Source organism: Comamonas sp. UBA7840 (assembly GCF_002501455.1).
GTDB classification, from domain to species: Bacteria; Pseudomonadota; Gammaproteobacteria; order Burkholderiales; family Burkholderiaceae_C; genus Comamonas; species Comamonas jiangduensis.
On sequence record NZ_DLTI01000024.1, the window covers coordinates 1 to 105,438 of the forward strand.

Genomic DNA, 105,438 nt, shown 5'->3' on the forward strand with positions numbered 1-105,438 from the left:
CAAAACCCGGGGCGGTTCACAGCTTGTCGCTCTTACCCATGTTTCTGACTAGGGTTGTTTTAGCCAGATTTGATTTGCTGAGGCATTGGTGGACTCCTCAAAGATGAGTGAAAGGCAGAATTGCTTTCACGACTTGAATTTGCTCCTGAAGCAATACCCGCGTTGTATGAATGCGTAAGTAACAAAGGCGCTTGTTTTCCAAACCGCAGCCCTTTGTCACAAGGCGCTGGTTTCCGGCCTAACTCTTTCCGGTTTCCCAGCTCCAGACCACAGTTGCTCCATGCGGTGAAGGGTAATCACCTTCATGGCACACCTGGGCAGGTGGACTGTGACACTCGCCTTCAAACCCTTCCCATCTTTCTTTCGACGTCGGTTGTCCATCTGGCCGGTGCCCCTGCAATATTTTTGTGTTTGTAGCTACAGCTAATCCAAGGCTCAGCACGACTCATGCAAAAAACCCTCAGGGTGCGGGCGTAGGACGTTTGCAGATGTGAATTGAAAGTGGGATCATGAACCCATCACGCACTTCAAGGAGAGCTGTGATGTCTGCCCTAATGAATCAACTTGTTGGCCTGTGGCTGTTGGTGATGCTTGTAGCTTGGGTGATCTACGAGGTGAGGGATGACTGGAAGTGAATAGTCTGAGTTGTGCGCCCTACAAGCCGGTGTTGGCAGCAAATTCACAAGGCCTTCGCATAGCAAGATCGCCACCACAATCACTACAGGGTGGTATGACGGACGACCGGTGCTTGCAGGCGCAACCCTGTTGAGTCCGAGAGCCCGCAAGTCCAACTCATCAACGAAGGCATCTACGACTCGCACGGGATTATCTTCACCAATGAAGTCATCCAGGCACTCTGGCAGCAGCGTGACCTGATCTCGACAGTAAGTAGTGGCAACTGGTTCAGGGGTTCACGTTCCACTTGTTTTTAAAGTCAAATTCCAGCTGTTCGCACTGGCCTTCTTTGAATTGGGTAGGGGTGTTTTCCTTGGGTCCTTTTTCACGCTCTTTCCAGCACAGCCGGATGGTTTCTCGCTCCAGCCATTGTTCTTCTTTGTTGGGGGAAAAATAAAACATGAGCTGGCTGCCCAGCATCAGCAACGCAAATAGTGCGATAGGTGTGCCAATGATCCAGCGAACCAGTTTGGGTTTGGGGATGGCTTTTTCAGTCATACGAGGCAGTTTTTGGCGGGAATAAAAACAAAGGCCTGCATGAAGCAGGCCTTGATGCGTGAGCGCAAGATTTAAGGGGTTTTCAAGTCGCTGGACAGCAGGCTGTCGGTGTCGACGTTGGCCACATCAACGCGGCGCGCTCCATTGAAGCGCTTGGCCCAGTAGCTGGTATTCATATCCTCAACACGGACGGTTTTGCCCTTGCTGGGGGAGTGAATGAACTGGCCATTACCTACATAGATGCCGACGTGGCTGAATGCACGGCGCATGGTGTTGAAGAACACCAAGTCACCTGGCTTGAGTTCTTTTTTGTCAATCTTTTGCGTGGCTTTGGCTTGCTCATCCGCCCGGCGTGGCAAAAGATGCCCCACGGTGTCTTGGTAGATCGCACGCACGAAACCGCTGCAGTCAAAGCCAGTGTCTGCACTCGTGCCACCAAAACGGTAGGGAATGCCAATCATGCCCATGGCCGTGTTGATCAGGCTGGACGTGTTGGTTGCAACGGTATGGCCTACCGTTTGTAGATTGGCCCCAAGACCACGCTCTTTCAGGATTTGGGTCAAACGATCCTGAGAAAGAGCCTCGTCGGCAGTGGGAGCTGCTTGCACGCTTCCACAGACAAGGGCGAGAACTAATAGCCATTTGCAAGTCATGGGGCCGGAGGTTATCACGGCTTCCTGACGTTGTGGGCAGAAAATGCCTTACAAATCACGTTCAATTATGGTTTTCCACTGGATGTTTGGCCCGTGTTTGATGTGAAGCAGCCCGCATCAACTTCTGGCAGTTGGGTGACGAGCAGGTCTTATCGCTGCGACAATGCAGCCTTATTGAAGAACACTCTAGGAAAAAAACATGTTGCTGGATGCCGATGACTCGCAGTTGGTGCTGATCGACTACCAAGAAAAACTGATGCCAGCTATTTTTGAAGGCCCACAGGTGCTGGCGAACGCCATCAAGCTTGCGAAGCTGGCCAACATGATGCAGGTGCCAGTGTGGGCAACCGAGCAAAACCCCAGTCGCCTGGGCCCCAACGATGCGCAATTGCGTGCGCTGTGCGATGAGACATTTGCCAAGATGAGCTTTAGCGCTGCAGAAGAGGGCTTGATTGACGCGCTACGCCCGCCTGTCAAAAAACAGCAAGGTGGCAATGCACGCAGCTTGCCTAAACATTTGCAAAAGCCAGCTGCCCCGCAAGAGCCTGAGCGGCCCTCCATCATCATCGCTGGCTGCGAGGCCCATGTTTGTTTGATGCAGACAGCCCTGCAACTGTTGGAAGAGGAGATGGAAGTGTGGGTGGTGACCGATGCTTGCAGCTCGCGCAGTGAGCGCAATCGTGATGCGGCTTTTGACCGCTTAGCAGGCGCAGGTGCTGAGCTGGTGACGACCGAAATGGTGGCCTTTGAATGGATTCGCAGCTGTGAGCACCCAGCCTTTAAGCAAATGCTAGAGTTGATCAAATAAGTACCACTTGGGTCGTACTCTAAAAAGCGCTGGATTACTGGCGCTTTTTATACAACAACGAATGCAGCTTACATGAGATTTATTTGTATTCTAAAACAAACAAATGCTCTAATAAACAGAGGTTTTTAACAGCACTAATTATTAAAAAGATAGCTGCTGACGCAGCAAATAAAAGGGTCCAGTATGTTTCTGTACTGAACCCTTTTATTTATCTGCGCTTAATGCTCATTTTTTTTGAGAACTGGGAATGCTTGGCAAGGTCACAAGATGAGCGGGGCTCAACATCGCATTGATGCTATGCACATCTTGCATGCTTAAATTTCCTGCCGCTTGGCGCAGCTGAAGTTGTCCCACGAGCAGGTTGTAGCGTGCTTGTGCCAGGTCTTTTTGTGATTGGTAGAGCTGGCTTTGGGCATTAAGTACGTCGATGTTGATACGTACGCCCACTTCATAGCCCAGCAAATTAGCTTCTAAGGCACTTTGGCTGGAAGCCACCGCAGCCTCCAATGCTTGGACTTGTCCGTAACCCGACTGCACACCCAAAAAAGCAGTGCGCACTGCCTGCGCAACTTGGCGTTTGGCAGCTTCCAAATCGGCACGGGCCTTTTCTTCCAGCGAGAGTGTTTCTTTGACACGGTTTTGTACGGCAAATCCGGCGAAGAGGGGGATGTTCATCACCACCCCGACCGTTCCCACAGTCGCGTTATTGCGCACCGGCATGGTCAATGAGCCATCGGGATTACGCTGCGTGCCGTAGCTAGCCTGCAAATCTACGGTAGGTTTGTGCCCCGCGTAGGCTTTGTCCGTTTCCAGTTGCGCCACATCCACGGCAATCAACGCTTGCCGAATCAGCGGGCTTTGGGCTTGCGCGGTATCTAGCCAGACTTGCAAATCATTTGGCATGAGTTGTGGCAGCCGCACGGGCTGTGCCAGCGGCCACGGCGTTGCCCCTGCAGCGCCCACCAGTTGCTCCAGGGCAGCTTGTGCGACGCGCAGATCGTTTTCGGTAGCGATTTCTTGGGCGCGCACCAGGTCAAACCGTGCTTGCGCTTCGCGTGAGTCAGTGACCGTGGCCGTTCCAATTTCGAAATTGCGTTTGGCGTACTCGTACTGTTCAGCCACCGCTCGTTTTTGCGCTTGCACTAGATGCAGGGTATCCAGCGCGGCCAGCACTTGGAAATAGGCTTTCGCCGTGCGCACCAGCAAATCTTGCGATGCAGCGTCCACCTGGGCATAGGCCAAATCCACATTGCGCGTGCCTTGGCGGTAGGTGGCTAAGTTGGCGGGGTTATACAGGGGTTGCTTGGCTTGCAAGCTGGCGGAGTCTTGGCGTGCATCCAGCGGCTGGGTCGGAAAGCTGCCGCGCACCCGTGTTTCGCTGTATTGGCTGCCGGCCTGAATGCCGACTTGCGGCAGCAAGCCCGCTTGGGCTTGTGCACCTTTGCTGATCGTTGCGTCCAATTGGGCACGTGCGCTTTGCCAGGCGGCGTCATAAGCCTGGGCTTGTTCGGTAAGTTGCACCAAACTTTGGGCCTGTACGGCGGCAGTTTGCACACAAGCCAGTAAAGCTGCGCAGGCAATCCGGCCCATAGCGGGGCGCAAAGCGCGAGAGATGTGCTGCCCGAATGAAAAGACCATGGGAAACGTCTCCAAGAATCTCACCGGCAGCGCCTGTCTGCCTTGTTGTTGTGTTGCTCGACTCAGTATGTAGGCACTTGGGGATCACGCTCGTGCGACCAAGCGTCAATGCCCCCTGTGATATTGGCCACGCATTCGAAACCTGCACGCTCCACCAGATATACGGCCACGCTCATGCTGCGCGCGCCGTGGTGGCACAGGCAGGCAACCGGGCGCTCGGGGTCAAGCTCATTGAGGCGGGATGTGATCTCGCCCATGGGAATGCACTGCAGCTCAAACTGGTCACTGGGCGCCACACTGGCTACTTGGCATTCCCACTTTTCACGCACGTCCAAAACGACGGGCTTGACAGCATCACCGGCGAATTGGCCCAACCACTCGTCCAGCAGGGAAGGGCGCACTTGATAAAACATACAACTCTCCGGTGAGGCCGATAAACGCAGACGTTAGAACGTGAAACGTGGCGCGGTTGCAAAGCCTTGCAGGCGCGGCACCACGAGATCCCATGGGGTTTTGGTCGTGGTATGGCCGTTTTGCTTGGTCACGATGGTGAAGCGCATCATGGGCTTTTGCCCGACGATGGCAGCCAGGCGGCCACCTTCTTTGAGGTGCGACAACAGCGTTTGGGGCAGAACTTCGACGGAGCCGCTGAGCAAAATCACATCAAAAGGGCCTTCGGGCAAGGTGTCTTTGGAGCCATCGGCCACACGCACGGTGACGTTGGTGCAATCTGCATCGGCCAGATTTTCGCGGGCCATATCGGCCAACTCTGGATTGATTTCCAAAGTCACCACGTCTTGGGCCAGCTTGGACAGCAAGGCTGCGCTGTAGCCTGAGCCGGTGCCGATTTCCAGCACGCGATCGGTAGGCTGAATGTCCAGATCGTTGATCATGCGCGCTTCTACACGGGGCTGGAGCATGCATTCACCATTTTCGATGGCGTTTACATCATCATTCAGGGGCACTTCAACGTCCATGAAAGCCAGGCTGTACTGTGCGGGAGGGGTGAAATCTTCACGGCGCACGGTGTAGAGAGCTTCGAGCAGGCGTTCTGCCGACACATTCCATGGGCGCACTTGCTGCTGCACCATGTTGTAGCGGGCATTTTCGGTAGCGTCTTGGCGATCTAACAGGCTGTTCAGGGGCAAATTCATTAGGGTCTCCTCCGCTGCGGGATGGCTTATCTGAAACAAACTCAGGATTCTACGAGTCTAGGGGCGCTTCTGCGGCGTTGTCGGGCTCCCGACCCTTCCAAAGCTTTTTGCACCACTGCGTCAAATCGTCTAAATAGCAATACACCACTGGCACGACCACCAAGGTCAGCAGCGATGAGGTAATGACCCCGCCAATGACTGCCTGCCCCATGGGTGCGCGTTGCTCGGAGCCTTCGGTGACGGCAAATGCCAGCGGCACCATGCCAAATACCATGGCCAAGGTGGTCATCAGGATAGGGCGCAGCCGCACCTTGGCGGCCAGCAAGAGTGCTTGCTCACGCGGCAGGCCTGGCTGCACTTGCCCCCGCTCATCGGTGTGCTCGCCCCGTGCACGGATGGCAAAGTCCACCAGCAAAATGGCGTTTTTCGTGACCAGGCCCATCAGCATGACGATGCCGATGATGGAGAACATGCTCATGGCAGAGTTGAACATCATCAGCGCCAACACCACGCCAATGAGCGTCAGAGGCAAAGCGGTCATCAGCGCCAGCGGCTGGATAAAGCTTTTGAACTGGCTGGCCAAAATCATGTAGATAAAAATGATGGCCAGCGCCAATGCAGAGATGGCATAGGCAAACGACTCCTTCATGTTCTTGGTGGAGCCGCCAAACTCCCAGCGGTAGCCCGGCGGCATCTGCAGCTGGTTCAGCAATTGGGTGATGTCTGCCGAGACCTCACCGACCGAGCGCAGGGCTACGTTCGCGGTAAATTGCACCTCGCGCGTCATGGCGCGGCGGTTGATCTGGCTGGGGCTGCTGGATTCAACCACGTCAGCGACCTGGCTGAGTTGCACCACTCGGGTATTTCCGTCAGGGCCGGTCAAGGCAAACGGCAGGCGCTGCAAGTCAGCAGGCTGCGTGCGCGCTTGGGGCGCCAGGCGCACATTCACATCGTAGGTTTGATCATCACTGGCGCGCCAATTGCCAATCGTGTCGCCCGCCACCAAAGTGCGCAAGCTGCTGGCAATGCTGGCTACTGAAAGCCCCACATCAGCGGCTGCATCGCGGCGCACCTGCACGTTGATGACAGGTTTGGGTGGTTGCAAGCTGGTGTCTACATCCACCAAGCCGTGGATGTGCTGCAACTGCTTCATTAACTGCTGGTTCAGCCGCCCCAGCTCGCCCAGGTCTGGGCCCATGATGGAAAACTCAATTTGCTTTTGCCCTCCCACGGGCTCCAGCAACCCCACGTGGGTCACGATGATGCCAGGCACATTGCGCAAGGTGTCGCGCAGCTTTAACGACATGGCATCCAGACTGCGTGAGCGCTCTTTGCGATCCACCAGGCGGATGTAGATGCTGGCGGAGTGCTTGCCTTCGGCATTGCTGGTGTTGATGCTGGTGAGTGTGTAACGTACCTCAGGCATGGCACGGATGATGGATTCCACCTGCAGCGCTTTGGCTTCGGTGGCCTCAATGGCCGAACCCTGAGGGGTTTCAAAGTTAACGCGGGTTTCGGAAAAGTCGGCAGCGGGTACAAATTCCGAGCCCAGCAGCGGCAGCATCAGCACACTGCCCACAAAAATGCCCAAGGCAATCACTACGGTAGCCAGCTTGTGCAGCAGTGCCCAGCGCAGCAAACGCTGGTACAGGGCAGATAAATCTTCGCTGGCATTGTTAAACCAGTGTGTGATGCGGCCCAAAGTGCGGTCGTACAGCGTGGGTTGACCTGCGCGCGTGCCAGATTGGCCATGCACGTGAATGCTGGGGTCATGCCATACGCTGGAGAGCATGGGGTCCAGCGTAAAGCTGACAAACATGGAGATCAGCACCGCCGCCACGATGGTGATGCCAAACTCATGGAAAAACTTGCCGATGATGCCGCCCATAAAGCCAATGGGCAAAAACACGGCCACGATCGACAAGGTGGTCGCCAGCACGGCCAAGCCAATCTCTTGCGTGCCATCCATGGCTGCGTCATAGGCGTTTTTGCCCATCTGGACGTGGCGCACAATGTTCTCGCGCACCACAATCGCATCGTCAATCAGCAGGCCCACGCACAGTGACAACGCCATCAGCGTCACCATGTTGATGGAAAAACCGAACATGTACATGAACCAGAAGGTGCCAATCAGCGCGATCGGCAGCGTCAAGCCGGTGATAATGGTGGAGCGCCACGAATTCAGGAACAAAAACACAATCACCACCGTCAGCACGGCACCTTCCAGCAGGGTTTGGCGCACGTTGTCGACGGCCACCTGAATCGGGCGGGCGGCATTGGCAATCGGCTCCAGCTTGATGCCCGCAGGCAATTCTGCGCCCATGCTGTCAATCGCCTGGTTCAAGCCTTTGACCACTTCAATCGTATTTTCGTCCTGCGCTTTTTGCACCGAAAGCACCAGGGTGCGCTGACCGTTGTACAGCGCCAGACTCTCGACCTCTTGCGCGCCGTCGTGCACCTGTGCAAGTTGCCCCAGTCGCACAGGTGCACCCTCGCGCTGCGCCACGATGATGTCGGCAAACTGCTCCGGCCGCTGAATGCGCGCGTTCACCTGCACCACACGTTCTTGCTGCAGCGAACGAATGCTGCCCACCGGCAAGTCCTGGTTTTCACTGCGCACCGCACTGACCACCTGCGCGGGCGAAATGCCATACGCCTGTAAAGCGGCCGGGTCTAGGTAAATGTTGATCTCGCGGGGGGTGTCGCCCACCAAATTCACAGCACCCACGCCGCGGACGTTCTCCAGGCGCTTTTTCAGCACCTGCTCGGCCCACGTGGTCAGTTGGATGGGCGACAGCGGCTGCGCGCCCGCAGCCTGTGTGTCGCGGTCGGGCAGGACGGCCACCGACCACACAGGCGCACTGGCGGGGTCAAAACGCAGCACCCAAGGCTCATCCACCTCATCGCGGAGCAGGGGGCGCACAGTGGCGACTTTCTCGCGCACATCATCGGCAGCTTTGCGCCCGTCAATATGCAACTGAAACTCGATGATGATCAGCGATTTACCCTCATAGCTGCGCGAGGTGAGGGCGTTGATGCCCGCAATCGAGTTGATGGCTTCTTCCATCGGTTTGGTGACTTCGCTTTCCACCACCTCGGGGGAAGCACCGGGGTAACCCACAGAAACCACGACCACGGGGAAATCGATGTTCGGAAACTGATCAATCGCCAGCCGCTGGTAGGAGAACAAGCCCAGCACCACAAAGGCCAGCATCACCATCGTGGCCATGACGGGGTTGCGCAGACTAACCTTGGTAAACCACATGGTGCGTACTTTCTGTCGGTGCTCAGTGCGCTCAACGGCCTGTCGGCGCTGGCTGCATAGCAGCAGGCGTGGGCGGCTGCGCGGCGTCCTGCAGTTGCACCCGGGTGCCTGCGGGAATGCCGCCCACATTCCCGACCAAGGCAATTTGCCCGGGCTGCAGCCCTTGAACGGCGACCCATGTCTGCGCTTCGCCTACGCTTTGCGGCCCCAAGGTGACGGTGCTGTGCTGCACCACATGGTTCAACACGGTTTGGACATAGGGTTGGGGCTGGTCGGTGCGCACAGCAGTCAGTGGTACCGCCAAGGCTTGTGTGCTGCCGGTCTGTATAAAGCCTTCCACATACATCCCCGGGCGCAGCGGTGTATCGGCTGCAGCGGTCAGGCGCAGGTAAACGGGTACAGATCGGTTGCCTGTGGATGCACTGGGATTGATGCGCACCACCTGGGCCTGTAAGGGCTGCGGCGCTTGCCCATTGCTGGTACGCAGCTGCAATTGCGCGTTCTGGCCGACCCGCACTTGGGCAGAGTCATTCGCGGGCAACTGTGCCTCCAGCTCTAAAACCGCAAGGTTCACCACCTCCAGGATGGGCGCCTCCACGTTCACGCGCTCCCCGTTTTGCACCATGCGGCGCGCCACCTGACCGGTAATGGGGCTGCGCAGCACCGTGTCATCCAGGCTCTTCTGGGCCGCGTCTTGGGCTGCCCGTGCTGCGGCGTAATTGGCCTGTGCAGCCTGCAAGTTGGCGGCTGAGGTAGCCAGCGCTGTCTCGGAAATAAACCCTTTGCCCACCAGCGCCCGGTTGTTGTCGTGCTGACGCTGCTGGATAGCTACCTGGGCATGTGCGGCATTGGCTTGCAGCTGTGCCTGCCGAAAGCGCGCGTCGGACTCGGTGGGGTCCACCCGGGCAATCACCTGGCCTTGCGCCACGCTGTCGCCTTCGCGCAATTGCAGCTCTCGCAGCTCCCCGGGGACGCGGGCTTTGATCACTGCGCGGTCTACCGCAGACAAACTCCCGGTAATACGCAGCCCCAAGGGCAATTTACGCAGCTGCACGTGCATCCACTCGTTCGGTGCAATGCTTAAACTGGCTGCAGCGCGCTCCAGGCTTGCGCTGAGTGCTTCTTTTTTTGCGCTGCGATTGTCCAGTGCACGCCACATGCCCCCGATGATGGCAATCACGCAAATGGCCGCCAGCAGCCACATCCACTTGGGAGTCTGGCGAGCAGCGGCGGGGGCAGTCTGGGGCGTGCCGGATGTCATTGCGGGTGAGCGGCCAAGCCGCGTAGCAGGTTGTCTACGTGCATGTCAAAGTAGGCTTGGGCAGAAATGCCCAATGAATCGGGGTAGCACACACCCATGGAGTGGCGCCATTGGATGTACGAGAACATAGGCGTCATGATCAGGTGGATGCCTGCATTCACGTCGATGGGGCGAAACTCGCCCCGCTCAATCCCGCGCTGCAAGATACGGCGTACCAAGTCGTGGCCCGGCTTAATCACTTCTTCCAGATAAAAAGTTGCCAGCTCGGGGAAGTTGCAGCACTCACTGGTCATCAACTTGTAGATGCCTCCTGCGTGCGTGTGGGCAATACGCTCTACCCACACGGCGAAGGCATAGCGCACCAGATCGGGCGTGGAGCCCGCAAAATCACGCAGTTCGTTGCTCCATTCCACAAAGCGCCCGGCAATGTTTTCGCGCACCACGGCTTTGAGCAACGCCTCTTTGCTGGGGTAGTACAGAAACAGCGTTCCCTTGGATACATTGGCACGCGCAGCCACTTCCTCCACGCGTGTGGCGGCATAGCCTTTTTCTACAAACAGGCAAGTGGCCGCCTCCAGTAATTCAGCAGGGCGTGCTTCTTTGCGGCGGGTGCGGCGCGGTGAATCCGCGGGAGAAATATCGGCGCTCACAGGTACTCGGTCCGTCCAATAGAAATGACCAACTGGTCATTAGGCGCAATATAAGAAAGGCCTAACAGAGCGTCAAGCGGTTAATTTCCTACAAAAAGCAAGCTCGCAGCTGTCGGCCAGCTCCACGTACTCGGTGTACAAACAGGGCATGCAAGAAACCATTTATTTCGGCGGCGGCTGTTTCTGGTGCACAGAAGCTGTGTTTGACAGGGTGCAAGGCGTTCTGGATGTAGAAAGCGGCTACGCCAATGGGCACGTGCCGCAGCCTAGCTATGAGCAGGTGTGCGAAGGCACCACGGGCCACGCAGAGGTGCTGAAGGTAACATTTGATACTGAACAGATCTCGCTGCACACGCTGCTGGAGATTTTCTTTGGCACCCACGACCCGACCACGCTCAATCGCCAGGGCAATGATGTGGGCACGCAGTACCGCAGCGGTATCTACACTACATCGCCCCAGCAGCATGAGGCGGCACAGGCATTGGTGCAGTCACTCAATCAAAACAAGGTTTTTGGTGTGCCGGTGGTGACCGAGGTGCAACCACTGGACAACTACTGGCCTGCGGAGGACTACCACCAAGACTACTTTGCGCGCAATCCCCACCAAGGTTATTGCGCGTACGTGGTGGGCCCCAAGGTGCACAAGTTCTTGCAAACCTTTGCTGCGCACGCCAAAAAAGACGCATAAAACATAGCCTGCGTGTGCAGGCAGGCATAATGCAACCGTGTTGCGTTAATGGCTGTCTACGCCTGCTTATGCCTGAATCTCGTGGTCCCACTGCTTTGACTTTGCCTGCTGGCATGCGTGCGACGCGTGCGGTGCAGGTATTGCTGTCGGTGCTGCCTGCGCAGCAACCGGCGCTGGGGTGGACGCAAGCGCTGGCAGAAGCCGCCCTCCAGGCGCAGGGCGTGCAAGTCAACCGCGTGACGGTTTACCGGGCTTTGGATCGGCTGGCAGAAGCCGGGCTGCTGCAACGCTCGGTCGATGCGCAGCGCACCACCCGCTATTGGGTGGCCAATACCCTGGAAACTGCGCCCTCGGCGCACATGGAATGCAAAGCCTGTCACCAGCCCATGGAGCTGGACGACAGTGCGGCCGCTGTACAAGCGGCCTTGCAGGCCTTGCGCCAGGCGGTGGCACAGACGGCCGGGGTACACAACCCCACGCTGGATGTCACCGTGCAAGCTGAATGCGCGCACTGCGCCCACGGGCAGTGATGGCAGTGATAGCCAGTGATGCGGCACATCTTTCTTCAACCCCTCTGAGAGTCTTTCCCATGAAATCTCTGCTTTGTACTGCGGCAGCCGCTTTGCTGCTGTCTGCCCCCGCGTGGGCGCAAAACCATGCCCACGGCCACGATGATGCGGCGCACAGCCACAGTAACCCAGCCACTGCGTCGGCGGCCAAGGTTGATGCCCATACCCAAGAAGATATTGAGCGCCACCGTGGCATGGCCCGCGCGCATGAGCAAGCTGCGCAATGTCTGGCTGCTGGCAAGTCTTATGAAGACTGCCAAAAGCAATTGCAAACCAGCTGCAAAGGCTTGGCCCTTGGCAAAAACTGCGGCATGCGCCACGCACACTGACCGTTTTCCCACTTTCTGAAGGATTTTTCGCTTTTTCAGCTCAGATATGAACTGGTTTTCCCGCATGCACGCTGCGCGCACGCCCTGGTTAGGGTGGTGGCTGGCCTTGGCTTTGGTGATTGCACCAGCCTTGGGGCGCATGCACGAGGTGCTGCACGCACCGACACTTTCCTTCATCGCACAGGCCAGCACATCCGCTGAGCACTCGCATACGCATGGCGGCATTGCCGCATGGTTTGACGGGCACAGCGCGCAAGCTTGTTTGGTGCTGGATCAATTGGGGCATGGCGCCAGCAACACGCCTGCGACGGTGGCAGCAAGCCATCTGCAACCGGCACAGCCACCACTGTGGATCTGCGTTGCCCACTTGTTGCCCGCGCCTGCGCGCATCTTCCAGGCCCGCGCGCCGCCTGAAGACTTCATCGCCTGACCTCGGTCACTGTTATCTAAAAAAAGAGCTATTGGCGCTTGCTACATAAGCGCTAGAGGCACTTTTTATCCAGATTTTTACGATGCGCTGCCACGGCTTGCCCGTGCTGCAGTGGCTGTCTGCTGCCTGATGCGCGCTGCGCACAGGCCGGCAGTGTCTGCGCGCGTCTTTTTGCTTGAGAGAAAACATGAAGTCTTTGCAATCCCCTTGGCACTTGCAGCTGATTCAACCTGCAGCCATCGCGGTGGCTGTGTATGCGGCCCATATCCAGATGGGCTACGCGCAGGAGGCCGTCGACCACGGCCACCACCCAGCCAGTGAGGTGGTTTTGCCCGGCGTGACCGTGTCCGCCACCGGATTGGGCTGGGCGGCGCAAGATATGGCGGCCCCTGTGAGCGTGCTGGAAGGGCAGACATGGCAGCTGCAACGCGCAGGCACTTTGGGCGAAAGCCTGGCGGGTGAGCCCGGCATTCACGCCACCCACTTTGGCGCCGGGGCCAGCCGCCCCATCATTCGCGGCATGGACGGCCCACGCATTGGCGTGCTGGCCAATGGCGTGGAATTGCACGATGCCTCCACCATCAGCCCGGACCACGCCGTCACCGCTGACCCGTTGCTGGTGCAGCAAGTGGAAATTTTGCGTGGCCCCAGCGCCTTGATCCACGGTGGTGCCGTGGGTGGCGTGGTGAATCTGGTGGATGACAAAGTGCCCACACAGCGCCCAGACCAGCCCGTGCAAGGCAGTGCCGAGGCGCGCTGGGGCAGCGCCGCGCATGAAAAAAGTGGCGCGATGGGGCTGACCACAGGCAGCGGCCCCTTGGTGCTGCGTGTGGAGGCGGCAGGGCGCAATGCCAGCGATTACCGCGTGGGGCGCGGCTGGCAAGCCGAAGAGGGCGGGCGCAAAGTGCCGGGCAGCTTCAGCGATGGCCATACGGGCACGGTCGGCCTGTCGTGGGTAGAGCGCGACGGCTATCTGGGCGCGGCCTACACCCGCCAGCGCGCGACCTATGGCTTACCCGGCCATGCACACAGCGATTGCCACCCGCACGGCGAGCATTTGCACTGCGGCAGCCACGGTGGTCACCACCATGCCCACGAGGAAGAAGAAGCCACACCCGTGGTCGACATGACCAGCCACCGCTGGGATGTGCGCGGCGAATGGCGCAACCCGGTGCCGGGCGTTGAGGCGCTGCGCTTCAAAGGCAGCCACACCCGCTATGCCCACGACGAGCTGGAAGGCGCAGAAGTGGCCACGCAGTTTCGCAACCGGGCCCACGATGCGCGCATTGAAGTGCAGCACGTGCCCATTGCAGGCTGGCGCGGCATGGTGGGGATGCAAAACGGCCAGCGGCGCTTTAGCGCTGAGGGCGAGGAAGCTTATGTACAGCCCACCAACACCCACAAATGGGGCGTTTTCATGCTGGAAGAGCTGCAAGTGGGTGACTGGCGCTGGCAGGCCGCGCTGCGGCATGACCGCCAGCAAGTTACTGCCTTTGACAGCCAGATCGAGCGCAAACACCACGCCAATTCGGCATCGCTGGGTACGGTGTGGCGTTTTCAGCCGGGCTGGCAGGCCAGCGCCTCATTCAGCCACGCAGCGCGCCTGCCTTCGGCCGAAGAGTTGTTTGCCAACGGCCCGCACATGGCTACCAACAGTTGGGAAGTGGGCAATAGCCAGTTGCGCAAAGAAACCAGCAACGCCTGGGATGTGGGCCTGCGCAAAACCACCGGTGCCACTACGTGGAGCACCAACGTCTACCACCACCGCATTCAGGGCTATATCTATGGCCGCACGGTGGATGAGCAAGAGGGCTTTCAGCTGCAGCACTACACCCAGGCTAACGCCCGCTTTACGGGGCTGGAAGCGCAAGTGCGCCAGCGCATCAACCGTTTTTTTGGCGTGAGTGTGTTTGGCGATGTGGTGCGCGCCAAGCTGGCCCACGGTGGTGATTTGCCCCGCATTCCAGCGGCCCGCGTGGGGCTGCGGGTGGACGGCACATGGCAAGGCTGGGAAGGGCAGGCCGAGTGGGTGCAGGTGCTGCGCCAAAACCGCACGGCGGCGTATGAAGACGCCACAGGGGGCTATGGCATGCTGAACCTTGGTGCCAGCTACCGGTTTGCCGGCAGCCCGGTGAGCCTGACGGTGAAGGCTCACAACCTGACCGATCGCCTGGGCTACGCCCATACGTCGGCCATCAAGCACGCGGCGCCTTTGAAGGGGCGCAACCTCATCGTGGGGCTGCGCGTGGACTTTTAAAGCGCTGGCGCCTGTGTAGCCTTGGTGCCTTCAAGAGGGCCAGCCAAGGCCTATGATGCCGATCCGGAGCACAGACCAGCACAGGGCTGGTGCTGGCTCCGGATTTTTTTACAGGTGCATACACGTGGAGTCACCAGCGCTTTCGGCCTTGTTGCCAGTGGTTTTCTTGATTTTGACAGGGTTGGTTGCGGCCAAAGTGGACTGGATTCGACCGGGCGCCGTCAAAGATTTGACGAATCTGGTGTTCTACGTGCTGACCCCGGCCTTGCTGTTTCGCACCATGGCCACGGTCAAGCTGGCGGATTTGGATTTCAGCCCCATCGTGCTGTACTTTGTCGCAGTGGGTTTGGTGTTTGCCGGCACCATGGTGGTCTATGGCTTCACCACCTTGGCCGCCGCGCGCGCCTTGGGTCACACGTTCAGCAACAACATCATGATTGGCATTCCCTTGGTGGGCTTGGCCTATGGCCAAGAGGGGCTGGTGACGCTGTTGACGCTGATTTCGGTGCACGCCTTGGTGCTGCTGGGCAGTGCCACACTGGTGTTTGAGCTGGCGCAGGCGCGCCAATCCAGCGCCCAGGGCAAGCCGCAGGCGCTGGGCCGCACCTTGTGGCAAGCAGCCAAAAACAGCGTGATCCATCCTGTACCTCTGCCGATTATTGCGGGCCTGCTGTTTGCACAAACCGGCTGGAGCATTCCGCTGGTGGTCGACAAACCCATGCAGTTGCTGGGGCAGGCCTTGGGGCCGATTGCCTTGGTGCTTGTGGGCGTTACGCTGGCCTATAGCAAACTGGGCAGCTTGATCAAGCCGGCAGTGCGTATTGCCGCCGTCAAAACCGTGGTGCACCCCATCTTATTTTTGTGCGTGGCGTGGTTGTTTGGCTTGCGTGGCGTGCCTATGGCGGCCATGGCACTGGCGGCATCACTGCCCGTGGGCGCGAATGTGTATATGTTTGCCCAGCGCTATGGCGTGGCCCAAGAAGAGGTGACGGCCAGCATCGCCATTTCCACAGGGCTGTGTTTATTCACCGTGCCCGTTGTGCTGCTGGTGCTGCAAAAGTTGCTTTAAAAAGATGAAAAAACAAGAGCTGCCAGCGCATGGAATACATGGGTTTCAAGATGATTTCTATCTGAAACCTAAGATATTAAAGCGCTAGCAGCTTTTTTTAAGATAGCTCTTGGCCGCGTTGCCTATGCCTGCTGTGCGGCACCGCAAGCGTTGGTGCTCAACAGCGGGGCACGCACAAAACCCAGTACATCCAAGAGGTCGTGCAAAACCGCGCCGTATCAGCGGCTGTGTGTGCGTCGGCGCTTAAGGTGCCAGCCGCTCACGCAGCCATGCACCGTTGTGGGGCTCATAGCGCAGGCGGTCATGCAAGCGGCTCTTGCGGCCTTGCCAAAACTCCCAGCGGTCAGGCACCAGACGAAAGCCTCCCCAGTGCGCAGGGCGGGGCGGGTTCAGCAAAAATTGCGCGCCATATTTGGCGGCATTGGCCACCAGCACGCTGCGGCCGCTGATGACCTGGCTTTGCGGGCTGGCCCATGCGCCAATCCGTGAGTCCAAGGGGCGGCTGTTGAAATAGGCATCGCTTTCCGCCTCACTCACACGCTCAACGCGCCCTTCAATGCGCACCACGCGCTCAAGTTCCACCCAGTGAAACTGCAGCGCGGCAAACGGGTTGCCCGCCAACTCTTTGCCTTTGCGGCTGTCGTAATTGGTGTACCAGACAATCCCGCGCTCGTCATAGCCTTTGATGAGCACCACGCGCGTGCTCGGGCGCAAATTGCTGCCCACGGTGGCCACCGTCATGGCGTTGGGCTCGTTCACCTCCGCATTCACGGCTTCTTGCAGCCATTGGTCAAACTGCTGAAGAGGGTCGCTGTGCGAGGCATCCTCATTCAACTCCGCGCGCTCATAACTTTTGCGCAAATCAGCAATGTGGGCAGAAATTTGGCTCATGCCGTGATTGTGCACCTGCGGGAATGTGCCGCCGGTCGCGTGAACTGCAAGTTTTTTGACTTTTTGCAGTTAAAAGTTTTTTGCAAATGTCGCAAATGTGTTACAAATTTGCACGCCGTGCCGCCGCACGCCCACCGCCATGAACAGGAGCCTTCGCCGCAGGAGTGCTTAACCACCGAGAGAGATGCCATGTCACAGTCCAACGATTCACAAACACCTATGCTTATCTTGGCGTTTTCTGCGGCATTGATGGCGTTGTCGGTGTCCTATTCCGTAGATGCAGAAACTTTGAGCGAAAACACGGCCCAAGCCGCACCGGGTGGCATGACCCAGACTACATACGCTGCCTATGAACCGCCCACACTGGCACCTTCTGCCATCGTGCTGCAGGGCGTGCCCGCGTTCCGGGTAGAGCAGGGCATGGTCAAGCTTTTCTTCGCCCCCAGCAAAACCGATATTCCATTGAGCGCAGAAAGCGCATTGCAAGACATCGTTGCAGCCATGCAAAACGGCCAGCGCGTACAGATTTCAGGCTTCCACGATGAAACCGGCAATGCCCAGCAAAACATCGCACTGTCTAAAAAACGCGCTGAAGTGGTACAAAAACGCCTGATTAGCCTGGGTGCACCCGCGCAGGCGATTGCACTGAAAAAGCCCGCCGCAACAGCCAGCACTGGCAATCATGCAGAAGCGCGCCGGGTTGAAGTGACGCTGCTGCCGTGAGCAAGGCCTGCCCACGCGTTGCATCTTCCGTCAATCAATCACCGAGCATAAAAAACGCCAGCGCTCTTGATGAACGCTGGCGTTTTTTTTGAGAGAAGCCGTGCGAATTAGCGCAAGCCAGTGCCTGCGCCGTGATCGTCCTTGCGCTCAATCAGCTCAATCTTGTAGCCATCGGGATCGGTCACAAACGCAATCACGGTCGAGCCACCCATCACGGGACCCGCTTCGCGGGTGACATTGCCGCCGGCAGCCTTGATTTTTGCGCAGGCAGCATACGCATCAGGCACGCCCAAAGCGATGTGACCGTAGGCCGTACCCATGTCATAGCTTTCCGTGCCCCAGTTGTAGGTCAGCTCAATTTCGGCTTGGCCAGGGTTACCGCCTTCGTAGCCCAAGAAGGCCAGCGAGTATTTGTACTCTGGGTTCTCAGAAGTGCGGATCAATTGCATACCCAGCACATTGGTGTAGAAGTCAATCGAGCGCTGGAGATTACCAACGCGCAGCATGGTGTGGAGAATTCTCATAGTGTGTGTATTGTGCATAAAGCAGGATGAGGCGGCTTAAAGCAAGGCGAGAGCACCTAAGTTTTGCGGCGGATGCGCACTATCTACAAAACTCTGGTCGACTCAGTTTGTGATCTGCTTCAGGTAATGCTGCAGACTGGCAGCAGACAACTCGCCGTTGCGCACGGCCTGCAATTGTCCTGATGCGTCGTAAAACAACGTTGTGGGCAACCCATTGCCCCCAATGTGCTGGGCCATAAATCCTTGCGGATCCAGCCAAGTCTGCGCAGCAGGTAAGCCGTGCAGATTGACAAAACGCACGATGGATGTTGCAGGCTCCTGCTGATTGAGCCAAATAAATTGCACGTCAGGTTGGCCTTGCTGTGCCTGCACCAGCACAGGCATTTCACGCACACAGGGCGGACACCAACTTGCCCAGAGATTCACTACCACTGGCTTGCCTTGTAGCGCAGCTAAATCTACGGTCTCACCCTGCGAATTCAGGGTTTCCCATGCAGGAATGGCAGAAGGAGGGGCTCCAAACTGATCAAGTAAGCCTAAGCCGCCCCACCAAATGAAAGCCGCCGCTGCAATCCCTAGCATCAAAGATTGTGTTTTTTTGTATTGAGCACGAAGCCCTAAGCTCAGGGCATACAGCGTTGCTGTAGCAAAGCCCGCAGTTGCGGACCAGCCGCCGTCTCTGATATCAAGTACAGAGAATGGTGCTGCACCATACGCTTGCGGATACTGCAGCACAAACCCCAATCTGGCAGCCACCAAGCCTGTGGTACATAACCAGAACACATGCGGTTTCAGCTTTAGTTGGTGTATGGCAGCCAGTTTGTGGGCGACCCAAGTCCAACTCAAGCATCGTGCTCACTGTCTTTCAAACGGTATGAGCTCATGATGCTGGATGTTACAAACGGTGGTTTAGCTTTGGCAAAGCTTTTTGAATCTTTTGCGTGTATCTACGCGTACAGAGACTTGAATTGCAGAGTTAGTTCCTTGGGCGGACAGTAATTAAATACAATGTATATTATGTTAAGTCGCTTTTACGAGCTATTCGACGTCAGTTTAAGCACCTCGCTTTGATGCTTCGCATTGCTTGAAATGTGGTCAATCGCGACAAGCGCAGGCCATGTTTCGAGCATCTCAAAAAGCACAATTTATCCACCTCCCTACCATGGCGGACAGCCTAACAAACTAAGACGTTGTACATAAATCAATTGCAGGGCGTGGACGTCCAACCGCGTTGTAAATTCACCTTAGCGAAGAGCAAGCCATTTGTGCTTGCAGCTGTACGGAATATGGACATCCGAATCCATCTGTCGCCTGCACAGGATGCGGAAGTCAGGCACTGCCCACACAAGCACATGCAGCTGAATCAAGGACTCCACCAAATCGGCCAGAACGCAGCGCTGCTCCGTTCTTTGCCTTCTGCGCCAACGCATTGGGCTGCCACACTTACTTGCGGGTCAAACGCAGCGCCCGCTCTGACAAGGCTCTGCGCTGCAAAGAACGACCGCCCCGGTTTTTGGTACCTGCTGCAGTTTCGGCCTCAGGGTTCTCTGCAGCGCCGCTGACTGCTGCTTGCGTAAGCTTGAGCATGGACTTGAGTTCTTGCACATGCTCCTTGCTCAGCGCCAAAGCCTGCTGGGCACTCAGATGGGCCGTTTGGCTGGCCAGCAACTCTTCCTCTGCCGCAGCGCAGCGCGCTTGCAGGGCTTCGTAGCGGGTTTGGGCTTTGTGCTCCGCCTCTTGCTGGGCCTTTTTGGCTTTTTCTGTGTCTTGCCGACTGCGGTCCAGGTCGGCCAGCATCCGGCGCTCATTGCCGGCAAATTGTTCGGCCAAACGCTGGCGCTCTTGGGCTGCGGTTTCCAGCTCTTTGGAATGCTGTTCACGCAGCTGCTCTTGCGCGGCGCGCAGCGCAGCTTGCTCCAAGCGCTGTTTTTCCAGTAGCACATCGCGCTCATTGAGTTGTTGCTGCATTTCATTCAACCGGCGCGATAAATCTTCGCGTTGGTCTTGCGCCAGCTTCAACGCCGCATCCATGGCCATTTTTTGCTGCTGCATGGCCTCCTCGCGCTGCTGCAGCTTGGTTTGCTGGGCTTCCAGCTGCTTTTGCACCGCCTGGGCCGCTTCTTCGCGGGTTTGCAGCGCCTGCACAGCAAGCGCTTGTGCCTGCTGCATGGCATTGCTCCACAGCGCCTGCGCGGCTTCCAACACCTCGGTCGGTACGGCATTGCGCAAATCCTGGGTGTGCTGATTCAGGCCCAGCCGCGCGCCCAGCGTGGCAAACCATGCATCCAGCATGGGCGCCACGGTGTTGGGTGAACCCCGCCCCATGTGCTGGCGCACTTTTTCAATGGTGGGCTTGTGCCCGTCGGCCAGCAAGGCATCGGCGGCGGCCCAAACATCGGCTTCTTGAATGCCTCGCGGCGTTTTTGGTGCTGTGGATTGCATGGTTCTTAGATTACCATCGATAAGAGATTGTTATCGTAAGTTGTTAGATATTATTATATAATATCACATGTAATACATGTTATTTAATACATATTCAGTGAGAAATACTACATATGCGCAACACACACCTGCTGGCAGTGGCGAAAGAGGAACAAGGCCTGAGCCTGTTGAGCGACAGCACGCTCCACGCCCTCAAAGAGCTGCTGCGCGAAGGTGAAGCCGCCAACACCGTGCGCAGCTACCAAAGTGCCATGCGCTATTGGGCGGGCTGGCACCAGTTCCGGCTGGGGCAGGCCATTGCCCTGCCCTTGCCGGTGGATGTGGTGCTGCAATTTATTGCTGACCATGCCCAGCGCAGCACCCCGTATGGGCTGCGTTGTGAGCTGCCCCCGTCAATCGATGCGGCGCTGGTGCAATCGGGCTGCAAGGCCAGGCCGGGTGCGCCCAGCCACAACACGCTGGTGCACCGTGTGGCGGTGATGAGCAAAGCGCACCAAAACCGGGGCATGCCCAACCCCTGCCATGATGAAAAAGTGCGTGAGCTGCTCTCGCGCACGCGCAAGGCTTACGCCAAGCGGGGCGAGCGGCCCCAGAAAAAATCTGCCATCACCAAAGACGTGCTGCAACAACTGCTAGCCACCTGTGACGACAGCCTGCGCGGCCTGCGCGACCGTGCCCTGCTGCTGTTTGCCTGGAGCAGCGGGGGACGCCGCCGCTCAGAAATCAGCAGTGCCGATATGCAATACCTGCGTCAAATTGGCCCCGGCCAATATCTGTACGAGCTGGCTTTCTCCAAAACCAACCAAAGCGGCGCAGACTTGCCCGAAAACACCAAACCCGTGTTGGGAGCGGCAGGCAAAGCCTTGGCCGACTGGCTGGCTGCCAGCGGCATTACCGAAGGCGCCATCTTCCGGCGCATTCGCAAAGGCGGGCACCTGGGCGAGCCCCTGCAAGCGCCCGCCGTGCGTGCCATCGTCAAAGAACGCTGTGCGCTGGCCGGGGTGGATGGTGACTTTTCAGCGCACTCGCTGCGCTCGGGTTTTGTTACAGAGGCGGGCAAACGCAATGTGCCGCTGGCCGAAACCATGGCGCTCACCGGCCACCAGAGCGTGGCCACTGTGCTGGGCTACTTCCGCGCAGAATCCGTCATCCACAACCAGGCCGCGCATTTGATGGATGAGGATTGATAGCAGGCGCCCGGCGCTCTAGCATGGCTGCACAGGCTGAAAGTTCTCTCCTGCACTTTCATCCAACACCAGCCCTCTCACCCGTTTCAGGAGTGCGCACCATGCCCCGCCCTAGCAGCAGCCAGTCAGCCCCCAGCACCCAAGATCAGACCACAGGCACCGCCGCCAAGCCCAGCGCTGCAAGTGCAGCCAAGGTATTTGGCGCATCGGCTGCACTCGATGCGCTGAGCGCCATCGACGAACACACCCGCAAAGTGGTGGCGCATGTACGCCAGCGCACCCACATCTCGCGCAACCTCGGCCATCAGGCCGCGCCAAACCGCGACAGTCTGGGCGCGCGCGCCGCTGATACCGTTGCAGGCTTTGGTGGTTCGTGGACTTTTGTGCTGCTGTTCGTCTTCACCACGCTGGCGTGGATGGTGGTCAACACCTTGCTTTTGGCATGGCAGGGGCACACCTTTGACCCCTACCCCTACATCTTGCTGAACCTGGTGTTGTCCATGCTGGCAGCCATCCAGGCGCCCATCATCTTGATGTCCCAAAACCGCCAGGCCGACAAAGACCGCGTGCGCAGCGAGCACGATTACGAAGTCAACCTCAAAGCCGAGCTGGAAATCATGCTGCTGCACGAAAAAATCGACCAGCTGCAAAACCAGCAATGGCATGAGCTGCTGGCGCTGCAGCGCGAACAGCTGCAACTGCTGGAAGGCCTGCTCCTGCAGCGCGGCAGCGCACCGCAGGCCAGTTGATTCACAACTGCCGGGCAATTTGATCGAGCAGATATGGCGTTACAAGCCAAACTGGCCTCTAGCGCTTATGCAGCAAGCGCTAGCAGCTATCAATCGTGAAATTAATTCCATAAAAAAAGCCACCCCAAGGCGGCTTTTCATGGTGATTTACAGCTTGCTGCGGTGGGTGTGCTTTGGGGCGCGCTTTACACCGAGCGCATCAAACCGCCATCCACGCGAATGTTCTGGCCGTTGATGTAGGCACCGCCCTCACCCGCCAAAAACGCAATCGTTGCCGCAATCTCTTCCACCGTGCCATAGCGCTGCATGGGCACGGCCGTGCGGCGCGCAGCTTGCTCGGGTTTGCTGTTGATCCAGCCGGGCAGCACATTGTTCATGCGCACATTGTGCTTGGCGTATTCATCCACAAACAGCTTGGTAAAACTCATCAAGCCCGCGCGCGAGACGGCGGAGGTGGGGAACAAATCCACTGGCTCCAGCGCCCACGCGGTGGAGATATTGACGATGGAGCCGCCGCCTTGCTTCACCATAATCGGCGTCACGACCCGCGCAGCGCGCACCACGTTCAGGAAGTAGGCATCCAAGCCTTTGTGCCAGTCCTCGTCCGACATTTCCAGCACCGGCGCACGCGGGCCATTGCCCGCGGAGTTGACCAGCACATCGACACGGCCCCAGCGCTCCATCACCAAATCGACCAGTTGTTGGATATCGGCTTGGTTTTGGTTCGTGCCTGTTATGCCAATGCCGCCCAGTTCTTGGGCCAGCGCTTCGCCTTTGCCGGACGATGAGAGAATGCCGACGTGATAACCGTCAGCGGCGAGTTGGCGGGCAGCGGCTGCACCCATGCCGGAACCGGCAGCGATGATGATGGCGGTTTTTAAATTACTCATTTCAATTTTTCACAGATTGATTGCAGTATGGATGTGTTAGTTGGCAATTATTAGCACTCCCAGAACCTCCATCTTGTAATCTTTTTATGTGGTCATAAGAAACTGATTTTTCAACATCTAGGTAGCCGTTACATATCGGGCACTGAAGAGCTGAGGATAGAGCTGATTTAATAAAAACTTGGCTTTTATCATCATCACTGAAATCTTTTTTTAATTCAGAAAATTCACCAACTACTATTTTTCCGTTCAAGCCGGCAATGTTTACTATGTCAGTATCTGATGGTATATCATTTTTATGCAAGTAATCAATTAGTTGATCTAAAAATAATTCGTGCTTTTCTACTCTTTTTGCACTTAAATGCTTTTGGAGAATTGTTGCTATTAAATCTTTTCTTTCAATTAAAATAGTTTCCAACTTCTCTCTAACTACTGTAAATTTATTAAAGAAAGTTTGATCATTATTTGAAACCTTTCGGCCAATGAGGGACATTACTCCCATAAACATAGGATTTGAGTGCCTACCTGTCGGCCCATAAAAATATACAGCAGGATGCAATCCAAGGCTTCCATTACTATTGCCTGTGACTCTATTTACAAGCTTTAGCATCTTCTGAAGTGTCACTATCGTCGCGCGACCATCAATATCATCATCCGTATCAGTTAAATATTTTGGGAGCCCTTGCTGATTTCGAACCGCTATCAGGGCGATATCAATCAAGGCTTGAATGGCTGTTCTTACCCCTTTAGGTCCTCCCAAAGGCAAGTCAAGAGTTTTAATAGGTCTTTTGATTTCAGGATCAAATAAAACGCTATGCAGAGATTTTGCATTTGACTCAATCTCATCTGCCACATCTTTAGGAAATGAAGACCAGTATTTGTGGCCTGTACCCGCCCTAATGATTGCTCTTGCTGCGATAGATATTGGCTTAGACCTATTCCTCAGAAGGAGTTCTTCAACTTCATCAAGTGGTGTCCCCTTTGTATTGATTTTGAAAAATGAACTTTCCGCTTTATCAGCATCACCTTTGACCCACTGTATGGGAATACCTCTTGTAATTAAAGCATTTACCCTTCTTCTTTCAATTGGATCTATATCATCACTTTCGGTCTTTGCTAAAAAATGTTGCCAACTACCGATTCTTTTCTTAATTAGAGCTCTTGTTCTATCGGCATTTCTTTTTTGCTCATCAGATATGTGATATCCGAAAAAACTTTGTGAAATAGGCCCATCACCGTAATCATCATCAATCCATGCTTTCAGTGCACTAAGTCTATGTCCCCCATCAATCACAAATAAATACGTTGGGGATTGCCATAAAATTACCGATGGAATCAAATCGCCATTAACAAAGCACTCCAGCAAAGATGTAACTTGCTCTGGTGACCAATGGTTTGTTTCTCTTTGAAAGTCAGGTTTCCTTAAACTAGGGCCAATCAAACCACCTTTAGTAAAATCGCGTAGAGATATTGTAGAAACATTTTCAAAAGAACTTGACTCCGCATCTGTAGTGGCAAAATCTTCTCTTTTAATCATTGCATCTAAATTCACAAGATTTGATCTTGATGCCATTATTTATCCTTAATATTAAACATTATTAACTGTAGATTCACCCTTTAGAATCAACACGTTTTTATTTGATAAGACTTCAATTTTTTTGATATATTTATCAATAATTAAAATTGCTTGACCATCTTTCTTTAGTTTTGCCAAACAATTCCAAATCTCATCTCTAATCACAGGCGCCAACCCCTCCGTCGCCTCATCCAAAATCAATAACTTTGGATTCGTCGATAAGGCCCGCCCAATCGCCAGCATTTGCTGCTCTCCGCCCGAAAGCTGGTTGCCCATATGGTGCTCACGCTCTTTGAGGCGCGGGAACAGTTCATAGATTTTGGCCAAATCCCAAGGTGCAGCCTGCGCAGCTAGCTCTCCTTTTTGAGGATTGGCTGGCGGGCGCGCAAAGGCCACCAAATGCTCCCGCACCGTGAGATTGGGAAAACACATGCGCCCTTCGGGCACGAGCGCAATGCCTCGGCGGGATATTTCATCGGCGGGCAGATTGGTAATTTCTTGCCCCTCAAAGAAAATCTGCCCCTTGCGCACCGGCAAAGCGCCGGTAATGCATTTGATGGTGGTCGATTTGCCCATGCCGTTGCGGCCCATGAGGTTGACCACTTGGTGCGGCGCAATGCTCAAACTCACGCCAAACAGCACTTGGCTGGCGCCGTAGCCTGCTTCGATATTGCGCACTTCCAGCAAGGGGGTGTCATTGGAGCTACTCATGCCGGGCCCTCTTCTTTTTGTTGTTGTTCTTCTAATTCGTCTTCTTGGCCCAAATACACGGCTTGCACGCGGGCATCGTTCTGGATTTGCGCGCTCGTCCCCTGCGCAAACACCTTGCCGTAGACCAGCACGGTGATGCGGTCGGCCAGTTGGAACACGGCGTCCATATCGTGCTCAATCAGCAAGATCGCCATGTCTTTGCGCAGTTGCTGAATCAGCTCCACCATTTCTTCGGACTCCGTTGGCCCCATGCCTGCCATGGGCTCGTCCAGCAGCAGCAGTTTGGGCGTGGCGGCAATGGCCAAAGCGACATCGAGCTTGCGCTGCGCGCCGTGGGGCAAGGTGCCAGCGATGGTGTTCCATTGGCTTTCTAGTTGCACGCGGTGCGCCAGCCCCCACGCTTGGGCTTTGAGTTCCGCATCTTTGTCGCGCACCTTGAACCAGCGAAAGCTGTTGCTGTGGTGGGCTTGCACGGCCAGCAGTAGGTTTTCTGCCACGGTGAGCTTGGGGAAGATGCTCGTAATTTGAAAGCAGCGTGACAGCCCTGCGGCCACGCGCTGGTGGGGGGCGAGGTGGATGAGTTCTTGGCCATCGAGCTTGAGCGAGCCGCCATCGGCTGGCAGCAAGCCCGAGATCAAATGCACCAGCGTGGATTTGCCCGCGCCGTTGGGGCCGATGAGAGCGTGAATTTCGCCCTTCTCTACTTGGAGCGAGACATGATCCGTCGCGGTGAGCGCACCAAAGCGTTTGACCAAGTTTTGAATGGAAAGCAGGCTCACAGCACGCCCTCCTTGCGCTGAACGCTATGTTTTTTAGCTGCGCTGTCTTTTTTAGCAAAAAACGCCGCCAAGCCCTTGGGCGCGAGGAACACCACGGCCACCAGCAGCACGCCCATGGGCGCATGCCAGTAGTCGGTATGTTGTTTGAGCACTTCTTCCAACACCAGCCACACGGCCACACCCAGCGGCGCGCCCCAGCGCAGGCCGATGCCGCCGATGACGACCATCACAATCAGCAGTGCCGACTGGTTCCACTGCATCAGGCTGGGGCTGACAAACAGGTTTTGCGTGGCCAGCAGCGCGCCGGACAAGGCGGCAATGCCGCCCGCCAGTGCAAAGGCCAGCAATTTCAAACGCACCGTGGGGTAGCCCATGGCTTGCATGCGCGTTTCGTTGTCGCGAATGCCTTCCAAGGCGCGGCCAAAGTACGAACGCTCGATGCGCGATAGCAACAAAAATATAGCTGCTAGCGCAATCAGGACAAGGGTAAACAGCCAATTTCCTGCTGCATCGACGCCTTCCCACAGCAGCAAGGGCGAATACATGGTGTAGCCATCGTCCCCACCATAAGCGCGCAGCGAAACGGCCAGGTAGTACAGCATTTGCGCAAAGGCCAGCGTAATCATGATGAAGTACACGCCCTGCGTGCGCACGGCCACCAGCCCGATGACTGCCGAGATCAGCATGCCCGCCACGGCGGCGACCAGCCAGATCAACCATGCATTGCTAAAGCCGCCCTCCACCATGGCCACCACGGCATAGGCGCCCACGCCCACAAAACCGGCGTGGCCCAGGGCGACGAGCCCTGCGCGGCCAATCAGAAAGTTCAAACTGAGCGCGGCCATGCTGACGATGAGCATGCGGCGCACAAAGTCCACGTAATAGTCCAGCCCCAGCGCGGGCGCGACCCACGGGAAAGCGCCCAGCAGCAGCACCAGCACGGCCAACACACTGTGGCTGACCCAGCGGGCGTGGGCGTTGGAGGCCAAAGCCGGGGGATTGGCTGGCGGGCTGTCTACATTGACCAATTTGCGATCCATCACAGAAAACACCACCTAAGCTTTGGCGGGAAACAAGCCCGATGGTTTGAACACCAGCACACCGGCCATCAAGACATACATGGCAATGCTGGCCACGGCGGGGCCAATGTCGGCCGCCAAGCTGGGTGAGAGCACCTCGCGCAGCAGCGGCGGCAGCAAGGCGCGGCCAGCGGTATCGACCAAGCCCACCAGCAAACTGGCAATCAGCGCGCCGCGCACGGAGCCAATGCCACCGATGACGATGACTACGAGGGCGGGAATCAAAATGCTCTCTCCCATACCCACTTGCACGGCGCTAATCGGCGCCATGAGCGCACCGGCCAAAGCTGCCAGCGCCGCCCCCATGGCAAACACAATGGCAAACACGCGGTTCACGCGAATGCCCATCCACTCCGCCATTTGGCGGTTGGACGCACCAGCGCGCACCCACATGCCGAGCTTGGTGTGGTTGACCAGCAGGTACAACGCCAGCGCAGCGCCCAGGCCTGCAGCCAGAACAACCAAGCGGTAGGACGGATAAGGCAGAAAACCGAATAGCTCCACCGGCCCCGACAGCGCAGCCGGTGTGGGCGCCATGATGGGCGATGGCCCCCAGATGGCTTTGACGGTGTCGTCTGCTATCAAGATCACGCCAAAGGTGGCGAGCACTTGCGAGAGGTGGTCACGCACGTACAGCTTGCGAATGAGCACGGCCTCCAGCACGGCGGCCAAGGCTACCGTCACCACAACGCCCACGGCAATCGCCAATAAGAAAGAGCCGCTGTGCGTATGCACGCTGGCTGAAACATAGCCCCCCGCCATGAACAGCGCGCCGTGGGCGAGGTTGAGCGTGTCCATGATGCCGAACACCAAGGTCAAGCCTGCAGCCAGCAAAAACAGCATCAGGCCGTAGCCCAGGCCGTTGAGGGCTTGCTCCACTAAAAAAACCGAATCCATAAGGCCTTACCCAATAACGAACTACAGCAGCTTGGTGTCCAAGGGCACCGCCTGATCGGGCACGCAAAGCACCACGCCGCCTTTTTCATCGTGAAAGCCGGTGACCAGGCATTCGGACATGACGGGGCCAATCTGTTTGGGTGGGAAGTTGACCACCGCCACCACCTGCTTGCCGATCAAACCCTCGGGGGTGTAGTGGTGGGTGATTTGCGCGCTGGATTTTTTGATGCCCAGCGCGGGGCCAAAGTCCACCTGCAACAGGTACGCGGGCTTGCGCGCCTGGGCGAAGACTTCAGCAGCAACGATGCACCCCACGCGCAACTCCACGCGCGTGAAGTCATCCCATGCAATGGTTTCCATAGTTTTTAATAGCTGCCAGCGCTTATTTCATGCCGCATTCAGCCGCAAAACTGTCTTGATGGGCCGTGAAAATTTTGCCCGACTGCAGCGCGTTGGTGATGAGGCCGTCTTTGGTTTTGACGACCTGGCGCAGGTAATAGTCCTGCGTGAGGAACTGGTTGTTGCCGTAGCGCACTTTGCCGCGCACCGAGTCGAATTTGGCGGTTTTGATGGCCTTGGCCACGGCGGCCTTGTCATCGAGCTTGCCGCCCACGGCCTTGACGGCAGCGTTCAGGTTCATGACCACGTCATAGGCAAACGCGGCGTACAGCGTGGGCAGGCGGCCATACGCTTTTTGGAACTCGGCCACAAACTGCTTGTTGGCAGCGTTGTCCAGATCGTGGGCGTAGCTGGAGGCGTTGTAGATGCCCACCATGGGCTCGCCCACGGCGGCGATGATGTCTTGGTCGGCCGTAAAGGGAGAGGAGATCAAGACCATGTCTTTGTTCAGGCCCACACCCATGAACTGTTTGATGAAGTTGATGCCCATGCCGCCGGGCTGGAAGATATAGACCGCATCGGGCTTGGCCGCGCGCAGCTGGGCCAGCTCGGCGGCAAAGTCCAGCTGGCCCACTTTGGTGTAGACCTCATCCGCCACCGGATGCTGGTAGCCGCGCTTGAAGCCATTGACCGCATCTTTGCCCGCAGGGTAATTGGGGGCCAGCACGACCACTTTTTTGTAGACCTTGTCAGCTGCATGTTTGCCTGCCGCTTCGTGCATGGCGTCGTTTTGGTAGCTGGTGCCAAAGAAGTACGGGTTGCACTGCTTGCCCGCCAGCTGGCTGGGGCCGGGGTTGGCCGACAAAAACGGCACCTTCGCGCCAAACACTGTGGGGCCGACGGCCAACACCACGTTGGAGCCAACGGGGCCGGTGAAGAAATCGACCTTGTCACGCTTGATAAAGCGGTCTGCCACCTGGCGCGCGGTTTCGGGGTTGCCAGCGGTGTCGGCCTGAATGAATTCAGCGGGCACACCGCCGAGTTTGTTGTCCAGCAGCTTGGCGGCCAGGTTCAGGCCGTCTTTGATTTCGGCTCCGGGGCCTGCAAACGGGCCGGAAATATCCAGGGCCACGCCCACTTTGATAGGGTTGGCGGCACTAACGCTGGCGCTGGCCATGCACAGCGCAGCAGTGGCCAAAGCAGAAGGAGCCAGGGTGAACAGGCGGCGGGCGTAGGTCATGGTGCTTGTCTCTGAGATAGTTGGAAGGTGCGCAACGCCGCACAGCCTACACAGCATGCTCTGTTTTGTGGAGCTAATGCCCTGCCCCTGTTGCAAGCATGCTCACACGTCCTCAGCTTTGTGCAAGCTTGCTTGACAGGGGCAATGCCTGCGCTGTGCGTGCCGACATGGACGAATGGCATCTCGGCCGAAAAGTGGACGGTTGAAATCGTTTTATAGTTTCTTTTGATTACAAAATAAACCGCAGCTAACAATAAGCCGCGCGCCCAACACCTCCATGTCACACCCCACTCCTGCGGCCCACGTTCTAGGCCGCTGTGCCTTTGTTTTGCTTGCTCTGGGCAGCACCTGCGCCGTGGCGGGCGGGCTGGACCGCACCGCCCAAAGCTTGTCCCCCTTGTTTGAAAAAGGCCGCTACGTGGGCGTGGACGGCTACTACTCCCGCCCTTCCGTCCAAGGCCGCGATGCCATGGGGTTTTCGACCGGCGATGTCGCCCCCAGCTACGGGCAATGGGGCTTGAGCTACAAGCAAGACCTCAGCCCCCAGTTGTCCATGGCGTTGATGCTGACCCGTCCGTTTGGGTTGCATATCCGCTATGACCGCAGTGCTTCGCCCTTGCTGGGAGGTACCGAAGTCAAGCTCTCCACGCGCGAGCTGCAGGGCGTGCTGCGCTACAAGTTCAATGCGCAATTGGGCGTACATGGCGGCCTGCGGCTGCAGCAATCGCACGGCAGCGTCACCCTCCAAGGCCTGGCGTATGGTGCTGCGCTCGGCGGCTATCACGTGAAATTTGCCCGCAGTACCGAGCCGGGTTATTTGCTGGGCATCAGCTACGAACAGCCAGACATTGCTTTGCGTGTGGTGGCCACGTATTACTCGGCCATCCACCACAGCGTTCAGACCGCCGAAAACCTGTGGCCGGGGTCAACCCAGACGGCATCCACCTCACCCCAGACATTCAATCTGGATGTGCAAACTGGCATTACCGCCAGCACCTTGCTGTTTGGGCAGATTCGCTGGGGCAATTGGGAAGCGTTTGAGTTGCGGCCCCAGGCTTTTGCTACTGCTACCCAGGGCAAAAGCCTGACGGATTTGGACAACGCCATCACCTACACCCTGGGCTTGGCGCAAAAATTCTCGCCGCAGTGGACGGGCTTTTTGGCGCTGGCCCATGACAAAAAAGGCCCATCCATGCCGTTGTCACCGTTGCGCCCCAGCAGCGGTAGACAGGGCTACACCTTGGGGCTGGTGTATGACAACGAGGTGGTCAAAATCAGTCCGTGGGTGAGCTACCAAAAACTGGGCGGCGCAGAAGTCTCCACCACCCAGACACCGATGGCACGCTTTGGCAAAAGCTCGGCCACGGTGTTTGGCATTCAGATGGGCTACCACTTTTAAGCGGGGACATGCGGCGCGGGCCTGTGACTTTCAGGCCAACGCGTGAGGCAACCCCATCAGCGCCAATGCCTTCTGGTGTACGACCGATTGGCGGTCTGCCAAGGCCAATGGCAAATCAAAATGGTTGGTGCCTGGCGCATCCACCCACTGCCCGGGCAAACAGCGGGCCTGCCAGGCCGCCAGATATTCGCGCGACTGGCGCTTGAACTCGGTGGTTTCGAACTCTCCGCACGCGACGCGCAACTGGCAGTGGCTGTGTGTGCTGGCATGGGGCAGCGCAAAACGCGGGCTGTTGCGCAGGGCAGCCGCGTCATCCAGGTGCATCCAGGCGTTGATGTGCGTGGTAATGAGAGGCTGCAAATCAAACAACCCACTCAAAGGAAAAGCGGACGCTGGTGTGGCGCTGGCGGGCAAGTCGTAGTCTTCTTGCCACCCCTTGACCAGCAACATGCCCACCAAATGGCCGCCTGCGGAGCTTCCGCACACGCAAATATTGCGGGCATCGCCCCCATAAATCGCGATGTTGCGCACCACCCATGCATAGGCCTGGCGGATTTGGTCGACGATGTGATCGAGCGTGACCGCAAGGGCCAGATCGTAATCAGGCACCACGACGATGGCGCCTGCCTGGGTGAGCGCTGGCGCCATAAACGCCGAATCATCTTTGCCCAAGGCACGCCAATAGCCGCCGTGGATATAGATAAAAACAGGAGCTGCTGGCGCTTGTACAGCAAGCGCTGGAGGCAAATAAATATCTAAAAGATCTGTCGCGCGCGGGCTGTAGCGCTGGTTGCGTACTGCGCCGGGCAAGGCCAACGCCGCGTGGCTTTCTTGGGTGTAGCGTGCCATGTAGGCCAGCGCATCTTGCACACTGGCGCGGGCGTTGTATTGGCGGTCAAAGTAGGCTTGAGCAGTCATGTCGCTGGTATTCATGTTTCAAGCTTAACGTTGATAGCCGTTAAACCAGCGCAGTTGCCAAGCTGCAAGCCCCCAAGTTTGGCTGAAGCATTCCGGTTTTAGCCCAGTGCGGCAATCACATCGGCCGGTGCCTGTACCAACTCAATCAACACGCCCTCTCCCGCAATCGGAAACTCGTCATTGCTTTTAGGGTGCAAAAAGGTGATGTCATAGCCTGAGGCACCCTTGCGGATGCCACCGGGGGCAAAACGTACGCCTTGGGCGGTGAGCCATTCCACGGCCTTGGGCAGATCGTCAATCCACAGGCCAATGTGGTTCAGCGGCGTGGTGTGAACGGCGGGTTTTTTGTCGATGTCCATGGGCTGCATGATGTCCACCTCTACCTTCATGGCACCGGTGCCCATGGCCAGAATGTCTTCGTCCACATTCTCACGCTCGCTCTGGAAAGTGCCGGTTTGCTCCAGACCCAGCATATCGACCCACAGCTTTTTCATGCGCTGTTTGTCAGTGCCACCAATGGCCACTTGCTGGATGCCTAAAACTTTAAATGGGCGGGGGTTGCTCATTGCAGATAGTCCTCAATGTTTACGGAGTCAATAAATTCAACGGGAATGAAGCGCTGGGCATATTCCAGATACACGCCAGAGCGCAAGAACAGCTCAAAAATATCGGGGTCTATATGGTGGCTGCGCCGCATGTCAGCCATCAGGCCGAGCACTTCGGATAAGGACTTGCGCGGTTTGTAGGGGCGGTCACCAGCAGTCAACGCCTCAAAAATATCGGCCACGGCAATCATGCGTGCCACGGGACTCATGTCTTCGCGGCGCAGGCCTTTGGGGTAGCCGGTTCCATCCATTTTTTCGTGGTGCCCGCCTGCAATTTCAGGCACCGCCCGCAGGTGCTGCGGAAATGGCAGGCAAGTGAGCATCTTGATGGTTTGAATGATGTGCTCATTGATTTTGTAGCGCTCTTCGTCCGACAACGTGCCTCGAGCCACCAACAGATTGTGCAATTCCCCACGGTTGTAGAGCAGCTCAGGCACTTGCATCTTGAAACCCCAGACATTGTCAGGCGCTATCTGATCGTGGGGCGAGCGCTCAATGCGGTGTGCGGGCTTATCAGCCAGCAGCATCTCTTGCGCAGGCAATGGTGTAGATTGCTGGCGCTGGGCCTCTGCCATCGAGATACCGAGGGTGTCATCCAGGGTGCGTGTCCAGGTACGTTGGGCAATGTGGCGCAGCCGCTCTTGCTCTGCAGCACCCAGCTTTTCACCGCCCTGGTTGCAAGCGGCCACAAAGGCAAACCCCTCATCCAATTCGCGACAGGTCTGGAGCATGGTAGCGCGGGCTTGCTCGGGGTGGGCACCGGCTGCGATCGCTTCGTACATGGTGATTTGTGCATCGCGCTTGAGCACTTCAAAACGCATGCGCACTTCGTGGATGCGGTTGTAAATGGTTTCAAGCTTGGTTGCCTTGTCCACCACAAATTCCGGCGTCGTGACTTTGCCGCAGTCATGCAACCACGATGCGACATGTACGGCCTCCCAGTCATGCGCAGAAAGCGCAAAGTCTGCAAACGCTCCATCGGTCTGGTCGCATGCAGCCTGGGCCAGCATTTTGGTGAGTTCTGGCACGCGCGCGCAGTGACTGGCGGTGTAGGGGCTCTTGGCATCAATCGCACCGGCAATCAATTCAATAAAAGCGGTAAACAGCTTCTTTTGTTGCTCGATCAAGGCACGCGCTTCCAGCGAGACGGCCGCGTTGCCTGATAGCGCAGCCACAAAAGCCACCTGCGTATCCACGGGGGGAGATGGCATAAATAACACCATCGCCCCCACATATTCGCGGCGACGGTTGAGCAGCGGAATGACCACGCTGTGCGCGAGCCCTTGGGCGATAGCACTGGGTGCCAGTTGCAAGCCCTGGATATCTGCAGTGGTCAGCGGCTGGCTGGTCACCGCGTTTTTGCGCAGACACTGCGCCAGCAAAGGCCCGTAGGAGCTTATGGGCGATTGCTCAGGCGAGGTTGAGGACGGCAGCGGGATGGTTGCCAGCGTGGCCAAAGCCTGGTCATCCAAGGCAGTGCCATCCGCCAAGCGTCCACAGGCTGGATAAAGCTGGTCGCCATCGGCCAAGTACAGCAGGCCCGAAGCGGCACCGGCCGTCAACATGGTTTCTTTGAGCAAGCGCGGCAGCAAGCGGTCAAACTGCTCTTCCGCGGCGACTGCCATGCTCAGGTCCAAAAAACGCCGAATGGTGCCCTGCATGCTTTGGAGCGTGACGCCCAGTTCATGGGTTTCTTTGATAAAGCTGTCGACCTGGATAGGCTGCTCAAAATCGAATTGTTCAATCGCCTGGACATCTAAAGCCAAACGGCGCAAAGGCCTCGAAATAGCTTGTGCCAACAGCCAAGCAACCGGCATGGACAGCAAAATGATCAACAACGTGGCCACTGTTGACCATTGCAACTGCTGCCGTGCAGCAGCCGTCAGTTCCATCTCTGGCACTGCCAACAGCAGCCGCATGTCTTGCGTCGCTTTGTCAGGCACCTGTATGGACGCTGTCCACCAGGATTGACCACCAGGGTCAGTAAACTGCTCCATATCTTTTGCGCCAGGGCCTTTGAATAAATGATCCAAAGGCGCGCTGTGCAAGGACTCCAGCAAAGGCATGCTGCTGTTCATGCCATTTGCGGCATTCAGCAGTGCTTCGATGTGCTCGTTGGCGAGCAGTTCGCCACGGCTATTGACCAAAGCCAGCTGGGTTCCTGGCGTGAATTTTTGCTGCGCCAGGCTATCGCTCAGCGTGGCCAAATTGATATCTACACCTACCACCACCCCGCCCCAGCTTGCTGCAGATGCCAGGGTGATACCAACGGAGTGGGTGGTGTGAAACAGATAGGGGCGCGTTTGTATCAGCGTTGTGGACACTGTGGCCTCACGCCACCATGAACGACTGCGCGGGTCATAAGTGCTGGCGTAATCAGGACGGTCCACACTTTCAATAATTTCGCCAGATGCATCCAGAAAAATGTAGCGCCCCACATTGACCGTGCCTCGCTCAATGCTTTGCACCATCATGTGCGCCTCTGCCGGCGCTGATAGCTGCTCTCTCGAGCGCTCGTCCAGTTGGCGCAGCAGGAAGAAATCCCCATTCGGGTAAGCCATATACACAGCGCTGACAGCCTTGGCTCCCTTAAACACCTGGCTCAAAGCATTCAGGCCATTGAGCCGTTCCTGGAGCGTTGTGGCCCATGCAATACGGTGTAGGCGCAGAAATTCCAACGCCATTTCCGCAGGCTCCAGGGTGTTGTGCAGCTCTTGCTGGACAGACGGTCCAATACGCGTCCACTGCTCATGGGCAGCCGTCTGCAGCATGCCTGCGCTGATGTGATAACCCAGTCCACCGATCAATCCGCCGACCAGCAAGGTCATGAAGAAAAACAGTGTGGAAATGTAAACATGCAAGGGCTGGAGCAGGCGCATGGTAGTCCCCATTTCTTAGAGCCTGGCTGGTCAAGCCAGTGTACAAAACTGGCTTGCAGCACCCTTGCACGTTGTGGCGTGATCGCAAAAACGTTATTCGAATTCGATGATCACGTCATCAACCGCCAGCGAGGCACCCTTGCCGGCGCTGATTTTGCGCACCACGCCATCCTGGGTGGCGAACAAGATGTTTTCCATCTTCATGGCTTCGATAACGGCCAGCTTTTCGCCCGCCTGCACCTTCTGCCCTTCTTGCACAGCCACATCCACCAGCAAACCGGGCATGGGCGAGAGCAAGAACTTGGACATGTCGGGCGGCGCCTTGTAAGGCATCATCTCGTGCAGTTTGCCCCCCAGTGGCGACAGCACCATGGCTTCGATTTGCGTGCCGTTGTGGATGATGCGCAATGCCAGCGGGTTCTTGGGCGTGCCGCGCTCGACCTGCACGGTGAAGGGCTGGCCGTTGCAAATGCCTTGCAGACGCACTTCGCGCATGGCGCTGAAGCTCTGGAACTCATAGCGCTTACCGTTCAGCGTGACCGTGCTCTTGCGGCTGTCGTACTCGAAATCGCTCACGGTAACGGCATGGTGCTGACTCTGCCCTTCGGCGCCCAGCACGATCACGGTGTAATCGGCCGAGACCACCACCTCGTGGCCACGCATCTGGCCGCTGATGGTGGAGGCGCGCGCGCGGTAGCGGCGGTTCATGTGGGCGGCCAGGGCCACCAGGAAGTCCGGGTCGCTGTGCGGCACGTCGCTGCTGTGGAAGCCGTGCGCATAGTGCTCGGCGATGAAACCGGTGTTGAAGTCGCCCGTCTGGAACTTTGGGTGCGCCAGCAGCGCCGCCTGGAACGGGATGTTGGAGCTGATGCCACGGATGACAAAGCCGTTCAGGGCTTCGCGCATCTTGGCGATCGCCTCGGAGCGGTCCTTGCCGTGCACGATGAGCTTGGCGATCATCGAGTCGTAGAACATCGGGATCTCGCCGCCCTCGTACACGCCGGTGTCCACGCGCACACCGTGCAGGTGCGCGGTATCGGCCTGCCACATGGTCTGCTCGGGTGGGTTAAAGCGCACCAGTCGGCCCGTAGAAGGCAGGAAGTTGCGGAATGGGTCTTCGGCGTTGATGCGGCACTCCATGGCCCAGCCGTCGCGCTTGACGTCTTCCTGGCGAATCGTCAGTGCCTCGCCGGCGGCCACGCGGATCATCTGTTCCACCAGATCGAGGCCAGTGATGCACTCGGTCACCGGGTGCTCCACCTGCAGGCGCGTGTTCATCTCCAGGAAGTAGAAGTCCTGGTTTTTGCCGACCACGAATTCCACCGTGCCGGCCGACTGGTACTGCACGGCCTTGGCCAGGGCCACGGCCTGCTCACCCATGGCTTTGCGCGTGGCGTCGCTGATGAAGGGGCTGGGTGCCTCCTCGATCACCTTTTGGTGGCGGCGCTGGATGGAGCATTCGCGCTCGTTCAGGTAGATGACGTTGCCGTGGCTGTCACCCAGGATCTGGATTTCGATGTGGCGTGGCTGCTCGACAAACTTCTCGATGAAGATACGATCGTCACCAAAGCTGTTGCGCGCTTCGTTCTGGCAGCTGGCAAAGCCTTCAAAAGCTTCCTTGTCGTTGAAGGCCACGCGCAGGCCCTTGCCGCCGCCGCCGGCCGAGGCCTTGATCATCACGGGGTAACCGATGCCCTTGGCGATCTCCACCGCCTGCTCGGGGCCGGCGATAGGGTCGTTGTAACCGGGGATGGTGTTGACCTGGGCCTCGTTGGCTAGCTTCTTGGAGGCGATCTTGTCGCCCATGGCGGCAATCGAGTGCGCCTTGGGGCCGATGAAGGCGATGCCCTCTTCTTCACAGCGTTTGGCAAAGGCTTCGTTTTCGCTCAAAAAGCCGTAGCCGGGGTGGATGGCCTGGGCACCGGTCTGCTTCGCGGCGGCAATGATGCGGTCAGCCACCAGGTAGGACTCACGGCTGGGCGCCGCGCCAATATGCACGGCCTCATCAGCCAGCTTGACGTGGCGGGCCTCTTTATCAGCCTCGGAATACACCGCCACAGTAGCGATACCCATCTTGCGGGCGGTAGCGATCACGCGGCAGGCGATCTCGCCACGGTTGGCGATCAAGATTTTGGTGAACATGTTGTCTGCTTCCTTTGTTTTTTGTCTCGAGAATTGAGCGAACGGGAATCCAAGCGTTCGATCAACTGCATTCCTTCTTGCGTTTTTTCTAATCGCACGCCAAGCCAGCGGTGCAGGCTGTCCTTGTCGTTCGCGGATAGGTAGCGGGCCACATCCAAGACCACCATCAGGGTGGCCTGCGGCTCGCCGCCGTCATTCGCGGAGCGTTCGCCCCGCGCCAATGTCACAGCGCAAACCAGCGGTTGCAGGGCTTGCACTTCGTGGAGCAAGGTTTCGACCTTGACCAAAGGTAGTTCTGTGGCAGTTGCCGGTGGTTCATTAACTTGGGCGACTGCTTGCTGCAGGTTTTTGAGCTGTGCATCCATCGACTTGACCTGCTCGACCAGCGTACGGTTCACGCCCTCTTGCAACTCTTGCCGCAATTTCTCCACATTCAATTTGTCATCGCCCGCATCACGCACCACGACCGTCACATTGGCCTGCCCGTTATTGAGCATGCGCCGCTGTACCTGCTCTTGGAGCGAAGCCCCATCAGGGCTGCCAATCACGATCAGGCGCAAGGTACGACCAGCAGCATCGACCTCATGCATCAGCACATGGCTGCCCGGCTCTGCTTCCAGCTCACGTGCCACGCGGGTGGCGACGCCCGCAAACACTTCCTGCTGCACCAGCCGATAGGCCATCCACACGCTGGGCAGCAAAACCACGCTCAGCCCCACAAAAATAATCAACCGGTGGCGTTTGCGTGTTGCCTCATCCAGTTCCCCATGCCTTGGCAAGCGCAGCAGTTTGGCGACCGCCAATGTGGCAGCACCAATGAACATGCCATTGATGATGAACAGATAAAAAGCCCCGCCAAACATGTCCCAGCGGCCATGCGCAATCCCAAAGCCTGCGGTACACAAAGGTGGCATGAGTGCCGTGGCAATTGCTACCCCGGGCACGATGTTGGAGTAGTTACGGCGTGTGACCGCAACCATTCCTGCTGCGCCGCCAAAGGCGGCAATCAGCACATCCCACAAAGTGGGAAACGTGCGCGCCATCAACTCAGACTGGGGCTGCTCCAAGGGACTGAGGGTGAAATACAGCACCGAAGTGAGCAAACTCAGTACCACGAAGATCGCCAAGTTTTTGCCTGCAACGCGAATGAGGCCCAAATCCTGCACTGCCGCGCCGTAACCCAGGCCCACGATAGGGCCCATCAGCGGCGAAATCAGCATCGCGCCAATAATTACGGCGGTGGAGTTGGTGTTGAGCCCGACGGACGCAATCAAAATGGCAAAAAACAGCACCCACAGGTTGGTACCACCAAATTGCACGCCCGAGCGCACCATATCGTCGATCACGCCCGGATCTTGCTGATCCTTGCGCAAATCAAACAAAAACAAGAGGTTCGGGCGCATGGTCGCAGTGCCTTACAGCGGTATGTTGCCGTGTTTGCGCCAAGGGTTTTCCAACTCCTTGGTCTTGAGCATCTCCAGCGAGCGGCAGATCCGTTTGCGAGTTTCGTGCGGCTGGATCACGTCGTCAATGAAGCCTCGTGCACCGGCCACGAAGGGGTTCGCAAAACGGGCCTTGTATTCGGCTTCGCGGGCTGCCAGCTTTTCAGGGTCGTTCTTGTCTTCACGGAAGATAATTTCCACCGCCCCCTTGGCACCCATGACCGCAATTTCAGCGTTGGGCCAGGCCAGATTCACGTCGCCGCGCAGGTGCTTGGAGGCCATGACGTCGTACGCACCGCCGTAGGCCTTGCGGGTAATGACGGTGATTTTTGGCACCGTGGCTTCTGCGTAGGCATACAGCAGCTTGGCACCGTGCTTGATGATGCCGCCGTATTCCTGCGAAGTACCTGGCATGAAGCCAGGCACGTCCACGAAGGTGATGACGGGTATGTTGAAGGCATCACAAAAGCGCACGAAGCGCGCCGCCTTGATGGAGGACTTGATATCCAAGCAGCCGGCCAGCACCAGCGGCTGGTTGGCCACTATGCCCACGGTCTGCCCCCGCATGCGGGCAAAACCAATGATGATGTTCTTTGCGTAATCGGGCTGCAGCTCAAAAAAATCGCCATCGTCCACCGTTTTAAGGATCAGCTCCTTCATGTCGTAGGGCTTGTTGGCGTTGTCGGGCACCAGCGTGTCCAGCGACATGTCGGCACGATCCGCAGGGTCGGTTGTGTCCCGTACGGGTGCTTTTTCTTTGTTGTTCAGCGGCAGGTAGTTGTAGAGGCGTCGCAGCATCATCAATGCTTCAACGTCATTCTCAAAGGCCATGTCGGCGACACCGCTCTTGGTGGTGTGAGTGATGGCACCACCCAGCTCTTCGGCCGTAACTTCTTCGTGCGTCACGGTTTTGACAACTTCGGGGCCGGTCACGAACATGTAGCTACTGTCCTTGACCATGAAGATGAAGTCGGTCATGGCAGGTGAATACACCGCGCCACCGGCGCAGGGGCCCATGATCATGGAAATCTGCGGCACTACGCCGGATGCCAAGACGTTTTTCTGGAACACATCGGCATAGCCGCCCAAAGACGCTACACCCTCTTGAATACGTGCTCCGCCAGAATCGTTGAGGCCAATCACAGGCGCTCCCACCTTCATGGCCTGGTCCATGACCTTGCAGATTTTCTCAGCATGGGTTTCGGACAAGGCACCGCCGAACACAGTGAAATCTTGGCTAAACACAAACACCAAGCGGCCATTAATCATGCCGTAGCCAGTCACGACACCATCACCGGGGATCTTGGTGTTTTCCATCCCAAAGTCGGTGCAGCGGTGTTCGACGAACATGTCCCATTCTTCAAACGTGCCATCGTCCAGCAACAGTTCGATGCGCTCGCGGGCGGTGAGTTTGCCCTTTTTGTGTTGCGCGTCGATGCGTTTTTGCCCGCCGCCGAGGCGGGCCTGTTCTCTTTTAGCTTCTAACTGGGCCAAGATGTTGTTGTGTTCCATATGTCGTCCTTGCGTCCTCTTCCGATAGGGATAGCTTGTTTATTCATCATGTAATGTTGATTGAACATTGCATGTGCGCTGTATTTATTCAAATTTGCTAGCTGTATGCGCTTGTTGGCTTTGCGCTGTAAGCAGATTTCTTGCTGCAGTACTTGCCGCCAATTTGCCGCTGGCAACTTCGGCCTGCATGCGCGGCAACAAAGCCTGCACATGCGGGTGCTGCCTGAAGGCGAGCTTCAGACCTGCGTCAATCCGCTCCCACATCCAGTCCAGGGACTGCTTCTCGCGCCGTGCTGCCAAACGCCCATTCGCGGTTTGTAATTGCTGAAACTGTTGCACCGCAGCCCAGAATTTATCGACGCCCTCGCCTTTCAATGCACTGAGCTGCAGCACACGCGGCTGCCACAGTGCGCAGGTGTTGGCATGGTCAGGGTTGCCGTGCATGCCCAGCAATCGCAAGCTGGAGGTGATTTGCGCCTGAGCCCGCGTGGCCGCGTTGGGGTCAATGTCGGCCTTGTTGATCACCACCAGGTCCGCACGCTCCATCACGCCCTTTTTGATGGCTTGCAGGTCATCACCGGCATTGGGCAGTTGCAGCACGCAGTACATATCGGTCATGCCATGCACGGCGATCTCGCTCTGTCCCACGCCCACCGTCTCGACAATCACTACGTCGTAGCCTGCAGCCTCGCAGACCAGCATGGATTCGCGGGTTTTCTCCGCCACACCACCCAGCGTGCCGCTGGAAGGGCTGGGGCGGATATAGGCTTTGGGGTTGACCGAGAGCTGCTCCATCCGGGTTTTGTCACCCAGGATGGAGCCGCCCGAGACGGTGGACGACGGGTCAATCGCCAGCACTGCCACTTTGTGGCCCTGCGCCGTTAGATAGGTGCCCAGCGCCTCAATGAACGTGGACTTGCCCACGCCCGGCACGCCGCTGATGCCCAGGCGCAGTGCTTTGCCGGTGTACGGCAGCAAAGCCGTCAGCAAGTCGTCGCCTTGCTGGCGGTGGTCGGCACGAGTGGATTCCAGCAAGGTAATGGCCTTGGCCATCGCCCTGCGCTGCACGGCGGTGTCGCCTTGCAAAATGCCCGCATGCATTTGCTCAGGTGTCACTGGGCAATCTCTCTGTCTATAGATTGGGACAACGGCGCTTATACCGAAGCGGCTCGCTTGATGTGCTCCAGCACATCTTTGGCGCTGGCAGGGATGGGCGTGCCGGGGCCGTACACGCCCTTGACCCCTGCTTGGTAGAGAAAGTCATAGTCTTGCGCGGGCACCACGCCCCCGACAAATACGATGATGTCGTCTGCACCTTGTTTTTTGAGCTCTTCAATGATGGCCGGCACCAAGGTTTTGTGTCCCGCTGCCAAGGTGGAGACGCCCACGGCGTGCACGTCGTTCTCGATGGCCTGGCGGGCACATTCCTCGGGGGTCTGGAACAGCGGGCCCATGTCCACGTCAAAGCCCAAATCGGCAAAGGCCGTCGCGACGACTTTGGCACCACGGTCGTGGCCGTCTTGACCCAACTTGGCAATCATTACGCGAGGGCGGCGGCCCAATTGCTCGGAGGCCGTGTTGATTTCAGACTTGAGCTGATCCCAGCCTGCGGCGGAGTCATAAGCGGCAGCGTACACACCGGTCACCTTTTGCGTGTCAGCGCGGTGGCGGCCATACACCTTCTCCAGCGCATCAGAAACTTCACCCACTGTCGCGCGCAGGCGCACCGCCTGGATGGACAGCTCCAGCAGATTGCCTTGGCCCGACTGCGCTGCATTAGTCAGAGCATCCAGCGCTTGCTGCACCTTGGTTGCATCGCGTTTTGCCTTGATATCTTTCAGGCGCGCAATCTGGCTGTCGCGTACCTTGACGTTGTCCACGTCCAAGATCTCGATGGGGTCTTCTTTGGCCAGCTTGTATTTGTTGACGCCCACAATGACTTCTTTGCCAGAGTCAATGCGCGCCTGCTTTTCAGCAGCCGCCGCTTCAATCTTGAGCTTGGCCCAGCCGCTGTCCACCGCTGCGGTCATGCCGCCCATAGCATCCACTTCCTCAATGATGGCCCAGGCCTTGTCCGCCATTTCCTGGGTGAGCTTTTCCATCATGTACGAGCCCGCCCAGGGGTCGATCACGTTGGTGATGTGGGTTTCTTCCTGAATGATGAGTTGCGTATTGCGCGCAATGCGGGCCGAGAACTCGGTCGGCAAAGCAATCGCTTCGTCCAGCGCATTGGTGTGCAGCGACTGGGTGCCGCCAAACACGGCGGCCATAGCCTCTATCGTGGTGCGCACCACGTTGTTGTAGGGATCTTGCTCGGTCAAGCTCCACCCCGAAGTCTGGCTGTGCGTGCGCAGCATCAGGCTCTTGGGGCTCTTGGCATTAAAGCCCTGCATGATGCGGCACCACAGCAGGCGGGCGGCGCGCATCTTGGCAATTTCCAAGTAGAAATTCATGCCCACGGCCCAGAAGAAAGACAGGCGGCCTGCGAATGCATCCACATCCATACCCTTGGCAATCGCGGTTTTGACGTATTCCTTGCCATCGGCCAGCGTAAAGGCCAGCTCCAGCGCCTGGTTGGCCCCAGCTTCTTGCATGTGGTAGCCCGAAATCGAGATCGAGTTGAACTTGGGCATGTTCAGGCTCGTGTACTCGATGATGTCGCCAATGATTTTCATCGACGGCTGGGGCGGGTAGATGTAGGTGTTGCGCACCATGAACTCTTTCAGAATGTCGTTCTGAATGGTTCCAGAGAGCTGGTCTTGCGCCACGCCCTGCTCTTCAGCTGCCACCACGTAGCCCGCCAAAATAGGCAGCACCGCACCGTTCATGGTCATGGAGACCGAGACCTTGTCCAGCGGGATCTGGTCAAACAACACTTTCATGTCTTCGACCGAGTCAATCGCGACCCCAGCCTTGCCGACGTCACCGGTTACGCGGGGATGGTCGCTGTCGTAGCCACGGTGCGTGGCCAAATCAAAAGCGACGGACACACCTTGACCGCCAGCTGCCAATGCCTTGCGATAAAAAGCATTGGATTCTTCGGCCGTTGAGAAACCCGCGTACTGGCGAATCGTCCAAGGGCGGCCTGCGTACATGGTGGGCTGAGGACCGCGGATATAGGGGGCAAAACCGGGCAAGGTGTCGGTATAGGGTAGGTCTGCAGTATCGGCAGCCGTATACAGCGGCTTGACCTCAATGCCATCGGGCGTTGTCCAGTTCAGATTGCGCACATCGCCACCGGGAGCGGCTTTGGCAGAGGCTTTTTCCCAATCTGCCAAATTGTTGCTTGAAAATACCGCACTCCCATTGGCCGCAGCTTGGCCTTGTTTGACATCATTACCCATGGCTAAAACAGTCTCCGTTGTGGTTTTGTGCTGGTAAACGCCAGTTGATCAGCACTGCTCATTATTCATAATTATGGGTACATAACCACTCGCACGGACCTAGGGTTAGCCCCTAAAAACCTATGACGGAAACCACCGCCCTGCTCACTCCCAAGCCTCTGTATGTAGAGGTCGCGGAGCTCGTTCGCCAGCAAATTTACAGCCGGGAATTAGAGCCCGGCAGCTGGATCGACGAGATGAAGATGGTGGAAAAATTTGGCATCAGCCGCACCCCCTTGCGCGAAGCGCTAAAAGTGTTGGCCGCCGAAGGGCTGGTGACCATGAAACCCCGACGTGGTGCCTATGTGACGGAGGTTTCCGAAAAAGATTTGCATGACGTCTACCACCTGCTGTCTTTATTGGAAAGCGATGCGGCAGCCGTGGTTGCCGAAAAAGCCAGTGATGAGCAACTGCAGCAACTGCACGATTTGCACCAAGATTTAGCACAGGCAGTCAGCAATGCCGACCAATTCTTTCACATCAATGAACGGTTTCATATGGCGTTGCTGGCCATGTGTGACAACCGCTTTCTGTCGCAAACCGTGGCCGATTTACGCAAGGTCATGAAGCTCAACCGCCACCAGTCCTTGTTCAAGCGTGGCCGTATTGAAGACAGCCTGAAAGAGCACAGCGCCATCATGCAGCATCTAAACAACCGCAACGCCGAAGCCACGCGCCAAGCAATGCAAGCGCACTTCCGAAACGGCTTGGCCGCGGCTGCATCCCGCAGCTAAACACTGCGCTACAAGTGCTATCTGTACTGACCCGCCACAAAAAAACACTGCCATGCACCCGCGCACTCTTACGGATTGTTTTTTGCCGGTGTTCAGTGACAATCAAGTCACTCATGTAATGTTGATTCGATTGCAACTTTGATGACCCACTTGTTTCAAAGGACACCAACGTGCTTGGTTCATTTGTTTCTGACGGTGCTCACACGCCCCTGGCCAGCCCCTTGGTGCAGGCCAGCCACAACACCGCCCTGGTTCTGCTGTCGTTGCTGATAGCCTTTGGCAGCAACTGCGCCGCCTTGTATATGGCGCACACCAACCGGCGCACTTCCCTACCCAGTCACCGCCGCGTTTTGCTTCTGTGCGCCAGCATGCTGCTGGGGCTGGGTATTTGGGCCATGCACTTTATGGGCATGCAGGCAATGCGCCTGCCCATGCCGGTGCGCTATGACACCCTGGGCACCCTCTTGTCCATCATTCCCGGGATGGTGGCAGCTTGGTTGGCGCTACACGCTTTGCAGGTCAAGCATCCTTCCAACCTGCGGATTGCCACCAGCGGCTTCTTGGTGGGCATCGGTATTACTGCCATGCATTACAGCGGGATTGCCGCCATGCAGTTGCAAGCGCAGCTGCACTTTCTGCTCCCAGAGTTTCTGCTTTCCCTGCTGCTGGGCCCAGTCTTTGCGATTGCGGCTTTTGCAACACACCGCTGGCTGTACCAACGCGGCCTTGAAAACCTGCACTGGGCGTGGCGGCTGCTGCCGCCATTGCTGCTGACGGTGGCAATGGCGTGCATGCACTATGTGGCCATGCACGCCATGCGTTTTGATTTAAGCCATCACCCCATGGCCAGCCAGTTGCAACCCACGGTGCTAGAAAACCACCAAACGCTTTCGCTGGCGATTGCTGCCACCATCGGCATGGTGTTTGTCATTTTGGGGTTGGCCCATGCGGTGCTCCGTTACCGCGACTTGTGGCAAGCCTTGGCGGTGCATGATGCCCGCCTGAACGCCATGGTGGATACGGCAGTCGATGGCGTCATCACCATAAACGAGCGCGGTCTGGTACAGGATTTCAACCCCGCTGCCGCACGCATTTTTGGGTATGCCAAAGACGAGGTCATTGGCCGCAATATTTCAATGTTGATGCCCTCCCCCTTGGCCGAGCAACATGACGCCCACCTCCTGAAACACGTCGGCCACCCCGAAAAAGCCATAACGGTCACTGACCGAGAAGTGCTGGGCAAGCGCAAAGATGGTCGGCATGTGCCGCTGCATCTGGCCATTGGCAAAGCATCGACGCCTTCCGGCATCCTGTTTGTTGGCTATCTGCAAGACATCTCCGCGCGCAAACGCACCGACGCCCAGTTGCGCATTGCGGCCAGCGTCTTCCAGCACGTGCGCGAAGGCGTGGCGATTGTGGATGCCAACCACAACATCTCTGACGTCAACCCGGCTTTTTCGCGGCTGATGGAAAAGTCACGCGAAGAATGCGTGGGCCAGGCCTTGGAGGCGCTCTATGACGAGGCAGACCTTCCATCCGATATGGGAAAATTGTGGCAAACCGTGGCTACCCAGCAGTACTGGCAAAGCGAAATCATGGTCACACGCCGCAATGGCACGCTGTGGATGCAGCGCCTCTCCATCTCACCGGTGCTCAATGAGCACCAGCGCCCCCAGCACTTCATTGCCGTCATCAGCGATGTGAGCGAGCGCCCCGGGCCAGAAGCTGCACACTCCAGCGCAGATTTGCACGACAGCGCAACGGGCCTGCCTGCGCACAAATTATTCATAGAGCGCCTGAGTAGCGGCTTGCTGAACGCCAAACGTAAATCTGCCCATCTGGGCGTGATAGTGGTCAAAACAATTGGCCGCCCCACCCCATCCATACAACCCGTCAGCCCCGATCACACAGGGGCACTGCAGCTGATGGCGCAGCAGTTGCAACTGCAACTGCGCAGCACCGACACCCTGGCGCGCTGGGCGGATGACCAACTAGCCTTGCTGCTCACAGGCATCGACGACGCCGAAACATTGCACGCCTTGGTGCAGCGCCTGGAGCAATCCATCAGCGACAGCCATATCAATTACTGCCAGTACGCGGTCGATGAAATTCAGCTGGGCTGCACCAGTACCTTGCATGCCATGGGGACAGCCAGTGAGTTGATAGCGCTGGCCGTGGATGATTTGCGGCCTTTGCATACCCAGCCCAAGCCGCTGCCGCACTAAAGGCGGGTAAACATGCCGCACAATGGCTGCCTGACTGCACCTGTTGCTCTATTTTTTGCATGCCCTCTTGTATTGAAGTTCCTGAAGCACCCGCGCTGGTGGCAATGCGCGGTGACAACGCGTTTGACCACTGGCTGCTCACCTGCGGCCAAAACCCCTGGGAGCCCTTGAGCCCCGACGCAGCCAAACCGTACGGGTTTATCTGGCACTCGTGGATGCGCTTTCTGGCCCCTGACGGCGATGGCGATCCACACGCCTGGGCACACGCCACGCCGCAGCAGGTGCTGGCCTTCATCAACCATGGCCCGCAAAGCCCTAAACACACCAAGCCCAGCGACATCACCCGCCGCCGTTACTGGCGCGTGCTCGATCGTGTGTATGACCACGCCGTGCTGCACCGCTGGGCAGCCAGCAATCCCGCACAAGGCATTACGGCGCAAGACATGCCCCCCAGTGAAGACCCCAAAGGCGCGGTCTTGTCAGCGCGGATGTGGCGGGCGCTGGAGCGACAAATTCCCCAGCCGGACGATCTCATCAGCTGCCGCGACCGCGCCGTGCTCATGCTGTTGATGGAACTGGGCCTGACGCCCGAGGAAGTGCGCTTGCTGGAACTTGGCCACCTGCGCTGGAGTGAGCAAGAGCAAGCGCCACGCACCATCGTGGCACTGCAAATTGAAGGTGAGCGCGACAAGCAAAGCCGCACCCTGCCGGTATCCGCCAAACTGGATGCTGCCCTGCGCCACTGGCTGCAAGCGCGTGCGGGCTACCACGCCATGCAAGGCCAGCCAGCGTTGTTTTGCACCCGCAAAGCGCCGCAGCTGTCCAACCACACCTTGCTGCACTTGGTGACCAAAACCCTCAAGCAAGCCGCTGCCGCCAGCCGGTTGGACGAGCCTGCGCGCATGGGCCCGCAGGTGCTGCGCAACACGGTGCTGGTGCAGTGGCTGGATGCGGGCTGCAGCGTGCAAGAGGTGCTGGAGCGCGCAGGCATGAAAAGCCCCAACGCCTTGCAGCATTTGCGTGCCTACATCGCTGAAGACATCGTGCTGAACTGATACGGAATCCGAGCCAGAACTTCAGCTTCCGCTTGCACCCGAGGCTGTAACGCGGCGGAACAAACCGCCCAAGCCTCGCTTAGCTTTGACACTCCCATAAAAAGAGCTGCCAGCGCTTGTTTTGCTTTGATTTCAGATGCGTTTTCATCTAAGACCAAGAAATTACAAGCGCTGGCAGCTCTTATTTTTAAGTTTTACCTGCGACTTACTAGTGGCCACACAGCTTAGGCAAGCCCTGCACTACTCAAATTGACTGCCCCAGACACCGGCTTGAGGGATTACTTCTGGCTCGCTTGCTTGGCCGCGAAATAATCCTTAGTCAGCTTGATCACCACAGGAGACAGCAGCAGCAGCGAAATCAGGTTGGGAATCGCCATCAAAGCGTTGAGCGTATCGGCCACCAGCCACGCCACGTCCAGCGTCACCACGGCACCCGTGAACACGCCCACCACCCACAGCAGGCGGAAAGGCTTTTCGCAAACCGGGCCAACCAGATAGTTCCAGCACTTCTCGCCGTAATAGGCCCAGCCCAAGATGGTGGTAAAGGCAAACACGGCCAAACTGATCGCCAGCAAATACTTGCCAAACCCAGGCATGGCCGCTTCAAAGCTTTGCGTGCTCAGCACTGCGCCGCTGGCACCGCTGCTCCACACGCCGCTGACCACAATCGCCAACCCTGTCATGGTGCACACGATGATGGTGTCAATGAACGTGCCCATCATGCCCACAATGCCCGAAAACACCGGGTCTTTGCTCTGGCCTGCGGCCTGCGCAATACCAGCCGTGCCCAAGCCTGCCTCGTTCGAGAAAATACCGCGCGCCACCCCCATGCGGATGGCCATCAGCACGGTCGAGCCCGCAAAACCGCCCACTGCAGCCGTGGGGCTGAAGGCTTCGCGCACGATCAGTGCAAAAGCGGCCGGAATTTCCGTATAAAACGTGCCCAGCACCCACAGCACACACAAGATGTAAACCACACACATGGCGGGCACCAGCTTTTCCGCCACCGCGCCAATGCGGGTAATGCCGCCCAGCACCACCGCAGCCGTCAGCACCGCAATCACCAGGCCAGACACCCAGGTCTGCAGCCCGAACGCGCTGTGCATGGCCGAAGAAATACCGTTGGCCTGCACCATGGCGCCAATGCCAAAGCCGGCAAAACCACCAAAAATGGCAAATGCCGTAGCCAGCCAGCGCCAGTTGGCGCCCAGCCCGTTTTTGATGGCGTACATGGGGCCGCCCACCCACTGGCCCTTGGCATTCTTTTCGCGGTACTTCACCGCAAGCACCACCTCGGCGTACTTGGTGGCCATGCCGACCAAGGCCGTCATCCACATCCAAAACACCGCTCCGGGGCCGCCCACGGCAATCGCGGTGGCCACCCCGGCAATATTGCCCGTACCCACCGTGGCTGACAAAGCCGTCATCAGCGCCGCATACGGAGAGATATCGCCGTGCTCTTTGGCATCAACCGAGCGGCTCTTCCAGATCATGCGGAAACCGTAGCCAATATTGCGCAAGGGCATAAAGCCCAAACGCAGCTGGAGATAAAAACCAGTCCCCAAGATCAGCACGATCATCGGGACACCCCAAACCAAGCCGTTGAGGCTTTGGAGCCATTCTGTGAGTTGTTGCATAACGTGTTTTTCTTGAATTTCTAGCGTTTGCGCCGCTGCCAGCCTGTGGCACCCTCGCAAAACACAAGGGCGACATTCTCCACCCACGATGCGTGCTGCGCAGCGAGTTGCGCCCTTTTCCCTTCAACAAACCATGCTCTGGCGCATAAATTACTTTGTTTTGCGCATAGATTTCATCGATCAAAGGCCGCTATGCGCACGCTGTACATCGTCAAGGCTGGGAGCACGTTTGCACCAATTGCCCACACGCTGGGTGATTTTGAGCACTGGATTGCCACCGGGTTGGCCCCAGCACATGTGCCGGCGGCGCAGCGCCCGGCAATGGCCCTGCTGCATGCAGCCAACACCACGCACGGCCGCGTGGCTTACCCCGACCCACAGCAATGCGCCGGGGTGGTGATCAGCGGCTCGCACGACATGGTGACCGACAGCGCCCCCTGGATGCAGGAGCTGGCGCAATGGCTGCACCGCGTCTGCATGGCGGGCGTTCCCGTGCTGGGCATTTGCTTTGGTCACCAGTTGCTGGCACAACTGCTTGGGGGACAGGTCAGCATGCACCCTGCCGGTCTGGAGCTGGGTACCGTCCCTGTCTCTATCCAGGCCGACGTCTCGCAAGACCCGCTGTGGCAGCACATGCCGCAGTGCTTTGAGGCCCATGTGGTGCACTACCAAAGCGTGCGCCGTCTTCCACCAGGGGCTTGCGTGTTAGCGGGCAATTCACACGAACCCCACCAAGCCTTTCGCTGGCGCAATAACGTATGGGGGGTGCAGTTCCACCCCGAATTCAGCCAAGAAGCCATGCAGCGCTATATCGACCACGTGGTGCAGGATTTAGCCAAACACGGTGCCAGCAGCCTGCCACCACGCCAGTTGCACTGCAGCGCGACCCCTGATGCGGCCCAACTGCTCTACCAATTCATGCTGCATACCCAGCACTGGGCTGCGCAAGAAACGGCAGGGCGCTGTGCGGCCTGATCGGACTTGCATCAGCACGCACAACCGACGCTGTCCGACGCGCAGCTACCCACAATGTGTCTAGAGTGACTGCATTCACTTTTTAGGAGAATTGCAGATGATGGCATTACTCGGCACCTTGCTGGTGGGTTTGGTCGTGGGCTTGATAGCACGGGCGCTCAAGCCCGGTGATGACGATATGGGCTGGATCATGACCATCGTGCTGGGCGTTGTGGGGTCGTTTTTGGCCAGCTACGCCGGACAGGCCATGGGCTTTTACCCACCGGGCAGCAGCGCGGGATGGATTGCTTCCATCATTGGCGCCATCGTGGTTCTATTCCTCTACAACCTGGTGCGCAGCAAGACCAAGTAAGACCACTGCCATATCGCACACCTTGATGCATCTGACTGGCCTATGACGACACAAGGCGCGCAACGCCATCCTGGGCTTGGGCATATGCCCACTACCCCCGCTGCTTTGCAGCAAGCCATTGAACGCAGCCGCTCCAAGCTGCATCAGCGTGCCCTGTGGGCAGGTGCGGCCAGTGCGGTTCCTATTCCGGGGCTGGATTGGGCCGTGGATGCGGCCATTTTGTCCAAGCTGCTGCCTGACATCAGCGAAGAATTTGGCTTGGCGCCCGAGCAATTGGATGCCCTTGACCCCACCGTGCGCGACCAAGTGCAAAAAACCGTGGCTTTGGTGGGCTCGGTCTTCATTGGCCAGCTGCTCACGCGCCAAATGGTGTTGCGCATTGCCCGCACCGTAGGCGCACGCATGGGCGCCAAGCAACTTGCCAAGTTCATCCCCTTTGCCGGGCAAGCCATCGCGGCCGTGGTCGGGTATGGGGCTTTGCGCTATTTGGGCCAGCGGCATATCAACGATTGCGCCCATGTGGTGGCACAGGCCCAGGCCCAGGCGCTGCAGCACAGCGCTGATGCCACGCGCGCCTACTAATGCACCGGCCGCACCTGCACGGCGGTGCAGCATCCACCAACTGTGCAGGTTTTGGGCTCCGTACCCTCAATCCTTGGGCACGCAATGCTTAAATCAGGACATGACCAGCACCACCCCGCAATACTGGCTCATGAAAAATGAGCCCGACGAATACTCCATCGACCACGCGTTGAACGCTCCCGACCAGCTCATGCCGTGGACCGGCGTGCGCAACTACCAGGCGCGCAACTTTATGCGCGACCAGATGCAAGTCGGCGATGGCGTGCTGTACTGGCACTCCAGCTGCGCAGAGCCCGGCATCCACGGCATCGCCCGGATTGCAGGCAATCTGCGCGTAGACCCCACCCAGTTTGACCCCGCTGACCCGTATTACGACCCCAAGTCTTCCACCGACCAGCCCCGCTGGCTGCTGGTGGATGTGCAGGCCGTGAAAAAAACACGCTATGTCTCGATTGCGGAACTGCGCGAGCACCCGGCCCTGGCGCAGATGCGTGTGCTGCAACGTGGCAACCGGCTGTCAATCACTCCCGTCACGCCACAGGAGTGGGACTACATCATGCAGGTCATCCTGAAGTAAGCGTCAGCCAAAGAAGCACCAAGCAGCCCTATGCGCAACATGTTTGATTTCAGTTCCTGGTCATCGCTCATCACCACCGTGCTGGGCTTGCTGCTGATGACGCTGATGATGATGGGCGTGCGTCTGCTGTTTATGCAGACCATCCAAAAGCGCCGTGAGCGTGAAAACCGCCAGATCAACGAGCGCCTGCGCACGCTGATGGCAGCCTACAAAACGCTGGGCAGCTCTTTTACTGGCAACCTCACCGTCAGCCCGGTGCATTTGCGCAACGCGCGCGCCCACGCAGACGTGCCTGTGGACGAAGGCCTGCTGCCCGATGCCGACGACGACAGCGCCATCACCGGAGGCAATTCAGAGCGCCAGCGCCGCACCCGCGACACGGTGGAGGCCGCGCTGTCAGACATTATTTTGCTGGGCACCGAAGAACAAGTGCGCATGGCAGCGCAAGCGGCGCAAGACATGGTGGCCGGTCGCCCGGTGCAAACCGCGGCCTTGGTCAGCAGCTTGCGGCAGTTCATCCGCGCGGCGTTGTATTTGGAAGCCATTCCGCCCGATGTCACCATCCCCAACCAGGGGCCACTGCGCCCAAGCAGCAGCACGGCAGCAACTGGCCGGCGCGGCGGCAATGCAGAAAGCCCAGCGGGGCCGGGCAACCGCGTCGGTGGTCAAGGTCGTGGCGGTGGCGGCGCAGGGATGGGCATGGGGCTAGGCCTTGGTATCCGCAAGGATGACGGAAGCTAAGCGCTTGGCGCCCATAACGCCCATTCAAACAACATCAAAAACATAGCTGCCTACGCTTATCCACATTGACTTAGAGGCATATTTGACTCAAATTCTTCAATCTTCTTTTACCTGCTGGGGACAACAGCCCTGTCGATGACCGCATTGGTGCCACCTCTGCAGCGGCCTTGCCATGCGGTAGGCTTGGGGTGCTGTTTTTACAGAAACTGTATATTTGTACAGTTTTCACATCTCCTCACCCATGCAACGCCCCAACGCCTTTGACACCGAACATGGCCAACCCTTGCTGCTCAGCAGCGAGCAACTGGCCATCGTCCACCGCACACAACCCTCTGCCATCATTGCGGCACTGGCGGGCACGGGCAAAACCACCACGCTGGCGTGCTGCGCCGTGCAGGCGCTACGCAGCAACCCCGAGGCGCGCATTCTGGTGCTGGCTTACTCCAAATCAGGGGTGGAGGCCTTCCAGCAGCGCCTGCAAATGCTGGTGCGCAGCAAGCCTGCCACGGTGCAAATCACCACGCTGGAGCGCTGGTGCGCGCGCAGTTTGCGCCAGACCGATCCCGGCCTGCGCTTTCTGACCGACCCGCAGGAGCTGCGCCAGCACGCGCGGCAAGCCCTGCAGCATCTTGCAGAACAACTGGAGCGCCAGCCCGATGAGCGCCTAGAGCTGCCCACCGAGGTCGATATGCAGGCATTTGCCGCCTTCAACCGCGCGGCCAAAAAATCGCTGCTGCTGCAACGCGTGCGCGACGAAGGGGCTGATCTGGCCGAATTTTGCGATGCACACATGCTGGACTACACCCAAGCACGTCTGTTCGCGGCCTATGAGCGGCTGCGCATTGACCACTGCGGTGACACGGCTTACTACGCCGAAGGCGACTGCACCTACGCACTGGCGCAAGACGATGCACCTGCACTGCACGCCCCCTATGACCTGGTGCTGCTGGATGAAATGCACGACCTGGATCTGGCATCGCTGACCGTGTTGCGCCAGATGCTCATGGCCAGCAATGCCCAGTTTTTGGGTGCCGGCGACTTCAACCAGCACATTGAGGACCAAGCCTGGTCGGTGTTCCAAGATCAGCTACACCAACTGGCTGATTTTTTGCCCCAGCCCACCCACAGCCTGCCACTCACCCAGTCGCGCCGCTTTGGCCCGCAGATTGCACAGGCGGTGAACCAGTGGTTTCACGTCGACATGAAGGCGCCCAGCACGCGCTACAGCACCGTCACCTACTGGCAGTGGAAAGACGATGCGCAATGCATAGACCAACTGCTGCAAGCTAAGGCCTCTATTCCAGCCAACGCCCCCTTGACCGTGATCTTGCGCCACCCGCACGACGCCACCGCGCTAGAGCTGACGATCGACCGCGCAGGCAAAACTGCCAGCTTGCATGGCCTGCAGCATTTTTACCTGCAGCGTGAAATTGCTTTGCTGCTGGGGCTGCTGTATGCCCACGGCATGCAAGCGCCCGATTGGAAAAGCAGCACCTGCATCTTGGATGCGCGCATCCTTGCCGCTTTTGTGGACGGCGCGCTGTACTTTGGCAAAGGCCGTATCGACCACCAACAAGCCGACAGCGAACTGCCCGCCATGGCGGCACAAATGCATGCCAACCCGCAAGCTATCTGGCGTTTTCTGATTGGTGAGCAGAGCCTGCAAGGCGGCCAGCGCAACTTTGCCGCATTTGGCAATTTTCTCAAGCTGCCCTTGGCACTGCAAAGCAATGCCCACGCGCTGCTGGAACAAGCCGATGTGTGGGGGCTGTTTGCAGGCACCCCCATGCCCGATGACGACAAAGCGCGTCTGCGCGCACGCGTACAAAGCTTTATGGCGGCGATCGCGGGGCTGAGCGCACCCCAAGTCTTGCAGCGTGTGGCCGACCTGGCACAACGCACCCACAAAGCATGGAGCTATGGCATAGGCTTTGATTTTCAGCTGCTGAGCATTGAGCAAGCCAAGGGCCAGGAGTTTGACTACGTGGCACTGCCCTTCCTCAAGCCCGGGCGCTTTCCTGCACCTGCCGCTAAAGCCACTGCATTTTTGGAGCGCAACCGCCTGTATGTGGCCATGACACGCGCCAAGCGCAAGCTGTGGTTGCTGGAGCATGCAGAGCACCGCATCAGCGCCTTCGACGCCTGAATCCCACAATCTGCGTATAGATCTGACACCACCAACGCTGCAGCCACCATCGCTGCTTGCTCTTTTTTCAATTCTCTAGAAAGCTTGCCATGGCCTTTGCCGATAACCTGCAACAACTGCCCTCTGTCGACCATGTGGCTGAACTCCAGCTGCGCGATGCCCAGGGCCAGCTGGTGACCGCTATTCCCAATCAGCCTGGCAAAGCAGGCTCAGTGCGCGTCTACCACGCGCTGGCAGCTCGGCATGGCGGCCAAATTACGGTGGCCGCCGCCCACGAAGGACTGGCATTGTTTGCCGAGCACACCGCAGCGGCACGCCAGCATCCGGGCAGCCACCCCAATATTGACCGCCTGTTTCACATCATCGACAGCGGCGAAGCCCTGCAAGTACGGCTGGTGCAGCGCTAAGCGCCTGTGGGCTGGAAATGGTTTGGAAGGCGGCGCACATCAATGCACACGCAGTGGCACCCTCCGCCCATACCCACTAACGCACAGACGTAAAAAAACCCACTCAGCATCTGCTGACTGGGTTTAGTTTTTGTGGTGTGGCAGGGGAGGAAGGACTCGAACCCTCGCATGCCGGAATCAAAATCCGGTGCCTTAACCAACTTGGCGACTCCCCTACGGCGCTCTGATTTGCATAAACAAACCAGAACTAAATCTGGCAGGGGAGGAAGGACTCGAACCCTCGCATGCCGGAATCAAAATCCGGTGCCTTAACCAACTTGGCGACTCCCCTTGAGAGAAGCCGTGATTATGCCGTCACTTTTTGCTGCAAAAAATGAAAAACGCAAAAAATTGCAGACAAGATTTATCCCGCTGGTTAGTTTTTCAGCAACGCTCGCCAAGCTTGCATATTTTTTATGCAACTCAGTCACACGAGCCCGGCAAAGCCTCTGCCAGACGCCTGCAGCGGGTCGCTGGCATTTTTGACAGACACAGGCGTTTGAGTAGTTATGTTTGAGTGCTTATGCGCCTGTTGCAGGCATTTGTAAAGCACGGTCTCCATGCCCATGCCACCAGCGAATGCATGACTGCGCCCTGCCCCGGCCACTTGTAACCGTTGCCTACACTGAATGGCATGGAAACCCTGCTGACGGCCGATTTCTGGATTGGCATCTTCAAAATTATTTGGATTGACGTCATCCTCTCCGGGGACAACGCCGTAGTTATTGCCCTCGCCGCGCGCTCCCTACCGCCAGAGCAGCAGCGCAAAGCCATTTTGTGGGGTGCCGGCTTTGCCATCGCGTTGCGGATTGCCCTGACCGTGGTGGCGGCCAAGCTGATGCAACTGCCCTTCCTCGAAATTCTGGGCGGCTGCTTGCTGCTATGGATTGGTGTGAGCCTGCTCCAAGGCGACGATGCCGCTGATGACAACACCCAGGACACGGGCAGCAAGCAACGCGGCATATTCACCGCCATTCGCACCATTTTGATGGCGGACTTGGTGATGTGCTTGGACAACGTGATTGCCGTGGCCGCCACCGCCCAAGGCGATATGACACTGCTGATCTTCGGTTTGGCCTTGAGCATTCCGCTGGTGCTGTTTGGCTCCAGCCTCATGATCAAGTTGATGGACCGCTTTCCTTGGATTGTGCTGCTGGGCGCCGGCCTGATTGGCTGGGTGGCGGGCGAGACCATCGTCAACGACCACATGCTGGACAGCGTGGCCCAGCAGTACCCCGCACTCAAATACGTTGCTGCGGTGCTGGGTACGGCCTTGGTGCTGGCCGTGGGCCGCCATCTTCAACAGCGCAAAACAGCAGCGTTGCAGCAGTCCTTGCGCTGACGGCTGCAGCGCAGCGGTGGTAATTTGCCTTTTTGTCACTGCCACATTCAGCGGCTTGCACGCCCTGCAAGCCGCTTTTTTCTGATGGGACAGCACGGCAGACGCGTTTGATGTGGCTGATGCGGCCCGTCAAAAATCAATCAAAAGCAGCCCTGAGCCAGGCTGCATCTGCGCCGACAGCTCTTCTTTTGAAAGATTCAAGCCCCTGCCATCGGCCCCAGTTTGGCCAACGCCGCTTTTTCCTTTGCGGTCGACTCCACGGCAAACTGGCGGTAGCTTTGGCTATTCATATAAATAGGCAGCATCTCAAAGCGCTGCAACATGGCCTGGTAGCTGTCCATCTCCATGGCTTGCTTGAAGGCATCGTGCAGGCGTGTCAGCACATCGGCAGGCATACCCTTGGGGCCTACCAGGCCAAAAGGCGAATACTGGGTGGTGGGCAAACCCAGCTCAATCAGCGTGGGGGTGTTGGGCAATGTGGGCAGGCGCTTTTCGGTCCAGACGTTCAGCGCCACCATGCGGCCTTGGTCGACATAGGGAATCACTGCACTGGTATCGGCCCCCACCATAACTTCGCCCGCCATGGTGGCGCGCATCAGCTCGGCGGAGCCCTTGTACGGCACGTGCACCACGTCCAGCCCCAGTTGCTGCGCAATGATGGCCGAGGTGACATGCGGCGAGGTATAGGTTCCGGTGTTACCAATAGTCAGCTTGCCGGGGTTGGCCTTGGCCCATGCCACCACCTCTTGCCAATTCTTCAGCCCAGACTGCGTGCTGGCCACCATGCAAAATGCATAGCCGGTCACGTTGAGGATGTAGCTCAAATCATCCACGGGGTTCCACTTCAGGCCCGTGGTGAAAGGCAGGCGCATCACGCTCATCGGCAGCTGGGCAATCGTGTAGCCATCGGCCACGGTGGACTGCAGTTGCGCTGCAGGCAGCGAGCCCGAAGCGCCAGGGCGGTTTTCCACAATGATGGGCTGGCCCAGAATTTTGGAGGCGTTTTCAGCCAGCTGGCGCATGGTCAGGTCTGTCGGCCCCCCTGCCGGGAAAGCCACCACCAGCTTGATGGCACGGGCCGGAAATGCCTTGCTGGCCAAGGCCAGCGAGGGGCTTGCACCCAGCCAAGCACCCGCCGCAGCGGCCACACCAGCTTGCAAACAGGTTCTGCGCGATAACGTCATTTTTTGTCTCCCATTGAATTGTTTGGCGACAATCAGTGTAGAAGTGACCAGATACAGCGCTCCCCCATGCAAACCCTTGGTATTTGCTTTTTTCAGGCATAAAAAAGGCTTCTAGCGCTGATGAATCAAGCGCCAGAAGCTCACTTTTTAGAAAATTCAAACGCCCCTTGAAGCGATTTCAAGGAGCTTGGTACACCACCACGCCCTCTTTGATGGTTTGCAGCACTTTCAAATCAATCAGCTGCGCATGCGGCACGGTCAGGGGGTTGCCACAGAGCACCACCAGATCCGCCAGCTTGCCCACTTCGATCGAGCCCTTGTGCTCGGCCTCAAAGTGCTGCCAGGCAGGCCACAAGGTCATGGCTTGCAGCGCAATCCAGGGGCTGACACGGTGCTCTGGCCCCAGCACCTGCCCGCTGCGGGTGGTGCGATTGACCGTGGCATCCAGCACCCGGATGGAGGATGGCAGCACCACGGGCGCATCGTGGTGGGTGGTAAAGCGCATGCCCTGCGCCAGCACCCAACCGGTGGGCGAGATGTTTTGCGCCCGCGGATCGCCCAGCACGGAGCTGCGGTGCCAATCACCCCAGTAATAGGTGTGCATGGGAAACAGCGAGGGGAAGATGCCCAGCGCCTTGATCGCATCCACCTGGTCACGGCGCAGCGTCTGGCCGTGGATCAGCACCGGGCGGCGGTCTTGCAGCGTGCCTGCACCGTCGTACCGTGTACGTGCGGCCTGCACCCCTTGAATCATCTGGTCAATGGCTGCATCGCCATTGGCATGCACAAGAATTTGCCAGTTGTTGGCAAATGCTTTCTCTATTTGTGCCGTGGCCTGCGCATTGCTCATGACGCCATAGCCCGCATAGCTGGCCGGCTGGCCCGCCGGGGGCTGCAGATACGGCTGGGTCAGCCAGGCGGTTTTGCCTTGTGGCGATCCATCCAGCGTCAGCTTCACCCCACCAATGCGAAAGTGCTGCTGGTAGTTGCGGCTGTAGTACGGGCCTTGCATAAAGCGCCCCTCGCCCATGGTCAAGATGTCGGGGTACGACACGACGTCCACTTTCAACTTGCCCATCTTGGCTGCGGCAATCGCAGTGTCTACACCACCAGGGTCAGCGCGGCCATCTTGTACCGTGGTGTAGCCAAACTGCAGGTACAGCGCCTGCGATTTCTCCAGCCAGCCTACCGACTGCTCCACAGTCAACCGGGGCATCAGGTGCTGCAAGGCGCCGAAATAAGCGTTCTCTTCCAGCACCCCATCGGGTTCACGCGAACCGGCGCGACGGCGGATGACGCCACCTTGTGGGTCTGGGGTTTGCGCCGTAATGCCCGCGCGCTCCAGCGCCTTGCTGTTCAAGGCTGCAAAGTGCCCCGACTGGTGAATCGCCACAATCGGCAAAGTGGTAGACACCGCATCCAGCTCCTCGCGCGTGGGATGGCGCCGTTCACTCAGCTGCGAGTCGTCATAGCCAAAACCAAATGCCACTTGCAGCTCACGTACATCGGGCGAGGTACTGATATAGCCGCGCAAAGTCTCTTGCAACTGCGCGATCCCCGTGTTGGGCCCATCGGGCGGGGGCAACAAATTGGCAGCGATGGCCTGCAGCCCCACGCCCCCCAGATGGCTGTGCGGATCGACAAAACCCGGAATCAACGTGCGCCCTTGCAAGTCCACCACCTGGGTGGTGGACCCCTGCCAGCGGGCCACGTCCGCACTAGTGCCTGCAGCCACAATACGCCCTGCGCGCACGGCCACGACCTCTACCTGGGGCTGGGCATCATTCATGGTCAAGATGGGGCCGTTCCAATACAGCGAGTCGGCCACGCCCACAGGGGGGCTGCTTGCACGATCCTGAGGGACCGCACACCCCGCCAACCCGACTCCCAAGCCCGTCACCGCCAAGGCGGCGGCAAACTGTCTGCGCAATATCGCCATGCTGTTCCCCTTCAATGATATGTAGCCAGTGCTGGCCACCGCCAGCAACCACACGGTGCCTGCAAGAAAGAGCGTACCTAGTTTTGTGCTGCACCACACGTTTTTTTGGTGCGATGCCGCGCCATGCAATGAGGTGATCATCCAATTTGCTGCATTGCACAATATCCACACAAAGTCACTTGAAATTAATTTCATCGGGATTAAAAAAAGCACTTACACCGGCATACGTCAAATCTTCTTATGATCCGCGGCTGGGCACACTTCAGCGAAAGCGAAGGTCGCAAAGCCTCCGGTCTACCGGCTGCGTCAGCAGCAAAAGATAGCGGGGTTGCCACTTGCAGGAATGCGCACTACACGATGGTGACGTATTTCGTGCAAGCACAGAGGCGTCAGCCGCGCCCTCTGTGTATTTACGACCTTGATTTTTGCTGATCACGCAAGCACATGGTTTTCCGCTTTCCAATGCTTGCTTTTCAATATTACAAAGCAAAAATCAAAAACTATGAAACAGCACGCAGGTGAATATCTGAGCTTTCAGCTCGGCGGTGAACAATACGGCATCGATATTCTGAAAGTTCAGGAAATTCGCGGTTATGAAATCGCCACCCATATTGCCAATGCTCCCGCCTATATTCTGGGTGTTTTGAATCTTCGCGGAACCGTCGTACCGATTGTCGACTTGCGCATTAAGCTGGGTATTTCTGCACCCTCTTATGACAACCAGACCGTCACGATTGTGCTGAATGTGGCTGACAGCGTGGTGGGCATGGTGGTGGATGCCGTGCAAGACGTGGTGGCGTTGAAAGCCGAAGACATCAAACCTGCCCCTGATTTTGGTAACGCCGTGGCTTCGCAGCATATTGTGGGCATTGCCACTCTGAGCCAAGCAGATGCTGCCCGCATGCTGATTTTGATGGATATTGAGCAATTTATGACCAGTGCTGAAATTGGTGTCATTTCTCAATCTTCCAAAGTTATTTCCGAATAATTTATTAACGAGGTGCGATTGCACTTCGATACCAATACCGATATAACTACCGAGACATTCATGAATAATTTAAAAATATCGCACAAACTCAATTTAGGTTTTGCGTTAGTGATTTTGATTTTCCTCATCACCGCAGCAACAGCGGCTTGGCAAGTCGAAAAAGTATCCGATGCCACCACCGAGATGCAGCGCTCTTCTGCCCTGCTCAAGATTGCCAGCGCTTGGCAAGGTGATGTGCGCCAAAACTCGGCCCGTTCTTTGGCGGTGGGTTTTGCCGAGAGCAATGCCATGCTGGATTTTTTCAAAGAATCCATGGCATCGACCTCACGCTCCACCGACGAGAAACAAAAAGCCTTTTTGAGCATGGCGCAAGACAGCCCTGCATCGCTGCAGCGCGCTCAAAAAGTGGGCGAACTGCGCAAGGTCTGGCTGAGCACCCGCGAAGAAGTCAACCGAATGCGCATGTCCTCTGACGACCAGACGGTGCAGAACTTTGTGCGCACCAAGTTCATTCCAGCCACGGATGCCTACATTCAGGCAACGCAAGAGATGGTGGACGGTGAAGCCAATGCCGTGGCCGCTGCCGAGCAAGAAGTGAAAGCCATGTTCAGCCAGCTCTACCAGCTGTCTGCAGTGCTGTGCCTGCTGGCCGTTGCCTTGGCCGTGCTTATCAGCTGGCGCTTGTCGCGCGGCATTGCCAACGGCGTGGAAGGCGCCCGCGCGATTGCACAGCGCATTGGCGCAGGCGATTTGAGCCAGGAAGTGACCATCAACAGCGGTGATGAAATTGGCCAGTTGCGCAAGGCCTTGCGTGACATGCAAAACAGCCTCTCGCAGGTGGTGCGCACCGTGCGCCAAGGCTCGGACGGCGTGGCCACGGCCAGCTCGGAAATTGCCCACGGCAACCAAGACCTGTCGGCACGTACCGAAAGCCAGGCATCTGCGCTGGAAGAAACCTCGGCCTCGATGGAAGAGCTGGGCTCCACCGTCAAGCAAAACGCCGACAACGCTAAACAAGCCAATCAGCTGGCCCAAAACGCCTCCAACGTGGCGGTGCAAGGTGGTCAGGTGGTCGCCCAGGTGGTAGACACCATGAAGGGCATCAGCGAATCGAGCAACAAGATTGCCGACATCATCAGCGTGATTGACGGCATTGCCTTCCAGACCAACATTCTGGCTTTGAATGCAGCCGTAGAAGCTGCCCGCGCCGGCGAGCAAGGCCGTGGCTTTGCGGTGGTGGCCGGTGAAGTGCGCAGCTTGGCGGGTCGCTCTGCCGAAGCGGCCAAGGAAATCAAAAACCTCATCACGGCCAGCGTGCAGCGTGTGGAACAAGGTACCGCCTTGGTCGACCAAGCTGGTGCCACGATGGATGAAGTGGTCAGCAGCATCCGCCGCGTGACCGACATCATGGGCGAAATCAGCGCTGCCAGCTCCGAGCAAAGCGCCGGTGTGGCCCAGGTGGGCGAAGCGGTGACGCAAATGGACCAGGCCACCCAGCAAAACGCGGCCTTGGTCGAAGAGATGGCTGCCGCCGCTACCAGTTTGCATGGCCAAGCCCAAGATCTGGTGCAGGCGGTCGCGGTATTCAAGCTGTCCCACACCTCTGGCAGCTTGGGCACTGAGCCGCTGGCCAGCCGCATGAACACCGCCGCTGCTCGCCCTGCCATGGCCCCTGCAACCACCAGCGCAGCACGCGCTGCCAGTACCACTTCTGTGGCTGGCAAAAAGCCAGCGGCGCTTGGCCTGTCCACACCCGCCGCCCCTAAAGCCAAGGCACCGGCCGCAGCCAGCCATGCCAACGACGAGTGGGAAAGCTTCTAACTCCCCTCACCGTGCAGCGCTTGCACCGCCACGTGCTTTAAGACTTAAAACCCTTAGAAGTCGTTGCCTAGCAAGCGCTAGCAGCTATTAAAAGTTATATGCCGGTTATGCGCTTGCAACAAAAAAGCCAGTCCTGAGACTGGCTTTTTTTATGGGTGCACGGCGCAGGCCCTGCGCCCGCGTCTTGCAACTGGGCTCACACCTGCGCCAAAGCGGCATCCAAGGTGGGGTAGTCGTTGTAGCCCGTGGCATCGGGGCTGTAGATGGTTTGGGCCACCAAGGGGTTCAGCGCTGCGCCCTGCGCAAAGCGTGCGGGCAGGTCGGGGTTGGCAATAAACACCCGACCAAACGCCACCGCATCGGCCGCGCCGCTGGCCAGCAGCTTTTCAGCGTCTTGCTGGCTCATGCCGTCATTGGCAATGAAGGTGCCGCTGTAAATTTTGCGCATATGCTGGCCGATGGGCAGCACGCCGTCTTTCAGCTCTTCGCGCGAGAAGATAAAGCCCAGCTTGCGCGCTTCGATCTGCTCGGCCACATAGCTGAACAGCGCCACGGGGTTACTGTCGTGCATGCTGTGCGTGTTGCTCATGGGGTTGAGGTGCACGCCGATGCGCTCCGCAGGCCACTCTTGCAGCAAAGCGTCGACCACTTCAAACAGGAAGCGCGCGCGGTTTTCAATGCTGCCGCCGTACTGGTCAGTGCGCTGGTTGCTGCCATCGTGCAAGAACTGGTCAAACAGGTAACCGTTGGCCGCATGCACTTCAATAAAGTCAAAACCAGCGGCCTTGGCATTGCGTGCGCCTTGCACAAAGTCTTGCACGATGCCGGCAATTTCTGCGGTCTCCAGCGCACGTGGCACCACATAGGCGCGCTTGGGGCGCAGCACGCTGACCTCGCCTTCGGGGGCAATCGCGCTGGGTGCTACGGGCAGTTGGCCGTCGAGCAGTTCCGGGTCTGAAATACGGCCAACGTGCCACAGTTGCAGCGCAATATGGCCGCCTTCAGCGTGGACAGCATCGGTCACGCGCTTCCAGCCTGCGACTTGCGCCTGCGACCAGATGCCGGGTGTGTTGGGGTAGCCCACGCCTTGGGGGCTGACCGAGGTGGCTTCCGTCAAAATCAACCCTGCACTGGCACGCTGGCGGTAGTGCTCTACCTGCAGATCACCGGGGGTACGCGCATCAAAGGCACGCATGCGGGTCAAGGGTGCCATCACCACGCGATTGGGCAAGGTCACAGAGCCAATGTTGAAAGCTTGTTGGAGTTGTTGGGTCATGAATGTTTCAGCCATAAAAAAGACAGGCTTTTGACCAGCCTGTGCATTTCATATGGCGCGCATTCAGCGTTTTTCAATGCCAGGGGCCTGCAAAAAATACAGCACCTCATGACGGTGCAGGTATACGCTTATGACAGATGCTCTTAAAAATAGAGCTATCAGTGCTTGTAAAACCTAGAGTTTCTTAATGAATTAGTCTGGAAAGCATGCAATATGCACGCCACCAGCTACGGTTAATGAAGCAATGACCGGCAAGCACCTAGCAAAAAGCCGGGCTGAACCCGGCTTTCACACGCTGCACACTTGACGGCAGCAGCACACTGACGCATGGCGACGCCGTCAGGCCGACGCAGGCAACTTGCCATCCCGCAGCAAAGCGTGCACCAGGGCCACAAAGTACTTCACGCCCAAAGGCAGCACCTGGTCATTGAAATCGTATTGGGGGTTGTGCAGTGAGGCGCTGTCTTCCCCATTGCCCATCCAGATATAGACACCGGGGCGCGCTTGCGACATGAAGGAAAAGTCTTCGGAAGCCATGCTGGGCTTTAGATCACGGTGCACCTTGTCCGCCCCCAGCACCTGGGCCAGCACCTCGGCACACACCTCGGCATGGACTGGGTGGTTGATGGTTGCGGGGTAGCTCACGCGGTAGTCCAGCTCAGCCTTCAGCCCATGCAGCAGGCAGGAGGCGGCAATGGCATCGCGAAAGCGCTGCTCAATGCGCTCGCGCTGGGCCATGTCAAAGCAGCGCACGGTGCCGCGCAGCTTGATGGCTTCGGGCATGACGTTGTAGGTGTCACCAGCGTGGAAGCTGGTGATGCTCAGCACGGCGGGCTTGTGCACTTCTTGCTCGCGCGCAATCAGCGCGGGCAGCTGCGTCACCAGCTGGCACGCAGCCAGCAGCGCGTCTTTGCCCAGGTGCGGCATGGCCGCGTGGCAGCCTTGGCCCGTGAGCGTCAGATCAAAAATGTCAAAAGCCGCCATCACGGCCGTGGAATGCACGGCAGCGCTGCCCACGGGCAGACCGGGCCAGTTGTGCAGGCTGTAGACGGCATCCATGGGAAAGCGCTCAAACAGCCCGTCGGCCATCATGGCGCGTGCACCGCCCTCGTTTTCTTCCGCAGGCTGGAAGATGAAATACACCGTGCCTGCAAAGTCAGGCTGGGCGGCCAGCGTCTGGGCGGCACCCAGCAGCATGGTGGTGTGACCATCATGGCCACAGGCATGCATGCGCCCTTCGTGCACCGATTTGTGATCGCAGGTGTTGAGTTCATGCACGTGCAGCGCATCCATATCGGCGCGCAAGCCAATGCTGGGGCCAGCGCCACGGCGGCCATGCAGCACGGCCACAATGCCGGTGCCTGCCAGGCCCGTGTGCACTTGCAGCCCCCAGCTTTGCAGCAGCTGGGCCACGCGGGCGCTGGTGCGATGCTCCTGGAACGCGGTTTCAGGGTGGCGGTGAAAGTCGTGGCGCCACGCTTGCAGGGTGTCCTGCGTGGGCCAGTGGGGGGTGTTGTCGATGGCGCTCATGGCGGCAACTCTCCTTCAAACAGATGGGGCGCGCTTACAAGCTGCCCACAAAGAACTGCGCAATCGCTGCGGCGGCCAGGAACACGCCAGCGTTGGCCATCAACGACACCACCACAATGCGCCAGCCCAGGCGGCGGAACGCGGGAATGTCTTTGGCCAGCGCCAGGCCCGCAAAGGTCAGCATGGTGGTGATCATGGCAAAGAAGTTCACCTTGCCCGTCAGTGCGGCCACTTCGGCGGCATAGGGTGTGCTGGGGAACGTCATGGCCATGGCCACAAACGAGATCCAGCACACGGCAGGCAACTTGCGCTGGGTGCCCACGTAAATCATGTCACCCACCACCACCACGGCAAGGATGATGGCCACGCCCGGCAGCGCGTCCAGCATGGGCACGCCGTGGCCCACGCGGTTGGCAATCAGCACGGTCAAGCCGCCCATCACCCAGGCCAGCAGGCGCATGCCCCAGTTCAGAGAGGGGGTGTGCACCACTTCAGTGGGGGCTGCAGCGCTGCCATCGTCAATCGCTACGGCCTTGCGGTTGCGGCCCAGCCAAGGCTCCATCCAGCGGTAGGCGCGCACGGCCAAAGGCAGCGAGATGAACAGCGTCAGATAGGTGCCCAATGTGGTGGCGATCAGGTTGGCCGCCGCCGCATAGGTGGCAATCTGGTCGGCCATCTCGGGGTGCTGGGCCGCCACGGCGCCCACCGCTGCGGCAGTCATCGACCCCGAGCCCACGCCCGCCCCCATGGCCAGTGCGTAGGGGTGGAAGATGTTCAAGCTGGTGACCAAACCGGCCAAGATGGAGATGAAAATCGCGCCAATCAAGGTGCCGGTGATGTATTCAGCCAGCACGCCACGGCCTTCGGGCGAATCCATGCCAAAGCGCTCGCCCACAATCGCCAAGCCCGGTTCACGCCCGATGGAGAACGTCGCGCCAATCGCTTCGCGCTTGATACCCAGCATCAGCGCCACGGGCATACCGAGCAAAATGCAGCCAATCAGGTTGCCCAGCTCTTGCAGGGCCAGTGCCCAGCCTACTTTGCCCAGTTGCGGCAAAGAGCCACCCACCAGCAAGCCCAGCTTGGCAATAAACAGCAGCAGCGCGCACGACAGCACGGCAGCGGCAAAATGCTGGCCGTGCAAGTCCAGCTTGACGGGGGCGGGCATGCGCTTGGACAGCAGCCCCAGCACCAGGCCGATCAGCAGCGCCCAAATCATGGGCAGCAACACCACCTTGCCAATACCCAACTCCACGGGCAGTGGGCCCAGCCACTCGGACAAAGCAGCAACCACCAGTGCCAGTGCAAACACTTGCACTACCACCCCCCAGTTCATCGGCGACTTGCCGGGCTGAACATCTGTACGCATTGGCATCCTTTTGCACGCGCCACCATAGCAGTGGCCGCGTGACGCAGCGATAGAGAAAAGCAAAAAGCAGCCTGTGGTGCACACACACGCGCTGCGCCACCCTCAGCCAAAGCCCATAGCGGGGTTGTACAACGCTTGCGCGGCAAGCCACGGGCGGCCGTCAGGGGCAAGCAGCAGTCACCGAGCGACGCACTCTGCGCGCATGCGCTTGCCAAGGACGGAAAATATATCCGCGTGTTTATTGCGTTTGTTTTGGTTTTCTGTTCGAAAAAACAGAACATCCCAGTACCATCGCTGGCCGCATTACACGGCCTATTCCCTCAACATTCCCTCGACAACAGCCTTTCTCTCGCCCCCCCATGCACGCATTTCAAGACTCCCGCGCTCGTTATTTGTTTGAAGCTGTGAGCAATGGTTCCGTGCGTGCCGCAGCAGAAAAGCTGGGGATTGTGCCTTCGGCCGTCAGCCGCCAGATCAGCTTGCTGGAAGAAGAACTCAGCGTCACGCTGATCGAGCGCCATCGCACCGGCGTGGTGCCAACCGCCGCTGGGCAGCTGATTTTGGACTACTACCGCCAGCACCAGTCCCACCAGCACGACATGCTGGCAAAGGTGGATGCCGTGCGCGGGCTGCGCAGCGGCAATATCAGCGTGGTCAGCGGTGAAGGCTTTGCGCAAGAGCTGATTGAAGGCCCCATTCGCCAGTTTCGCCAGCAATACCCCAACGTCTCGGTTGCGCTGGAAATCTACGGCACCAACGAAATCGTGCGCCGCGTGCGCGAAGATGCGGCAGAAATTGGGCTGGTGTACTACGCCCCTGCAGACAGCCGCATCACCTCACGCGGCAGTGCCCACCAACCCATGCATGCGATTGTGGCGCCCGGCCACCCGCTCAGTCGCATGGCCCACACCTCACTACAGCAACTGAGCGAATGGCCCGTGGCCCTGCTGCAGGGGGTGTACGGCATCCGGCAACTGGTGGAATACGCTGAGCATGCCGAGAAAATCCGTCTCTCGCCCGCACTCACCAGCAACCTCATCAGCGTACTCATGGGCTTTGTCACCTCGGGCCAGGGCGTCACGCTGCTGCCCCAATGCGCGGTCACGACCGAGCTGCAGCAAGGCCGCGTGGTGGCCGTGCCCATCAACAACCCTGCCCTGCTCAGCGCTGATGTGCAACTCATCACCCGCGCGGGGCGCCAGCTGTCGCCTGCGGCCAACCGTTTTTTGCAGTACTGCATGCAAGGTATGCAAGCGTTTCAGGAAGCGGCATAAAGGGCTGCGTAGCCTAGGCGCTACGTTGCTGCATGTCCAATGGCTGGCTGGCTGGACTGTGCCTGTGCCTGTGCCAAACCTGTTGGGCTTTCAAGATGAGGAAACCGATTCCTTCCCCTCGCCCATACCCCAGCAATGCCCTGCGCCAAAGCGCACGCGCTACGCTTGTGGCTTTCCTCAAGATTGTTGGGTTGCCGTGCCTGTGCTGGCAGCCGTTTTTTGACAAGGCCTTCTTTTGAGCACTTCCAGCTTCCCCTCTTGCCCCCAATGCGGTTTAGACAACACCTACCCCGATGGCGAAATGTTCATCTGCCCTGATTGCGCGCATGAATGGTCAGCCCATGCCGCCGACAGCAGCGACGAAGACAGCGGCCCCCGCACCATCAAAGACGCCAACGGCACGCCGCTGGCCGACGGCGACACCGTGCTGCTGATCAAGGATTTGAAGGTCAAAGGCTCATCCACCGTCCTCAAAAAAGGCAGCAAGATCAAAGGCATCCGCTTGGTGTATGACAACGGTGACCACGATGTAGACTGCAAAACCGAGCAAGGGCCCTTCACGCTCAAGTCGGAGTTTTTGAAGAAGGCCTGAAGGCGCTCGCGCCTGCGCGCTGGGCGCCTCAACCACCCCAAAGGCCGCTTTCATGCGGCTTTTTTTCGGGATGCAGATGGCATGCACATGCGCAGCACTTGGCATGGGGCAACGCCTGCTTTTATAGAAAAACAGCATCTAGCGCTTATTCAGCAAGCGACAGCAGCTCACAACTTCTTCAAACCACCCCATCTAAAAAACAAAAGGCAGCCGAAGCTGCCTGTTGAATGAATGCTGCAGGAGCGCATGGATGCCCCTGCGGCAGAGCCTGCAAACTGCGCAGTGCCGTGCCACGCCCTGCTTGCCCTCCTGCCAAGGCAAGGCAAGCAGGGCGTGGCACACATCACACTCAGAACTGGAAGTCTGCCCGCACCCAGAACATGCGCCCTGGCTCGGTAATACGCTGGTCACCGGGGTAGCCAAAACCGGCATTGCCCAGCAGGTTCAGGTGCTCGACATAGTATTTGTCAAACACGTTGTCGATCCCGGCCAGCAGCTTCACGGTGGGTGACACGCGGTAGCTGGCATTCAGCGCCAGCGTGCCAAAACCGGCCGTGGGCTTCAGGTCACGCCCCACCACGTTGCCCTCGTCGCGACTGTAGCGGTGCTGGGGGGCCACCAGTCGCCACAGGGTGCCTGCGGTCCACGCACCCTGTGCATAGTCCAGACCCAGCTTCAGCTCAGGCGGCGGGGTCTGGGGCAAGGGGCGGTGATCGGTGGTGTTGTTCTGCCAGCTGGCAGCCAGCGTGGCCTGCGCCGTCCACGCGGGTGTGAAGCGGTAGTGCCCGCCCAGCTCCACCCCGGCGGTGCGCGCATCTACATTGCGCACGTTTTTGCTGCTGCCAGCGTAGTTGAACAGGATGTAGTCCTGCACCTGGCCCACGTAGGCCGATGCCCAGGCCTGCGCCCGCTCCCCCTTCCACTGCGCGCCAAAGTCCAGCTGGGTGGTTTTTTCAGGCTTGAGCATCTGGAAGGCATTGCCCTGGTTCAAGCCGCCGTTGCTGGGCGAGAACAACTCCCAGTAATCAGGAAAGCGCTGCACGTGGCCCAGCCCGGCATACACCGTGGTGCCCTGTGCCAGCGTCTGCTCCCAGCGCACAAAGCCACTGGGCATCATGTGATCGCTGCGGCTGTCAGACATATTGCCGGTGTAGCGCCGCACCTGCGCCTGATCCAGCCGCAGCCCGCCCACCCAGCGCGTGTTGGCGCTGGCCTTCCAGGTGGATTCAGCAAACCAGCCCCAGTTGCTGAACTTGGCATCGCGCACACGCGGCTGCAGCTGATAAGACATGCTGGGTGTACCCGCGCGCTTGTCGTGCGGGCTGACATAGCTGTCCACCCCGGTCACCACCTCCAGCGCCTGCAGCGGCTGCAGTGTCAGCGCCAGGCGGCCACCATTGGTAATCCGGCGCACATTGCTAGCTTTGCCACCGGCCATCATGCCGCTGGTGGGCGGGGTGCGCAGGGTGTAGTTGTCCATCAGGTGGTCAGCGCTGTGGTGGTACAGCTGCGCCTCGACCTTGCTCAGCCACGGCGTCAGGTGGCGCTTTTCCACGCGCAGCCCCACGCTGTCGCGGCGGAACATGCTGCCATCCATGGCGCGGGTGGCGTACTTGGCCCAGCCATCGCCTGTGCCCACGGTCAGCTCTGCCAAGGTGTCGGCATCGGGCGTCCAGCCCAGTGCCACGTCAGCATTCCACTTTTCGTAGGCCGAATGCACGCGCTGGCCTGCGCCGTCTTCGTAGTTGTCGCTGTGCGAGCGGTTGGCGCTGATGCGGGCATACATCTGCGGGTTTCCCACTTCCAGCTCGGCACGCTGGTCATTGCGGCCATGGCTGCCCGCCATCACGCTGGCAGTGCCACGGGCAGCGGCCTGCTCAAAATCGGGCGGCAGGCGGTCAAACCGCACCACCCCGGCCGAAGTACCCGGCCCCCACAGCACCGTCTGCGGCCCTTTGACCAGCGTCAGGCTGTCAAAGGTTTCGGGCGAAATGTACGAACTGGGCGAATCCATGCGCCCCCCACAGGCCCCCAGCACATGGGCACCGTTGGTCAAGAGCGGCAGGCGTGAGCCAAACTGGCCGCGAAACACCGGATCGCTGTTGCTGCCACCACTGCGCAGTGCGGAAAAACCCGGAATGGATTTGAGGTAGTCCGCTGCGTCGCTGGCCGGAATAGGCTGGCGCGGCTGTTTAGGGTCTATCACCAGCTGGATGGGCGACTGGTCGTGCACTGCCGTCACCACCACCTCGGGCTGGACGACAGGTTCAGCCTGCTGGGCCCCAACCTGCGCGCCCCACAAGGCAAGGCAGGCCAGTGCCACGGGGCGCAGTACGAGCAAAGATGTACGGGTGCATGGGGCAGCCACGTTCAATGTCCGGGCTGCTACAGAGGCGCAAGGCTGCGCCGCAGTCAAAAAATACATGGTTTTCAATTTCTTTTCCGTGCCCGTAAACGCCCAGGGCAAAGCTGGGCGGCGCACGCAGGCAGCCGCCCCCACAGGGCGTGAAACAGGCTAATTACAAGGAACACCACATTCCTGATGGGCCATCAGTGTTTGCACACTGCTAGCGGCGTTGGCGGCAGCGGTGGTGCAGGTGACGGGCACACAGTGATCAGGTGCAGGTGTTCAACGTGAGTGTGTTCAGGGCTGCCATGCCTGCAAGCACCCGCTGTTCCAGCGGAATGCGCACAGAGCGGGGGCACTTGCAAAGCAGCAGACAGCACATAAAGTGGTCGCGCATGGCCAATGCCAGCCCGCAGACCCAAGGTTCGCAACCACGGCAGGTGCCGCAGTCCGCAATACCCAAGGCCGCGCTCGACACCCAGGCATCTAGCGCAAGGGCAGCATCAGCAGATTTACGCGCGGAAAAGAGAGGGCGGCCCGCGTGGGGGCAAGGGCGCGCTGATTTGCAGCGCTGGGGGAAAGTGCGGTGGCTGTTTCCAGCGGTGTGGGTGGGCAGGCTCGGGGTACTGCACCACCTGCAGCGCAAAGGCTGCAGGGCCCATCAATGCAACGCACAGCAAGCAATGCGGCCCGGCATGCTCACTATGGTCAAGATCGGGGTGTGGCGCATCGGTGGCATTCAAGTCTGTCTCCAGCCATGCGGTGTATTCCGCATCGCTGGCTGGCAATGCCGCCTCCGATATACACAGGCTGTGCTGCATGGCAGACAGCACCGCATCGCCCCCCATCGGCACAGGCATTGGCATGGCCCGCACACGTACGCCAGAGAGCATAGCCACCAGCCACAGCAGCGTGAACACCGTGAGAACCACGGTGTGCAAGCGACGGCGTTGACGGATGTTTTCCAGCATGGCGCGCATTATTCGCGAAAAGCAGCACCGCGCCAGCATTCGCGCGCGCTGGGTGCCCTATTCAACGCATTGATTGCGCAGGAATTGCGCTGCCGCAAACCTGCAAGCTCCCCATGCCTCGGCTTCCATGCTCACGCAGACTTGCAAGTCTGCGAGCACATTAAGCATCAAATGTGCATCTAACCCTTATCTGGATTGCGTCAGCAGCTATCAAATTCAAACTCCAGGCAGAACGAACGACACACACCGCAGCCCGAACTGGCTGTGTGAGGCAGCTTGCTGCGTGCGCGGAGCGAGCCGTTAACCTTTGTGCTCCTTTTGACAGGGGCCATGCCGCCAGGGCGGCTAGTCTGCGGTTATGCACCCTGCGCCGTGAGCGGGGCGCTCACAGCTTCCACCACCCCACCATACCCAGCGCTGACAGCGCCCACATACCCATCAGGGCGTGCCGACGCCACTGCGTGCGCTGGCGCAGCACTGTGACATACAGCAACGCACACACCACAGCAATCGCGCCCGCCATAGTGGGAATCATGGCCATCAAGGCATTCGCACGCTCCGCCCCTGAAGTGCCCACATGCATGGTCAGCAGCAACGCCAGCGGCAGGCAGCCACAGATGGTCAGCGTGAAAGCCGCCAAAGCGTATGAGCAGCCATAGCTCAGCCCCAAAAACGATGAAGAACTGCTGGGTGGGTTCATCGGAATACAGCCTTTGTGCGACGGGTAATCAAAATGGGCAGGCCAAAATGGACAAGCGCTAGGCAAACGCAGGAGCGACGCAGTGGCAACGCAAACAGCCTGCCAGCGCACGCCCTTTGTTTGCAAGCACTACATAAGGTCAAAACCAGCCTGAGCGCTTGATTTTAAAGCGCATGCAGCTATTAAAACAGCAACCTTTGCGCCTGCTGCCGCGCGTTGAACCAGCGGGGCTGCAAGCCGGATGGCTGCACGGACATGCAGCTCATTCACTCGGCACTCTAAGTGCTCTAAACCTCACACGCTCGCCCCGCAACTTGATGCCTGTAAATCTGCCAGCAGGCGCAGCCCACTTTGGACGCGTATGTATGACACTTGCATGCCCCGTAGTAGCTGGCGCTGTCACAAAGTGCCGAAGCCCGCTGCAGGTCAAATAAACCAGAAAGCTGCAATACGGACTGCATCAAGCCTGCGGCCTGCCACAACGCGTAACCAAACAGGTTGCCGAGCATGAAGCCACTCGCAATAGCGGCATCCGTGAACCTAGGGCTGCGCCCGCCTATGCTGCTGGCAACGGACACAGGCCATGCGCTTGTCCATCCAGCAGTCAGCGCCCCCTACTCCTTCCAGTTGGCAGTAAGGTATGACTCTGCTGACTCTGCTGACTCTGCTGACTCTGCTGACTCTGCTGACTCTGCTGACTCTGCTGACTCTGCTGACTTTGCCCATCGCCCTGGCCTATCGGCTGCACGCCGGCCATTTATGCAGCCACGCCGAAGCAAGCGCACGATTTTTTATATTTTGTTATGCTGCCTTCGCAATTCCTTGCATGATGCAGCTAGATTCTTGTGACCATTATTAAAACTGAAATACCGTTCTCGAAATTAGAAATGCTTAATCTTTTGCAAGCCGCTGTAGATCAAGCATTTAATGCAGTATTAATTACAAGTCCTGGTGAAAATGGTCGAGGACACAAAATAATTTATTGCAATCCCGCGTTCTGCAAAATGACAGGCTACAGCTCAGAGGAGCTCTTCGGCCAGTCCCCCGGTTTGCTGCAAGGCCCTTTGACAGATAAAGAGCTTCTCAAAAAATTACGAATTACTCTTCTTGAAGATAAACCTTTTTTAGGATCGACTTTAAACTATCGCAAAGATGGCACCATTTATTTGGTTGAGTGGAATATTTCTGCCGTGCGCGATGCAACTGGCGAAATTCAGGCATATGTTTCTGTGCAGCAAGATATCACTGCACGCGCAGAGGCTGAACATAGACAAGCCCTACTTGCACGCGCACTGGATGCCACTGAGGACGCAGTTTTAATTTCAGACGACAAGGCACAAATTCTTTTTGTCAATCAAGCCTTCGAACATCAAACAGGGTATTCAAGCAGTGAAGTTTTAGGAAAGACACCTAAATTCATGCAATCTGGCACACATACACCTACTTTTTATGCCGATCTGCACCTTGCACTGGCACAAGGTGAGAGCTATCAATCCACCTTTACCAACAAGCATAAAGATGGGCATCTGTACTATGCCGCTCAGACCATTACCCCAATCAAAGACGAAAACGGCTCCATAGCGCATTTTGTCAGCGTCAGCAAAGATGTTTCTGATTTAGTCATGCGTACACACGAACTAAAAAAGCAAGCGGAGCATGATGCATTAACAGGTTTGCTCAATAGACGTGTTGGCGAAAGAAAACTTAAGCTCTGCTGCAAAACGGCACAATCAAAAAAACAAGCTTATGCATTAATTCTTATAGATATTGACAACTTCAAAAAAATAAATGATCAATTTGGACATGATGAAGGCGATAGAGTTTTACGACAATGTGCAAAACTCATCAACTCATCCGTCCGAGTGGGTGATATTGTCACCCGATGGGGTGGTGAAGAATTTTTGATTGTATTGCCAGGCTGCCCACTGGACGCTGCCAAAGATTTAGCCGAGCGCATCAGAAAGGTAGTTGCCAGCCAGAATGATCCGGTCGTTGGACAAATCACATTGTCCCTCGGAGTTGGTACGGTTCGGCTATCAGAAAATTACACAGAACTACTGAAACGCACGGATGAAGCACTGTACCAAGCGAAGCGAAGCGGTAAAAACAAAGTGGTTATCGCAAAAACTGATTTATAAAATACGACAATAATTTTACCTGGCGTTGCCGCATAAATATAATCAAAGTTGAATCACCAAAAATTACTTATGCAACAACTCCATTTCACTGATAAATTAAAAAAAATGGTTAATTCATAAAATAATGGGGCACAAAACCCCATTATTTTATCCTTTAGAAATTATTTAATTAATCTTCCTAGTTTTATACAAAGAGATTATAATTCCAGCAGCCAAAAGTCCACCTGTAACCACCAAGCTCACGAACGCAGGTACTTTTCCGTCAAACATAAAATCACCCAAGAATATTTTGGCTCCAATAAAAATCAATACCAAAGCCAAGGCGTACTTAAGATAGTGGAATCGATGCACCATGGCTGCCAATGCAAAGTAAAGTGCCCGCAGCCCTAAGATAGCAAAAATATTGCTTGTGTATACGATAAACGGATCCGGTGTGATCGCAAAAATAGCCGGAACAGAGTCAATCGCAAAAACCAAATCAGCGATTTCAACCAGAATCAAGCTCAAAAGCAAGGGGGTGGCAAAAATTACCATTTTTCCTGTCGCAGGATCCTGCTGACGCACCGTGAACGCCTGACCATGCAATGTCTCCGTCACACGCATGCGTGATTTCAAAAATCGCAGTACGGGGTTGTTGGCAATATCAGGCTGATGGTCAACCATGATGAGCATTTTGATACCTGTTGCCAATAATATGACGGCAAACAAATACATAACCCAGGCAAATTCCATCACCAGTGCGGCACCCAGGCCGATCATGATTGCACGCAGCACAATCACGCCCAATATGCCCCAAAAGAGTACACGATGCTGATACTCACGCGGCACCGCAAAATACGTAAATATCAATGAGATGATAAAGACGTTATCCATCGCCAACGTCTTTTCAACCAGATAGCCTGTCATATACAGCTTGACCGCTGTCCACCCCCTCTCTTCGGGGCTGACGGCGGCTGCAATTTGGGGGTCTAGCGCACCTTCGCCGGAGTAATTGACATAAATCCAATAAACAGCCGCAGCCCAGGCAAGACCCAAACCGATGTACAGAGCTGACATTTTCAAACTGTCACTAATTTCAATCGCCTGAGCATCTCTGTGAAGAATGCCTAGATCGAATGCCAAAATAGCTATGACAGTGCTTAGGAAAGCAAACCATATCCAAAGTGGCATACCTAACCAGAGGGTAGAGAGGAATTCCATGATGCGAAAAGATGGGTTAAAAAACTTGCTCTTTCACTGAGCAAAGTACCGGCACCGCAATTCTTCTCTGGGGTAATAAACTAAAAAAGCAGCTTAAAAATGAGTTACGCTTCGGTTTTTCCGAACTATTGATGCACCAGCCATGCTCAACTACCGGCACCTCTACTACTTTTGGGTTGTAGCCAATGAAGGTGGCTTTGCGCGTGCCGCAGAGCGTTTGGATATGGCAATCCAGACCATCAGTGCACAAGTACGAAATTTAGAGGCCTCGATAGGCCACCAGTTGCTCAAACCTTCGGGACGAAGCGTGGTACTCACCGATGCAGGCCGTGCCGTTTTTTTACGGGCAGATGAAATTTTTCTGCTCGGCGCACGCATCCCTGAAGAGGCTGCCACTGCTGCGGCGGCTGGGTCATCCATGCGTTTGTCCGTAGGACTTTCAGACGGTATTGCCAAGCTAGCGGCTCACTGGTTACTCCAGCCCATACTGCGAACTGCAGGCTTAAAACTTGTCTGCCACGAAGGTGAAAATGAACAGCTGATGGCGGAGTTGGCGTTGCACAAGCTGGATTTGGTTTTGGCCTGCCAACCACCTCGCCATAACTCTAGTTTTCGCTTGTCGAGTGATCGGTTGCTCGTGTCACGCGTGGATTGGTACGGCCCGGCAAGCTTGGTGACGGATCAGGCAATTGCTGCATTCCCGCAAAGTCTTGGCAATTTGCCCATATTGGCACCGACGTCCCATGCAGCACTGCGCAACCGGATGGATCGCTGGTTCGAAGGCATAGGCCTGCAACCCCAGATTGTGGGTGAGTTTGAAGATAGCGCCTTGTTAAGTATTTTTGCAGCACAGGGCATGGGCATATTTCCTGTCACTGAATTAGGTGCTGCGGATCTTGGAAAAATACAAGAACTCCGGTTGCTTGGCTGTAGCCAAGGACTCAGTGAAGAAATTCATGCCATATATAGCTCTCGCAGCAAGAATCATCCCTTGGTCAGAAAAATTTTGCAAAACACAATCAATTCTGACATTGCTGAATAATTCAATCGAAAATCCACCAATTAAATTAAGTTATCCACGGGATGGAATGAATTAAATATTTCTTATGCCGAGCAATCACAAAAAATCTTCACAGCGGGCAGTAAAAATCACAAGAAGCAAAACAAAAAGGCAGCCTTAAGCTGCCTTTTTTAATTACCCTAAAACAATTACTTGCGGGCTGGCGGCACATCGGTACACGACCCATGCGCCACTTCCGCAGCCATGCCAATGCTTTCGCCCAGCGTGGGGTGCGGGTGGATGGTCTTGCCAATATCGACGGTGTCTGCACCCATCTCAATCGCCAGTGCGATCTCGCCAATCATGTCACCGGCGTGCGTGCCAACGATGCCGCCGCCCAGGATGCGGCCATGGCCGTGTGCCTCGGAGCTGTCGTCGAACAGCAGCTTGGTGAAGCCTTCGTCGCGACCATTGGCGATGGCGCGGCCGGAGGCTGCCCAAGGGAACAGGCCCTTCTTGACCTTGATACCTTGCGCCTTGGCCTGGTCTTCGGTCAGACCCACCCATGCCACTTCGGGGTCAGTGTAGGCCACGCTCGGAATCACGCGGGCGTTGAACGCGGCGGATGCCAGTTCTTTGTTGCCCTGCAATTCACCGGCGATGACTTCTGCAGCCACATGCGCTTCGTGCACGGCCTTGTGCGCCAGCATGGGTTGGCCCACGATATCGCCAATGGCAAAGATGTGCGGCACGTTGGTGCGCATCTGGATGTTGACGTCGATAAAGCCACGGTCGGTCACGGCCACGCCAGCGTTTTCAGCGCCAATCTTCTTGCCATTGGGCGTGCGGCCCACGGCTTGTAAGACCAGATCGTAAGTCTGGGGTTCTGGCACGGTGACGCCGTCCTTGGCAGGCGCGAACGTGACCTTGATGCCTTCAGGCGTGGCTTCGGCACCCACGGTCTTGGTGTTGACCATGATGTTGTCAAAGCGGTGCGCGTTCATCTTTTGCCAGACCTTGACCAGGTCGCGGTCCGCGCCTTGCATCAGGCCGTCCATCATTTCCACCACGTCCAGGCGGGCGCCCAGCGTGCTGTAGACGGTGCCCATTTCCAGGCCGATGATGCCACCGCCCAAGATCAGCATGCGCTTGGGCACGGCCTTCAAATCCAGCGCGCCGGTGGAGTCCACTACGCGTTCGTCCTTGGGCATGAAAGGCAGGTGCACGGCTTGCGAGCCCGCAGCAATGATGGCGTTCTTGAACTGAACGACTTTTTTGCTGCCCGTCTTTTCTTGGCCGGTGCCAGTGGTCTCTTCCACTTCAATGTGGTGGGCGCCGACAAACTGGCCGTAACCGCGCAGCACCGTCACCTTGCGCATCTTGGCCATTTGGCCCAGGCCGCCGGTGAGCTTGCCGATGACCTTTTCCTTGTGGCCGCGCAGCTGGTCGATGTTGACCTGCGGTGCGCCAAACTGGATGCCCGCCACTTCGAGGTGCTTGACCTCATCCATGACTGCGGCCACGTGCAGCAGCGCCTTGGAGGGGATGCAACCCACGTTCAGGCACACGCCGCCCAGGGTGGCGTAGCGCTCGACCAGCACGACCTTCAGGCCCAGATCGGCCGCGCGGAAAGCGGCAGAGTAGCCACCGGGGCCACCGCCGAGCACGACCACGTCGGCTTCCAGATCCACCGTGCCCGCAAAGTTGCTGGCAACCGCTGCAGAAACAGGAGCTGTTGGCGCAGGTTCTACCTGGGCTGGAGCCGGATTTGGCTTAGATTCTGCTACGGCTGCAGCAGCACCCTCTGCCACTTCCAGGGTCAGCACCACAGAGCCCATCGCGACTTTGTCGCCCAGCTTCACTTTCAATTCCTTGACCACGCCTGCGTGGCTGGAAGGAATTTCCATGGAAGCCTTGTCGGACTCGACGGTGATGAGCGACTGGTCCACGGTGACGCTGTCACCGGGCTGCACCAGCAGCTCGATCACGCCCACTTCGGCGAAGTCGCCAATGTCGGGCACTTGGATATCGATGATTGCCATAGGTATCAGCCCTTCATTACAGCAGGATGCGGCGGTAGTCCGCCAACACTTGGCCCAGGAAGGCGTTAAAGCGTGCAGCGGCTGCACCGTCGATGACGCGGTGGTCGTACGACAGGCTCAAAGGCAGCATCAGGCGGGGCACAAACTTTTCCTTCTCTTCGTTCCACACGGGCTGGATAGAGCCACGCGACAGACCCAAGATAGCCACTTCAGGCGCATTCACGATCGGCGTGAAGTCGGTGCCGCCAATGCCGCCCAGTGACGAGATGGAGAAGCAGCCGCCTTGCATGTCGGCCGCGCCCAGCTTGCCGTCGCGCGCCTTCTTGGCCAGCTCGGCCATTTCCTGGCTGATCTGCAAGATGCCTTTTTTGTCGGCGTCTTTGAGGACTGGCACCACCAGACCATTGGGCGTATCTGCCGCAAAGCCGATGTTGTAGTACTGCTTGTAGACCAGGGTGTCGCCATCCAACGAGGCGTTGAAATCTGGGAACTTCTTCAGCGCAGCGACCACGGCCTTGATGACGAAGGCCAGCATGGTCACCTTGACATCGCTCTTGGCCTTGGCCTGTTCGGCGTTGGTTTGCACGCGGAAGGCTTCCAGCTCGGTGATGTCGGCCAGGTCATTGTTGGTGACGTGGGGAATCATCACCCAGTTGCGGTGCAGGTTGGCGCCGGAGATCTTCTTGATGCGCGACAGATCCTTGCGCTCCACAGGGCCGAACTTGGCAAAGTCGACCTTGGGCCATGCCAACACTTCCAGACCGCCCACATTGCCACCCGACGATGCCTTGGCAGGCGCTGCCGGCTGCTGTGCCAGAGTTTGCACGGCACCGGCCATCACCGACTTGGTGAACGCCAGAATGTCTTCTTGGGTGATGCGGCCCTTGCTGCCGGAGCCCTTGACCTCTGCCAGTGGCACGCCCAACTCACGCGCAAACTTGCGCACGGAAGGCGATGCGTGGGGCAGCGCGCCCGATGGGGCTACGGTGGGGTTGTGGGCAGGGGCAGCCACGGCAGTTGCTACCGCAGCTGTAGCTGCTGGAGCAGCAGCCACGGGCGCTGGAGCCGTATTGGATGCAGCAGGCGCTGGGGCCGCTGCAGGCGCAGTTGCGGCAGGGGCTGCGCCTTGCACAGACATGGCACCCACCACATCGCCCACGTTGACGGTGTCGCCCAGCTTGAGGCTCAGCGCGGTGATGGTGCCAGCGGCAGGCGATGGGATTTCCATCGATGCCTTGTCAGACTCCACGGTGAACAGCGATTGCTCTGCCGTGACCACATCGCCCACCTTGACCAGCATTTCAATGACGGCCACGTCCTTGAAGTCACCAATGTCAGGGATGACGATATCCATAGAGCTTGCTGCAGTTGCAGGAGCAGCTTGCGCAGGTGCTGCGGCCACTTCAGCAGGTTTTGATGCTGCAACCGTCGCAGCTGTTGCGCTAAGCGCTGCAGCTTCTGTAGCAGCAGGCGCGGCGGCGCTGTCTGCCGTCTCGATCACCGCGATGATGGCGCCCTGCGCCACCTGGTCACCCAGCTTCACGCGCAGCTCTTTGAGCACGCCGCCGTGGCTGGATGGAATTTCCATGGAGGCCTTGTCGGACTCCACGGTGATGAGCGATTGCTCGACCTTGATGGTGTCGCCCACGTTGACCAGCACCTCGATCACGCCCACGCTGTCGAAGTCACCGATGTCCGGGACCTTGATTTCTGTCAATGCCATGTGTATGTCTCCGGTGCTTGCTTAGGCGTACAGGGGGTTGATCTTGTCGGTCTTGATACCGTACTTGGCAATCGCTTCGGCCACCTTGGTGACGGGCAGCTTGCCTTCGTCGGCCAGCGCCTTCAAAGCGGCAACCACGATGTAGTGGCGGTCGATCTCGAAGTGCTCGCGCAGCTTGCGGCGGAAGTCCGAACGACCAAAACCGTCCGTGCCCAGCACCTTGTAAGTGCGGTTCTTGGGGATGTAGGGGCGGATTTGCTCTGCGTAGGCCTTCATGTAGTCGGTCGACGCAATGACGGGGCCTTGGCTGCCTTGCAGTTGCTGGGTCACGAAGGCGGTCTTGGCGGTTTCCAGCGGGTGCAGCATGTTGTGGCGCTCGCAGTCCTGGCCGTCGCGGGTCAGTTCGTTGAACGATGGGCAGCTCCACACGTCGGCGGCAATGCCCCAGTCTTTTTCCAGCAACTCTTGCGCAAAGAAGGATTCGCGCAGGATGGTGCCCGAGCCCAGCAGCTGTACGCGCTGGCCCGATTGCGGCACCTTCTGGCCGGGCTTGCACAGGTACATGCCCTTGATGATTTGCTGCTCCGTGCCTTCGGTCAGACCGGGCATGGGGTAGTTTTCATTCAACAAGGTGATGTAGTAGAAAACGTTTTCCTGGTTCTGCACCATGCGGCGCAGGCCGTCTTGCATGATCACGGCCACTTCGTGCGCGAAGGTGGGGTCATATGAGACGCAGTTGGGCACGGTATTGGCCAGAATGTGGCTGTGACCGTCTTCGTGCTGCAAGCCTTCGCCGTTCAGCGTGGTGCGGCCCGAGGTGCCGCCCAGCAAGAAGCCGCGCGCTTGCATGTCGCCCGCTGCCCAAGCCAAGTCACCAATGCGCTGGAAACCGAACATGGAGTAGTACACGTAGAACGGAATCATGATGCGGTTGGACGTGCTGTAGCTCGTCGCAGCCGCAATCCACGAGGCCATACCACCGGCTTCGTTGATACCTTCTTGCAGGATTTGACCGGCCTTGTCTTCGCGGTAGTACATGACCTGGTCTTTATCGACCGGGGTGTACTGCTGACCGTGGGGGTTGTAGATACCGACTTGGCGGAACAGACCTTCCATACCAAAGGTACGGGCTTCGTCTACCAGAATGGGCACCACACGGGGGCCAATGTTCTTGTCACGCAGCAGCTGCGTGAGGAAGCGCACATAGGCTTGGGTGGTAGAGATTTCACGGCCTTCGGGCGTGGGTTCCAGAATGGCCTTGAAAGTATCGAGCGAAGGTGCGGTGAACGCTTCGTCAGCCTTTTGGCGACGGTGCGGCAGGTAACCGCCCAGGGCCTTGCGGCGCTCGTGCAAGTACTTCATTTCCGGCGTGTCGTCGGCCGGCTTGTAGAACGGGATGTCCGCGATCTGGCTGTCAGGGATTGGGATGTTGAAGCGGTCGCGGAAGGCCTTGATGTCCTCGTCGCTCAGCTTCTTGGTCTGGTGTACGGTGTTCTTGCCCTCACCGATCTTGCCCATGCCAAAGCCCTTGACGGTCTTGACCAGCAGCACGGTAGGCTGGCCCTTGTGGCTGTTGGCGGCGTGGAAGGCGGCGTAGACCTTCTGCGCATCGTGGCCACCACGGCGCAGGTTCCAGATTTCGTCGTCGGACATGTGTTCGACCATCTTCAGCGCACGGGGGTCGCGGCCAAAGAAGTGCTTGCGCACGTAAGCGCCATCGTTGGCCTTCATGGCCTGATAGTCGCCGTCGTTGCACTCCATCATGATCTTCTTGAGCACGCCGTCCTTGTCTTTGGCCAGCAGCTCGTCCCAGCCCTTGCCCCAGATCAGCTTGATGACGTTCCAGCCCGAGCCACGGAATTCGCCTTCCAGCTCTTGAATGATCTTGCCGTTGCCGCGCACGGGGCCATCCAGACGCTGCAAGTTGCAGTTGATGACGAAGATCAGGTTGTCGAGGTTTTCGCGCGAAGCCAGCGAGATGGCGCCCAGCGATTCGACTTCGTCCATTTCACCGTCGCCGCAGAACACCCAGACCTTGCGGTTTTCGGTGTTGGCAATGCCACGTGCGTGCAGGTACTTCAGGAAGCGCGCCTGGTAAATTGCCATCAATGGGCCAAGGCCCATGGACACCGTGGGGAACTGCCAGAAATCGGGCATCAGCTTAGGGTGGGGGTAGCTGGACAAGCCCTTGCCGTCCACTTCCTGGCGGAAGTTGAGCAACTGCTCTTCTGAGATACGGCCTTCCAGGTAAGCGCGGGCGTAGATACCGGGCGAAACGTGGCCCTGGATGTACAGGCAGTCACCACCGTGGTTTTCGTTCTCCGCGTGCCAAAAATGGTTAAAGCCGGCGGCAAACATATTGGCCAGCGAAGCGAACGAGCCGATGTGGCCGCCCAGGTCGCCGCCTTCTGGGGGGTGAATGCGGTTGGCCTTGACCACCATGGCCATGGCGTTCCAGCGCATGTAAGCGCGCAAGCGACCTTCCAGCTCCAGATTGCCGGGGCAGCGCGCCTCCTGGCCGGGCTCGATGGTGTTCACATAGCCGGTCTTGGCCGAGAAAGGCATGTCCACGCTGTTTTGGCGGGCATGTTCCAGCACTTCTTCAATCAACTGGTGCGCATATTCGGCACCTTCGCGGTCAATGACGGCAGAAAGCGCGTCCACCCACTCACGGGATTCTTGGGGGTCGAGGCTAGGCTTTGCGTTAACGCCGGCCTGAGGGTCGGTCTGAGCTGTCATAGGTGTGTCTCCTGTTCAAGAGGCTGCAGGTAGGAGGTCGCGCAACTTGCATGGCGCGTATCGATCCGCCCTTCCATGCAAGGTGTGAGACTGAGCTTACTCGCTGCCCCAAACCTTGACTGAGAGACAAATACGTCCATTTGAACGACCATTTCGGTTCGTAGTTTCTCATATTTTTTTCATATTTCAAATTATGCAGATCGATTGCACATTATGAAAAAATGCTGCAGTTGCACATCTAAAACAAGATGTTGCAGGGCTCGCTTGGCTCCGAATAGGGGCAAGGGAATCCCCCTACACTGCACATATGGATACACCCGAAAAAAAGAACACCGAGACAAAGCCATCCACCCCCTTTCAGGGCGCTGACCCCACGCGCTGGTGGCGTCTGTGGTGGCGCAGCCTGTCACCCACACGACAAGACCGGCTGGCCGCTTTTGCGCCCCTGGTATCGGTTGCGTTGTTCATGGCAGCAATCGTGGCTGCTTTCTGGTACTTGCGCGCGGAGGAGGTCGACCGCGATCAACAAGCCCTTAAACGTGACGTGGAATATGCCCAGCAGCGCATGCGCCTGCGCCTGCTGGAGCGCCAAGAGCAAGTGATGCGCATTGCCCGTGACCTGGCCTACGGCGACATTGGCACGGCAGAGTTTGTCAACCGTGCCGAAGTCCTGGTCACGCAGTACCCCGAGCTACAAATTCTGACCTGGGTAGACCGTGACGGTCGCATCATCACCAGCTACGCAGCACCCACCGTGGCCAGCGAGCAGCTGCGCATGCCGGGTGAGACACTGCAAAACGACGATGCTGCGCAAAGCTTTCAGCTGGTCAAAGAATCCAACCAGCCGATTTACACCCAGCCCCGCGTGCTGGTGGGCTACACGCCGCCTCTGCTGCAGTTTCACAGCCCTGTGATTGGCACACGCAATTTTGGCGGCACCGTCATGGCAGAGTTCTCCATCGATAGCCTGATGCGCTACGCCACACCCAGTGATTTGCTGGCCCGCTACGCCGTCACGCTGATGGACGGACACGGCACCCTCATTGCCGGCACACCGCTCACCGCCCCCCGCCACTCCAGTACATGGAATCTGCTGCCGCAGCCCAAGGCCACGGAGTACCAAGTGCCCATTTCGCCTGTAGGCAGTTCGCTGATCTTGAAAGTGCAGGCCTACCGCACCTCACTGAGCATGGTGGGCAACGGCATGTTCTGGCTGGTCGCCGCGCTGAGCTTGCTGACCTCCTGGCTGCTGATGGGCACCTGGCGCCACACGCGCAAGCGCTTGCGCGCGCAAGACGCATTGATCGCAGAAACCAATTTCCGTCGTGCGATGGAAAACTCCCTGCTCACGGGCATGCGGGCGCTAGATATGAATGGCCGCATCACCTATGTGAATGCAGCGTTTTGCCAGATGACGGGCTGGAGCGAACAAGAGCTGGTAGGCCAGACTGCCCCCTACCCTTACTGGGCAGAGAGCGATTACGAGTACCTGCACAGCAAGCTTAAAGACGAGTTGTCTGGCAAAACCGGACAAAACGGTTTTCAGGTACGTGTGCGCCGCAAAAACGGCTCCATGTTTGATGCGCGCCTGTACATCTCACCGCTGATCGATGCGCGCGGACACCAAACGGGCTGGATGTCGTCGATGACCGACATTACCGAGTCCAAGCGCATTCGCGACCAGCTTGCTGCATCCCACGACCGTTTTACCATTGTGCTGGAAGCGCTTGATGCTTCTGTTTCCGTAGCACCCTTGGGCAGTGCCGAGCTGCTGTTTGCCAACAAGCTCTACCGCCAGTGGTTTGGCTCACAAACCACGGGACACCTGCAACTGGTGCAGCAAGCCGGGCTTCCGGCTGAGCGCAGTGAGTCGGTCGATGACGAAGACGGCCTGATGGGCCTGCCCACTGACTCCTTGACCGACGCCTCCAGCAACAATGCCGAAATTTATGTGGGCGAGTTGGGCAAGTGGCTGGAAGTGCGCTCGCGCTATCTGAGTTGGGTGGATGGCCGCTTGGCACAGATGGTGATTGCCACTGACATCACCCCGCGCCGCCTGGCCGAAGAGCAAGCCGCCCGGCAAACCGAGCAGGCACATTCAGCCAGCCGCCTGATCACCATGGGGGAAATGGCTTCCAGCGTGGCGCATGAACTCAACCAGCCCCTGACAGCCATCAGCAACTACAGCAGCGGCATGCTCTCGCGCCTGGAATCGGGCAAGTTGACCGAAGAGCAGATGAAGTTTGCGCTGGAGAAAACCGTCCACCAAGCGCAACGCGCGGGCCAGATCATTCAGCGCATCCGCTCTTTCGTAAAGCGCAGCGAACCCAATCGCATGCTGGCGCACGTGGAAGCCATGGTGGATGAAGCCTTGGAGCTGGCCAACATTGAAATGCGCCGGCGCAACGTGCGTCTCACGCACTTTGTCGCCAAGCGCATTCCGCCAGTGATGGCAGACGCTATTTTGATTGAGCAGGTACTGATCAACTTGATCAAAAATGCCGGCGAATCGATTGACCAAGCACAACGTCCTCAGGCCCAGCGATCCGTAGAGTTGCGCGTGCAGCCCAAAGACTACGAGGGGCTTGCTGGCGTAGAGTTTTCGGTGCAAGACTCGGGCAAAGGGCTGCCGCCAGAAGTGCAGGAGCGCTTGTTTGAAGCCTTTTTTTCCACTAAAAACGAAGGCATGGGCATAGGCTTGAACCTGTGCCGCTCGATTGTGGAGTCGCATAACGGACGGATGTCCGCAGAGAACCTCTACAATGGTTCTGAGGTGGTGGGTTGCCGGTTCTTCTTTTGGATACCGTTGGCCGCCACTCAGGAAAAGGGAGACAACTTTTCTTCGGCAATTAATCCAAATACAAGGAAATCTGCATGAGCTTGACACCCAAAAAAGGCACTGTCTACGTGGTTGATGACGATGAGGCCGTCCGTGACTCGCTGCAATGGCTGCTGGAGGGTAAAGATTACCGCGTGCGCTGTTTTGACTCGGCCGAGTCCTTTCTCTCGCGCTACGACCACCGCGAAGTGGCCTGTTTGATTGCCGACATCCGCATGGGCGGCATGACGGGCTTGGAGTTGCAAGACAAGTTGCTGGAGCGCAAGTCGCCCCTGCCCATCGTGTTCATTACCGGCCACGGCGACGTGCCCATGGCCGTGAACACCATGAAAAAAGGCGCACTGGACTTCATCCAGAAACCTTTCAACGAAGACGACCTGCTGAGCGTGGTGGAGCGCATGCTGGATCATGCCCGCGAAGCCTTTGCGGGCCACCAGCAAGCCGCCAGCCGCGAGGCCCTGCTGTCCAAGCTGACAGGCCGCGAGTCGCAAGTGCTCGAGCGTATTGTGGCGGGCCGCCTGAACAAACAAATTGCCGATGACCTGGGCATCAGCATCAAGACCGTGGAAGCGCACCGCGCCAACATCATGGAAAAGCTGGGCGCAAACACCGTGGCCGATCTGCTCAAGATTGCACTGGGCTCCTCGGCTGCGGCCAAAGTACCGGCATAAAATCAGGGGCTTACCCCCAAGGCTGCCACCGCCTGCAAAGGTCTGGCAGCTTTTTTATTTCTCACGCACACCTCACACACCATGACAGCCCAAATCATTGATGGCAAAGCCCTCTCCGCCCAATTGCGTACCGAAGTTGCCCAGCGCGCAGCCGCTTTGACGGCCAAGGGCACCAAGCCGGGCCTGGCCGTGGTGTTGGTGGGGGACAACCAGGCCTCGCAGGTCTATGTGCGCAACAAGGTCAAGGCGTGCGAAGACGCGGGCTTTCACTCGGTGCTGGAAAAGTACGATGCCAGCATGACCGAAGCCGAGCTGCTGGCCCGTGTGGAAGCGCTGAACAACGACCCCAGCATCCACGGCATTCTGGTGCAACTGCCCCTGCCCAAGCACATTGACGACCACAAGGTCATCGAAGCCATCTCGCCCCTCAAAGACGTAGACGGCTTTCACGTGGCCAGCGCCGGCGCGCTGATGGTGGGTGAAGTGGGCTTCAAAGCCTGCACGCCCTACGGCTGCATGAAGATGCTGGAATCGATTGGCATGAAGGATCTGCGTGGCAAGCACGCCGTGGTGATTGGCCGCTCCAACATCGTGGGCAAGCCCATGGCCATGATGCTGCTGGCTGCCAACGCCACGGTCACCATCTGCCACAGCGGCACCGCCGACCTGGCCGCCATGACGCGCCAGGCCGACATTGTGGTGGCTGCCGTGGGCAAGTTGAATGTACTGACGGCCGACATGATCAAGCCCGGCGCGGTGGTGATTGACGTGGGCATGAACCGCAATGCCGAAGGCAAGCTGTGCGGCGATGTGGACTATGACGGCTGCAAGGAAGTGGCGGGCTACATCACCCCCGTGCCCGGCGGTGTGGGGCCCATGACCATCACCATGCTGTTGGTCAACACCATGGAAGCCGCAGAGCGCGGTGTCGCTGCCCGCTAAGGCTTTTCGCTGATAGGCCCAGCCCACCTCCACCGCTGCAAGGCGACTGGAGGTTTTTTTATAGCTGCTTGCGCTTGATTAGCTTAGGTTTCAGACATAAAACCTATCGAAAACCAGAAACTTTCAGCGCCAACAGCTATCAAGACAATAGTTAACACCACACCCTTGAAACACGCCCAGTTGGCGCAAAATGCTTGTCTATGACCAATGCTTTGCTTGAATCTTCCAGCCTGCCGCAGTTTGACCGCATCACCCCTGCGGATGTCGGCCCTGCCATCAACACATTGATTGAACGCGCGCAAGCGGCATTGGAGACGGTCACTGCGCCGGATTTCCCGGCGGAGTGGAACGCCATTTCCAAGGTGCTGGATGTGGCCACCGAACAACTGGGCATGCAGTGGAGCGCTGTGAGCCACCTCTCCAGCGTGGCCGACACGCCCGAGCTGCGCGCAGCCTATAACGAAGTGCTCCCCAAAATCACCGAGTTCTGGACCAACTTAGGCGCCGACGAGCGCCTGTATGCCAAGTACAAAGCGATTGACGTCAACACGCTGACAGCCGAACAAAAGCAAGCCCACGCCCATGCGCTGCGCGGCTTTGTGCTGTCGGGCGCCGAGCTGCAAGGTGAAGCCCGCGAGCGCTTTGCCAAAATTCAGGAGCGCAGCGCCGAGCTGGGCCAGAAGTTCAGCGAAAACACACTGGATGCGACCGACCACTGGGCCTACTACGCCACGGCGCAAGAGCTGGACGGCGTGCCTGCCGATGTCCTGCAAGCCGCCAAAGCGGCGGCGGAGACCGATGGCAAAGAAGGCTACAAACTGACTTTGAAGATTCCTTCCTACCTGCCCGTGATGCAGTTTGCCCACAGCAGCGCACTGCGCGAGAAGGTGTACCGTGCCTACGTCACCCGCGCGTCAGACCAGGCGGAAGGCGACTTGGTCAAGTACGACAACTCCGCCATCATCAAAGAAATCTTGGCGCTGCGCCAGGAAGAAGCACAGCTGCTGGGCTACCAGAACTTTGCCCAAGTGTCCTTGGTGCCCAAGATGGCCCAGTCTCCCCAGCAAGTCATCGACTTTCTGCGCGATCTGGCCCAACGCGCCCGCCCGTATGCGGAAAAAGACGTGGCCGACCTGCGCGAGTTTGCGGCCAAGGAACTGGGCATCACCGACCCACAGCCTTGGGACTGGACTTACATCGCCGAAAAGCTCAAGGAAGCACGCTACGCTTTCAGCGAGCAAGAAGTCAAACAGTACTTCACCGCACCCAAGGTGCTGGCCGGTCTATTCAAGATCATTGAGAACCTGTTTGACGTGAAGATCGTCAAAGATCAGGCTGCCGTGTGGAACCAGGACGTGCAGTTCTACCGCCTGGAGCGCAACAGCCAGCTGGTTGGCCAGTTCTACCTCGACCAGCCCGCTCGCAAAGGCAAGCGCGGCGGCGCGTGGATGGACGATGTGCGCAGCCGCTGGTTGCGCCCCGACACTGGCAAGCTGCAAACACCCGTGGCCCACATGGTCTGCAACTTTGCCGACGGTGTCGATGGCAAGCCCGCGCTGCTTACGCACGACGACGTGATCACCCTGTTCCACGAATCCGGCCACGCCCTGCATCACATGCTCACGCAAGTGAATGAGCGCGATGTTTCCGGCATCAACGGTGTGGAGTGGGATGCGGTGGAGCTGCCCAGCCAGTTCATGGAGAACTTCTGCTGGGAATGGGAAGTGCTGCGCCACATGACATCGCACGTGGACACCGGCGAGCCCCTGCCTCGCACGCTGTTTGACAAGATGCTGGCGGCCAAGAACTTCCAGGCCGGCATGGGCACGCTGCGCCAGGTGGAATTTGCGCTGTTTGACATGCTGCTGCACTCCGGCGCTGCCAAGAATGGCGACTACCTGGCACTGCTGCAGCAAGTGCGCGACGAAGTGGCTGTGCTGCCTACGACCGACTACAACCGTGGCACCAACACTTTCAGCCACATCTTTGCAGGTGGCTATGCCGCTGGCTACTACAGCTATAAATGGGCTGAAGTGCTGAGCGCCGATGCCTACGCAGCTTTTGAAGAAACCCAAGGCGCCGATGGCAATCCCAGCCAGCAAACCGCGCAAAAGTACCTGCACAACATCCTGGAAATGGGCGGCAGCCGCGACGCCATGGACAACTTCAAGGCCTTCCGTGGCCGTGAACCGCAGATCGATGCCCTGCTGCGCCACCAGGGCATGGCCGAAGAGACCACAGCCTAAACGCTGCACTGCTGCAGCGCTGCAGCCACAAAAATGGAGGCCTAAAGCCTCCATTTTTTATGATGCATGCCGACGCCTGGGATGGGCGGCACGCCCAGGTTCAGCCATGCTTTATGACAAAGCCAGAACCTCTGCAGCAGGAGCTGAATGGGCAAACGATGCCGCGCCACGCTCCAACTGGAAACGCGAGATCGCGCGCAACAGGCTCTCTGCCTGGTTGCGCAGCCCTTGCGCCGCTGCAGCACTTTCTTCCACCAAGGCGGCATTTTGCTGCGTGGCTTGGTCCATTTGCGTAATGGCTTCGCCCACCTGCGCCACACCAGAGCTTTGCTCGTGGCTGGCCGCACTGATTTCACCCATGATGTCCGTCACGCGGCGAATAGCACCCACCATATCTTGCATCGTGCCTCCGGCCTGATCGGCCAAAGTGCTGCCGTTTTCCACACGCTCCAAGCTGGTGGTAATGAGGTCTTTGATTTCTTTGGCCGCATCGGCGCTGCGTTTGGCCAGCGCACGCACTTCACTGGCAACCACCGCAAAGCCACGCCCTTGCTCGCCCGCACGGGCTGCCTCCACCGCAGCGTTCAACGCCAGAATATTTGTTTGAAAAGCGATCCCATCAATCACATTGATGATGTCGGCAATGCGGTGGCTGCTGGCACTGATGCCCTTCATAGTGTCCACCACCCGCTCGACCACAGTACCGCCTTGCTGCGCCACATCCGAAGCGCTGAGGGCCAGTTGATTGGCTGTTTGGGCGTTGTCCGCGTTTTGGCGCACGGTGACGTTCAACTGCTCCATGCTGGCGGCGGTCTCTTCCAGGGCACTGGCTTGGCTCTCGGTGCGCATCGACAAATCCGCATTACCTTGCGCAATTTCGCTGGAAGCGTGCAGCATTTCGGCCGATGCCGTCTGCACCTGCTGCACCAGCTCACGCAGCGACTGGCGCATGCCCTGCAGCTCCGCCATCAAGCCCAAAGGCTTGCCCACCCGTTGGTCATCCGATAAATCCCCATCCGCCACACGGCGCAATGCGGCGCGCGCGTCTGCGGGGTCTCCGCCCAACTCTTGGCGCATGGTACGCACCATCACCCACAGCAGCGCTGCAGCGACCACCACAGCCAGCAGTGCCAAGCCTGCTGACCACCACTGCATGCGCTGCGCCGCACTGCGCGTTGCTTCATGCGAAGCATGTGCAGCTTCGCGTGCAGCCTGCAATTGCTGCAACAGCGCACCACGCAACTCGCGCCATGCAGGCGTTTCGTTCGCCTTCAGCGCCGCTGTTGCCGCCTGCTGGTCTTGGCTGGCAAGCACCACCACTTTGTCTTGCTCGCTCGACTGCGCTGTGCGCAGTGCTTGCAGCTTGCCCACGGCGTCTTCCAGCGCCGTGCCTTGCACCCGCCGACGCACATCGGCATAAGCGCTGTCGTAGGCATCACGCGCCCCACGCAGGTTCTGCACCGCCTGCTGGTCGGCGGGGTTGAGCACGATGTTGCGCACCGCCTGACCCGACTGCAAACCTTGCGCGTACAGCTCTTGCAGTTGCGTGACCACTGCTTGGTCGCTGGACAGATAGGCATCGAAGTCAGACTGGGTCCGCGTGAGCCCCCACAGGCTGCTCATCAAGGCCAAAACAAAGAGCACTGCAGGGGCAGCCGTACAAAAAATTAAACGAGAGCTAAAACGCATGACTCAGGAGAATGAACAAATAATTGATATGCATCAAAATAAAAATAGATACATACAGCAGGCGCCTAAATTAGGGGCTGCGCGATTATGGATGTGTTACGAGATTTTTTCTGTGCCTGCACGCAATCTGTAGCACCGCAGTGCGCCACGTTGGGGCCGGCTGGCTGAACCGGCCGTGTGTTTTATGCATGCTCAAGCAGCATGGTCACTGCTTGAGCATGCAAGCCTGAGCGCTCCTCAGCCCTGATAACGCATACAGCTGCCATGCGGCTCCATGCCTTTTGCTTGCGCCCTCACGTGGCCGCCGATCATTGCACGGGCGCCTGCCGCTCTTCGTCCATCGCTTTTTGCACTTCACGATAAAAAATTTCGCGCGCTTCGGTGGCTTGGGGGTCGCGCGCCCCTCCGGCCCAGTTGGCGTTCGACACAATCACCAGTTGACGCTGGGGGTCGATAAAAATGCCTTGCCCAAAAATGCCGCGGGCCGCATAGCTGCCGTCGTCATAGGTCCACCACTGATAGCCATACCCACGCCCCGGCAGACCAATGTCAGCGCGCTTGGTGGTCGCTTGCGCCCACCAGTCGTCAGGCACGATGCTTTGGCCATTCACTTTTGCGCCATTCAGGATAAACAGCCCCATGCGGGCGTAATCGCGAGCTGAAGCCTGCACGCAGCAGCCGCCAATTTCCTTGCCGGTTTTGCTCAAAATCCAGGTGACCTGCTGCTCCATGCCTGCGGGGCCCCACACCTTCTCGGCAAGATAAGTGGCCAGTGGCTTCTTGGTAGCACGCTGCACCAGCGTGCCCACCAGATTGGTCTCCCCCGTGCTGTAGTGCCAGCGGGTACCGGGCGGCGCTGCGCGCGGGAGCTGGCGCATATAGCTCACCAGCGCTTCCACGCCCGGCTCAGGCTGGTGGTTGTTGAACTTGGCCACATCTGAATTGGGGTCCGCATAGTCTTCGTTCCACTGCACGCCCGAGGTCATGGTCAGCAACTGCCGCACACTGACATCGTCATATGCAGAGCCTTTCAGCTCCGGGATGTAGACGCTGACCTTGTCGTCCAAACTTTGGATAAAGCCATCCTTGACTGCAGCGCCCAGCAAAGTGGAAGTGAAGGATTTGGCCACCGAAAAACTGGTCCAACGCCCTGCGCCATCAAAGCCCAGTCCGTAGCGCTCCAGCCGTAGCTTGCCCTGGTGCACCACCAGCAGGGCCGCACTGCGCTGGCCTGCCATATAGGCATCCACATCCAGCTTGAGGCGAAGCGGAGCGCCTAGCAGCAAAGGCGAAGGGCTGGCACTGGCTGGCACCACATTGACCTTGGCCAGCACAGGCAGCCGATCCAGCGCGCGAAAAGCAGCATCGCGCTGCGACTGCGTCCAGAACAAGATATCCCGGTTGGTGGGCACCGTGGCCAAAAGCCCGCGCGTCTCCTTGTCCAGACTGAACCAGCCGCCCACGCCAGCCGCAGCCACTACCACCAAAGTCCCCAAAACCCATTTCTTCACAGCCAAGACGGTCTCCTTAGATTCGAGGAAAGCCGCCACCAAGGCATGGGGCACGCATTGCAGCATTTGCGCCATTACGCTGGCAGCACCACCCAAGCTGCGCTGTCTTTCCTGAGCCTTCAATGTGCATGTTCTTGGGATTGCCGCCTACTGGCGTTTTCCTTCGCCATGCATCGACTGGGCCCAGTCATCCCGTGCAGACACCCCACAACGGGTCAGTACAAGAAGGCGGTGACACTGGGCAGCAGGTCATGCGGCTGGGTGGAGCAACCTGAGCAGGAAGCCCAAATTCCCCTTGCAGCCCCACCGCCTTCATATTCAAAAAAATAGCTGCCAGCGCTTAATGGATAAGCGCTAGCAGCCAATTTCAGCCCCATCAAAGCAGTCTAAAAAACTAGACCTCGGGCACCACCGCTTCGGCCCAGTCATACAGCGCACCCAGAATTTCTTCGGCACGCTCGTCGTCCACGGTTTCTTGCAAGGCATCCACCTCGGCAAACATTTGCTGCGCCGTGCGGGCACCACCCTCGCCGTGGATCAGCGCGGCGGCGCAACGCTGCTGCCAGCGGGCAGTTTCTGCAGCGCTAAGGCTCTCAGGCCAATTGCGGGCGCGCCAACGGAACACCAGCTCGGCCAGCCTGGCATCGTCAAACCCGGTTTTATCGACGGCCAGCTCTTGCGGGTTGAGCGCTCGCAACTGCGTCAGGCGACGGCGGTCTGCGGGGTTCACAAAACCGTTGTAGAGGTCTTGGTCTACATCCTGCGGGCCATGGCCTTCCAGACGGCTGTACACCTGCTTCCACAGCACACTCATGTCCGGCAAGGCTCGCGCTTTCACGGCGTTGTCAATGCACGCCTGCATGTCAATGCCCCAGCGCGCTGCCATCTCTGGCGTCAGCGTTTTGAGGTTGCGCACCACCATGGGAGATTTGTTGATGTGGATGCCCTTGATGGGCAGGCGCGTGATGCCTTCGGGCAGGTCTGCCGTTTTGGTGAACATGCGCAGGCGCAGGGTTTCAGCGTCCAAGCTGGCCAGCTCGCTGGGGTCGGCCTGCAAGTCCCAGCAGATCATTTCGTTTTTGTTGGTGGGGTGCTGGGCCAGCGGCCACATCACGGCAATGCAGCCGCGCTGGGGCGGGATCATGCCACTCACATGCAAGAACGGGCGCACATCAATTTGCTCGGCCGGCAGGCCCATCTCGTGCAGCACCTTGTCTTTTTTGCGCAGGCCAAAGGCAAATTCAAACAGCTTGGGTTGGCGATCGCGGATCAGCCGCGCCAGCGCGATGGTGGCGCGCACGTCACTGAGCGCATCGTGGGCCTGATCGTGCGCCAAGCCGTTGGCGCGGGCCAGGTCTTCGAGCTTGAAGCTGGGGATGCCGTCTTCCTTGGTGGGCCACTGAATGCCCTCTGGGCGCAGCGCATAGACCATGCGCACCACGTCCAGCAGGTCCCAGCGGCCACAGTCGTTCTGCCATTCGCGTGCATACGGGTCGATCAGGTTGCGCCAAAACAGAAAGCGCGTCACCTCGTCGTCAAAGCGGATGGTGTTGTAGCCCACGCCGACGGTGCCGGGCTGGGTGAAGGCGGCCTCGATCTGGCGCGCAAAGGCATCTTCGGGCACGCCTTGCTCCAGACATTGCTGGGGGGTGATACCGGTGATCAGGCAGGATTCGGGGCTGGGCAGGTAGTCCGGCGCAGGCTGGCAATACACCATGATCGGCTCACCGATCTCGTTGAGTTCCAGGTCCGTGCGAATGGCCGCAAACTGCGCGGGCCGGTCATAGCGGGGGTTGGCACCAAAGGTTTCGTAGTCGTGCCAGAGAAATGTGTGTTCAGCCATGGGTTGGGAGTATGCCTGTTTGCCGCCGCCACGCAGGTGTTGCGCGTGGGGCTTGAACTACCCCGGCAAAGGGGCAACGTTAGGAAGTAGAATAAAAAGAGCAGCTAGCGCTTGATTTACTTAGCTTTCAGATAGTTTTGTTGCTGAAATCATTGCTAGACAGTCGCCGCCAGCTCTCTTTTTATTTACAGCAGCGGTGACATCAGCCGCGCAGCGGAATCGCCCAGCCGCTGCCAAAAACTCTGGGGCCGCGCATAACCCACACGCCGCGCGTGCTTGAGGTCTTCCACAAACTGCTGCTCCAGCTTGGCTGCGAAGGCCTCGCCATACACCACGGCACACACTTCGTAGTTCAGGCGAAAGCTGCGGTTGTCAAAGTTGGCCGTGCCGATGATGCCCACCATATCGTCCACCACCATGGTTTTTGAGTGCAGCATGCTGCGGTGGTACTCAAACACCTTCACGCCACACGTAATCAACTCGTCAAAGTACGAGCGCGCCGCCGCCGTCACCACCCGGGAATCTGATTTTTCAGGCACCAGCAAGCACACATCCACGCCGCGCAACGCCGCGTTGGTCAACGCCAGCATGGCCGCTTCCGTCGGCACAAAGTACGGCGTGGTCAACCATAAGCGCTTGTGCGCAGCGTGAATGGCCGACACATGCACGCGGTGGATGGCTTCCATGCTGCTGTCGGGCCCAGAAGCCATGATTTGCACCACCTGGTTGCCATCGGGCAAATCTGGCAGCAAAGCGTTGAAATCCGCAGGTTCATTTTTGCGGTTGTAATCCAGCGCATAGCTCCAGTCTTCCAAAAAGACGGTTTGCAGCCAGTTCACCACCGGGCCTTCCAGGCGCACATGCACATCGTGATAGGCATCCTGCAAGATGCGTTTGTCTTCTTCGTCGGTGATGTTGACGCCGCCGGTGTAGCCAATGGCGCCATCAATCACCACAATTTTTCGGTGAGTGCGAAAGTTAATGACAGGGCGCACGCGCCGCCCAAATTTGGTGGGGTGAAACAGTGCGAACTCACCGCCCGCCGCTTCCAGCGCTGCATAGTATTTGCGAGACAGCCTTTTGGAGCCCAGCGCATCCACCAGCAGCCGCACCGTCACCCCTTCTCGCGCTTTTTGGCACAGCAGCGCAATCAAGCGCAGCCCGGTCTCATCAGGCTCAAAAATATAGTATTCGAGATGGATGTGGTCTTTGGCCTCACGCACGGCATGCATGATGCTGTCGAACGTGGCAGCGCCACCGACCAGCAGCTCCACCTTGTCCGCTGTGCTGACGGGGAAGTTGGTGGAAGCCGTGACCAGCTTGACCACCTGGTGCAAGCGCTCCGGCGCCGCAGGCACCTTCTCTTTGAGGCGCGCAATACTGGCGCGCACGCGCGAGCGGCGGCGGCTGCGCAAACGACGCAGACGCTGGCGCTTCAAGCGCCGTGGACCCAAAAAATAGTAAATACCAATGCCAGCCACCGGCAGCACCGCCATCGATAGCAGCCAGCTCAAGGTGGCGACCGGCGCACGGCGCTGTAGCAAAATCCACACGCCAACAATCACAACATACAGTGACCAGGTAACAGACAGGATCAGCATGACATGTTCATGCGTGAACCACTGCGTGATTGCCTCCACATCTCCTCCTGCGCGGTATTGGTAACGCCGACTGTATCCTGCTTGGGCACCTTCCAAGGCCAGCCATAAAAAAACCGACAGCTTATCGGCTGTCGGTTTTAGGTGCAGTTCGGTTTATTCCGAAGCAGTGGCCTGTTGCGGCTCTGCCGGCTCGGACTTGCCCTCTGGCTTGGGCAATGGCGTGATCTCCAAGATCACATCGCCCTTGCCTTCATTGGCCTCGGCGTCCCAGTCCACTTCCAGGCGACCACCGTCCACCAAGCGACCAAACAGCAACTCATCAGCCAGTGAGCGGCGGATGGTGTCCTGAATCAGACGCTGCATGGGGCGTGCGCCCATCGCAGGGTCAAAGCCCTTGGCCGCCAAGTGCTTGCGCAGCTTGTCGCTGAAGGTGACTTCCACCTTCTTCTCACCCAGCTGATGCTCCAGTTGCAGCAAGAACTTGTCCACCACCCGCAAAATGATTTGCTCATCCAAGGGCTTGAAGCTGACGATGGCGTCCAAACGGTTGCGGAACTCTGGCGTGAACAGACGTTTGATGTCCGCCATTTCATCGCCCGGTTGCTTCTGGGTGGTAAAGCCCATCACCGACTTTTGCATGGCCTCTGCGCCGGCATTGGTCGTCATGATGACGATGACGTTGCGGAAATCTGCTTTGCGGCCATTGTTGTCCGTCAGCGTGCCATGGTCCATCACCTGCAGCAGCACGTTGAAGATGTCGGGGTGCGCCTTCTCGATTTCGTCCAGCAGCAGCACCGAGTGCGGCTTTTTGGTTACCGCTTCGGTCAGCAGCCCGCCTTGGTCGTAGCCCACATAACCCGGAGGCGCGCCAATCAAACGGCTGACCGCATGGCGCTCCATGTACTCCGACATGTCAAAGCGGATCAAATCCACACCCAAGATGTAGGCAAGCTGCTTGGCCGCTTCTGTTTTGCCAACGCCTGTGGGGCCGCTGAACAAGAAGGAACCAATCGGCTTTTCGGGCTTGCCCAAACCGGAGCGTGCCATCTTGACCGCTGAGGCCAGCACTTCCAGCGCCTTGTCTTGGCCAAACACCACGCTCTTGAGGTCGCGCTCCAGCGTTTGCAGCTTGCTGCGGTCATCGTTGGAGACGTTCGCAGGGGGAATGCGTGCAATCTTGGCCACGATGTCTTCAATCTCGGCGCGCGTAATGGTGCTCTTGCGGGTTTCAGGCGTTTTCACGCGCTGCGCTGCGCCCGCTTCGTCAATCACGTCAATTGCCTTGTCAGGCAAATGGCGGTCATTGATGTACTTGGCCGACAACTCCGCCGCCGCTTGCAGCGCTTCTGCGGCATATGACACACCATGGTGCTCTTCAAAACGGGGCTTCAGACCTTTGAGAATTTCAATGGTCTCAGGCACAGTGGGCTCTACCACGTCTATCTTCTGGAAACGACGTGACAGTGCCGAGTCTTTCTCGAAAATGCCCCGGTATTCCGTGAAGGTGGTTGCACCAATGCACTTGAGCTGACCGCTGGACAGCGCGGGCTTGAGCAAGTTGGAAGCATCCAACGTACCGCCAGAGGCTGCGCCCGCACCAATCAGGGTATGGATTTCGTCGATAAACAAAATCGCATTGGGCTTGTCGCGCAGGGTTTTGAGCACGCCTTTCAAGCGTTGTTCAAAGTCACCGCGGTACTTGGTGCCTGCGAGCAAAGCGCCCATATCAAGCGAGTACACCACCGCTTCGGACAGTACTTCAGGCACTGTGCCTTCAGTGATGCGCCATGCCAAGCCTTCGGCAATCGCAGTCTTGCCCACACCTGCTTCGCCCACCAGCAGCGGGTTGTTCTTGCGACGGCGGCAGAGGATCTGAATCGTGCGCTCCACCTCGTATTCGCGACCGATCAGCGGATCAATCTTGCCCTCTTTGGCTGCCTGATTGAGGTTTTGGGTGTACTGCTCCAGCGGGGAAGCTTTCTCCGCACGCTCCGCACCCATGCCTCCTTCTTCGCCTTCCGCCGCCGAATCTGCCTTGGCAGGCTCAGGCGGATCGCTCTTGCGAATACCGTGGGCAATGTAGTTGACAACATCCAGACGTGTCACACCTTGCTGGTGCAGGTAGTACACCGCGTGTGAGTCTTTCTCGCCAAAAATAGCCACCAATACGTTAGCGCCCGTGACTTCCTTCTTGCCATTGCCTGTGGACTGCACATGCATGATGGCGCGCTGGATCACCCGCTGGAAACCCAGCGTGGGCTGTGTATCGACCTCTTCGGTGCCAGACACTTGGGGTGTGTTGTCTTTGATGAAATTGCTCAGCGAAGCACGCAAATCATCGATATTGGCTGAGCAGGCACGCAATACATCTGAGGCGCTGGGATTGTCCAGCAGCGCCTGCAGCAAATGTTCAACGGTAATGAATTCGTGGCGCTGCTGACGAGCTTCCACAAATGCCATGTGCAAGCTGACTTCCAGTTCTTGGGCAATCATGTACGAACTCCTTTGTGCTTGCGGTTTATGAGACTGTGTGTATAGGTCGGGGCGAACACCATTTATTCAATAGGCTCGCTCACAGCTTGCAAGGGATGCCCTGCCTGCTGCGCAGCTTGCAATACCTGCTCTACTTTGGTGGCTGCGATATCGCGGGTATAGACGCCGCATACGCCACGCCCATCTAGATGGATTTTGAGCATGATTTGCGTCGCCTGTTCCCTGTCTTTACTAAAGAATTCTTGTAACACCATGATCACGAACTCCATCGGAGTGAAATCATCATTGAGCATGACGACTTGGTACATCGGAGGTGGCGCAACTTTTTGAGTGCGCCGCTCCATGACAACCGAGTTGCCATCATCCTCATGAGAGATCTGGTCTGGCGAAGAAGGGCGGTATGGAGGTTGTTGGGTAGCCATGAATTTCATTCTAGCGATCAGCCCATGGTTATTCTTCATAGAGTCATCTGGGCTGGCAAAGGGAGGTTTTGAGCAATCTCTTGTAGGACGGCATGGGTTCCTGGACTACACGTCGCAGTTAAGCGCCCCGCCACACAATCTGGCAGCCCGTATTCCCCACTTCGGCCCGCCATGCGGCCAATGCAGCGTCACTGGGGTAGAACTTGTGTTTGTCTCCAACGTCCAGCTCAGCCACTGCAGCCACGCCCTGCGCTTCACAGCGCACGCCAAGCCGTATCTTGAGGCCATGGCGCAACTCGCCTTCCTCGGCACGCTCCAGTTTCGCCGGGAACTCGCGCAGTATGCGCAAGACATCGGGAACTTTGTGGGCAGCATCTACTTGCAAATAGCGTGCAAAACGGCAGCGGGCATCTGCCAAGCCCAACACTTTTTGCGCTTTGACCCGCAAACCACCGCTGAAATGGTCGTGCTGGACGCGGCCGGTGATGACGACAAACTCGTCATCTTTGAGCAAGTCACTGTGTGCATTGAGGGTGGCCTCATCAATCGACGCCTCCAACACAGCAGTTTTGTCGTCCAGTTTAAAGAGACAAAGCTTGCCGCGCTGTCCGTTGATGACGCGCAAATCACTGACAATGCCCGCCAGCAACTGCGGCTCGCGGCTATCACCTAACTCGCTCAACGGTGTACGAATGAAGTTGCGCACTTCATGTTCCACCTCATCAAACAAATGTCCTGAGAGATAAAAACCAACTGCCGTTTTTTCTTGCGTCAGCCGCTCCTTCACCCCCCATGGCAACACCTCCGCCAAGGCCGGCTCCTGGTTGCTCGAGCCCTGCGCATCATCACCCATCATGTCAAACAAGCCGCCTTGGTTGGCATTGGCCAGCTGCGCATTGGCATAATCAAACGCAGTATCAATGGATGCCACCAACGCCGCACGATCCAGATGAATGCTGTCAAAAGCACCTGCTTTAATCAGTGCCTCTAAAGTACGCTTGTTGAGTTTGGTGCGATCAACGCGAGCGCAGAAGTCACACAAGCTCTTGAAGGGGCCTTTGACATGTGCGTCAGGCCCCACGCCATTGCCCTCCCGGGCGGCCACAATCGCCTCAATGGCATGCTGGCCCGTACCTTTGATCGCACCCAGCCCATAGCGAATGACCTTGTCGGTCACTGGCTCGAAGCGGTAGAAGCCGCGGTTCACATCGGGCATTTCAAAGCTCATGCCCATCTTCAAAGCATCTTCAAACAACACCTTGAGCTTGTCGGTGTTGTCCATTTCCACGGTCATATTGCCGCAGTAAAACTCAGCGGTGTAGTGCACCTTGAGCCATGCCGTATGGTAGGCCAGCAATGAATAAGCAGCAGCGTGCGACTTGTTGAAGCCGTAGCCCGCGAACTTCTCCATCAGGTCAAACACCTCACCCGCTTTGTGTTCATCAATGCCTTGTTTGGCAGCGCCTTCGCAGAAAGTGGCGCGGTGCTTAACCATCTCCTCCACTTTCTTTTTGCCCATTGCACGGCGCAACAAGTCCGCACCACCCAGCGAGTAACCACCCAGCACCTGGGCCGTCTGCATCACCTGCTCTTGGTAAACCATGATGCCGTAGGTCTCAGACAGCACCTTCTCTACCAGCGGATGCGGGTACTCAATCACCTCGCGACCATGCTTACGCGCCACAAACGATGGAATCAGGTCCATAGGTCCGGGGCGGTACAAAGCGTTCAAGGCAATCAAGTCTTCCAGACGTGATGGCTTTGCATCACGCAGCATGCCTTGCATCCCGCGCGATTCAAACTGGAATACCGCTTCTGTTTTACCTTCCTGGAACAGCTTGTAGGTGGGGTAGTCATCCAAAGGAATTTCTTCAAACTTGAAGTTCTCCTGCCCCTTGTGGCGCTTGATGATGAATTCGCGCGCAATTTCCAAAATGGTCAAAGTTGCAAGACCCAAAAAGTCGAACTTAACCAGACCAATTTGCTCCACGTCATCCTTGTCCAACATCGCCACCGCTGACTCGCTGCCCGGCTGCTGGTACAAAGGACAAAAATCCGTCAATTTACCCGGCGCAATCACCACACCACCGGCGTGCATGCCGATGTTGCGAGTCATACCTTCGAGTTTTTGCGCAAGCTCAATCAGACTTTTAACATCTTCTTCTTGCTCAATGCGCTGCGCCAACAAAGGCTCAGCCTCAATCGCGTAGGTGTATTTATCACCCTCTTTTTTGGGGTTAGGTGGGTATTTCAGCGTAACGTGCAGGCCGGGCTTATTGGGAATGAGCTTAGAAATACCATCACAGAAGGTATAGCTCATGTCCATTGCGCGCCCGACGTCACGGATCACCGCGCGCGCTGCCATGGTGCCGAAGGTCGCAATTTGGCTGACCGCATTGCGTCCATAGCGGTCTTTGACATAGTCAATCACTCGGTCACGATTGGCTTGGCAAAAGTCCACGTCAAAGTCAGGCATGGACACGCGCTCTGGGTTCAAGAAGCGCTCGAACAGCAGGTTGTAATAAATCGGATCCAGGTCGGTAATCTTCAGCACATACGCCACCAAAGAGCCTGCACCCGAGCCCCGGCCCGGCCCCACAGGGCAGCCATTGTTCTTGGCCCAGTTAATGAAGTCTGCCACGATCAAGAAATAGCCAGGAAAGCCCATCTTCAAGATGATGCCCAGCTCAAACTCGAGGCGCTCCACATACTCAGGCCGCTTCTGGCTGCGCAAAGCGGCATCTGGGAACAGCAATCTCAGGCGGTCTTCCAAGCCTTCGTAAGATGCACGACGAAAGTATTCTTCAATCGTCATATTGCCCGGCGCAGGAAAATCAGGCAGGTAATAGGTGCCCAACTTGAGCATCACGCTACAGCGGCGTGCAATTTCCTGCGTGTTTTCAACCGCCGATGGAATATCAGCAAACAGCGCCTCCATATCGGCGCTGCTTTTGAAATACTGCTCACGTGTGAAGCGGCGTACCCGACGAGGATTGGCCAGCACCTCACCCTCAGCGATACAAACCCGCGTTTCGTGAGAATCAAAGTCTGCAGGCTTAGAAAACTGCACCGGGTGCGTCGCCACCACTGGCAAATTCAGTCGGGCTGCCAATTGCACCGTGTACGCCACCACAGCTTCATCTTCTGCTCGGCCTGCACGCTGCACCTCCAAATAGAATCGGTGCGGGAACATGCCTGCCAACTGCAACGCCAAATCAGCGGCCCCTTGGCTGTCACCGCGCAGCAATAACTGCCCAACAGGCCCCGCGTTGGCTCCAGAGAGCAAGATCAATCCTTCGCCAAGTTCTTGCAACCACTGCCATTTGAAAAATGGCTGAGCCTGTACTTTGGAGACATTACCCGTCCAGCCGCGCGCCAGAATTTCTGAAAGATTGTGATAGCCCTGCTGACTTTGCACCAAAACCAGCACACGACTGGTTTCACTGTCTGGGCTCCAGCCTTCCATATTGAGCTCTGCGCCCAAAATAGGTTTTACGCCTTTACCACGCGCAGCTTTGTAGAATTTCAAGCTGCCGAACATATTGTTCAAGTCAGTAATGGCCAATGCTGGCTGTCCATCAGCCGCTGCGGCATTGACGACATCATTGATACGGCAGGTTCCGTCAATGACGGAAAACTCGGTGTGCAGACGCAGGTGAACAAACATGCCCGCATTGTAGGAACACACCGCACGTTGCGCCCCAACTCTTTGCATGCCCATATCAATATGGGGCCGCACAAAGCTTGCGATCCGAAAGATTTAGCCCTATACAATGCAGCACGCATTGCAGACGCTTCCTCATGCAGTGGAAGCAGTCGCCTCACTAGAACTTATGACAAACTCTGTCCGAAAGCTGTTCGCCATGCCGCGCATTTCACGTCCTGTTCTTGCCGTTGTTTTTGCAGCGGGCCTGTTGGCTGGTTGTTCCTCGACCAAAGAAGATCCAACTGCCAACTGGACCCCAGACCGCATCTACACCGAAGCACGCGACGAAGTTCAAGCTGGCGGCTTTGATAAAGCAGTGCCGCTGTTTGAAAAACTGGAAGGCCGTGCTGCAGGCACGCCGCTGGCACAGCAAGCGCAAATTGAAAAAGCCTACGCACAGTACAAAGCCGGTGAAAAAGAACAGGCCCACGCTACGCTGGATCGCTTCATCCGCCTGCACCCAGCCAGCCCCGCGATTGACTATGCGCTGTACCTCAAGGGTTTGGTGAATTTCAACGACAACTTGGGCATGTTCGCGTGGCTGTCACGCCAGGACTTGTCTGAGCGCGACCAAAAAGCTGCCAAGGATTCCTACCAGTCTTTCAACGAACTGGTGACACGTTTCCCTCAGTCACGCTACGCACCTGATGCGCGCCAGCGCATGACCTACATTGTCAACTCGCTGGCCCAGTATGAGGTTCACGTGGCGCGCTACTACTATTCGCGCGGTGCTTACGTGGCAGCGATTGCGCGTGCGCAAACCGCACTAGCGGACTACCAAGGTGTTCCTGCTACCTTAGAAGCCTTGGACATTCTGATTAACTCCTACGACAAGTTGGGCATGAATGATTTGCGCGATGACGCCAAGCGCGTGCGTGACAGCAACTACGCCAACACGCCTGATGCAACCCAGACACCAGGCAAAAAAGATCCTTGGTGGAAGCTTTGGTAAATCGCACTCTGACATAACCAGCCGTAGGCTCGAACCACATGCAGCGCACAGTCAGCCATTGATGCAAAACACGGGAATTGGGCAGACTAATTGCCGTTTTCCCTTAAAGCGCCTTGAAATACTGCTATAGTTAGCGCTTCGAACAAAGACAGGCGCATAGCTCAGTTGGTTAGAGCACCACCTTGACATGGTGGGGGTCGTTGGTTCGAATCCAATTGCGCCTACCAAACATCGCAAGCATTAACCAATGCTTGAAAAAGAAGTGCCCGCTAACAAGCGGGCATTTTTTTGTACGGAATACGGAAGAAGTACGGAAAACTTCTACAAACACACCCGTACAAAGCAGCACTTTTCAGCACAAAAAAGTGTTGTCTACATAGAACACCCCCACCCGTCCGATTCCCACCCAGTTGCGCTTTAGCTTGGCAACAAACCATCAGATCTTGATCTGTATGCAAGGCTGTTCTTTACTGTGAACTCACGCCCGCTATGCAGGGCTATTTCGGTTTCAGGCTGGTTGCTACCGTTCACTTCAGGGATGTCAATGACTGCTGTTGCCCAAAGCAGTCATTGGATTCGGGCTTCCTTGTAGGGCTGCTCCAGCCCTGAATGAACCGCCCCGGGTTTTGA

The 105,438-nt window shown here is 57.8% G+C and carries 84 protein-coding genes, 3 tRNA genes, 1 pseudogene and 1 riboswitch; of the genes and pseudogenes, 36 read left to right on the top strand and 52 right to left on the bottom strand.

The features are described 5' to 3' along the window. Positions 1–710: 710 nt before the first annotated feature. The 3 genes and pseudogenes from B3R00_RS08810 to B3R00_RS08820 form a co-directional block, all read right to left on the bottom strand. Positions 711–866, bottom strand: a pseudogene (locus B3R00_RS08810) (IS5/IS1182 family transposase); the annotation flags it as partial. Positions 867–903: 37 nt separating this feature from the next. Next, positions 904–1,173, bottom strand: coding sequence for a hypothetical protein (locus B3R00_RS08815; protein ID WP_286998693.1), 270 nt, complete (start codon positions 1,171–1,173; stop codon positions 904–906). A gap of 71 nt (positions 1,174–1,244) precedes the next feature. Next, positions 1,245–1,826: a C40 family peptidase gene (locus tag B3R00_RS08820; protein WP_286998694.1), complete on the bottom strand. Its 582-nt coding sequence runs from the start codon at positions 1,824–1,826 to the stop codon at positions 1,245–1,247. Positions 1,827–2,025: 199 nt separating this feature from the next. Here B3R00_RS08820 and B3R00_RS08825 point away from each other — a divergent pair, with 199 nt between their 5' ends. Next, positions 2,026–2,634 carry an isochorismatase family protein gene (locus B3R00_RS08825; protein WP_286998695.1) on the top strand — a complete coding sequence of 203 codons (609 nt, stop codon included), beginning with the start codon at positions 2,026–2,028 and terminating at the stop codon, positions 2,632–2,634. A gap of 225 nt (positions 2,635–2,859) precedes the next feature. On the opposite strand, the gene B3R00_RS08830 is transcribed toward B3R00_RS08825, so the two are convergent. The 6 genes from B3R00_RS08830 to B3R00_RS08855 form a co-directional block, all read right to left on the bottom strand. Then, a complete protein-coding gene (locus B3R00_RS08830; protein ID WP_376747673.1) occupies positions 2,860–4,272 on the bottom strand; it encodes a TolC family outer membrane protein in 1,413 nt (470 codons plus the stop codon). Between the two features lie 62 nt (positions 4,273–4,334). Beyond that, the gene (locus B3R00_RS08835; protein WP_286998696.1) at positions 4,335–4,685 is read right to left on the bottom strand and encodes a rhodanese-like domain-containing protein; all 351 of its coding nucleotides are present in this window, start codon (positions 4,683–4,685) and stop codon (positions 4,335–4,337) included. A gap of 33 nt (positions 4,686–4,718) precedes the next feature. Further along, positions 4,719–5,426 (bottom strand): protein-L-isoaspartate O-methyltransferase family protein, encoded by a 708-nt coding sequence (locus tag B3R00_RS08840; RefSeq protein ID WP_286998697.1) that lies wholly within the window; start codon positions 5,424–5,426, stop codon positions 4,719–4,721. A 49-nt stretch (positions 5,427–5,475) separates the two neighbouring features. Then, the gene (locus B3R00_RS08845) at positions 5,476–8,691 is read right to left on the bottom strand and encodes an efflux RND transporter permease subunit (RefSeq protein ID WP_286998698.1); all 3,216 of its coding nucleotides are present in this window, start codon (positions 8,689–8,691) and stop codon (positions 5,476–5,478) included. A gap of 31 nt (positions 8,692–8,722) precedes the next feature. Next, positions 8,723–9,952: an efflux RND transporter periplasmic adaptor subunit gene (locus tag B3R00_RS08850; RefSeq protein WP_286998699.1), complete on the bottom strand. Its 1,230-nt coding sequence runs from the start codon at positions 9,950–9,952 to the stop codon at positions 8,723–8,725. Then, the gene (locus tag B3R00_RS08855) at positions 9,949–10,602 is read right to left on the bottom strand and encodes a TetR/AcrR family transcriptional regulator (protein WP_219164631.1); all 654 of its coding nucleotides are present in this window, start codon (positions 10,600–10,602) and stop codon (positions 9,949–9,951) included. The genes B3R00_RS08850 and B3R00_RS08855 overlap by 4 nt, the downstream gene beginning before the upstream one ends. 148 nt (positions 10,603–10,750) lie before the next feature. Between B3R00_RS08855 and msrA the strand changes: the two genes are divergently transcribed. From msrA to B3R00_RS08885, 6 genes are all read left to right on the top strand, one after another. After that, positions 10,751–11,290 carry a peptide-methionine (S)-S-oxide reductase MsrA gene (msrA, locus tag B3R00_RS08860; RefSeq protein ID WP_286998700.1) on the top strand — a complete coding sequence of 180 codons (540 nt, stop codon included), beginning with the start codon at positions 10,751–10,753 and terminating at the stop codon, positions 11,288–11,290. Positions 11,291–11,385: 95 nt separating this feature from the next. After that, positions 11,386–11,820: a transcriptional repressor gene (locus tag B3R00_RS08865; RefSeq protein ID WP_286998701.1), complete on the top strand. Its 435-nt coding sequence runs from the start codon at positions 11,386–11,388 to the stop codon at positions 11,818–11,820. Positions 11,821–11,879: 59 nt separating this feature from the next. Continuing rightward, positions 11,880–12,188, top strand: coding sequence for a hypothetical protein (locus tag B3R00_RS08870; RefSeq protein ID WP_286998702.1), 309 nt, complete (start codon positions 11,880–11,882; stop codon positions 12,186–12,188). A 46-nt stretch (positions 12,189–12,234) separates the two neighbouring features. Next, positions 12,235–12,618, top strand: coding sequence for a hypothetical protein (locus B3R00_RS08875; RefSeq protein ID WP_286998703.1), 384 nt, complete (start codon positions 12,235–12,237; stop codon positions 12,616–12,618). Positions 12,619–12,805: 187 nt separating this feature from the next. Then, a complete protein-coding gene (locus B3R00_RS08880; protein ID WP_376747672.1) occupies positions 12,806–14,875 on the top strand; it encodes a TonB-dependent receptor in 2,070 nt (689 codons plus the stop codon). Between the two features lie 124 nt (positions 14,876–14,999). Then, positions 15,000–15,944, top strand: a complete 945-nt coding sequence (locus tag B3R00_RS08885) for an AEC family transporter (protein WP_286998704.1) — start codon at positions 15,000–15,002, stop codon at positions 15,942–15,944. Between the two features lie 243 nt (positions 15,945–16,187). Here B3R00_RS08885 and pdxH read toward each other — a convergent pair whose 3' ends face one another. After that, complete coding sequence (gene pdxH / locus B3R00_RS08890; protein ID WP_284214932.1) at positions 16,188–16,850, bottom strand: pyridoxamine 5'-phosphate oxidase; 663 nt, start codon at positions 16,848–16,850, stop codon at positions 16,188–16,190. Positions 16,851–17,024: 174 nt separating this feature from the next. Between pdxH and B3R00_RS08895 the strand changes: the two genes are divergently transcribed. Next, complete coding sequence (locus B3R00_RS08895; protein WP_286998705.1) at positions 17,025–17,558, top strand: OmpA family protein; 534 nt, start codon at positions 17,025–17,027, stop codon at positions 17,556–17,558. Positions 17,559–17,665: 107 nt separating this feature from the next. On the opposite strand, the gene gloA is transcribed toward B3R00_RS08895, so the two are convergent. The 3 genes from gloA to B3R00_RS08915 all read right to left on the bottom strand — a co-directional run bounded on the left by gloA (position 17,666) and on the right by B3R00_RS08915 (position 20,524). Beyond that, positions 17,666–18,082 (bottom strand): lactoylglutathione lyase, encoded by a 417-nt coding sequence (gene gloA / locus B3R00_RS08900; RefSeq protein ID WP_284214930.1) that lies wholly within the window; start codon positions 18,080–18,082, stop codon positions 17,666–17,668. Between the two features lie 102 nt (positions 18,083–18,184). Next, positions 18,185–18,928 (bottom strand): TlpA disulfide reductase family protein, encoded by a 744-nt coding sequence (locus tag B3R00_RS08905; RefSeq protein ID WP_286998706.1) that lies wholly within the window; start codon positions 18,926–18,928, stop codon positions 18,185–18,187. A gap of 597 nt (positions 18,929–19,525) precedes the next feature. Continuing rightward, complete coding sequence (locus B3R00_RS08915) at positions 19,526–20,524, bottom strand: DNA-binding protein (protein ID WP_286998707.1); 999 nt, start codon at positions 20,522–20,524, stop codon at positions 19,526–19,528. 113 nt (positions 20,525–20,637) lie between these two features. Here B3R00_RS08915 and B3R00_RS08920 point away from each other — a divergent pair, with 113 nt between their 5' ends. Then, positions 20,638–21,711: a site-specific integrase gene (locus tag B3R00_RS08920; protein WP_286998708.1), complete on the top strand. Its 1,074-nt coding sequence runs from the start codon at positions 20,638–20,640 to the stop codon at positions 21,709–21,711. Positions 21,712–21,812: 101 nt separating this feature from the next. Continuing rightward, positions 21,813–22,460, top strand: a complete 648-nt coding sequence (locus tag B3R00_RS08925; protein WP_286998709.1) for a DUF1003 domain-containing protein — start codon at positions 21,813–21,815, stop codon at positions 22,458–22,460. 185 nt (positions 22,461–22,645) lie between these two features. On the opposite strand, the gene B3R00_RS08930 is transcribed toward B3R00_RS08925, so the two are convergent. The 8 genes from B3R00_RS08930 to B3R00_RS08965 are packed head-to-tail and all read right to left on the bottom strand — an operon-like array spanning position 22,646 to position 29,968. Further along, the gene (locus tag B3R00_RS08930; RefSeq protein ID WP_286998710.1) at positions 22,646–23,350 is read right to left on the bottom strand and encodes an SDR family oxidoreductase; all 705 of its coding nucleotides are present in this window, start codon (positions 23,348–23,350) and stop codon (positions 22,646–22,648) included. Between the two features lies 1 nt (position 23,351). Further along, positions 23,352–24,899 (bottom strand): GmrSD restriction endonuclease domain-containing protein, encoded by a 1,548-nt coding sequence (locus B3R00_RS08935; RefSeq protein WP_286998711.1) that lies wholly within the window; start codon positions 24,897–24,899, stop codon positions 23,352–23,354. 36 nt (positions 24,900–24,935) lie between these two features. Beyond that, on the bottom strand, positions 24,936–25,610 hold the full coding sequence (locus B3R00_RS08940) for an ABC transporter ATP-binding protein (RefSeq protein WP_286998768.1): 675 nt from the start codon (positions 25,608–25,610) through the stop codon (positions 24,936–24,938). Positions 25,611–25,630: 20 nt separating this feature from the next. Then, entirely contained in the window at positions 25,631–26,413 is a 783-nt protein-coding gene (locus B3R00_RS08945; RefSeq protein WP_286998712.1) for an ABC transporter ATP-binding protein, read from the bottom strand. Next, positions 26,410–27,453 (bottom strand): branched-chain amino acid ABC transporter permease, encoded by a 1,044-nt coding sequence (locus B3R00_RS08950; RefSeq protein ID WP_286998713.1) that lies wholly within the window; start codon positions 27,451–27,453, stop codon positions 26,410–26,412. Before B3R00_RS08950 ends, B3R00_RS08945 begins: the two co-directional genes overlap by 4 nt. Before the next feature lie 15 nt (positions 27,454–27,468). Beyond that, positions 27,469–28,389 (bottom strand): branched-chain amino acid ABC transporter permease, encoded by a 921-nt coding sequence (locus B3R00_RS08955; RefSeq protein ID WP_286998714.1) that lies wholly within the window; start codon positions 28,387–28,389, stop codon positions 27,469–27,471. A 21-nt stretch (positions 28,390–28,410) separates the two neighbouring features. After that, the gene (locus tag B3R00_RS08960; protein ID WP_286998715.1) at positions 28,411–28,749 is read right to left on the bottom strand and encodes a tRNA-binding protein; all 339 of its coding nucleotides are present in this window, start codon (positions 28,747–28,749) and stop codon (positions 28,411–28,413) included. A gap of 22 nt (positions 28,750–28,771) precedes the next feature. Further along, positions 28,772–29,968 carry an ABC transporter substrate-binding protein gene (locus B3R00_RS08965; RefSeq protein ID WP_286998716.1) on the bottom strand — a complete coding sequence of 399 codons (1,197 nt, stop codon included), beginning with the start codon at positions 29,966–29,968 and terminating at the stop codon, positions 28,772–28,774. A gap of 277 nt (positions 29,969–30,245) precedes the next feature. Between B3R00_RS08965 and B3R00_RS08970 the strand changes: the two genes are divergently transcribed. Next, the gene (locus tag B3R00_RS08970) at positions 30,246–31,367 is read left to right on the top strand and encodes an OmpP1/FadL family transporter (protein ID WP_286998717.1); all 1,122 of its coding nucleotides are present in this window, start codon (positions 30,246–30,248) and stop codon (positions 31,365–31,367) included. Between the two features lie 30 nt (positions 31,368–31,397). Here the strand turns inward: B3R00_RS08970 and B3R00_RS08975 are convergent, their stop codons facing one another. From B3R00_RS08975 to scpA, 8 genes are all read right to left on the bottom strand, one after another. Continuing rightward, positions 31,398–32,300 (bottom strand): alpha/beta hydrolase, encoded by a 903-nt coding sequence (locus B3R00_RS08975; RefSeq protein ID WP_286998718.1) that lies wholly within the window; start codon positions 32,298–32,300, stop codon positions 31,398–31,400. Positions 32,301–32,383: 83 nt separating this feature from the next. After that, a complete protein-coding gene (locus B3R00_RS08980; RefSeq protein WP_286998719.1) occupies positions 32,384–32,851 on the bottom strand; it encodes a VOC family protein in 468 nt (155 codons plus the stop codon). Beyond that, positions 32,848–35,718 carry an HD domain-containing phosphohydrolase gene (locus B3R00_RS08985; protein ID WP_286998720.1) on the bottom strand — a complete coding sequence of 957 codons (2,871 nt, stop codon included), beginning with the start codon at positions 35,716–35,718 and terminating at the stop codon, positions 32,848–32,850. The genes B3R00_RS08980 and B3R00_RS08985 overlap by 4 nt, the downstream gene beginning before the upstream one ends. Before the next feature lie 144 nt (positions 35,719–35,862). Continuing rightward, complete coding sequence (locus tag B3R00_RS08990; RefSeq protein ID WP_286998721.1) at positions 35,863–37,911, bottom strand: acetyl-CoA carboxylase biotin carboxylase subunit; 2,049 nt, start codon at positions 37,909–37,911, stop codon at positions 35,863–35,865. Further along, positions 37,893–39,314 (bottom strand): DUF389 domain-containing protein, encoded by a 1,422-nt coding sequence (locus tag B3R00_RS08995; protein ID WP_286998722.1) that lies wholly within the window; start codon positions 39,312–39,314, stop codon positions 37,893–37,895. The genes B3R00_RS08990 and B3R00_RS08995 overlap by 19 nt, the downstream gene beginning before the upstream one ends. 12 nt (positions 39,315–39,326) lie before the next feature. Beyond that, the gene (locus tag B3R00_RS09000) at positions 39,327–40,865 is read right to left on the bottom strand and encodes an acyl-CoA carboxylase subunit beta (protein WP_286998723.1); all 1,539 of its coding nucleotides are present in this window, start codon (positions 40,863–40,865) and stop codon (positions 39,327–39,329) included. Between the two features lie 84 nt (positions 40,866–40,949). Next, a complete protein-coding gene (gene meaB / locus B3R00_RS09005; RefSeq protein WP_286998724.1) occupies positions 40,950–41,981 on the bottom strand; it encodes a methylmalonyl Co-A mutase-associated GTPase MeaB in 1,032 nt (343 codons plus the stop codon). A 38-nt stretch (positions 41,982–42,019) separates the two neighbouring features. Beyond that, on the bottom strand, positions 42,020–44,209 hold the full coding sequence (gene scpA / locus B3R00_RS09010) for a methylmalonyl-CoA mutase (protein WP_286998725.1): 2,190 nt from the start codon (positions 44,207–44,209) through the stop codon (positions 42,020–42,022). Positions 44,210–44,331: 122 nt separating this feature from the next. Between scpA and B3R00_RS09015 the strand changes: the two genes are divergently transcribed. The 3 genes from B3R00_RS09015 to B3R00_RS09025 all read left to right on the top strand — a co-directional run bounded on the left by B3R00_RS09015 (position 44,332) and on the right by B3R00_RS09025 (position 48,262). Continuing rightward, positions 44,332–44,982: a GntR family transcriptional regulator gene (locus B3R00_RS09015; protein WP_286998726.1), complete on the top strand. Its 651-nt coding sequence runs from the start codon at positions 44,332–44,334 to the stop codon at positions 44,980–44,982. A 170-nt stretch (positions 44,983–45,152) separates the two neighbouring features. Continuing rightward, positions 45,153–47,207 (top strand): PAS domain S-box protein, encoded by a 2,055-nt coding sequence (locus tag B3R00_RS09020; RefSeq protein ID WP_286998727.1) that lies wholly within the window; start codon positions 45,153–45,155, stop codon positions 47,205–47,207. Positions 47,208–47,266: 59 nt separating this feature from the next. Next, complete coding sequence (locus B3R00_RS09025; protein ID WP_286998728.1) at positions 47,267–48,262, top strand: tyrosine-type recombinase/integrase; 996 nt, start codon at positions 47,267–47,269, stop codon at positions 48,260–48,262. Positions 48,263–48,540: 278 nt separating this feature from the next. Here B3R00_RS09025 and B3R00_RS09030 read toward each other — a convergent pair whose 3' ends face one another. Further along, the gene (locus B3R00_RS09030; RefSeq protein WP_286998729.1) at positions 48,541–49,899 is read right to left on the bottom strand and encodes an alanine/glycine:cation symporter family protein; all 1,359 of its coding nucleotides are present in this window, start codon (positions 49,897–49,899) and stop codon (positions 48,541–48,543) included. A gap of 192 nt (positions 49,900–50,091) precedes the next feature. Between B3R00_RS09030 and B3R00_RS09035 the strand changes: the two genes are divergently transcribed. The 7 genes from B3R00_RS09035 (at position 50,092) to B3R00_RS09065 (ending at position 55,679) form a co-directional block, all read left to right on the top strand. Further along, positions 50,092–50,874 (top strand): glutamine amidotransferase, encoded by a 783-nt coding sequence (locus B3R00_RS09035; RefSeq protein ID WP_286998730.1) that lies wholly within the window; start codon positions 50,092–50,094, stop codon positions 50,872–50,874. 97 nt (positions 50,875–50,971) lie between these two features. Further along, positions 50,972–51,226: a GlsB/YeaQ/YmgE family stress response membrane protein gene (locus B3R00_RS09040; RefSeq protein ID WP_286998731.1), complete on the top strand. Its 255-nt coding sequence runs from the start codon at positions 50,972–50,974 to the stop codon at positions 51,224–51,226. 84 nt (positions 51,227–51,310) lie between these two features. Continuing rightward, positions 51,311–51,808 (top strand): hypothetical protein, encoded by a 498-nt coding sequence (locus tag B3R00_RS09045; protein WP_286998732.1) that lies wholly within the window; start codon positions 51,311–51,313, stop codon positions 51,806–51,808. Positions 51,809–51,908: 100 nt separating this feature from the next. Further along, complete coding sequence (locus B3R00_RS09050) at positions 51,909–52,385, top strand: EVE domain-containing protein (protein WP_286998733.1); 477 nt, start codon at positions 51,909–51,911, stop codon at positions 52,383–52,385. A gap of 30 nt (positions 52,386–52,415) precedes the next feature. Beyond that, positions 52,416–53,126, top strand: a complete 711-nt coding sequence (locus tag B3R00_RS09055; protein WP_286998734.1) for a hypothetical protein — start codon at positions 52,416–52,418, stop codon at positions 53,124–53,126. A gap of 241 nt (positions 53,127–53,367) precedes the next feature. Further along, positions 53,368–55,272, top strand: a complete 1,905-nt coding sequence (locus B3R00_RS09060; RefSeq protein WP_286998735.1) for a UvrD-helicase domain-containing protein — start codon at positions 53,368–53,370, stop codon at positions 55,270–55,272. Positions 55,273–55,361: 89 nt separating this feature from the next. Further along, entirely contained in the window at positions 55,362–55,679 is a 318-nt protein-coding gene (locus tag B3R00_RS09065) for a DUF2322 family protein (RefSeq protein ID WP_286998736.1), read from the top strand. A 138-nt stretch (positions 55,680–55,817) separates the two neighbouring features. Here B3R00_RS09065 and B3R00_RS09070 read toward each other — a convergent pair. Together B3R00_RS09070 and B3R00_RS09075 are read right to left on the bottom strand one after the other, a co-directional pair. Next, a tRNA-Gln gene (locus B3R00_RS09070) sits at positions 55,818–55,894 on the bottom strand. A gap of 39 nt (positions 55,895–55,933) precedes the next feature. Then, positions 55,934–56,010: transfer RNA gene (locus B3R00_RS09075), tRNA-Gln, on the bottom strand. A gap of 11 nt (positions 56,011–56,021) precedes the next feature. Between B3R00_RS09075 and B3R00_RS09080 the strand changes: the two genes are divergently transcribed. Next, a complete protein-coding gene (locus B3R00_RS09080; RefSeq protein ID WP_286998737.1) occupies positions 56,022–56,204 on the top strand; it encodes a hypothetical protein in 183 nt (60 codons plus the stop codon). A 148-nt stretch (positions 56,205–56,352) separates the two neighbouring features. Continuing rightward, complete coding sequence (locus B3R00_RS09085; RefSeq protein WP_286998738.1) at positions 56,353–57,060, top strand: TerC family protein; 708 nt, start codon at positions 56,353–56,355, stop codon at positions 57,058–57,060. Between the two features lie 197 nt (positions 57,061–57,257). On the opposite strand, the gene B3R00_RS09090 is transcribed toward B3R00_RS09085, so the two are convergent. Further along, positions 57,258–58,244, bottom strand: coding sequence for a tripartite tricarboxylate transporter substrate binding protein (locus B3R00_RS09090; RefSeq protein ID WP_286998739.1), 987 nt, complete (start codon positions 58,242–58,244; stop codon positions 57,258–57,260). 178 nt (positions 58,245–58,422) lie between these two features. Beyond that, a complete protein-coding gene (locus B3R00_RS09095; protein WP_286998740.1) occupies positions 58,423–60,183 on the bottom strand; it encodes an amidohydrolase in 1,761 nt (586 codons plus the stop codon). 244 nt (positions 60,184–60,427) lie between these two features. After that, a riboswitch (cyclic di-GMP riboswitch) is annotated at positions 60,428–60,519 on the top strand. 82 nt (positions 60,520–60,601) lie between these two features. Here B3R00_RS09095 and B3R00_RS09100 point away from each other — a divergent pair. Both B3R00_RS09100 and B3R00_RS09105 read left to right on the top strand, forming a co-directional pair. Next, entirely contained in the window at positions 60,602–61,171 is a 570-nt protein-coding gene (locus B3R00_RS09100; RefSeq protein ID WP_286998741.1) for a chemotaxis protein CheW, read from the top strand. A 60-nt stretch (positions 61,172–61,231) separates the two neighbouring features. After that, on the top strand, positions 61,232–62,992 hold the full coding sequence (locus B3R00_RS09105; RefSeq protein WP_286998742.1) for a methyl-accepting chemotaxis protein: 1,761 nt from the start codon (positions 61,232–61,234) through the stop codon (positions 62,990–62,992). A 196-nt stretch (positions 62,993–63,188) separates the two neighbouring features. On the opposite strand, the gene B3R00_RS09110 is transcribed toward B3R00_RS09105, so the two are convergent. From B3R00_RS09110 to B3R00_RS09120, 3 genes are all read right to left on the bottom strand, one after another. Further along, on the bottom strand, positions 63,189–64,268 hold the full coding sequence (locus B3R00_RS09110) for an alkene reductase (RefSeq protein WP_286998743.1): 1,080 nt from the start codon (positions 64,266–64,268) through the stop codon (positions 63,189–63,191). 339 nt (positions 64,269–64,607) lie between these two features. Then, on the bottom strand, positions 64,608–65,789 hold the full coding sequence (locus B3R00_RS09115; RefSeq protein WP_286998769.1) for a M20 aminoacylase family protein: 1,182 nt from the start codon (positions 65,787–65,789) through the stop codon (positions 64,608–64,610). Positions 65,790–65,832: 43 nt separating this feature from the next. Beyond that, positions 65,833–67,167 carry a DUF3100 domain-containing protein gene (locus tag B3R00_RS09120; protein WP_286998744.1) on the bottom strand — a complete coding sequence of 445 codons (1,335 nt, stop codon included), beginning with the start codon at positions 67,165–67,167 and terminating at the stop codon, positions 65,833–65,835. 359 nt (positions 67,168–67,526) lie between these two features. Here B3R00_RS09120 and B3R00_RS09125 point away from each other — a divergent pair, with 359 nt between their 5' ends. Continuing rightward, positions 67,527–68,441 (top strand): LysR family transcriptional regulator, encoded by a 915-nt coding sequence (locus B3R00_RS09125; RefSeq protein ID WP_286998745.1) that lies wholly within the window; start codon positions 67,527–67,529, stop codon positions 68,439–68,441. A 235-nt stretch (positions 68,442–68,676) separates the two neighbouring features. Continuing rightward, positions 68,677–69,033, top strand: coding sequence for a zinc ribbon domain-containing protein YjdM (locus tag B3R00_RS09130; protein WP_286998746.1), 357 nt, complete (start codon positions 68,677–68,679; stop codon positions 69,031–69,033). Between the two features lie 349 nt (positions 69,034–69,382). Here the strand turns inward: B3R00_RS09130 and B3R00_RS09135 are convergent, their stop codons facing one another. The 4 genes from B3R00_RS09135 to B3R00_RS16345 all read right to left on the bottom strand — a co-directional run bounded on the left by B3R00_RS09135 (position 69,383) and on the right by B3R00_RS16345 (position 73,629). Next, entirely contained in the window at positions 69,383–71,458 is a 2,076-nt protein-coding gene (locus tag B3R00_RS09135; RefSeq protein ID WP_286998747.1) for a TonB-dependent copper receptor, read from the bottom strand. A gap of 434 nt (positions 71,459–71,892) precedes the next feature. Next, complete coding sequence (locus B3R00_RS09140) at positions 71,893–72,351, bottom strand: hypothetical protein (RefSeq protein ID WP_286998748.1); 459 nt, start codon at positions 72,349–72,351, stop codon at positions 71,893–71,895. 385 nt (positions 72,352–72,736) lie between these two features. After that, on the bottom strand, positions 72,737–73,051 hold the full coding sequence (locus B3R00_RS09145; RefSeq protein ID WP_286998749.1) for a hypothetical protein: 315 nt from the start codon (positions 73,049–73,051) through the stop codon (positions 72,737–72,739). Between the two features lie 287 nt (positions 73,052–73,338). After that, positions 73,339–73,629, bottom strand: coding sequence for a hypothetical protein (locus B3R00_RS16345; RefSeq protein ID WP_376747671.1), 291 nt, complete (start codon positions 73,627–73,629; stop codon positions 73,339–73,341). A gap of 62 nt (positions 73,630–73,691) precedes the next feature. On the opposite strand from B3R00_RS16345, the gene B3R00_RS09150 reads away from it, so the two are divergent. Further along, complete coding sequence (locus B3R00_RS09150; RefSeq protein WP_286998750.1) at positions 73,692–73,910, top strand: hypothetical protein; 219 nt, start codon at positions 73,692–73,694, stop codon at positions 73,908–73,910. After that, a complete protein-coding gene (locus B3R00_RS09155) occupies positions 73,897–75,189 on the top strand; it encodes a sensor domain-containing diguanylate cyclase (RefSeq protein ID WP_286998751.1) in 1,293 nt (430 codons plus the stop codon). The genes B3R00_RS09150 and B3R00_RS09155 overlap by 14 nt, the downstream gene beginning before the upstream one ends. A 165-nt stretch (positions 75,190–75,354) precedes the next feature. On the opposite strand, the gene B3R00_RS09160 is transcribed toward B3R00_RS09155, so the two are convergent. Then, positions 75,355–76,389 (bottom strand): TerC family protein, encoded by a 1,035-nt coding sequence (locus tag B3R00_RS09160; RefSeq protein ID WP_286998752.1) that lies wholly within the window; start codon positions 76,387–76,389, stop codon positions 75,355–75,357. A 142-nt stretch (positions 76,390–76,531) separates the two neighbouring features. Here B3R00_RS09160 and B3R00_RS09165 point away from each other — a divergent pair, with 142 nt between their 5' ends. Then, positions 76,532–77,431, top strand: a complete 900-nt coding sequence (locus B3R00_RS09165; protein WP_286998753.1) for a LysR family transcriptional regulator — start codon at positions 76,532–76,534, stop codon at positions 77,429–77,431. 167 nt (positions 77,432–77,598) lie between these two features. Here the strand turns inward: B3R00_RS09165 and lpdA are convergent, their stop codons facing one another. Genes lpdA through aceE form a run of 3 tightly spaced genes read right to left on the bottom strand, consistent with a single transcriptional unit; the run spans position 77,599 to position 83,893 of the window. Continuing rightward, positions 77,599–79,431 carry a dihydrolipoyl dehydrogenase gene (gene lpdA, locus B3R00_RS09170; protein WP_286998754.1) on the bottom strand — a complete coding sequence of 611 codons (1,833 nt, stop codon included), beginning with the start codon at positions 79,429–79,431 and terminating at the stop codon, positions 77,599–77,601. Between the two features lie 16 nt (positions 79,432–79,447). After that, positions 79,448–81,154, bottom strand: a complete 1,707-nt coding sequence (aceF, locus tag B3R00_RS09175) for a dihydrolipoyllysine-residue acetyltransferase (protein WP_286998755.1) — start codon at positions 81,152–81,154, stop codon at positions 79,448–79,450. 21 nt (positions 81,155–81,175) lie between these two features. Then, positions 81,176–83,893, bottom strand: coding sequence for a pyruvate dehydrogenase (acetyl-transferring), homodimeric type (gene aceE / locus B3R00_RS09180; RefSeq protein ID WP_286998756.1), 2,718 nt, complete (start codon positions 83,891–83,893; stop codon positions 81,176–81,178). 307 nt (positions 83,894–84,200) lie between these two features. Between aceE and B3R00_RS09185 the strand changes: the two genes are divergently transcribed. The 4 genes from B3R00_RS09185 to B3R00_RS09200 all read left to right on the top strand — a co-directional run bounded on the left by B3R00_RS09185 (position 84,201) and on the right by B3R00_RS09200 (position 90,591). After that, positions 84,201–86,771: a PAS domain S-box protein gene (locus B3R00_RS09185; RefSeq protein WP_286998757.1), complete on the top strand. Its 2,571-nt coding sequence runs from the start codon at positions 84,201–84,203 to the stop codon at positions 86,769–86,771. Continuing rightward, positions 86,768–87,403 carry a response regulator transcription factor gene (locus B3R00_RS09190; protein ID WP_174863522.1) on the top strand — a complete coding sequence of 212 codons (636 nt, stop codon included), beginning with the start codon at positions 86,768–86,770 and terminating at the stop codon, positions 87,401–87,403. Before B3R00_RS09185 ends, B3R00_RS09190 begins: the two co-directional genes overlap by 4 nt. 81 nt (positions 87,404–87,484) lie before the next feature. Further along, positions 87,485–88,345 carry a bifunctional methylenetetrahydrofolate dehydrogenase/methenyltetrahydrofolate cyclohydrolase FolD gene (gene folD, locus B3R00_RS09195; protein ID WP_286998758.1) on the top strand — a complete coding sequence of 287 codons (861 nt, stop codon included), beginning with the start codon at positions 87,485–87,487 and terminating at the stop codon, positions 88,343–88,345. 200 nt (positions 88,346–88,545) lie between these two features. Further along, positions 88,546–90,591: a M3 family metallopeptidase gene (locus tag B3R00_RS09200; protein WP_286998759.1), complete on the top strand. Its 2,046-nt coding sequence runs from the start codon at positions 88,546–88,548 to the stop codon at positions 90,589–90,591. 111 nt (positions 90,592–90,702) lie between these two features. On the opposite strand, the gene B3R00_RS09205 is transcribed toward B3R00_RS09200, so the two are convergent. The 7 genes from B3R00_RS09205 to dnaE form a co-directional block, all read right to left on the bottom strand. Beyond that, the gene (locus tag B3R00_RS09205; protein ID WP_286998760.1) at positions 90,703–92,214 is read right to left on the bottom strand and encodes a methyl-accepting chemotaxis protein; all 1,512 of its coding nucleotides are present in this window, start codon (positions 92,212–92,214) and stop codon (positions 90,703–90,705) included. 374 nt (positions 92,215–92,588) lie between these two features. Next, positions 92,589–93,791 carry a serine hydrolase domain-containing protein gene (locus tag B3R00_RS09210; RefSeq protein WP_286998770.1) on the bottom strand — a complete coding sequence of 401 codons (1,203 nt, stop codon included), beginning with the start codon at positions 93,789–93,791 and terminating at the stop codon, positions 92,589–92,591. Positions 93,792–94,185: 394 nt separating this feature from the next. Beyond that, on the bottom strand, positions 94,186–95,634 hold the full coding sequence (gene sbcB / locus B3R00_RS09215) for an exodeoxyribonuclease I (protein WP_286998761.1): 1,449 nt from the start codon (positions 95,632–95,634) through the stop codon (positions 94,186–94,188). Between the two features lie 185 nt (positions 95,635–95,819). Next, positions 95,820–97,235 carry a cardiolipin synthase gene (cls, locus tag B3R00_RS09220; protein ID WP_286998762.1) on the bottom strand — a complete coding sequence of 472 codons (1,416 nt, stop codon included), beginning with the start codon at positions 97,233–97,235 and terminating at the stop codon, positions 95,820–95,822. Between the two features lie 153 nt (positions 97,236–97,388). Next, on the bottom strand, positions 97,389–99,728 hold the full coding sequence (gene clpA, locus B3R00_RS09225; protein WP_286998763.1) for an ATP-dependent Clp protease ATP-binding subunit ClpA: 2,340 nt from the start codon (positions 99,726–99,728) through the stop codon (positions 97,389–97,391). A 62-nt stretch (positions 99,729–99,790) separates the two neighbouring features. Further along, the gene (gene clpS / locus B3R00_RS09230) at positions 99,791–100,159 is read right to left on the bottom strand and encodes an ATP-dependent Clp protease adapter ClpS (RefSeq protein WP_376747674.1); all 369 of its coding nucleotides are present in this window, start codon (positions 100,157–100,159) and stop codon (positions 99,791–99,793) included. 109 nt (positions 100,160–100,268) lie between these two features. Further along, the gene (gene dnaE, locus B3R00_RS09235; protein ID WP_286998765.1) at positions 100,269–103,817 is read right to left on the bottom strand and encodes a DNA polymerase III subunit alpha; all 3,549 of its coding nucleotides are present in this window, start codon (positions 103,815–103,817) and stop codon (positions 100,269–100,271) included. 196 nt (positions 103,818–104,013) lie between these two features. Between dnaE and B3R00_RS09240 the strand changes: the two genes are divergently transcribed. Together B3R00_RS09240 and B3R00_RS09245 are read left to right on the top strand one after the other, a co-directional pair. Then, positions 104,014–104,808 carry an outer membrane protein assembly factor BamD gene (locus B3R00_RS09240; protein WP_286998771.1) on the top strand — a complete coding sequence of 265 codons (795 nt, stop codon included), beginning with the start codon at positions 104,014–104,016 and terminating at the stop codon, positions 104,806–104,808. Positions 104,809–104,958: 150 nt separating this feature from the next. Beyond that, positions 104,959–105,035: transfer RNA gene (locus B3R00_RS09245), tRNA-Val, on the top strand. The last annotated feature ends 403 nt before the right edge of the window (positions 105,036–105,438 follow it).

Bases quoted from the DNA above. Each gene is read 5' to 3' on its own strand.
- B3R00_RS08815 (WP_286998693.1), bottom strand. From the start codon at position 1,173: ATGACTGAAAAAGCCATCCCCAAACCCAAACTGGTTCGCTGGATCATT.
- B3R00_RS08820 (WP_286998694.1), bottom strand. From the start codon at position 1,826: ATGACTTGCAAATGGCTATTAGTTCTCGCCCTTGTCTGTGGAAGCGTG.
- B3R00_RS08825 (WP_286998695.1), top strand. From the start codon at position 2,026: ATGTTGCTGGATGCCGATGACTCGCAGTTGGTGCTGATCGACTACCAA.
- B3R00_RS08830 (WP_376747673.1), bottom strand. From the start codon at position 4,272: ATGGTCTTTTCATTCGGGCAGCACATCTCTCGCGCTTTGCGCCCCGCT.
- B3R00_RS08835 (WP_286998696.1), bottom strand. From the start codon at position 4,685: ATGTTTTATCAAGTGCGCCCTTCCCTGCTGGACGAGTGGTTGGGCCAA.
- B3R00_RS08840 (WP_286998697.1), bottom strand. From the start codon at position 5,426: ATGAATTTGCCCCTGAACAGCCTGTTAGATCGCCAAGACGCTACCGAA.
- B3R00_RS08845 (WP_286998698.1), bottom strand. From the start codon at position 8,691: ATGTGGTTTACCAAGGTTAGTCTGCGCAACCCCGTCATGGCCACGATG.
- B3R00_RS08850 (WP_286998699.1), bottom strand. From the start codon at position 9,952: ATGACATCCGGCACGCCCCAGACTGCCCCCGCCGCTGCTCGCCAGACT.
- msrA (WP_286998700.1), top strand. From the start codon at position 10,751: ATGCAAGAAACCATTTATTTCGGCGGCGGCTGTTTCTGGTGCACAGAA.
- B3R00_RS08870 (WP_286998702.1), top strand. From the start codon at position 11,880: ATGAAATCTCTGCTTTGTACTGCGGCAGCCGCTTTGCTGCTGTCTGCC.
- B3R00_RS08875 (WP_286998703.1), top strand. From the start codon at position 12,235: ATGAACTGGTTTTCCCGCATGCACGCTGCGCGCACGCCCTGGTTAGGG.
- B3R00_RS08880 (WP_376747672.1), top strand. From the start codon at position 12,806: ATGAAGTCTTTGCAATCCCCTTGGCACTTGCAGCTGATTCAACCTGCA.
- B3R00_RS08895 (WP_286998705.1), top strand. From the start codon at position 17,025: ATGTCACAGTCCAACGATTCACAAACACCTATGCTTATCTTGGCGTTT.
- gloA (WP_284214930.1), bottom strand. From the start codon at position 18,082: ATGAGAATTCTCCACACCATGCTGCGCGTTGGTAATCTCCAGCGCTCG.
- B3R00_RS08915 (WP_286998707.1), bottom strand. From the start codon at position 20,524: ATGCAATCCACAGCACCAAAAACGCCGCGAGGCATTCAAGAAGCCGAT.
- B3R00_RS08920 (WP_286998708.1), top strand. From the start codon at position 20,638: ATGCGCAACACACACCTGCTGGCAGTGGCGAAAGAGGAACAAGGCCTG.
- B3R00_RS08925 (WP_286998709.1), top strand. From the start codon at position 21,813: ATGCCCCGCCCTAGCAGCAGCCAGTCAGCCCCCAGCACCCAAGATCAG.
- B3R00_RS08930 (WP_286998710.1), bottom strand. From the start codon at position 23,350: ATGAGTAATTTAAAAACCGCCATCATCATCGCTGCCGGTTCCGGCATG.
- B3R00_RS08950 (WP_286998713.1), bottom strand. From the start codon at position 27,453: ATGGATCGCAAATTGGTCAATGTAGACAGCCCGCCAGCCAATCCCCCG.
- B3R00_RS08955 (WP_286998714.1), bottom strand. From the start codon at position 28,389: ATGGATTCGGTTTTTTTAGTGGAGCAAGCCCTCAACGGCCTGGGCTAC.
- B3R00_RS08960 (WP_286998715.1), bottom strand. From the start codon at position 28,749: ATGGAAACCATTGCATGGGATGACTTCACGCGCGTGGAGTTGCGCGTG.
- B3R00_RS08965 (WP_286998716.1), bottom strand. From the start codon at position 29,968: ATGACCTACGCCCGCCGCCTGTTCACCCTGGCTCCTTCTGCTTTGGCC.
- B3R00_RS08970 (WP_286998717.1), top strand. From the start codon at position 30,246: ATGTCACACCCCACTCCTGCGGCCCACGTTCTAGGCCGCTGTGCCTTT.
- B3R00_RS08975 (WP_286998718.1), bottom strand. From the start codon at position 32,300: ATGAATACCAGCGACATGACTGCTCAAGCCTACTTTGACCGCCAATAC.
- B3R00_RS08980 (WP_286998719.1), bottom strand. From the start codon at position 32,851: ATGAGCAACCCCCGCCCATTTAAAGTTTTAGGCATCCAGCAAGTGGCC.
- B3R00_RS08985 (WP_286998720.1), bottom strand. From the start codon at position 35,718: ATGACCTTGCTGGTCGGCGGATTGATCGGTGGACTGGGTTATCACATC.
- B3R00_RS08990 (WP_286998721.1), bottom strand. From the start codon at position 37,911: ATGTTCACCAAAATCTTGATCGCCAACCGTGGCGAGATCGCCTGCCGC.
- B3R00_RS08995 (WP_286998722.1), bottom strand. From the start codon at position 39,314: ATGCGCCCGAACCTCTTGTTTTTGTTTGATTTGCGCAAGGATCAGCAA.
- B3R00_RS09000 (WP_286998723.1), bottom strand. From the start codon at position 40,865: ATGGAACACAACAACATCTTGGCCCAGTTAGAAGCTAAAAGAGAACAG.
- scpA (WP_286998725.1), bottom strand. From the start codon at position 44,209: ATGGGTAATGATGTCAAACAAGGCCAAGCTGCGGCCAATGGGAGTGCG.
- B3R00_RS09015 (WP_286998726.1), top strand. From the start codon at position 44,332: ATGACGGAAACCACCGCCCTGCTCACTCCCAAGCCTCTGTATGTAGAG.
- B3R00_RS09025 (WP_286998728.1), top strand. From the start codon at position 47,267: ATGCCCTCTTGTATTGAAGTTCCTGAAGCACCCGCGCTGGTGGCAATG.
- B3R00_RS09030 (WP_286998729.1), bottom strand. From the start codon at position 49,899: ATGCAACAACTCACAGAATGGCTCCAAAGCCTCAACGGCTTGGTTTGG.
- B3R00_RS09035 (WP_286998730.1), top strand. From the start codon at position 50,092: ATGCGCACGCTGTACATCGTCAAGGCTGGGAGCACGTTTGCACCAATT.
- B3R00_RS09040 (WP_286998731.1), top strand. From the start codon at position 50,972: ATGATGGCATTACTCGGCACCTTGCTGGTGGGTTTGGTCGTGGGCTTG.
- B3R00_RS09045 (WP_286998732.1), top strand. From the start codon at position 51,311: ATGCCCACTACCCCCGCTGCTTTGCAGCAAGCCATTGAACGCAGCCGC.
- B3R00_RS09050 (WP_286998733.1), top strand. From the start codon at position 51,909: ATGACCAGCACCACCCCGCAATACTGGCTCATGAAAAATGAGCCCGAC.
- B3R00_RS09055 (WP_286998734.1), top strand. From the start codon at position 52,416: ATGCGCAACATGTTTGATTTCAGTTCCTGGTCATCGCTCATCACCACC.
- B3R00_RS09060 (WP_286998735.1), top strand. From the start codon at position 53,368: ATGCAACGCCCCAACGCCTTTGACACCGAACATGGCCAACCCTTGCTG.
- B3R00_RS09065 (WP_286998736.1), top strand. From the start codon at position 55,362: ATGGCCTTTGCCGATAACCTGCAACAACTGCCCTCTGTCGACCATGTG.
- B3R00_RS09085 (WP_286998738.1), top strand. From the start codon at position 56,353: ATGGAAACCCTGCTGACGGCCGATTTCTGGATTGGCATCTTCAAAATT.
- B3R00_RS09090 (WP_286998739.1), bottom strand. From the start codon at position 58,244: ATGACGTTATCGCGCAGAACCTGTTTGCAAGCTGGTGTGGCCGCTGCG.
- B3R00_RS09095 (WP_286998740.1), bottom strand. From the start codon at position 60,183: ATGGCGATATTGCGCAGACAGTTTGCCGCCGCCTTGGCGGTGACGGGC.
- B3R00_RS09105 (WP_286998742.1), top strand. From the start codon at position 61,232: ATGAATAATTTAAAAATATCGCACAAACTCAATTTAGGTTTTGCGTTA.
- B3R00_RS09110 (WP_286998743.1), bottom strand. From the start codon at position 64,268: ATGACCCAACAACTCCAACAAGCTTTCAACATTGGCTCTGTGACCTTG.
- B3R00_RS09120 (WP_286998744.1), bottom strand. From the start codon at position 67,167: ATGCGTACAGATGTTCAGCCCGGCAAGTCGCCGATGAACTGGGGGGTG.
- B3R00_RS09125 (WP_286998745.1), top strand. From the start codon at position 67,527: ATGCACGCATTTCAAGACTCCCGCGCTCGTTATTTGTTTGAAGCTGTG.
- B3R00_RS09135 (WP_286998747.1), bottom strand. From the start codon at position 71,458: ATGTATTTTTTGACTGCGGCGCAGCCTTGCGCCTCTGTAGCAGCCCGG.
- B3R00_RS09140 (WP_286998748.1), bottom strand. From the start codon at position 72,351: ATGCTGGAAAACATCCGTCAACGCCGTCGCTTGCACACCGTGGTTCTC.
- B3R00_RS09145 (WP_286998749.1), bottom strand. From the start codon at position 73,051: ATGAACCCACCCAGCAGTTCTTCATCGTTTTTGGGGCTGAGCTATGGC.
- B3R00_RS09150 (WP_286998750.1), top strand. From the start codon at position 73,692: ATGACTCTGCTGACTCTGCTGACTCTGCTGACTCTGCTGACTCTGCTG.
- B3R00_RS09160 (WP_286998752.1), bottom strand. From the start codon at position 76,389: ATGGAATTCCTCTCTACCCTCTGGTTAGGTATGCCACTTTGGATATGG.
- B3R00_RS09165 (WP_286998753.1), top strand. From the start codon at position 76,532: ATGCTCAACTACCGGCACCTCTACTACTTTTGGGTTGTAGCCAATGAA.
- lpdA (WP_286998754.1), bottom strand. From the start codon at position 79,431: ATGGCAATCATCGATATCCAAGTGCCCGACATTGGCGACTTCGCCGAA.
- aceF (WP_286998755.1), bottom strand. From the start codon at position 81,154: ATGGCATTGACAGAAATCAAGGTCCCGGACATCGGTGACTTCGACAGC.
- aceE (WP_286998756.1), bottom strand. From the start codon at position 83,893: ATGACAGCTCAGACCGACCCTCAGGCCGGCGTTAACGCAAAGCCTAGC.
- B3R00_RS09185 (WP_286998757.1), top strand. From the start codon at position 84,201: ATGGATACACCCGAAAAAAAGAACACCGAGACAAAGCCATCCACCCCC.
- B3R00_RS09190 (WP_174863522.1), top strand. From the start codon at position 86,768: ATGAGCTTGACACCCAAAAAAGGCACTGTCTACGTGGTTGATGACGAT.
- folD (WP_286998758.1), top strand. From the start codon at position 87,485: ATGACAGCCCAAATCATTGATGGCAAAGCCCTCTCCGCCCAATTGCGT.
- B3R00_RS09200 (WP_286998759.1), top strand. From the start codon at position 88,546: ATGACCAATGCTTTGCTTGAATCTTCCAGCCTGCCGCAGTTTGACCGC.
- B3R00_RS09205 (WP_286998760.1), bottom strand. From the start codon at position 92,214: ATGAGCAGCCTGTGGGGGCTCACGCGGACCCAGTCTGACTTCGATGCC.
- sbcB (WP_286998761.1), bottom strand. From the start codon at position 95,634: ATGGCTGAACACACATTTCTCTGGCACGACTACGAAACCTTTGGTGCC.
- cls (WP_286998762.1), bottom strand. From the start codon at position 97,235: ATGCTGATCCTGTCTGTTACCTGGTCACTGTATGTTGTGATTGTTGGC.
- clpA (WP_286998763.1), bottom strand. From the start codon at position 99,728: ATGATTGCCCAAGAACTGGAAGTCAGCTTGCACATGGCATTTGTGGAA.
- clpS (WP_376747674.1), bottom strand. From the start codon at position 100,159: ATGAAATTCATGGCTACCCAACAACCTCCATACCGCCCTTCTTCGCCA.
- dnaE (WP_286998765.1), bottom strand. From the start codon at position 103,817: ATGTTTGTTCACCTGCGTCTGCACACCGAGTTTTCCGTCATTGACGGA.
- B3R00_RS09240 (WP_286998771.1), top strand. From the start codon at position 104,014: ATGCCGCGCATTTCACGTCCTGTTCTTGCCGTTGTTTTTGCAGCGGGC.